Here is a 115343-nt window from a genome sequence, read left to right as displayed (position 1 = left end):
TTCAATAACATTTTCCGTAATTAACACAGAACTATCAAAATATTGCCCACCATGTACAACTCTATGTCCAACAGCCGAAACAGTACTTAAATAACCATTATCTTGCATATAAGCTTTTATTTGTGAAAAAACATCCTCATATTTACCATTTTCTATAGCAATCTCAATTTTTTTATTTGCTTTAAAGCTAACTTTACAATTTTTTTGAGAAATATTTTCAGCCAACCCACTAAAAGCTGTCTGATTTTTCAAAGGATTTATAAGGGCAAATTTAACTGAAGAACTACCACAGTTTAATACTAACACATTACTCATGTGCGATTCCTTGAAGAATATTTTATCTAGAAAGTATTATACTAGAATGGGATGTCATCATCAAAACTAGTAGAATTTATTTCTGCAAAATCTGGTACATTATTCTGTTGAGGACGTTGCTGGTTAAAATTATTATTTTGCGCGGGTTGATTACTTTGGAAACCAGAGTCCCCACCAGATGAATTACCACCGCCTACAAATTGAAAATTACTAGCAACAACTTCTGTTGTATATTGTGGATTTCCATTCTTATCTTGCCATTTATTGGTTCTAAGCCTACCTTCTACGAAGAGTTGAGACCCTTTAGTAGCATATTTTTGAATTGCCTCTGCAGACTTACCAAAAACAACTACTCTATGCCACTCAGTAGTTATATTATCTCCAATTCCATCATTAGTTGCCAAACTTAATGTAGCAACTGAAGTTCCATTTTGAGTAACTCTAACCTCAGGATTTGTACCAAGTCTACCTAACAATATAACCTTATTAACTGTTCCTTTAGCCATTATTATTTCCTCTTTTAATTTTAAAAAACTTATACAAAGCTTACATGAAAAATTTGTAACAGACTAGATTTTACCAATATTTAGTTTAAAATTCTAAAATTGATCCCATTAGATAAGTTCCATAATGAAAAAGCTTCTTTTTAGGTTACTAATATTATCTATTTTTGCTGTTTATACTCCCTTATTTGCAGAAGTAAATTTTACAAAAACACATATTGATTATGAGGATACAAATCTACTTGCTGAATATATTAAAAAGCATCCCGATGGCTTTACTCTCAACCCATACACACAAGAAGCTCCATCAAAGGGTTATGTTGTTGCACCAATCAAAGATGCTGAAATTAAAATAAAATATTCACAAATAGATAGTAAACATCTAAAAGAATATATTAGAAATTTAGAAATAATCGAGAGCTTATCCAAAGAACAAGTTTATGCTGGTGGTTGGCTTAACAACGATGATGGCTACTACTATCTTGATGCAGTATATGTTGTAAACGATGAAAATCAAGCTCTATATATTGCTAGTGCCGCAGATCAATTAGCTATATATAATTTAACAACTAGTGAAGATATTGACACAATTAAAGCTTTAGAGAAAATTAAAGAAAATAAGACTTTTGATGACCAAGAATATAAATTAGTATCTGACAATATAAATAAACTAACTAAAAAATATGATATTTATAAAAATTCAAAAATGAGCACCTTTTAACTTACATCTTCTTAATATATTCAAAAGCATTATCATCTAAAGATAAAGTTCCCGTATTTGAATCATAATTGATAAGCTCCGCATAACGAGCCCAATCAATAAATGTATCAAAAACTCTTTCAGCAACTTCAGTTGGAAAATGATCATCAAGTTCTGCTAAAAATCTTGATTTTGGTGCAGTATGAGATTCTCTTTCTTTTAACACCTTAACAACATGTCTTGCCAAAGGAATATATTTCAAAAATAATCTACCGAAAATAAATTTTCTCTCTTCAATCTCTCCATCAATAAATTTACGTCCTAATGCTGTCATCTTAATATCACCTTCTGATACTTCGGCAAATCTTAAAATTGATAATATTTCTATGATAGGGAATAAATCATTAATATCTAAATGAAGTTCATCTGCAAGTTGTGGCAAATCAATAGCTTCTGCATCCTTAATATCATACATCTCATCCAATAAACCATTCATTTCTGAAATATCAACATCTGGGATTCTATAGCCTATAGTCATTGCTGTTTTCTTATTCATTCTTTCAGCAAGCTCTTTAGTTTGAGCCGTTGTCATCATACGATAAACTTCATCTATCAAATCAGCAATTGCTGGATCTTGGCTTGTTCTTGGGTGAGGAAGTCTAATTTTAAGCTCTCCGCGAATAAATCCTGGATTACTTCCAAAGATAATAATTCTATCGGCAGTAAGGACAGCTTCTTCAATACTATGAGTCACATATAAAATACCTTTCATACTCTCATTCTTTTGCCACAAATCAAGCAAGTCCTCTCTTAAGTTTTCAGCTGTAAGGATATCAAGAGCAGAGAAAGGTTCATCCATTAAAAGAACATCTGGCTCTAAAACAAGTGCTCTTGCAAAACCTACACGCTGCCTCATACCTCCTGAAAGCTCTTTAGGATAAGCATTTTCAAAACCGTCTAAACCAACCATATCAATTGCTTTTAAAACTCTAATTTTTCTTTCCTGAGCACTAACTTTTCTTGCCTCTAATCCTAGCTCCACATTTTGCATGACCGTAAGCCACGGCATAAGAGCAAAGCTTTGGAAGACCATAGAAATATCCGGAACTGGTGCACTAACTTTCTTTCCACGATAAGTAACTTTACCATCTGTTGCATCCATAAGCCCTGCGATAATTCTCAGCAAAGTTGACTTACCCGAACCTGATTTACCTAAAAGAGCAACTATTTCTCCTTCATGCAAGGTAAAATCAACAGTGTCTAAAACTTTTAAAGGTTGCTCACCCTTAATTTGAAATGATTTTGAAACTTTCTCTACTTTTATAATCTCTTTTGACATATTCTCGTTTCTCCCTTTTACCTTACATATTCATACTGAAACGATTTTCTGCATAATTATATAATTTTCTCCAGAAAAGCTTATTTGAAAGCACTACTAGAATGCACATAACTATAACACCTAATAAAACATTGGCCGTATGATCTCCCGCCAAATTATATTGTTGTGCTATATAAGCCCCTATTCCCGAAGCTTGTATAGTTGAATCCGTACCCCAATTAATGTATTCACATACAATACTAGCATTCCATGCTCCACCTGCAGCTGTGATAGCTCCCGTTACATAGAAAGGCATAATTGAAGGAAATAAATATTTAGACCATTTTATAACTCCCTTTAATTGCATATTTTTAGCAGCTAACTTAAGTTCATTAGGTATTGCTGAAGCTCCAGCAATTACATTAAATAAAATGTACCACTGTGTCCCCAGAGCCATTAAAACAATACACCAAATATTAAAATTCAGGTTAAATGCAATTACAACTGTTCCGCATACTCCATATAAAACATTAACTGGAAATGCTGCAGCCATTTGAGCATATGGCTGAACTTTTTGAGCAATTCTAGGTCTCATACCAATCCATATACCAATAGGCACCCAAATAACTGATGTAATCAAGATAAGTGCAGCTACTCTTAAACCAGTTAAAAGCCCATAATAAAAAACTTTTACGGTTTCTTCTAAACCAATACTACTATCACCACCATATATTGTTTGATAAGCAAAAAAACAAAGTGCAACTATCACAACCCATAAAGCAATTTGCCAGATAATTCTTTGGAAAACAGTTTCTTTTATCTCAGTTTTTTGGTGTTTTTGCTGATCAAAAGATTTTTTCAAATCCTTTTTAAAAGCCTTAATATTTACTATTCTACTAGCCAAAGTATTTAAAAAATTATTAAAAAACCTAACTAGAACCGACTTTTGTAATGCTTTTAAAAACCAAGAGTCTGAATAAACCTCTGATTGATTTTCACTAAGACCAAATTTTTCTGACCATGCTACTAAAGGCCTAAACAAAAGCTGATCATAAAGTACAATAACAATTAGCATTGTCAAAATAGCCATGCCAACTGCTAAAAAATCTTTATTACTATTTGCTGCGTCAATAAATGATCCTATTCCAGGAAGATTCACATTAACTGACATCGCCGCACCAAAATTAACGACTATACTTTCTGATGCGACTATCATGAACCAGCTTGCAGACATTGACATCATAGTATTCCATATAAGTCCAGGCATAGAAAAAGGAACTTCCAACTTCCAAAATTTTTGCCACGCTGATAACTGATACATATCTGCAGCTTCTTTTAATTCTTTAGGAATAGTCTTCAGTGACTGATAAAAGCTTAGAATCATGTTCCAAACTTGTGCCGTTATTATTCCAAATATAACAGCTGCCTGAGCACCCCATAGAGAATGAGGAAAAAGTAACAAAAAACCTGTTATTGTTATCGCTAAAAAACCTAGTATAGGAATCGACTGTAATATATCTACTATTGGGATAAGTATGCTTTCAGCTCGCTTACTTTTAGCAGCCCATGCGCCAAAAATGAAAGTTAAAAACAATGAAAATCCTAATGCAATAAACATCCTCATTGTCGTTTCAGCAGCATAATATGGTAAATGATACAAACTTAAAGAAATTTCTGAATACTGTTGTACGCTAGTTTGATCTTTATAATCTATACTTCCGCCTAAACCATTTGTTGTCCAGGCTATTACTGATATTAGAAGTAACACAACCAAAATAGCAAATAAATCCCATTTAGTGCGAGTAACTTTACTAGTTACATTATTATAGAATATCTTTTTCATAAACTTTTCTCACTTTAAAGCTATCGTGGTTAAAGCTTTATTTTTGACTTCTAAAGTCTTATATTACACTCTTTTTATAACAATTGAGAGCTTGATTTTTCTATTTTATTAAATAAATAAGTGTTTTTTGCTATAATCAAATTATATTTAAGCGACTTATCCTGAGCCTTTAAATAATGGAAAAAGAACAAAGAATAATCAAAGTAAAAAAAGGGGAGCGTGTCAGCTGTCCAACAAAACATCGTGAAGCGTGGAATCTTCATCCGCGAGTTTATATTGATCTTAAAGATAAAGATATAAATACTTGTCCCTACTGCGGAACCGTTTTTAAGGTAGAGAAATAAAAAATGTTAAAATCTAAGAAAATCTTAGTCATAGCTCCGAATTGGATAGGAGATATGGTTGGTGCTCAGTCTCTACTTATATCACTCAAAAAAAATGATCCTGATTGCATTATAGATGTCGCTGGTCCTAAGCCATGTTTAGAGCTAACTAAATTTATGCCTGAGGTTAATGAAACATTCGTACTAGACCTAAAGCATGGACAAGTTAGTTTTAAAACTCGACTAAAAGAAGCGAAAGAAATAAAGAAAAAAGGCTACGATCAATGCATCATCTTACCTAATTCTTTAAAATCGGCTATAATTCCATTTCTTGCTAGAATAAAAAAGAGAACTGGCTGGCTTGGTGAACAAAGATACATACTTCTGAATGACCATAGAAAGCTAGATAAAAAAGCTTTTCCCTTAATGGTTGATAGGTACAATGCTTTAGCCTTCGCTAAAAATATAACCCCGTCTAATACTCCTTTACCAAAATTAGTTGCCTCTCAAAAAGATATAGAGAACGTTGTCAAAAAGCTTAATATAGATACTTCTAGATCTACTATCGCATTATGCCCTGGAGCAGCTTATGGTCCATCTAAACAATGGCCCGCAAAATATCATGCTGAAGTCGCAAAAGCCTTAATAAATGATGGCTACCTTGTCTTTATACTGGGAAGTCCTGCCGATATTGAAATAGCGAAAGAGATTGAAATTAATGTAAAAAACAATAATCTAATAAATTTTACTGGAACGACATCTATGGCAGAGGCTATAAGTATATTAGCTACGACTAGTTTTTGTCTAGGAAACGATTCTGGACTATCACATATATCTTGGGCGTTAGGGAAAACAACATTTATCACTTATGGCTCCTCAGAAATCATTGCTCCCCCAGATAGTGAAAATGCTATAAAACTTTTCGTTGATAACTTGGTTTGTAGACCCTGCAAAAAAAGAGTATGTCCACTCGGACATTTTAAATGTATGATGGACTTAACTCCAGATATGGTCTTAAAAACTATTTATCAGAAGATTCAGAACTAACAGACTCATCTTTATTGGTTGTTTCCTTATCTTGAATCCCTTCTATATGATAAGTATGCTCACCTTTATACTCAGTATCATAAATATTAACCTTTGTTCCTTCAGGGAAGTTTTGGCTAGGATATTCCTCGAAGATTATAGGATCTGACTTCCCTTCTTGTAATACATCATATTTATACTTACCTATAAGATCATCTTTATTCGCAACATATACATAACCGCCACCAGCGCCAACAAGAGCTCCTCCTGTAGCACCTACAACAGCTCCGCCAACTGCTCCTGTTCCAGCGCCAATAGCTGCCCCACCACCTATACCTGCTGCCATACAAGGCGCAAATCCTATACCTAATGTAGCAACTGTGCATATACCTCCAAAAAGAGCTCCGATTAAACCTCCAAATACTGCTCCTCCAGCAGCTCCCACACCAGCGCCACCTACAGCTCCTACACCAGCGCCCACGCCAGCACCTTTAAGAGCATCAGATTTTTCTATATCTGATTTCGACTCTAGTTGAACTTCTGACTGAACAGTTCCTTTACCAAGCAGCGTTGTTTCTGGCTTAGTAGTAGCACATGATGTTAATAAAACTGAAAGTAACAAAACTCTTTTTTTCATAAAAAAATCTCCCGACCTGACTTTGGAGGCTAATTATGATCCAGTCAGAAGTATAAGTAAAACTAGTATTTTTTATAAGATATATAAGTTAGATTGATAAAAAAGAAACTATTAATTTGAATTAGACTGATTTAAAACATTAAGAATCATATTTTCTAACTGGTGAATCTTAGACATATCCATTTCAGCAGTAGTTGTATCATTTCCGATCTTTATACCTAATAATGAGTTGCCATTCCCATGATCAAAAGCATAAAACTGAATCTCAACTTGCTTATTATTTTTATCATATGTATACATATAGATTTCTGCCTTTGAAGGGCTATAGTCTTTTGCTATTATCATAAATTTATTTTCTTCAGCAACGGTTAAAAAAGCATTATACAGCTGCTTAACTGTCACACCTTGCTCTTCAACATTATACACTCCATCATTTGACTCAATAGTTCCATCGTTGGCTGCTAAATCACCAACCGCCCAGATACAACCACTTAAATTAAGCACTAATACGCTAGCAAATAAAATCCTAATAACTCTCTTCATAAGACATCCTTTTTTATTTAAAGCTCATTATATAGCTAATCGCGTAAAAACCACATATAACTGCAAATAAAGAAATAAATACACTAGCTAAAATATATCCAAAAGCTAACCATACTTCTCCCCTTTGAAGCAAGTTCAAAGTATCTAAGCTAAAACTAGAGAATGTTGTAAAGCCGCCTAAAAACCCAGTAACACATAAAGCTCTAACATTAGCAGACATTACTTCTGTAAAAATTTGGGTTTTTATTAAAAACGCTGCTATTATCCCAATAATAAGAGAACCAACTATATTACAAATAAATATTCCTACAGGAATTTGATGAGAAATACTTGAGCTTAATTGCGTTACTAAAAACCTACAAATTGCTCCTATACCACCGCCTATACCAACCAATAAAACTAATAATCCCATTTATATTATCTCTCCAATATTTTATATGCCCCAAGACTAATCATCTCTTGAGCTAACTCTTTACCCAATTTCACAGGATCTATACCTAAGGCACTTTTCCTTAATAAATCTTTACCATCACTACTAGCCACAACAGCTTCCAAAAATATTTTCTCTTTCTCTATCGTTGCATGTGCAGCTATTGCCACATGGCATCCACCTTTTAACTCTTTATTAAAAGCTCTTTCAGCAGCTATAGATTTATATGTATTTTCACAAGTAAGTTTATTTAAAGCTGTTTTTAATGACTCATTCTTTTCCAATAATTCTATTGCTACTACTCCTTGCCCAACTGCAGGCAAACAAATCTCTTTTGAAATATATTGAGTTATTCTATCTTTTAAATTTAAGCGTATTAATCCAGCACTTGCTAGAATTATCGCATCATACATTCCTTGATCAAGCTTTCCAAGCCTTGTCTGCACGTTCCCTCTAAGATCTTTCACTCTTAAGTCAGGTCTATAATTAAGCAACTGAGATTTCCTTCTTAAACTCGAGGTTCCTATTACAGCACCATTAGGCAATTCATCTATCGAACCATAAGTATTAGAAACAAAGGCATCTCTAGGATCTTCCCTTTTAAAAAAAGTGGCTAAGCAGAATCCCACTGGTAGATCATAAGGAATGTCCTTCAAAGAATGAACAGCTATATCTGCTTTTCCTTCTTTAATCGCTACCTCTAACTCCTTCATAAATAGTGCTTTACCACCAATTTTATTTAAAGGTTTATCAAGTATAATATCTCCCTGAGTCTTCATGGTTAAAATTTCACACTCAATACTTAAATGCTTTTCTATTTCAGCTTTTGCAAAATTAGTCTGCCAAAGAGCCAACAAACTTTCTCGGCTGGCTAGAATTATTTTTTTCATTATATTTTTAGTGCCTTATTCAAAAAAGCTGATAAATCCTTTATTTCTTCAGGACAAACGCTGTGTTGCATCAACTGATATTCTTTATAGTCATTATCAAAACCATTTTCATCAAGTATATTCGAAAGATTTTTACCAAGCAATGAAGGTAAAACTTGATCGTGCGTACCATGGCAAACAATAACAGGCTCTCCTTTATTTTCTTTTGTTATTTTAGACTTAAAATCATCCCAAGCAGGTAGATAAGTAGATAAAGCTATAAGTCCTGCTAATTTCTTTTTACTAGTTATAAATGTATATGTTGCTATAACACCACCTTGGGAAAATCCCGCTAGAATAATTTTTTCAGAAGCTATTCCGTCTTCTATCTGCTTATCAATTAAGTTATTTAATCTTGATATAGAGCTATTTATTCCTTCAACATCAACAATTCTATTTAAACTATTTGCATCTAAGCTTTTAATATCATACCAAGCTCTCATCTGCATTCCCATATTAATAGTTATAGGCATAACCTCTGCATGTGGGAAGATAAAACGAACATTTTCTTTTTGTATATTTAAGTGAGGAACTATATCTACAAAGTCATTACCATCGGCACCTAAACCATGAAGCCATATTATACAAAACTCAGGTTTTCTAGTAGCTTCTATTAACTCATATTTCATAGGATAAAATTTTGAATATATTTCTACAAATGATACATTAATTTACCTAAAATTTAACCTCTTTGAATCAACAAGAGTGTTACGAAGTCCTTACACCATAATGTTATTAAATACCTCAAACAAAAGTAAATACCAATTTTTCACATCTGTGGATAACTATGTTTATATCTATGTAAATTTTTTGTTATAAATGCTAATTATTTATAATAATCAATAATTTATAAAACCTAGAAATCCCTTATAAACAAAGGACTTAAGATACCTTAAGAAAAAATGGAAATAAAAAATAATCAAAAATCAATAGTCTGTGGATAAAATTGTGTATTTTTTGTGAAAACCTAGTTAATTGTTTCTAAAACCTTAAAAAAGGCCTCTTGCACCACAAGGTTTACAGAGGTATTCTGTAGAAAAATTTTATCATCTTCTTTATAGCTATCTGAAACAACTAATTTCTTCATCATAGCTAATTTATTAATTGAGACAAATACTTTTCCTTTCTGAATTTTTTCTACCACAGTTGCCTCACCTGACCAATTTTCATTCTGCATTAAAAATACCAACTTCCAATGCAAATTAGAGGCTCTTTCTGTTTGTCTATTAGCTTTAATAGGGATATCCACTTCAGCTATAAGTTGACGAACCTCTTCTGAAGAAATTAATTCCAAATGATTTAAATATCTTCTTAATTGATAATGAACTAATAAATCTAAATATCTCCTAAGAGGGCTTGTCACTTGTACATAATTTTCTAACCCCATGCCTGCATGTTTCCCAGCTAAGACAGAGTATTGTCCTCGCTGCAATTTTTTCCTTGTAGCAAACATATTAGATAAGGTATCTAAGTTATTTATCTCATCCTCTGTAAGACTATGTTCAGCCTGAACTGAGAAAGGAACTGGAATGTTATGTTTAAGGCAAAACTGTCCTACAGCAACACCCGCCATCAACATAGTATCTCGTACCAAAATTCTAGAGCCTAGCCTTGGAAGATCAGAAATTTTAACGATGCTTCCTTCCTCAAGCTTTATTTTCACTTCTGGAAAATCTAGCTCTACTGCACCATTCTCTAATCTTTTTTTTGTAAATCGTTGAGCATACAAAAGTATTTCACCCAGATCCAAAGCATTTAAATTAGCTTCAGCATATTCATAACTAAGTCTAGACACCTTTATATTACTAAAACAAATTTCTATACTATTAATATCCCCGTTTTCATCTACTTTAAAACCAATAGATAATGCCGGAGAAATTTCAGTTAATCCTAAACCTAAGTTATCCGTTGCTTTTTTAGGTAGCATAGAGACAATAGCTTCAGGAACATATAAATTTGAACCTCTTGCTCTTGCTTCTAAATCTGCTGAACTATTAAAATCTATTATGGATGTTGGATCTGCTACATGGACCCACATTTTATTATTATGTCCATCCCAGCTAATAGCATCATCAGGGTCATGACTATCCTCATCATCTATTGCATACGCTTGCAAATGAGTCAGGTCAACTCTATCTGTAGAATCATTAGATTGAATTTCCGCTGGATTATCTTTTAATTCAGCACCATACCTTTGCAAATAAGGATTATTATATTCATTCCAATAACCTATCTCTAGAAGTAGCTTATATGCGTTACTTTCATTCTCTTCCATAGATATATTTTTAAAGAATCTACAGGTTGTGCTTTTTAAAGTAGCTAGATTAACAATTTCTTTTATAAACTTTTCATCTTCTGGGAGATAAGTTTTATTATTAAGTCTTTCTAGGAAGCTATTTATTTCTTGCTCTTTTCTTTGTTTCTCAAGCTTCTCAGCTATTATTTTTTTCTTTTTCTCTTCTGAATGGATATTTATTGATAAATCTTCATTAAAACTAAAATACTCTCCTTCGGAAACTAGAAGCCAAACTGTATAAGCTTCATTAATACTAAGCTTATCAAATAATAATTCACCGAGCTCCTCTATAGAAGAATGCTCTTGCTCTTGTAAAAGCTCCCACGTTGTTTCTAATTCGGACACCTCAAGTTGTTTCAAACTCTGAAGATTAAAATCTTTTTCATTTTCTATCAATAAATCAACATTCTTGGGAGGAAGCTTTATATTTTTACCATCTAAGGTTTCTATTTCAACTTTTTTATCTAATATGCTTAATACCTTTGCTGGCTTAGACTTAAAAATAACTAGACTATTTTTTTGCATTGAATATTTTTACTTCTCTTCTTTCTTAACAGCAATTCCCAACTCATTTAATTGCTCTAAAGACACAGTAGAAGGAGCTTCCGTCATTAGACAGCTTGCTGTCTGTGTTTTAGGGAATGCTATTACATCACGGATATTTGTAGTATTTGTAAGAAGCATAATTAATCTATCAACACCAAAAGCTATACCTCCATGAATTGGAGTTCCATAAGATAATGCATCTAACATAAAGCCAAACTTCTCACGAGCTTCTTCATCAGAAATTCCTAATAAATTAAACACTTTAGCTTGCATATCTTGCTTATGAATACGAATAGATCCACCACCAACTTCATAACCATTAATAACCATATCATAGGCTCTAGAAATTAAAGCCTCAGGATTTTTCATTAACTCTTCAGTACTTTCTACTTTAGGTGCAGTAAATGGATGATGCACTGCATATAATCTATTATCATCTTTTTCAAACATTGGGAAATCAATTACCCATAATGGAGCCCACTCTTTAGTAAACAATTCAAGGTCTTCACCAATTTTTGCTCTTAATGCTCCCATAGAGTCATTAACTACTTTAGTCTTACCAGCACCAAAGAACAATAAATCTCCTTCTTTTGCACCTGTTCTTTCTATTACTTTAAATAAAGTTTCTTCAGAAATATTTTTAACTATAGGAGATTGTAAACCTTCTTTACCTTGAGATAATGAATTAATCTTAATATATGCAAGACCTCTAGCACCATAAATACCTACAAACTTAGTATAATCTTCTATCATTTTTCTAGTAAGTTTTTCATTACCTTCAGGTATTCTTAAAGCTATAACTCTTGCCTCCGGATCATTTGCTGGACCCGAGAATACTTTGAACTCCTCATTTTTCATATCCTCTTTGATATTTACAAACTCTAAAGGAATTCTTAGATCTGGCTTATCAATACCGTACTTATCTATAGCTTCCGCAAAAGTCATAACTTGAAATGAGGTCTCAAATTTAACACCAATAGTTGACTCAAAAAGTCCTGCTATCATTTTTTCCATAGTAGACATAATGAAAGCTTCATCAATAAATGAAGCCTCAATATCTATCTGTGTAAACTCTGGCTGTCTATCTGCTCTTAAATCTTCATCACGGAAACATTTAACGATTTGGTAATATCTATCAAAACCAGAAACCATCAGAATCTGTTTAAAAAGCTGTGGTGACTGAGGAAGTGCATAGAACTTACCATTAAAATTACGGCTTGGTACCAAATAATCTCTTGCGCCCTCTGGCGTTGCTTTTGTTAAAAATGGAGTCTCTATATCCAAGAATCCATTATCATCTAAAAAGCGTCTTACATATCTAACAGCCTTCGCTCTTGTAATAAGCTTATTCTGCATTTCAGGCCTTCTTAAGTCTATGTAACGATACTTAAGCTTTACATCTTCGCCTGTAGTTTGAAAATCATCTAATTGGAAAGGGATAGTTTTTGATTTATTTATTATCTCAAGATCTTCACCAATGATTTCCACCTTACCACTAGCTAGATTTTTATTCTCTTGACCTTCTGGTCTTAAATTAACAACTCCAGAGGCTTTTATTACAAATTCCCCTCTTAAGCTATCAGCTAATTTAAAATCCTTATTATCTGGGTTAAATACTAACTGTACCAAACCACTTCTATCTCTAATATCTAAAAATATAACCCCACCATGATCTCTACGGCGATGCACCCAACCACAAACAGTAACTTTTTGGTTTTCTAATTTCTCATTTATATCTGAACTATAATGTGTTCTCATATCAAAATAATTCCTTCAAAAGTTTTTATAAAAGTCATAGACAAAATTTAATCATTGTATTATAGCAAGAAATATCCAAGAAGACTAAGTTACATAAACAAAAATAAAATAATTGTAAAGCGTGATTAGCTTTCAGTTAAACATTTACAAAGCTAAGCCTGTAATGTAATTTTGTATTTAATGAATAAAATTATTTAACAAAATATGGCAAACATAGAAAATATAAAATTAGACTTTTTAAGTTTAGATGATTATCAAGAACTTAAAGAAGCAATGATTGAAGTATACAACATTGAAGATCCTTACTGGAAAACCCATCAAATAAGCTCTCTAATTAAAAAATTCCCTGAAGGTCAAGTTGTTATCCGAGTAAACGATCAATTAGCGGGATGTGCTCTATCTATTATCGTGGATTATAAAAAGTTTGGGCATAAACACACTTATAAGAAAATAACAGGTAATGATACCTTTAACACGCATGATGATGAAGGTGATGTACTGTACGGTATTGACCTATTTGTTAAGCCGGAATTTAGAGGTATGCGCTTAGGTCGTAGATTATATGACTATAGAAAAGATCTTTGTGAAAGGCTTAACCTAAAGAGCATAATTTTTGGCGGAAGAATTCCAGGATATCATGAATATGCTGATAAAATGACTCCTCAACAATATATAGCTAAACTAAAGAGACAAGAGCTACACGATCCTGTTTTACACTTTCAACTAAGCAATGATTTTCAACCTGTTAAGATAATTAAATCATACTTAGATGATGTCGAATCTAATGATTATGCTGTTCTATTAGAATGGACAAACATTTACTATGAAGAAGAGCAAAAAGATGCTGCCCCAATCAAAAAAGATGTTCGCTTAGGGCTAATACAATGGCAGATGCGTCCTTATAGAGGGTTGGATGAATTGATGCAACATGCTGAATACTTTGTGAATGCCGTCTCTAATTACCGATCAGATTTTGCTCTATTCCCAGAGTTTTTTAATGCTCCTTTGATGGCTGAGAATAATCATCTATCAGAGCCTGAAGCAATTAGAGAACTAGCTAAACATACAAAACTAATTACAGATAGATTCTCTGAATTTGCCATTTCTTACAATATAAACATCATAACTGGAAGTATGCCAGAGATGAAAAATGGACGTTTATACAACGTAGGATATTTATGTCGTAGAGATGGTACTGTAGAAAGATATGAAAAACTCCATGTAACTCCAGATGAAGCTAAAGTATGGGGTCTACAAGGCGGAAGTAAACTTGAAGTTTTTGATACTGATTGCGGTAAAATCGGAATTTTAATTTGTTATGATTCTGAATTCCCAGAACTAAGTAGAATACTTGCTGAAGATGGAATGGATATTCTTTTTGTTCCATATCTGACAGATACTCAAAACGGTTTTTCTAGAGTAAGAAACTGTGCTCAAGCAAGAGCTATTGAGAATGAATGCTATGTTGCTATTGCGGGCAGTGTTGGTAACTTACCGAATGTGCATAACATGGATATTCAATATGCTCAATCTATGGTGTTTACTCCGTGTGACTTTGCCTTCCCTCCTACAGGAATAAAAGCTGAGACAACTCCAAATACTGAAATGATTCTGATTGTTGATGTTGATATTAATTTATTACGTGAACTTAACAAATTCGGAAGCGTTAGAAACTTAAGAGATAGACGTAAAGATCTATATGATCTAAAACGTAAAAGCTAAGTATTTTTCTCTTATATCGCTATAGCTCTAAGTTTTTTATTTAGATATGGCGATAAAGCAAATAATACTAGAGCAGCTATTGAGCCTAATAAAGTAAAGTAAATAAAAGCTTGGAAATAAGTGTCTATAGTTTCTATAGGAGCTATTGAACCAGCCTTTTGACTACCACTAATTAAAGCTCCAAAATTAGCTGCCAAGAAATTTGCAAAAGCTGAGCTTAAAACCCATACTCCCATGAAAAATCCCACCATTTTCTTAGGAGCAACTGCACTAACCATAGCTAAACCTATCGGACCAATAAATAATTCTCCTGCCGCTTGTAACATATAACTTAGATTTATCCACCAAGAAGAAATAAAGCCCTCTTTAGCTGTTAATAGAATTGCCAAAACCAAAACTAAAAAAGAAATGCTCATAACTAACAAACCTGTAGCAAATTTAGCTGGATATGCATATGAGCCTTTCTTAAATCTTCGACCCAATAAAGCATATATTGGACCAAAAAATATTATAAAAAATGGCTCCACCGATTGATAAGCGCTTGTTGGAATAACAAATCCGAGTATTTCTCTATTTACATTCCTCTCTGTGAAAACATTTAGCATCCCACCACTTTGTTGTAGCAGGATCATGAAAATCATATAAAAAAAGGTTAGAGTAACTGTAATATATATTCTGTTTCTATCATATTTTTCAGATTTAAAAATAAAATAAGAAATTAGAAATAATGTAGATAAACCTATCAAGTATAAAATACTACTAGCCCATACTGGATAAACTAATAAAACAAAAATAAACAAAATCAGACCACAAATAAATGTGCTTAAAATTATCCAAAAAGAATAATTATAGGCCGTTTTCTTTATATTGCTGGTTTTTATATCTTTATAGTATTTCCCTCCTTTTATAAAGATAACCAACCCTACTAACATGCCAACGCCGGCTATACCAAACGCTAGATTCCAACTAATAGTTATTGCGATATATGAACATACTATTGGTGCGATAATTGTTCCCAAATTCATACCTATATATAGTAAAGTAAATCCCTCATTTCTTTTATAATCATTATTTACAAATAGACTCCCAGTAATTGCTCCAATACTTGGCTTAAATAAACCAGTACCTACAATAACGAAACTCAAGCCAGAGAAAAAATAGTAGTTATGGCTGTCTGGAATAATCATCACAAAATGACCTAACGCTATAAGAGACGCTCCAATTATTATTGATCTATATTGTCCTATATATTTATCAGCTATTAGTCCACCTATTATAGGAGTTCCGTAAACCATAGAAGCATACGCACCATAAATAAGATACGCTTTAGCATCCGACATCCCGAAAAATTTAAATAAATATAGAATCAATAAAGCGGTAATTCCATAATAGCTAAATCTTTCCCATAGCCCGGTTAAGAATAAATAGACCATTCCTTTAGGGAATTTTGCTTGGGTTGAAGCTACCAGTTCCATGCTAGTTCTCCTCTAGCTTTTTCTAGTGATTGATCTAAATCATTTATTAAATCTTCTGCATTTTCTATCCCAATAGAAAGTCTAACTAATGTATCAGTTATTCCATATTTTAGTCGCGCTTCTCTTGGCATAGATGAATGAGACATAAGTGCTGGGATTGAAGATAAGCTCTCAACTCCTCCAACACTTACTGTAATAAAAAACAGCTTTAATGCTTCTAAAAATCTCTTTGCGGTATTAATATCTCCATTTAATTCTAAGCTTATAATACCTCCAAAACCTTTCATCTGTTTTTTGGCAATTTCATATGTTGAGGAGCTTTCTAAACCTGGATAATTAACTTCTTTAACTAAATCATGTTTACTCAACCATTTAGCCAAACGTAAAGCATTGTCATTATGCTTTTGCATTCTTAAAGCTAAAGTTTTTAAACCTCTTGCAGCTAGAAAACTATCGAAAGGACTTGCAACAGCTCCTCCAGATACTTGAATGAATTTTATTTTCTCAATAAGTTCTGGATCATCTTTTACTACAACTATCCCACCTATAACATCTGAATGCCCATTTATATATTTAGATGCGGAATGGACTACTATATCTGCCCCTAAAGAAATTGGTGTTTGGTTATATGGAGAAGCAAAGGTATTATCTACCGCTAATAATAGATCATGCTTTTTACAAAACTTACTAATTTCTCCAATATCGAGAACTTTAAGCAAAGGGTTAGATGGGCTTTCTATCCACACAATACGAGTATTTTCTTGGACACTATTTTCTAACTGATCTAAATCATTAAAATCTAAATAAGTAACACTTAAGCCACTAGTTTTCTTTTTAACCTCTTCAAATAAGCGATATGTGCCCCCATAAATAGCATCAAAAGCTATGATATGGCTATTAACATCTAAGATATCAGCTACAGCATTTATCGCAGCCATACCTGAAGCAAAAGCAAAAGCAGCTTTTCCTTTCTCAAGCTCTGCCACAGCATTTTCATATTTAAAGCGACTTGGGTTACCACATCTACCATATTCAAAAGCCTTGTACTCTCCCGGAGTTTCTTGACGATATATAGAAGTGGTATAAATTGGAGTCATGATAGCCCCAGTTGAATCTTCACCAGGATTACCAGCATGAACAGATAGTGTTTCGAAATGAGCTTTTTGTATAGTCATATTATATTCCTCAAAGTTTTAGTTAAACAAAAAGCCTGCTAAAACGTAAAAGAAAAATATAATACGAATCGCTTTAGCAGAATTTATAAAGCGCTCGCAAGTTGAATTAAATCAGCGCTATGTTAAGACAGCTTAAATGACTAAAATTTATGATCAATACTTTTTATAGCAATTTATTTTGAAAAAATATTCTTTGAAATACTCTTAACTAATTTCATTCCTTTAAAAGGATTAAAGAAAATCGAACTCATTGATAAATGATCAGCTCCTGCTTCAATATATTTCTGAGCATCTTCTAAAGTATAAATACCTCCACCGCCTATGATAGTTACACTATTACCAAACTCTTTTCTAGCTTCCCTTACAGCTTTTAAAGAATACTCTTGTAGTGGATAACCAGATATTCCACCCTTATCAGTAGGAATTGTATTACAAAGATGAAAGGTTTTAATTCCAACAGCTAGATATTCTTTTATTTTTTCATTTGCATCTATAGTTGGAGGGAATTTAACAATTAGATTTTTATCTTTTTTGAAGAGCTTTGCATTCTCACTTGGAAAGTCACATATCTGAGCATTTGGACAGCCAATATTTATTTCTATATTTTTATTATTATTAAATCTTTCCGAGTTTAAAATATCTGCGAATTTCTGCCAATCCCCCATCTCTAGAGCTGCTAGAGATATTATATCCTGAGCTCTCCTAGGAGGATTAATATTGGCTAAACCAGGATTTCTAAGTCCGATTTTATTTCTCCAAGCATTTTTATCTATTTTACGAATAGTCTTAATGGCCTGCTTGATAAGTCCTTTTCTTTGAGAAATTGTAAAAGATCCATAAACATTAGATGTACTTTTGAATTTTAAATATCTTCCAAAAGGAGGGGAAACAATGATATTTTTTAGATTCTTATTTCGCATAAGTGTCAGAAATTAGATTATCTCTGATCTAGTATTCTAACATTTTTATTTCTAATAGAAACAAAAGAAACTAAATATATTTTTTCAGTTTTTCTAAAATGTTATCCGCTTTGAGAAGAGGTCTTCCGACTATGATATAGTCAACTTCCAACTCTTTAGCTTTTTGAGGAGTCAAAGCATTAAAATGATCATCTGAAGAATCTTCTTCAAGCCTTACACCTGGAACATATAGCTTAACCTCTTTGCCAAACTTTTTACGCACATCTGCAACTAGAAATGGATGACAAATAAAATTACGAACACCTAGATTAAAGCATCTCTCAAACTTTATTAGAGAATCCTCTTTATCAAAATCAGCATCACTACTAAGTGTGATAACTGCTAGGGCAATAGCATTAGTTTTAGCAGTTAAAGCTGCCTTAATCATCTTGTCGCTAGCTGTCCCATGAAAGGTAAAATATTTCAGATTTTTAATTGAGTTTGAATAGTTCTCAATAGCTGTAGCAACTGTGTTTGGAATATCATGAAATTTAAAATCTAAAAATATATCTTTATCTCCAACAAGCTTATTTATATCATCAAAAGATAAAGTAGAACATAAGATATGCCCTATTTTTACACAATCAACATGCTTAGCAATAGTTGCTGTTTTTTCTAATTCTGACTCAGATATACCATCAGCAGAGAACATAATTTTCATAATAAAAACTCTTATTTTCAAAGTTACAAATTAATTTACTAAATATAGTAAACCACATTTTGTTATATCCTGATAGGATCAATATATAAACGGCTCAAATAATAAAAAATATAAAGAGTTAAGTCAACCTTAATCTTTAGGAAAACCACCTTCTGATACCTTCCATAGCAGCAGGAGCCATAAATTCAGTATCATTAAAATCAAACCATTTAATTTCAGAAATTTCTGCACATGGTTTTATTTCTTGATCTATATTGCCCGTATAGCACTCTAATATAACCGTATCTGTCCTATCATGATTATCTGTAATAGTTTTACCTAAATACGTTAAACTTTCTGGAGACATATTTAAATTAAGCTCTTCTTTTAACTCTCTTATAAGAGTCTCTTTTGGTTCTTCACCTTGTTCAATTTTACCACCAGGGCAATACCAGATTGTGTTATCTCTAACTCGTACAAGCAGAATCTTATTATCTTCAACAGCTAAAAGAGCAGAACAGTAGATCATATAAAATCTTAATATGCTTTTTAATAAAAGATATGATTACAAAAAAATAAAAATATCTCTACCCAAAAACATTGTCCAATATTTCTTAATCAAATATACTGACTAAAACTTTTCCATAGATTTTATAATATGAATATTGTCGAATATGCTAAAACTCGTTATACAACAAAAGCTTATGACCCTTCAAGAAAACTTACTAATGAGCAAATACAACAAATAAAAGATATTCTTAGATTTACTCCATCTAGTGTAAACTCTCAACCTTGGCATTTTATATTAGCTACTTCAGATGAAGCAAAAGCTAAAATTGCAAAATCTGCTGAAAATATCCACCCTAAAAATGTAGTTAATATTAAAGATGCTGCTCTAGTTATAGTTCTTTGCTTAAGAACTGATATAAGTGATGACTACCTAGAAGAGCTTTTAGTTCAAGAAAGAAAAGATGGTAGATTCCCATCTATCGAATTTGAAAAGCTACAAGAAGCCGCTCGCAGAAAGTTTACCTCATTACACAAATATAATCCTAAAGACCTTAGACACTGGGCTGAGAAGCAAGTCTACATAAGTTTAGGCGCCATTTTACTTGGCCTAGCTGCTTTAGAAATAAATGCCACTCCAATGGAAGGTATTGATCAAAATATTATAGATGAAGAGTTCAATCTAAAAGAAAAAGGGTTCTCAGCTTCTGTGGTTGTAACTGCTGGTTACAGTTCAGAAGATGACTTTAATGCTAAATTACCTAAATCTAGGCTTTCTGAAGAAAAAATTTTTACGGAAATTTAACCCAATACTTAATGCCCTTAAATCACACTGGAGATGATTCGATGAGTAGTAATTTAGAGAAAATTACATCAATAGCAGATATGCGTAAAATATACCACCGTAGAGTTCCTAAAATGTTTGTTGACTATTGTGAATCAGGCTCATGGAAAGAACAAACTTTAGAAAGTAATCAAAAAGATTTTGGCAAATATCTATTTAAACAAAAAGTACTTACAGATATACAAGAACGTTCTCTAAAAACAAAAATACTAGGTCAAGAATTCAATATGCCACTAATGTTCGCTCCAACTGGTTTACTTGGAATGCAGCATGCTGACGGCGAAATTCATGCTGCTCGAGCTGCTGAAAAATTTGGTATTCCTTATATTATGTCAACTATGGCTATTTGCTCTATAGAAGAAGTTGCTAAACATACTACTAAGCCTTTTTGGTTCCAGCTATACATGATGAAAGACAGAAAATTTATGGCTAATCTAATAGCTAGAGCAAAAGATGCTGGCTGTAGCACACTAGTTTTAACAGCTGATTTACAAATGATTGGTGATCGTCACGTTGATGTGAAAAATGGTATGACAGTTCCACCAAAACCAACGATTAAAAACCTAATTAATATAAGCACAAAAACTCGCTGGTGTTTAGGTATGCTAAAAACAAAAAATAGAACCTTTGGAAATATAGCAAATCATATTGAAAATGCTAATAATCTAGCATCCTTAGGTAAGTGGACAAGTGAACAGTTTGATTTAAGCTTAAATTGGCGTGATGTTGAATGGGTCAAAAATCAATGGGATGGTCCTATGATTATTAAAGGAATTATGGATATTGAAGATGCTATACTCGCTCAAAATACTGGAGCAGAAGGGATTGTTGTCTCAAACCATGGAGGCCGCCAATTAGATGGAGCTCCTTCAAGCATCTCTGTATTAGAAGAAATCGTTGATGCTGTTGATAGCAAACTTGAGGTTATTATAGATAGTGGAATTCGCTCAGGACAAGATTTGCTTAAAGCAAAAGCTCTAGGTGCAAAAGCTGGAATGATAGGTAAAGCACTAAATTATGGTATTGGAGCTTATGGAGAAAAAGGAGCCCAAAGAGTATTAGAGATTTTCTATCAAGAAATGGATAAGACTATGGCATTTTGTGGTCATACTGATATTAATCAAGTAAATAGATCTATATTAATACAAAGAAATTAACTCGCTAAATAATCTAATATCCCTGCACAGACAACATATTGAATTAGGTGTAAAAGTATAAGGACAACAACCATTGGTATAACTAATAATTTCTTATTTTTACCAAATGCTACAAATATTATCGCAAAAAGCATTGGAACATAACAAGCAAGCTCAGTTGCACCATATACGGTTGTCCATACAAATCCATTTGCATGTAAAAGATTATAAACACTATCAGGCGATGTCAAAAATACTGTTGCATAACCCAGAAAAATACCTGCAACAAACCAAAATATTACTAAAAATAAAATCTTTAGAAAGTAATCAAGTAATACATATGCTTTTTTCATACTTAAATCCTATATCTTTTTAAAACTCTAAATAACTTAGAAAATAAAGCTGCTTAAAGATTAAACTAGAAGATTAGCTGTTTCAATATAAAATTAGTTAGATAACTATTAGTCCAATTTAAACTTATCATCACATATAGAAGTCTCATCAATATATTTAATAAACTCTTTAAATAATTCTGTAATCATTAAGCCATGATAATGTTTTACGCCACTAGCAGCAAAACCAAAGCCATATGTTTTAAATAATGCCGTTCTTGTGAGTCCTTGTATTAACTCATACTGAAGAGAAGCTTCTTCTAAACTTTGCTTCTCTCTCACCAACGTTAAAGAGTGATCTATAACAAGAATATTAAAACCTTCTTGCTTGTCTTTAACATTATAATAACTATCAAAATTCGCACATAGATCTTTATATACTTCTATTACGTCATAAATGACTATAACTTCCTCTTTATCAAGCGCAGAAACAATCCTAGAAAATTTATTATATTTATCTTTAGAAATATCTATATCAGCTTTTTTAATTTGATTAGCAATAAGCTTAGAAAGTAAATTAAGATTTTCCTCAGATAATCCATTTATTACTTGCATATGCATATTATAAGCCATCATTGCTAAATCATCTTTCTCAGAATCTGATAAAGAGTTAAAGTCTATATTTAATCCTTCTATATTTTTTTGTAATATACCTGTTGAAAGGCTTAGTTGCTTACCCAATATCTTAGCTATACCCATTGTTGCAGCTAATGTGGGTTAAGCATACTAACCCCTATAACAGAAGCATCATACAAATTAGATAAACTTATAACATTTTTACTAGCCATTTACTTATTAAGAACTTCTTTCTTCTCAAGCGTTTTAGCATAAAGCTCCTGATACTTAGCAAGCTTCTCTTTTTCGACTGCAACTACAGCTTCTGGAGCATTTGCCACAAACTTTTGGTTAGAAAGTTTATTTTGTACTCTCTCAACTTCTTTTTGCAGCTTCTCTAGCTCTTTATCTAGCCTTGCAACTTCTTGCTCAACATCAACCAAACCTTCTAGAGGAATATTTAATTCTAAACCTTCTATAACTTGAGATAAAGACGTCGGTGGATTATCACTAAATTCAATATTTTTAACTCTAGCTAGCGCTTTTATAAAACTCTCTGTCTGTCTTAAGTAACTTTCTTCTTTCTCAGCTATATCTTTAATAATTAAGTCTATTTCTAAAGATGGTTTAATGCCTACTTCACTACGCATATTTCTAAGAGTTGTAACTACATTTTGTAACCATGAGATAACAACCTCATCTTCTTTAGCTACAAGCTCTTCTTTAGCTACTGGATAGGACACATCCATAATAGTATCTTTAGCATCATTTAAATGAGCTTTAAGCTGCTGATAGATACTCTCTGTGATAAATGGTACAAGAGGATGAGCTAAAGCCAGGATATTCTCTAATACTTTGGTTAAAGTATATTTAACTCCATTTTTTTGCTTCTCAGATAAAGACTCATCTTTTAAAGTAACTTTTGCAAACTCAACGTACCAGTCACAATAGTTATTCCATACAAGGTCATAAATAGTATTTGCTACTAAATCAAATCTATAATTCACAAGGTGTTTATGTACATCTGCAACAGCATTATTTAAAACACTCCAAATCCACTTATCTGCAACACCTAATTCATAATTATCACAAACCTTATAATCATCTAAATTCATCATTACGAATCTTGAAGCATTCCAAAGTTTATTACAGAAGTTACGATACCCCTCAACTCTAGCTGTATCGAAACTGATATCACGAGATGTAGAGGCCAACGCTGCATAAGTAAATCTCACAGCATCTGCACCATAAGCGCTAATGCCCTCTGGAAATTCTTTTCTTGTAGCTTTCTCAATCTTAGCTTTCATCTGTGGTTGCATTAAACCAGTGGTTCTTTTTTCAAGCAAGTCTTCTAAAGATATACCATCTATCAAATCCACAGGATCCAACACATTACCCTTTGATTTTGACATTTTATTACCTTCGCTATCACGAATAAGTCCAGTAATATAAATATCTCTAAATGGCACATCATTCATAAAATACATACCAAACATCATCATTCTAGCAACCCAGAAGAAAATAATATCAAAACCAGTTACAAGAACGCTCGTCGGATAATATTTTTCTAACTCGGGAGTTTTCTCTGGCCAGCCTAGTGTACTGAATGGCCATAATGCAGATGAGAACCATGTATCAAATACATCTTCATCTTGTTTAATAACAGTTTCAGCTGATAGATTATATTTAGCTCTAATATCAGCCTCATCTTCACCAACATATACATTACCCTCACTATCATACCAAGCAGGGATTCTATGCCCCCACCAAAGCTGTCTAGATACACACCAGTCCTGTAAATCACGCATCCAAGCAAAATATGTATTCTTCCAGTTATCTGGAACAAACTTCACTTTACCAGTTTCTACAGCTTCTATAGCTGGCTTCGCAAGCACATCCGCCTTAACAAACCATTGCCTAGTTAGATACGGTTCTAAAACCTCACCAGTTCTATCTCCAGTCGGTACTTTTAACGCATGAGGCTCTATCTTGTCTAACAAACCTAAAGAATCCATATCAGCAACTATTTGCTTACGTGCTTCAAACCTATCTAATCCTTGATATTTTGATGGCACATTAATATTTAGTGCAGCATCATCAGTTAAGATATTTAGCATCTGCAAATTGTGTCTTTTACCCATTTCATAGTCATTAAAATCATGAGCTGGCGTAATCTTCACACATCCTGTACCAAAATCTTTCTCAACATAGTCATCGGCTATTATAGGAATCTGTCTATCTGTAAGTGGTAGATTTACCATCTTACCAATAAGGTGAGCATATCTCTCATCTTCTGGATGAACTGCAACTGCCATATCGCCAAGCATCGTCTCTGGACGAGTTGTTGCTATGATAATTTTCTCATCACTATTTGCTATCGGATAAATGAAATGCCAAAGCGAACCCTTTTCTTCTCTCTGGGCAACTTCTAAGTCAGATACTGCAGTTTTTAACTTAGGATCCCAGTTTACTAATCTCTCACCACGATATGCCAAACCATCATCATATAATTTAATGAAACATTTTTTCACCGCATCTGAAAGACCATCATCCATTGTAAATCTTTCTCTATTCCAATCAGGAGAAGCTCCTATTCTACGCATTTGAGAAGTTATAGTTCCGCCTGAAAGCTCTTTCCACTCCCAAACTTTACTTACAAAGTTTTCACGCCCTAAATCATGCCTAGAAATACCTTGAGCATTAAGCTGCCTCTCTACAACCATTTGCGTAGCAATACCTGCATGGTCTGTACCTGGTTGCCATAAAGTATCTTTACCAGACATTCTGTTATAACGGATCAAAATATCCATTAAAGACATCTGAAAACCATGCCCCATATGCAGAGTTCCTGTCACATTTGGAGGAGGCAGCATTATTGTATAAGTATCTTTTGAATCAGTATTACCACAAGCAAACTTGTTTGAAGATTCCCATTTTTTATAATTAGACTGCTCAATCTCTTTAGGATTGTAATTTTTATTCATCTCTTGAGTCATTCTTAAAACCTATATAAATTGCAAAAACTTAGAAAAATTTAATGAGAGTAATTTTAGCAAGGTTAAGAGAAAAAATATAGAAACTAAGATCCTTTAAACAACTACTAAGAAAGAATAATTAAGTATATAGGAATTCCCACACTTATATTAAAAACAAAAGTTACTACTAGTGCTAAAGCCACCATTAACCCAACATTACCACCTTCAACTGTTTCTGACATAGCTGCTGGAACAGCTATATATGATGCTCCACCAAAAAGCATTGCTAGTAATAATGTGTTACCTTCTCCTAAATGTATAGATGATCCTATTAAGATAGCTAAACATGATAAAATTATTGGTACTATCACGGCAAATGCTATTAACTTTATTCCCGCTTTTTTTAATAAACCTATCTGCTCACCAGCAGAAACTCCCATACCTAAAAGAAAAAGAGCAAGCATTCCTTTAAACAAAGCAGAAGTTAGTGGGGCCATATCTAGGTTTCCATCATCACCACATAAAAAACCTATAATTAAACTTCCAACTAATAAAATAACTGAATAGTCTAACAAAGCTTCTTTGGCTGACTTCCTAAATATTGTTGACTGAGATACTAAAGGACTTCCTTTCACTACGAAAAGATAATATATCATCATCCCTGCAATTATTGCGGGAAATTCCATCACGGTTAGAGCAACTATCATATATCCATTGTAGCTAATATTATCAGCTATCAATACATTTAAAGCTGTTATAAAAGTCACCGCACTTACCGAACTATATGAAGATGCTATTAAGACTGAGTCAGGTCCTGTTTTTAAAACCCATTTTTTTAAAAGGAAAAATAAGACAAAAGGCATAAAAAATGAAAATAGCATACATATTAGTATTACAAAAATGCCATTGGAATCTATTCCATTATGATAGATCTGAAATCCTCCTTTATATCCAATTGAAATAAGTAAATATATTGAAAGAAACTTTTTTATATCATCTGGAATACTAATATTACTTTTAAATATAGCTGCAATAAGACCAAGAAAAAAGAATAAAATAGGTGGGGATATTAGTGAATTCATTTTGTTAGCTGAAAAGGTTTTTAAATTAAATATATCACAAAGGTTTAAACATTAAACATCAAAGTTAAAATATGTATCTTTATACGGCTCATCTTTCAGTGTAAAGTGCCACCACTCTGTATCTAACGGCACAAATCCAGCATCTTCCATTAATCTTTGAAGTAATAATCTATTAGCTCTAGCCTGTGCTGGGATATCAACATAATCAGGATGAGACTTCTCACTAAAACAATCAAATCCAGTACCAAAATCTAAACTATTATCAGGATCTCTTTGACTATATGGTGCCGTACATGACACTTGCTTTGATCTATGTTCAGGAGTTTTACTATCTATCGGCACTATTGTTAGATCCATAGTACTACCTCTACTATGCCCTGACTTTGCAGCAATATAACCATCTTTAAAGAGATTCTTTTTATCAACCTCTTCATAAAAAGTCGGTTTCATCTGAGTAGCTTTAGTATCTGCTGCCCATTTGACAAAATTATCCACTGCTTTCTGCGGTCTATAACAATCATAAACTTTTAATGACAGTCCCATTGGCACAAGCTTATCTTGAACTTGGCTTAATGCTTCTGCTGCTTGATCTGTCAGATAACATTTACCTTCATTATAGCCATCTATCTTTTTTCCAACGAAATTAAAATCAGAAGCATACCTCATGTCTACTTGTATAGAAGGTATAACCTCCTGCACGTTCACAAAATCATCTGGTATATTTTGAGAAAAAGCAAATTGAATACTTATAAGTGAACTTAATAAAATAAAAACTTTCTTGAACATTTTTATTTGCTACTCAATTAAAGAAATCTTTTTAAAAGTATAGCATAATTATAAAATACTCTACTTCAGAAGCTTTTAAGATGTTACTTAAATATTTTTTAATCTACTTACTTATTGGCTTAACTGTTATTTCTATTTTATATAAAAGAAGCTTTTTAAGGGCTCAATTATTTTGGATTGCTGTTGTTTGCCTTGCCCCAAATATTTCTGGTGTAATAATATATTGGCTGGCTCAGCTAAAAAAGCGTGGTCAACAAGACTGTTTTCCTATTGCCTTATTATCCACAAAAAATAGAGAGGCTCTCTCTACTCCGTTAACTAATTTGATGACATATTATCAATTATCTGCCCTACCTTATTCTAAAACTGAATTTTTCTACGAAACTAAAGATATATATCAATGTTTTGTAGATCAGATACATACTGCAAAAGAAAGTATTTTCTTAGTTACCTACATTTGGGATTTAGATACTATTGGTAATAAACTTATGCATCTGTTAGAAGATAAAGCTAAAAAAGGTGTACAAGTTAAAATAATAGTCGATGCCTTTGGTTCAAATGTAACGTTTTCGTTAAAGAAAAACTTACAAATACGTAAGCTACGTAAGAAAGGTATTGATATAGTAGTGTTTAACTCTCTATTTGGCAGCTTATTATTTAGAAATCACTACAATCCTAGAAATCATAGAAAAATATATATTTTTGATAATATCACTACTTTAATAGGGGGAGTGAATATTAGCGGCAACTACTTAGCTAAAGGTAAAAATTCTTGGAAAGATGTGATTCTAAAAATAGAAGGCGATATTACAAAAGGATATACAAACCTATTTGTGTCTGACTGGAATTACGCATCTAAAAACTCTTTAGAATTTTGTTATGAAGGGTTTTATCTTGAAAAAAATCCTCAAAAATCAGCTTATATTATTCCTTCAGGTCCAGATATACAAAGTGAAATATTTTATAATACATTAATTTCTTTACTAGCTACTGCTAAGAACAAAATAACTATTATTACACCTTATTTTATCCTGTCTGATCAAATATTTTCTTTGATTAAAAATGCCGCTTTAAGAGGGGTAAATATAACAATCATAATACCTTTTAAAAGTGATGGTCTGATTGCTACCCTTCTCAACTATAACTATGTTAGAGATTTAGAGAAATATAATATCAACTACTTTTTATATACTAAATCCATGTTACATAGCAAACTAATATTAGTTGATAATGAGGTGGTCCTAATAGGTTCAGCAAATTTAGATTATAGAAGTTTATTTATTAACTATGAGATATCTACTCTTTTTCATGAAGAAAAGTTAATCAAAAATATTAATAACTTTGCAGAAGATCTAAAAAAAGATTCGATCCGAGAACTTCCTAAGAAAAATTTGATTAGCCTAATACCTGAAAAATTATTAAAGCTTATCGCACCTTTATCTTAAATAATTTTAGATTTATATAACTTATTTAAATTCCTATTATATAAGAATAATCCAAACAGCCCTAATAAAGCACAAACTATAGCCACAATACTAAATCCTAGATAAATTTTGCCTGATATCACAGCTATAGAATGACTAGCTAATGGAGCAAACCCTCCCACTAGTGCAAACGCTAAATTATAACTTAAACCTACACCAGATAACCTAACATCAGTAGGAAACAAATCGCATATGAAATATAACGCCACAGATACATACATACCAAATAATATAGTTAAAACACTAGTTCCAAAAATTACTGCTAACGGAGTTTTAATACTCGTTATTATATAAATACTTGGGAAAACTAATATTAATAATAAGAAACAAGCTATTGCATAGGTTTTTCTTAGCCCGATTTTATCTGCCCTATAGCCAAATACATATGTAGCTATTGATAAAGCTAATAAGCTTGGTGCTAATATGAAAGATATTTCTGAAGATGGTAAATCAATTAACTTACCAACAAGCTCATGCATATATAATGTAAGCATAACACCACCAAATGCAATCACAACTGTCAAACAAGTTCCTGCAACAACTCTCAGGCTATATTTTTTGAATAGCACTAAAAATGGGATTTTGTCTTTCTTCTGCAAGTTTAAGAACTGCGGAGTCTCATGTAGATTTAAACGCACATAATAACCAAAAAATGCTAAAATACCGCCGAAAATAAAGCTCATTCTCCAAGCATAATCACCAAAAAGTACTCCAAAGAAATATGCGACTAGATCTGAAAATAAGAACCCAAATGTAATAAAGGTGAACAATAATCCAAATGCTGCACCAAAGTTTTTCTGAACAGACTCATAAACTATCACATATGCTGCAGGAAGCTCTCCACCTAGTGCAACTCCCTGTAAAACTCTCAAAGCAACAAAGAGTACTGTTGCTGTAATACCAAGAGTTGCATATCCTGGTAAAACACCCATTAAGAATGAACAAATACCCATTAACATAATTGTAAATGTAAAGAGCTTCTTCCTTCCTATTACATCCCCTATAGATCCTAATAGTGTTCCTGCAAAAGGCCTAATAATATATGCTATGGAAAAAATAATAACTGTAAAAATTCCTTTTAAGATTTCAGACTCTATACCACTAAAAAATGTAGCGGAAATTTCTTTAGAGAAAACGATATATAAACAAAAATCGTAAAATTCTAGTACGGCTCCTATACCAGATAGAACAACTACTTTTTTATTACTTAAACTACTCAACTTAGTACCCCTAAATAAACAATAAAATTTACAGACTCATCATTAAGAAGCCACAAAATGCAGCATTATTGATAGCCAAAGTTTCATCTACTTGACTCTTCATTTCTAATATTTGACTACGATATTTTTTATAAAAATCCCATGTTGGTTTTGGATTATAAACTACTCCATCTAATTGAAAGGTAGATATAATACCTTTTGTAGTAGTTGGTTTAACAAACACCTCTTCATCAGGCTTATAATAATTTGGTATTACAGTTACTAAGGACCATTTTGCCAATTTATATTGCCCCAATATTTCTACTATTTCTTCAAAGCCTTTTTGCTGATCGCCGTGTAGCATAAGCTTCAAAGATTGAGCTAGTGCTTTTTCTTCTGAAGGTCCCACACTTCTCACAACATCTCTAAATTTTGGCTTTTCAAATATTGAGATTAATGATGACTGACTTATGATTTTAACCATATTTTCACAGATGGTACTTACATCACTAAAAGCACTCTTTTTAAAAAATTCTTGTGCCTGCTTTGTTCTTTGATCCATTTTATGTTTTTTAGCTATCTCTTGCATAGTAGGATCAAAAAAACTATCTGGATATAATGAAAGAAATTTTTGTTCAGCTTTTTTTAATTTATCTGTATTCATATAAATCAACCTTTCTCGTGCTTTGGTTGTATTCCTAACTGCTTATAATAAACATATTTCTTACGTGAAACTGCTAATCTATTTTCCTTTTGATCGACAATTTCTATAATCTCTTTGGGAGCTTTCTTTGCTATGTTCACAGGAAGATTAGTTATATTTATCAATAAATCATGATCTAAAACTAAAAACATATTATCTGTAATAAATACCGGAACATTCGGATACTTATCATACTCTGTACTATTAATTGCACAGAAGTGTGGAATAAAAATATCTTCGCCATCTTTCCAAAGCTTTTCATCAATATGCTTAGCTAACGTCTTATCTGCTAAAATAGCTACTCTCTTTTCTGGAGAATATCCTTTTACAACAAAATCTGTAATATAGTTCATTAGCTCTTCATCGATGTTGGAATTTAAAATACGAAAAGAAACTTTCATGAAACTAATAAACCTCTAAAATTTAAAATAAATTCTAACGATATCTTTGCCATAGCGTTATTCATTTGGCCATTCAAAAATACTTTTTATTTTCTGGAAAAAATTGCTACCTAATATGAAGAAGCTTGCTACGAACAATACATCGCCACTAAATAAAATCAATATAAGATTGACTTTACCTACCATTGGGAGCAAATCGAAAAGTAATATGATTTCTGTAACAAGAGTTGGGTAAATAAGGCTTGTTATTAACATTATTATTCCCAGAGTATATCTTTTCCTACCAGCTGGTTTACCAAAAGAGAATAAATTCCCAAAAATACTTCTAACTGCTTTTTTAATAGCATCAATAATTGTCTTACCTAACAGTACTACTGACAAAGTAAACATCACTTCTGCACTTACAAGAGCTACTGAAGCAACAGACAATGCCATTGCAGTTGATAACCCTAAAAAAGGCAATAGCCCAAATACAAAAATATATGGTAGCCAAGAAATTGAAAAGATAACTACCCCTAAATAATATTTCCAATCTTTTTTTACTTCATCCATAATATTTCCCTAATTCTCTTTACCTGCTGTAACTATTATATCAGTTCCAGTAATTATAGAAATCTTAATTGCTACCGCTAAAGCTTTAGTCATATTCTCTATAGACATACTAGGAGTATCCACCTTATCGACAGCCTGCTCTGTTGAATAAGGGACATGAATAAAGCCTCCATGCTTATTAGGATAATTTTTATTTAACTCATATAACAAAGCATACATTATATGATTACAAACATATGTTCCTGCTGTATTTGAGACTTCTGCTGGGACTCCTGAGTCATTAATATTCTGAGTTATTGCTTTGATTGGTAATTGTGAGAAATAAGCATTATCTCCATCAGCAAAAATTTTGATATCTATTGGCTTATTGCCATCATTATCTGCAATCCTAGCATCATCTATATTAATAGCTACTCTTTCTACTGAGATATCATAACGCCCACCAGCCTGACCGACACAAATTATTAAGTCAGGATCATATTCTTTGATATATTCTTTAAGCTTAGCAACAGATCCATCAAAGCTTACAGGCAACTCTTTCTTAATAATTTGAGCTCCATCGATATTATCAGGCAAAGCTTTTACTGCTTCAAAAGAAGGGTTTGTTGCTTCCCCTCCAAATGGTGCAAAACCAGTTATTAGAACTTTTTTAATACTATTTTCATTTGCAACAGCTGTAGAGAATGTAAGAAATGAAAAAACAAAGATAACTAGTGTTAATATTTTTTTCATATAATTTCCTACATCCCTTATTCGTAAAGACCTTTTATTTTGTCTTTAGATTTTTTTATTTTTTTATCTTTTTTATTTGCTTTTGTTAGCTGCTCTAAAAGTCCTTTATAATCACTAAATACTCGATTTGAATAAATAGCTTCATTTAGTTCTTTTAGCTTATCTTTCAAATCATCATTAAATCTAGCAACATCAAGTAATGAAAATATTTGGGACTTATATCTAGTTTCTGCCCAAGCTATTATCGCTTCTTTTAATGCAAAAATATCTTTTCTAGAACAAGCCTTTTTTACTTCAGATAATGTGCCTACTTTAGCTGAATCTTGCTCTTTTAAAGACTCATCATCTACTACTACTTTCCTTTTTTTAAGAACAAATACTAGTATTGCTAAAGTACCTAACCATAATATTATAAAAATATAAGCTGTATATCTCCACATATTATCTTGTGAAACTTGTTCTGATGCATTTTGTGCTATAGCACCAGCTTGCTGCAAAGGCATTATTGCTGGCACAAAACCTGGACCAACGTCAAATTTTTTAGCAGCTATTATAGTTGTCTCTGGCTTACTTGTTTTAATATTGTACCATTTAACATTAACTGGAGGGACTGTTGCACTTCCTTCTTTTGTTGGCATATATCCTATTTTATAAGTAGCTGTACCAACCATCTTTCCATTTTCCTCAACATCCTTAAATTGAGGCTTCTCGGCATATATATTAAACTCATATGTTGATTCAAAAGATAATTTTGGAATATCTGTACTTAATATATCTTCAGCGGTTATAGAAACAGTCCTTGTCACAAGCTGTCCAACTTTTAAATCTTTAGTAGCTGACCAATTATCTGATAATTTAACTGAAGTCGATGGTAACCAATCATCAATACTAACATTATGAGGGATAGGCTTAACATTTAGTACCATATTGTTTGTTGAAACAATTACTGGTTTATAGCCTATTTGCCCAAATCCATTTGCCACATTTAATTGTAGAACTATTGCTGGAATATGTATCTCACCTGTTTTATTAGGAATAATCACAAAGCTCTGTTCTATAACATCATACAATTTACCATTCATCTGTTTCTGGTATTTCGCATTATGCCCAGTCTCTCTGATATCGACTCCTTTTATCTCAAATGGTTTTAGTTGTAAGCTAGCTAGAGGAGTTGCAAAAAAGATTTTCAAAGTATAAACAATCGGTGAATTAACATATCCAATATTGGATGAAAGCTCTCCAGTTGCAAAAACTTGACTATATTTAGTTTCTTCAACGTTTGTTAAATTTTTAGAGACTTGTATAGTGATTGGGTTTGTACGCTCATTACCTATAGCTAAAGCTGGAATAATTACCCTTCCATCTCTATTTGGCATCAATGTTATATTCATAACATAGCTAGCAGTTTGTTTTCCATTTACAACAGTCACCTTACTACTTGTACTAGTATCATAAACTGTGAAGTTTTTATAAAGAGGTGACAAATCTGGCTGTTGGTTAAAGTCATCCAAATTAATACTTAAAACTACACTTTCGCCCTTGCCTATACTTTTTCTATCTACACTTGCTGATACTTGAGCAAAACTTATCTGTACTAATGAAAATACAAACACCAAACTAATGATAATAAATTTAGAAATTTTAGTTATCATTGCCCACTCCCAATTCTATTTTTATAATCTCTTAAGAATTTTTGTTTTAATAAGCCACCCGGATCATCATCTATTCTAGCCAATAAATTCTCAGCTTGCCTTTTATCTAACTGCTCCTGCCTTGCTTGAGCGGATTGTTGCTGTTGCTGCTGTTGTTGACTAGCAGGTGGTGGCGTCTGATTATCTTTATTATCTTTATTATCTTTATTATCTTTATTATCTTTATTATCTTTATTATCTTTATTATCTTTATTATCTTTATTATCTTTATTATCTTTATTGTCTTTATTGTCTTTATTGTCTTTATTGTCTTTATTGTCTTTATTGTCTTTATTGTCTTTGTTGTCTTTGTTGTCTTTGTTGTCTTTGTTGTCTTTGTTGTCTCCACCATTATTTTGGTTTTGATCTTTTTCTTTTTCCAACTCTTTCGCTATTTCCAAGTTATTTTTAGCATCTTCAAAATCAGGTCTTTTCTTTATTGCTTCTTTATAAGCCTCTATAGCTTCTGAATAATTTCCCATTTGTGTTAAAGCATTTCCTTGGTTATATAGTCCAACTGCAGAATCATCCTTTTTAAACTCATCATATGCCTGTTGATAATTTCCTGCTTTATAATTAGCAGCGCCCTTCCATTGATCATTCTTAAAGCTATTAGCTGCTTTTTTATATTCATCACTGTTAAAATAGCTCATTCCTTGCTGATCTCTTGTTTGCCACAAATCATTCCATGTATTCGCAAAAACCAAACCTGGAACAAAAACAAAAATACTAATAAATACTTTTCTTAACGACATACTTTCTCCAATATCCCTTTTCTAAAAAGGATTGCTAAAAGTACTATTAACACCCAAATAAACCAAACTCCTCTATCCAACCAAACTGAACTACTTCCAGCTTCACTATCAGATTTTTTTTCATTTGTAAGTTGTCCATTATCAACCAAAATTCTATCTATATCATCATTGCCTGGAGTTAATGTAACAAAAATACCCCCACCAACTTTAGCAAGTTTTTGTAATGCTGCTAAATCAACTCCAAAGTATTTAATATTGCCATTTTCATCCTTTATATATGCTCCCTCTGTGCTTTGAGCAACGCCACCTTTTGCCGTACCAATAGCAAAAGTTGTAACTTTGATTCCTTCATTTTCTAGGTTTTTAGCTTCTTTATACGCTTCATCTGTGGGTTTTGAATCCGTGATTAATATTATCTCACCTTCATTAAATCCAGCCTGTTTTATCAGCTCAGCCGACTTAGTCAAAGCCTTAGCTATATCATGACCCTGAACGGGTACTATATCTGTTTTTAATACTGGGACTAAATTAGATATTGTCTTCGCATCAGTAGTTAATGGAGATACAACGAAGGGCTCACTAGAAAAAACTATCATCCCAGTTTGACCTTCACGAATTTCCTTAAGCAAATCTAAAATTTTATATTTAGCCCTTTGTAAACGACTCGGAGAGACATCTGTTGTATCCATAGAGTCGGAAACATCTAATGCTATAACTCTAGGCATACTCTTTTCATAAACTGGAACATCTTGATATGTCCAAGCTGGACCTGCTAAGGCAAGTATTGCTAAAGCCCACATTAAAAGAAAAAATGAAGGAACTATAAATCTCTTTTTGCCTAATTTATTTCCAACTACAACATGCTCTAATAAATGCTTGTCGCAATGTTTTAACCATGTATTACTACTATGGTTATATCTTATAAGTAGAATAAAAATAAACACTCCTGGAATTACAGCTAAAAACCACCATGGGCGAATAAAGTGAATAAGAGTCATCAATATCCCCCCCTCCGATATAGCCATATTAAAGCAAAACCAAAACTTAGAATCAGTGCTGCTCCCATAGTCCATGGATAAAAATATGTGATAGGTCTGAAAACTGCTTTGTCTGAGCTTATTGGTTCTAGCTTATCTATATCATCATACACTTGCTGTAGGTCTTCACTATCTCTAGCTCTGAAATACTTACCACCTGTCATTTTAGCTATTCTTTCTAATGTCTTTGTATCTAGATCTTCTGATGTATTAACCATTTGTGAGCCATAAGGTGTATTAACCACCATATTCCCGCCGCCTAAAGCAATCGTATATATTTTTATCTTTTGTTGCTCAGCTATCTCTGCTGCTTGTATTGGATGAAGAACACCAGCATTATTCTCACCATCTGTTAGAAGAATTAAAGCTTTAGACTGGCTTGGATATTCCATAAGCTTTTTCACACCCAATCCAATAGCATCTCCAATAGCTGTCTGTGGTCCAGCTATTGCTATAGTTGCATCATTTAACATGTTCTGGACAGTTTTTGTATCAAAGGTTAATGGAGTCTGTAAGTAAGCTTTTGTTCCAAACAATATAAGCCCTACTCTATCCCCTTTTCTTTCCTCTATGAATTGATTAGCGACTCTCATTACTAAATCAAATCTAGATTCCATATCATTGCCTTTTTTCATATCTTTTATAGCCATACTTCCAGATAAATCTATAGCCATCATCAGATCTCTACCGCTCTGCTTCATTGTTATTGGTTTACCAAGCCATTGAAGACCTGATCCTGAAATAATCACCAAGATCCAAATTAAAGCTAATAAATATTTTAAGAAACTTGCCCTATGGAAAACCTGTGATCTACTATATGATAATTTACTTTTTAGCTGCTCAAAGAATGGAGTTTTTAAGGCAGCTTGTTTATCTGATTTTGCTTTTGGTACTATAAAATAAATTAACAGAGGCAAAGGCAATAATACAAAAATCCATGGGTATGCTACTTGTATCATATAACCGTCCTAAGCCATTTTTCTGCTACGGCCAGCAACTCTTCTTGCTCTTGTGTATTTAGCTCTCTTGGAGCATAGCTATTTAACAAAGCTTTTCCAGAACCTGTAGTAAAGTCTTTAGTTTTTAATCTTTTATCTAAATACTCAAGCCACTTATCTCCATGTAGCGCATGGGGTTTATCTTTAGGAAATTTATCCATAGCCATTCTCTTTAAGTAAACAGAAATAGCTAAAACAAACTCTTCCGGCTTCTGTGCAAAAACCTTGTCTCTGAAATCTTTAATTATTAAATCTTTTCGTCTCTTTGTGCTTTTTCTAATTTCTCTAAAAATGAAAATGCAAATAATTATAAAAACTATTAATCCTAATAGGACCCACCAGCCATAGGCTATTGGCCAAAAAGGAACTTCTTTTGGTAGATAAATATCTTTTAAATTATCTAAAAGATTAGCTTCTTGCATCATTCATCATCCCATAATTTATAGCTTTAACTAAATCATCATTTGTCGCTAAAGTTAAAAAGATCATCTTATGCTTTCTGGAAAAATCCTTTATATTACTTTGCCTATCGGTGAAAAGCGTTTTATAGCCTTCTCTAAGCTTTTTATTTGCTCCATCTATCTCTAACCTATGCTTCCCATCACTAAAAAAATAGGATCCTAGGTCTGGGAGCTGCTTTTCTATTGGATCATAGTTAAATATATTTACAACCTCATGGTTTCTAGTCAGAAGCTTTAGATAAAGCTGTGCCTCATTTGTAAAATTACTAAAATCACTAAGCACAATTATGATGCTATTCGACTTAACCTTACTATATAAGATCTTTAAAGCCTCTTCTAAGCCATTTGTGCTTTCAACCTGATAATGTTTTTTATCTTCTATCGTTTGGTTAAATATTCTAACCAAAGTGCTCTTATCTTGTTTAGCTGGAAAAAAATTATAACCTTTCTCATCAAAAACTATTCCGCCAACTTTTTCATTTTCTGAAATAGCTCCAAAACCAAGAAGTGCAAGAGCTTCAACTGCTTTAACACTTTTAAAACACTCTCTAGTGCCAAATCTCATTGAGAAACCTTGATCCAAAACAAAATATAAAGAACGCTCTCTTTCTTCTCTATAAACTTTTGTATAAGGTTTTCCCAATCTAGCTGTTAAAGACCAATGCATCAGCCGAATATCATCACCCGCTTGATAGTGACGAACCTCATCAAAATCCATGCCTCGACCCTTTGCTTTAGAAAGATTACCTCCAGCGTTTACAGCATTTGCTGTCTGATTTTTAAAAAAGGTAATACCCTTTGCTTGATAACGCAAATCTAAAAGCTTCTGAAGATCTGGCTTTACGCCCTTATAGCTTTTCATATCTAAAAATCAGTCTAAGGAATTGGCACCGCTTTTAATAAAGCATTTATTACATCGTCACTAGATACACCATCTACTTCAGCTTCAAAAGTAAGCAAAATTCTATGCCTTAACACTTCATGAATAACAGCATGAATATCATATGGTGATACATAATCTGCTCCACTTAACCATGCATGAGCTCTTGCTGCTCTGTCCAAGGCTATAGTTCCCCTTGGGCTTGATCCAAATGAAACCCACTTAGCTAAATTGCTATCATATTTCCCCGGATCTCTTGTTGCTAAAACTAATTGAATTATATAGTCCTCAACAGCTTGAGACATTTTCACTTTAAGTATCTGGTTTTGAGCATCAAATATTGTTTTTTGACGAATACTTAATTTATCAAACTTATGACCTAATGCTTCACCTCTGTTTATCGCCAAGATTTTTGCTTCTGTTTTAGGATCTGGGTAACCTATTTTGATAAACATCATAAATCTATCAAGTTGAGCTTCTGGCAATGGATAAGTCCCTTCTTGCTCAATAGGGTTTTGTGTAGCCATCACTAAAAATAGGTCTGACAATGGATAAGTCTTTTTACCAACAGTTATTTGCTTCTCGCCCATAGCTTCTAATAAGGCTGACTGAACTTTTGCTGGTGCCCTATTTATCTCATCTGCTAATAGTAGATTATGAAATAACGGCCCACTTTGAAATTCAAAAGACTGCTGCTGTGGCACATATATTTCTGTACCTGTTAAATCAGCAGGTAAAAGATCTGGTGTAAATTGAACCCTATGATAAGAGCAGTCTATACACCCAGAAAGTGTTTTTATAGCTGTCGTCTTTGCTAATCCTGGAGCTCCTTCTACAAGAAGATGTCCTCCAGCTAACAGTGCTATTAAAAGACGTTTATTTAAATTCTCTTGCCCTACAACCCTATTGTTTAAATATTCAAGCAATTGGCTAAATTCTTTATGCGCCGACATAAGTTCTCCTTTAAGTCGTCAAAATTATTTTTATACAGCTAAGCTATATCCTTTGATCAATAAGTATAGCAATTTACACTATAATATAACTACTATATACTTTTGAAAAGTATCTTTTAATTAATAAAATGAGTTCTTGGAATGCTATTTAAAAATAAGATTTTTTTTACTTTTATAATTTCTCTTATTATAACAATGCTTAGCGCATGCTCTAGCTTTAATCCAGGATATAGCTCTTTAAGTGGGTCATTTGAAGCTCAAATCGACAAAAATTTAACTGATGTTTATACTGCAACTAAAGAAGTTATAGAGTATAAAGGTTACACAATAACCTCTGATAAGAAAGAGGATACTAACGCAGAAATTTCTGGAGAAACGGAAAAAAATAAAACTTCTTTTAATATAAAACTAACATCTGCGACTATAGACTCATCTTATATAAAAATAAAATATGGTTCTCTAGGAGATAGGAATAGATCCGTTGCATTCCTTGATCAATTAAGAGACACATTGGGAGCAGATGAATAGAATAATGTTATACACGGAAACACTTAGAGTCCTATCAATACAATCTCATGTGGTTTTTGGATATGCTGGTAATAAAGCGGCTGTTTTCCCTATGCAAAAACTTGGTATAGAAGTTTCACCAGTTTATACTGTCCAACTTTCAAATCATACAGAATACCCTTGTTATAAAGGTTCTTTTTTTAGCTCTGAAGATATTCAAGAAGTTATAAGTGGCTTAGAAGAGAATAATTTTTTAACGAAGCATGATGCTATTCTTTCTGGCTACATAGGAAACCCTAATTTAGCTGAAGTCATTGCAAATACCGTAAAGAAAATGAAATCAGCAAATGATAATACTATTTACTGTTGCGACCCTGTTTTTGGCGATTTTTATGACTATCAAGAAAAGGGAGAGATTTTTGCAACTGAAGCTCATCCTAAAATGTTTTTAGAACATCTTCTACCTTTAGCAGATATTGTTACGCCCAATCTATTTGAACTATCAATTCTTACAGAACAAAATATTAATAATTATGAACAATTAAAAAATGCTTGTGCGATTCTTGTAGAAAAAAATAATAAACCAAATCAAATAGTCGTAACAACCAGCACTTCTTTCGACAAATCTAAAACAGGTATCGCCGTATTTCATAAAGATGATTTTTTTTATATGGAAACACCTAAGTATAAGGTCCAGAGTAAAGTTAGTGGCTCAGGAGATATCACCGCTGCAATGTTTTTAAGTTATATATTAAAAGGTTTTGACACAAAAACATCTATTGAAAAAATAATTACCGCCTTAGATGGTATTTTTAAAACAACCTCAAAACTAAATACAGAAGAATTAGCTCTAATACAGGCTCAAGACTACATTAAATGATATGCAAAGATACAGTAAAATAACGAATGTTCATAAATACAAAAGGGAAATAGTCTTACTGAAAAGTCGCCCTTGTGCTTATGGTAAGTGTACTTTTTGTGACTATATTTTAGATAACTCAAAAAACATAGATGAAATAAACTCTATAAATTTAGAAGTTCTAAAAAATGTGAGTGGTGAATTTGGCATTTTAGAAGTCATCAACTCTGGAAATATATTTGAACTTCCACATACAACAAAAGCAGAAATAAAAAGAATAATAAAAGAAAAGAATATAAAACTTCTTTTTGTCGAAGCTCACTGGATGTATAAGGATCACCTACATAAAATCAAAGATCTTTTTGAAACTGAAATATTTATAAAAACCGGTTTAGAAAGTTTTGACTATAATTTTAGAGAGAACCTTCTAAGGAAAGGTTTTTATTATGATTCTATAGAACAGTTAAGCAAACTTTATAATTCAGTATGTTTATTAGTTGGTGTTAAAGGACAAACTAAAGAAATCATAAAGAAAGATATTGAAATAGCTAAAAAGTACTTCTCACATACAACTCTTAATTTATATGTTGATAACACCACTCCTATAAAAGCCGATCCTGAGCTTAGAAGCTGGTTTATGAATGAATATAAATATCTAGAAAATGATCCTCAGTTTGAAATACTTTACAATATTGAAGATTTTGGGGTTGGTTCTATTTCTGATTAGTTTTTATTAAAAAATCTAAAGCCCCTGTAACTGCAGCAACTTGAGCTAAAATACATTCTTCATCAGTAGCTCTTGGACTATCAGGATAAACCTCTGTTGTTGTGCTAAATTTAGCATCACTAAAACCAATGCAAAGTCCTAGTTTTTTCGTATCGTAGTTTATAACACCTTCTTGCTCTATTAACTTGCCTATAATCTTTCCGTCAGCATCTGGAGGGGCAATATGAGTTACCTTTCTTACCGAATCGATTATTGCTTTTTGAAATTCAGGCTCTGGCCTTTCTGTATCTCCAACCAAATAAAATCCATCTGGGACTCCATCAGCTGCATAATCAACACCATCTCTAGCGGCTAGTGCTGGTCTAAATTCACTCTCATCCGTATCTGTAGTCTCATGTAGATCTATGTGAGCTAAAAACTTAATCCCTAGCGAACTAATATAATCAATAACAAAACTTGACTCTTTTGCAGGACTATCTTTATAAAAAGATCGATTAGGATCTATAGCCAAAGGATTCCAACGATTTATAGTTTCATATCCCCATGGACTAATGCTTGGCAAAACTAATATATTAAATTTATCACTATATTTTTGCGCTTTATCTTTAAGAAACCTTAGAGCGCCATGAACTCCACTTGTTTCATAACCATGAACACCTCCTGTAACCAAAATGTTTGGCTTAGAACTATCCCAATCAATAGATTTCACTGCATAAAGCTTATATTTAGATAAATATTCTAACTCGCCATACTCTTCTATATTAAAATAAGCTCTAAGCTCTTCTATCTTTGAAACAACCTCTTCTTTATAAGAACGTTTTACTTTTTGTTGGACAAACCACTCTTTCTTTTCTTTCTTTCCCCATTTTACTCCAGGAGTTCCAATTGCATAATAATTTTGAGTATCTAACATAATTGCTAATCTCTTAATCTAATACTTATAAAACTATTATAATATTTTTATTTATCTAACACTTATATTTGACCAGCTAAATTTTCTAATATATATTCAATCGCTAAGTTATTATTATTTAGCAAAGCATGGAAAAATATCGCTTACTAATTGAGACTAATGATGAGAAAGGTCTTGTTTACAAAGTTTCAAAAACTATTTTTAAACACAATCTAAATGTTGAAAGAAACTCAGAATATGTTGATAAAGAAGAAAATAAATTTTTTATGAGAACTGTAGTGACTGGTAATTTTATTCCAGAAAAACTATTAGCCGATGTAAAAAGAGAATTACCAGAAGATGCTGAGATTAAATTAACTAATGATGACAATAAAGATATTGTAATCCTTGCAACAAAAGAAATGCATTGCCTGGGCGATCTCTTAATAAGACATACTGAAGGAAAGCTTAAAGCAAATATTAAAGCTGTTATTTCAAATCATAATAGTCTAAAAGAATTTGTAGAGAAATTTGATATCCCTTTTGAGTATATTTCTCATGAGAATATATCCAGAGAAGAGCATGAAACAAAAATTAGCCAAGCTATAAATAAATATAACCATGAATTAATAGTTTTAGCCAAATATATGAGAATTCTATCTCCGAACTTTGTGAAACTTTTTGAAGGCAAACTATTAAATATTCACCACTCATTCCTACCTGCCTTCATTGGCGCCAACCCATATAAACAAGCTTATGATAGAGGTGTTAAGATAATTGGTGCAACTAGTCACTTCGTCACAAATGACTTAGATGAAGGACCAATCATTGCTCAAGATGTGATAAGAGTAGATCATACATATTCTTGGCAAGCCATGCGAGATGCTGGTCAAAACGTTGAAAAAATAGTACTTTCAACCGCTTTAGATTTAGTATTAAAAGATCGTGTTTTTATCTATAATAACAAGACTGTAATTCTTTAAAATCTAAAGCTTATACTACACCATTTTAGTATAGTATAAGCTAGTATTTTCAAGGCTTTCAGCGCTTTAGGAATATTTATTTTTTCCTGTTTTATATATACAAAACTATCCCTTTGGTATAAAATGTAAATGTGTATTCCTATACACAAAACTTTCAATAAAATTTATACAATTTTAAAGTTTGATCGTTATAAACGTTTTTAATTAAAACAGGGGGAAATCATATGTTACCCACACTCTTGTCTGTTGATCTTGCTAGATGGCAATTTGGTTTAACGGCATCTTTTCACTTCTTATTTGTTCCTCTAACTCTTGGTTTGACATGGATTGTGTTTGCTATGGAGATTATGTATGTTAGAACAGGCAAGCAAGTATATAAAGATATGGTAAAATTCTGGGGTAAGTTACTCGGAATAAATTTTGCATTAGGTATTATTACCGGCTTAACTATGGAATTCGAGTTTGGTACTAACTGGTCTTATTATTCACAATCAGTTGGTGACATTTTCGGTACTCCACTTGCTATTGAAGGTTTAGCAGCATTTATGCTTGAATCTACTTTTGCTGGCTTGTTCTTCTTTGGTTGGGACAAACTTAGTAAGAAACAACATTTAGCTTCAACTTTTTGTTTAGCTATAGGTTCTAGCTTCTCGGCACTATTAATCCTTGTAGCAAATGGATATATGCAACATCCTGTAGGTTCAGAATTTGTTGCTTCTACAATGAGAATGGAGACTGTTAGCTTAGTTGATCTATTTTTAAATCATACAGCTCAAACAAACTTTGCTCACGTGGTTACTGCTGGTTATTCTACAGCTTCTATTTTTGTAGTTGGAATTAGTGCTTTTTACTTAATCAGAAATCGTGATGTAGATTTCGCTAAAAGATCTATTTCTATAGGTCTTGGATTTGGAGTAATCGCCACTTCTGTTGTAATGTACTTTGGTGATGCTAATGGTATAGACGCTTTTGAAGTTCAGCCTCTTAAAATGGCTGCCATTGAAGCTGAATGGGAAACACAAAAAGCTCCAGCAGCTTTTAATGCTGTTGCGTTCCCTAGCCAAGACAGTCAAAAAAACTATGTTGAGATTGAAATTCCAGCTGTCCTAGGTCTTATTGCAACGCACTCTACTGATATAGAAATACCAGGTGTAAAATCTATACTATATGGAAGAATGCAAGCTAATGGTGACAGAAATCCTAACGTTGCATACTATACAACTAAAACAGGACAGACTGCTCATGCATCTCCTGAATATATAGCAGCACACCCTGATCAGTTCGTAGCGGTACCTTCTGCTGTTGTGATGATTCAAAAGGGAGCTCTTGCATATTCTGATCTATTAAAATGGAGAGAGTCTGGTCATAAAGGTGATGAACCAACAGGTTCTAATTATAGCTACTACACAAATCCTGACTATAGACAGTACATGGGCTTTGGTAAGATGCTTGTACAGCCAGCTAATAAGAAATATGCTGACTCTACTATGCCTATGTCAGAAAGAATATCAAAAGCGGCTTTGGATCAAAATCTAGTTAAGGAAGTTGCTACAAATATGGTTCCTGATGTATTTAGTATCTTTTGGTCATTTAGATTCATGGTTGGTATAGGTATCTACATGTTTGCACTAATGGTTTTAGGACTAATTCTTTTAGCTAGAAATGCTTTAACTGAGAGTAGATTTGGCATATATGTTCTAAGAGCTATGGAATGGTCTATTCCTTTACCATTTATCGCTTGTTTACTTGGATGGTTTATTACTGAGCATGGTCGTCAACCGTGGACTGTATATAATCAGCTTCCTACAGACTTAAGTTCATCAGCGTTAACGTCAGTCGATGTTGCTACATCTATGGCTATATTCTTACTTATAGATACTGCTCTATTTGCTGTGTTAATATTCCTTATGTTCAAATATGCAAAACTAGGACCTAGTAGCTTAGGTACAGGCAAGTATCATTTTGAACAAAAAAAAGAAAATAAAGAGGAGAGATAGGTTATGTTATTCAGTACATTACAAGTTGTCTCTTGGTTAGTAGTTGGCGTATTAATATTCTTAGTTGCCGCTACAGTTGGCTCTGATTTCGGAGTTGGTATATTATCAAAATTTGTTGGAAAAACAGATTCAGAAAAAAGAGCTGTCATAAACGTAGCAGCGCCTACTTGGGATGGTAGCCAAGTTTGGTTCATCACAGCTGGTGGTGCCATATTTGCTATTTGGCCACAAGTCTATGCTACTAGTTTCTCTGGGTTATATATAGCTATCTTAGTTGTATTATGGGGCCTATTTTTAAGACCTCCTGCTTTTGAATATCGTAAAAAAGTGGATAATCAAAAATGGAGAAACTTCTGGGATTGGATGCTTTTATTAGGTAGCGTTATTCCTATGGTTGTAATGGGAGTTGCTGTAGGAAACCTTTACCTTGGCTTTCCAATCGCATATGACGATACTGCTCGCTTAATTTATGGTGATATAGTTAATGGGCATTATCAATCTATGTGGGTTACTTTATTTAGCCTATTAACGCCTTTTGCATTATTATTCGGTGTATTTGCTTTAAATATGGCTTTAATGCATGGATCTACTTATTGCAAACTTAGAACTGCTGGAGTTTTAAGAGATAGATTTAGAGCTATTACCAACGTTACAACTATCATTTATATAGTATTATTTATGGTTGCTGCTATTTGGTTAATATTTATACCTGGATATCAATATACTCCAAATGCTGATTTAGTTCACCAATCTGATGCTCTATATCAACCTTTTAGCTCAGCTGTTATTACTAGAGATCATTCTTGGTATTATAACTTCTGCCAAGCGCATATTTGGATGTGGTTTGCACCTATAATGGCTGTTGTTGGAGCTTTATTTATTATTATATTTAATAAGAAAGATAAAGATTGGGCAGCATTTTTGGCTAGCTTAGTTTCTATACTTGGTTCTATTTTAACAGTTGGATTCGCATTATTCCCATTTGTCATGGCATCAAACTCTGGTGACTATCAATATAGCTTAACTATTTGGAATGCAAGCAGTAGCCAAGCTTCTCTGATAAATATTCTTGTTGTAGCTGCTATTTTACTTCCTATCATTTTCTCTTACACCTTTTTTGTATATAAGAAAATATGGGCAAATGGATGTAGAATATCAGCTGAAGAAGTTGAACAACATTCTCATGATATGTATTAATATAAGGAGATTAAATATATGTTTTATTTAGCTTGGATAAGTGCTGCGTTTTTAGCAGTTGGTGTTGGTTGCTTTGTAGCAAGTCGAATTGATAAAAAAGAAGACTCAAATAAATAAAATTAAAAATCTAAGAAAAATTTATAGATAAAATTAGATAACTTTATTGGCATCTACAAGAACAACTAAATATGTAAGGGCTAATTATAATCTAGAGATAAGTTTATTGAAAATACTGACCAATCTAGTTTATACTGATCGAGTGGCTAATTTTATCAGGTAATAAAATTTTTAAAAATCATCTTAACCTACACAAGATGTTAGACAGGCTTTTAAATTCAAAAATAATACTGACTTATGCAAACTCACTTAAAAAGATTAGAAAATGAATCAATACAAATATTTAGAGAAGTAGTTGCACAATTTGAAAACCCTGTGATGTTATATTCTATTGGCAAGGATTCTTCAGTATTGCTTCATTTGGCACGTAAGGCTTTTTACCCAAGTAAAATTCCATTTCCGCTTTTACATGTTGATACTACATGGAAATTTCATGAAATGATTGAATTTAGGGATAGGATGGCAAAAGAGTATGGTTTTGAATTATTGACTCATATAAATTTTGAAGGGGTTAATCAAAGTGTTGGACCATTTACACATGGCAGTACTAAACATACGGACATTATGAAAACTCAGGCATTAAAGCAGGCTTTAAATAAATATAAATTTGATGCTGCTTTTGGTGGTGCTCGTAGAGATGAAGAAAAGTCCAGGGCTAAAGAGAGGGTCTTTTCATTTAGAGATAAAAATCATCGTTGGGATCCAAAAAATCAAAGACCTGAGTTATGGAATAATTATAATGGGCAGATTGATAAAGGAGAAAGTATAAGAGTATTTCCTCTTTCAAACTGGACAGAGCTTGATATTTGGCAATATATTTATATTGAAAATATTCAGATTCCAAGACTTTATTTTGCAAAAGAAAGACCTGTTGTTGATTATGATGGCACCTTAATAATGGTTGATGATGAAAGAGCACCTAAAGAACTTAGAGATAACGCTGAAAATAAGATGGTTAGATTTAGAACTTTAGGCTGCTATCCACTAACAGGAGCAGTAGAATCTGAAGCGGATACATTACCTGCTATAATTCAAGAAATACTATTAACTAAAACCTCTGAGAGACAAGGTAGAGCTATAGATAAAGATAGTTCTGGATCTATGGAAAAGAAAAAAATAGAGGGATATTTTTAATGAGTCATATATCACCTCTAATAGAAAAAAATATTTTAGCATATTTAAAACAGCATGAACAAAAAGAGCTTTTAAGGTTTATTACTTGTGGAAGTGTGGATGATGGCAAAAGCACACTTATTGGAAGGCTTTTGCATGATAGTAAAATGATTTTTGAGGATCAGTTATCAACCATACAAGAAGACAGTAAAAAAGTTGGCTCTCAAGGTGGAGAAATTGATTTAGCTTTGCTTGTTGATGGTTTACAGTCAGAAAGAGAGCAAGGAATTACTATAGATGTTGCATATAGGTACTTTTCTACAGATAAAAGAAAATTTATCATTGCTGATACTCCAGGTCATGAGCAATATACTAGGAATATGGCTACAGGTGCATCTAATTGTGATTTAGCTATAATTCTTATTGATGCAAGAAAAGGTGTGCAAACGCAAACACGCAGACATAGTTTTATATGCTCATTATTAGGTATTAAGCATGTAATAGTTGCCGTTAATAAAATGGACACTGTTAATTACTCTCAACAAATTTATAAATCCATACAAAGTGATTATCTAAAACTTGCAGGAAGCCTTGAGATACCTGATATTAGATTTGTACCAATATCAGCGTTAAAAGGAGATAATGTTGTTACTAAAAGTGATAATATGCCCTGGTTTAGAGGCTCATCTTTGATGCACTATTTAGAAATTACTAAAATAGATACAGCCGTTAATAACGAGTTTCGTTTTCCTGTTCAGCTAGTATCAAGACCTAACTCTGATTTTAGAGGATATCAAGGAACTATTGCCTCAGGCAATATAGAAGTTGGGGATACAATCAGGGTTCTACCGAGCGGTAAAATTACAAAAATAAAGTCTATAATCACTTTTAATGGTGAATTAAAAATTGCTGAATCCGGTCAAGCAATAACCTTAACAACCATCGATGAAATTGATATTAGTCGAGGAGATATGATAGTTCATAAAGATGCTATATCTCATACTTCATCACGTTTAAAAGCACATTTAGTATGGATGTCTGAACAGCCAATGGAGGCACATAAGCAATATTATATAAAATTTTTGACTAAGCAAGTTTCTGGATCTGTCAACAAATTTAATTTTAAAACAGATATGAATACTCTAAATGAAGTAGAATGTGGAAAATTAGAATTAAATGAGATTGGGATGGTAGAGTTAGAACTTTCAGAGCCTGTTTGCTTTGATGACTATTATAAAAACAGATTAACTGGCGGATTTATAGTTATAGATAAGCTAACTAACGTAACCATAGGTGCAGGAATGGTTCGTAATGCATTAACTGAAAAGGTCCTACCAGAAGCCCCTATAGAATATTCAGAATTTGAACTAGAATTAAATTCTCTTATAAGAAAATACTTTCCACATTGGGGAGTTAAAGACTTAAAAAGTTGATCCTAAAACTGAATGAACTAGCTTTGACTAATTAAGCTATTAGTTTTAAACTCTATATTTATTTGATCTAATTGTAATCTCTTTAAATAGTTACATAGGAGTCAAAAGCGTCAAAATGAATAATGATATTGTTTGGCATAATGCTAGCGTTTTAAGTCAAGAGAGAAACTCGCAAAAAAAACATAAGTCAATAGTACTTTGGTATACTGGGCTTAGTGGTTCTGGAAAATCTACTATTGCTAATGCAGTTGATAGAATTTTATATGAAAAAGGTTATCATACATATATTTTAGATGGGGATAATATTCGTCATGGTCTTAGTAAAGATTTAGACTTTAGCCATGAAGGTAGAAAAGAAAATATCCGACGAGTTTCAGAAGTGGCAAAACTTTTTGTAGATGCTGGAATTATTGTAAGTGCTGTTTTGATCTCTCCTTTTATTTCTGATAGAACTCAAGCAAGACAGTTGCTTGGAGATAACTTTATTGAAGTTTTTATTGATACAAATTTGCTAGAATGTGAAAAAAGAGACTCTAAAGGCTTATATAAAAAAGTAAGAAATGGTGATATAGCTAATTTCACATGTATTTCATCTCCCTATGAAAAACCTAAAAACCCAGAAATTCATATATCTACAAAAAATAGAACTATTGAAGAATGTGCAAAGAAAATTACTTATTATCTTTTGGCTAACGGAAAAATTTAACAATTCTTATTTAATAGATTTAGCCTAATCTATTATCTATATGACTTAACTAAAGAGAATAAACTAAAAGATAATAAATGACTCGAGGATAATAGTGACATAATGAGCTAAGCCAGATATTTCTACTTTCTTAGTTTACCTATCTTATAAAAAAGATAAACCATATAACTTTTAAAATAATCCTTTTTATTTGGATATACTAAAAGATGATATAGAAACTTTTTTGAAATAATTTTTAGATTATAGTCCTTAAGATGGCTCTTAGATTTATAAATTATACTTTTGATATGATTTACTCTATACTTACAAGCTATTTTCTGAAAAAAACTTATATTCCCATCAATCTGCAAAATATCACTCTCAAAGTTAAATAACTCTTTTAACAAAAAGTTTAAATCGGTCAAAGACCTATATTCTCGCTGCTCACCAAGTAAAATATTTTGGAAAACTTTTTTATCAATATTTACTACTTTAACAAAATCTATTATATCTATCATCCACTTAAGTCTATGCCATCCAGATCTATACCCATGTATAACAAGATAAGCTAAACAGTATTCTTTTTGTAAAAAATTATAGTTTCTAAACCCATATTCATACTCTTCTATTTGTTCTTTTAAATTTCCTACTATTAAAATCTTCCAATGTAGTTCTAACAATATATTACTATCTTTATGGATATATAAAATATCCTTTATACTATTTTTACTAAAAGGATATTTTTTAATAAAATTTAATGTGTACTCTCCCTCTTTACTTAAAGAAAAACCAAGGTCTATTAAATGCTTATGAGCCTCATACAAATCTTCAATTTGAATAAGTATGTCAATATCTCCACAAACTCTTTTTCTAGCAGAACCATATATCAGCTTATCTAGAAGGGCTCCTTTTAATACTACATTATTTATTTTAGTTTCATTAAATCTCTGTACTATCTCTGAAAGAAATTTTTCCATAATTAGCTGTTTTTTAGTAATCTGAAAGCACCTTTGATATAGTTTCTTAAGATTAAACTCTGGAAGATCTATTCTCTTTAAAATTGGAAATATTATTAACTCAAGCTTATGTTCAACTATGAACTGAAAAAGTCTCTTGACATCAATGTATTTAATATTTTCCATATTAAATGGATCTATATAATTAGGCTGATCTCTGTGTATATGAATTCTTATTAAATATAAAAAATACTGAAAAGTAATATCTGAAGTACAACTATTAGATGAAGCCATATTTAACCATTACATCTTTATGATTTTTTATTATTTGATCTATTTGCTGTTGTGACAACTTTCTTAAATAGTCTGATGCCTTGCCATTCCTAAAAAAACTTTTTGCATTAGGTGCTTTTTCCCTAAAGCCTTTTTCTTTTTCTTGTTTCTTTAAATTGTTAAAACTACTAAACTCAACTGCTTTTTTTATCCTTTGCTCATCATTAGGAAGGCCAAAAAAGTTTATAGCTTTAGTAAACTCTTTAACTGGATCTAAAACCATATCCTCATATCTCAAAAAAATTTTATCTAAAGGAGCATTTTCCCAACTTTTTACATGCTCACTCCAAGTTAAAAGCTTTTGGCGTAACTGATTAGGCATAGTCTTTTCTGTGCCACAAAGTGTATGATTTCCATCAGCCAAATACTTAATACTCTTATCTATATCTTCATGTCCATTATGATGTGCATACGAGATAGCAACGTCTAAAGGGTTTCTAATTAAGTAAACAGCTGCTTGATTAGATGGATTTCCAAGTAAAGGACCATCGCTAATATAAGTATAAGCATCATGAACTTTATGAAACTGCATATACTCAAGCTCTTTCCAATGCTCATACATAGCTGGTCTCATATTATCTACCTCATCAAGATAAAGATCTGCTGAATCGATACCGTAAAATTTATCAAAACAAACTCTAGCACTGGCAATAGGAGTTTTTTCTAAATTATCAATCGATGCAGGTTCATCAGAATTATTAATATAATTAGTCAAAAAGATCCTAAACCAAGTGTTTCCTGATTTAGGATAAGACGCGAGCCAAACTGTATTATATTTTAGATCTTTCATGCACTATTTACAATAAACTAATCTTCTTTCATCTTAAAATATCATTTCATTTTTGTATACTGTTTTTCTATTTAGAGTTTAATTAAAATCAGCTAAAATTTATCATCAGTTTATAATAAAAACTTAACATGTATAATTACAAAATATATGGATTGAATATAAAATCTAATATAAAAATAGATTTTTTAACTCAAACTAGAAACATAAAACATATAGATATAGTAATAGAAAACTCTATTGACTCATCTTCATTTATTATCGAAAAAGAGATTAATAAATGTGTATCTCATAACAAAGAAAATAATATTCTACTAGATATACCTAATATTGCTAGATATGAAATCACTGATGAAAAAATTATTATCTTCCCTTATTATGGGATTGACAACCAAACTATCATAAATTTCTTAATCAGTTCTGCATTACCCTATTTTTTAACTAAAAAAGGTAAAATTCTACTAAAAGGATGTGGCTTTACTAAGGATGAAAAAACAGCCGATTTAATATTGGGGTACTCAGGAGTTGGAAAGTCGACTATTTTAGCCGCTCTTTGTAAAAAAGAATATGAAATATTAGCAGACCAATTTTGTGTTTTATCACTTGAAAATAATAAAGTTTATATAGAACCTGCATTCCCTAAAATAAAGCTATGGCTACAAGCAACTAGACTGTTAAAAATAAATATCCATGAGCTTAAGAAAGTACGGCCAAACTTAAAAAGATACTATTGGAAAGCCCCTTTTTATAAAAATAAATTAGAAATAAAAAACATTTTCAAAATTAATGAACAAAATCTTGAAGATAAAAACTCAATAGAAAAAATTATTGGAGTAAAAAAAATTAACTTACTACAAAATTTTATTTTTGGTAGTGAGCTTAATGAATTATATAAGAAAAACAAAGTAAATACTGCCAAAATAATTTTTCCTTTAGCTTCTCAAACTAACTTTTTCAAAATTCTAAATATCCGTGGAAAAACCACTATAAAAGACTTAGTAAAACTAATAGAAAGCAAAGAAAATGAAGAAAAATAAATTAACAAATATTAGCTATTTTGGCATTTATCTTAAAGATTTAATTAGACATTCTCCTAGCAAATTCTTTCTAGGATGTTTTTTAACAATCATAAATACATTCTGTGCTGGTATAGGACTATTATTGCTTATACCACTATTACACTTCTTTGGCTGGGACGAAAATAATAATAACTTGCAAAATAACTTCTGGATATTTTCTAACCTTTCGAAAGAAACCTCTATTCTTATTATTTTAATATTATTTTTACTTTTAGTTATATTAGCAGCTACCATAGATTATATAAACACAACTGTTACAAACTCTTTTAGAAAATCTTACCTATATAATATAAAAAAAGATTTCAACTATAAAATAGCTCATGCAAGTTGGTCATACTTAATTAAGCATAGAATAAAAAATATTGAACACATGTTTTCAGCCGGCTTGTCTCAGATATCAACTTTAACAATGTTTAGCTTTCAAATAATATCTGCTTTTTTAATAGCTTCTCTGTATATTATTTTTGCTTTAGTAATATCTCCTCTACTAACATCAATAACTATATTTTTGTCTTTAGTTATTTTTGCTATAACTTATAAATTTAACCCCATAATGAATGGTCAAAAAAACTTTGCTATTCATACTAAAATGCATTCTGCTTTTAGTTCTTTTCTAGATGGAATAAAACTAGCAAAAAGCTATAATACTGTAGATGATTATTTATCTCACTTTGACACTTTAAATAAACAAAGTGAAGCAGTACAAATGGAGTTTATTCAATCACAAAAGATAATCTCTTTATTTGTTAAAGTATCATCTGCGTTTATTATCGCCATATTTTTTTATATAGCTCTCGTAATATTAAAAACTCAACTAATATTGATGATTGCTCTACTATTAGTTTTCTCTAGGCTACTACCTAGTTTGACAAACATACAGCAAAACTACTTCCGAATTCTAAACATAGTCCCTATATTTATTCAAACACGAGATATAATTAAAGATCTTGAGAAAAACAAAGAACTTCAAAACAAAAACATTCAAATAGCTTTAGAAAAAGAAATTAAATTTAAAAATATATCTTTTTCCTATTCAGAAAAGAAAGTCTTAAATGATTTAAGCTGTAACCTTTTAGTAAATCAAACAACTGCTATAGTTGGGCACTCTGGTGCTGGTAAAAGCACTTTCGCAGATATACTACTTGGGATTCTTACTCCCGATAATGGGCAAATTGAAATAGACAATATTAAACTAGAAAAAGATGCTATGTATAGCTGGAGAAAATTTATCAGCTATGTACCCCAGGAAACATATCTTTTTAATGAAAGCATAAAAGAGAATTTATTATGGGCAGCACCTAATGCTAGTGACTTAGATATTTATGATGCTCTTAAATTAGCTGCTCTATACGATTTTGTTTTAGAGCTCCCTGAAGGAATAAATACCCTGATAGGAGATAGAGGAGTATACTTATCTGGAGGACAAAAACAGAGACTAGCTATAGCAAGAGCTCTTCTTAGAAAACCAAAAATACTACTATTAGATGAAGCAACTAGTGCTCTTGATATGCAAAATGAAGAACTAATTTATGAAACCTTAAGAGAGCTTAAAGGACAAATGACTATCATAATTATTACACACAGAGTTTCAACACTACGCGCCACAGACCAAATACTCGTTATGAATAAAGGAAATATTGTAGAACAAGGCAATTATCAAGAACTATGCAATAATTTAGACTCTAGATTTAATAAAATCTTTGCTTTAAATTTAAACTAAAACTATAAGGAAAATTATGACAAGCTTACAAGCTGTAGACAAAATACATAAGAACAATGATATCTTTAGCTCAGAGATTGATGGTGAAGCTATAATGATGAATATTGAGAACAATGCTTACTATAGCATGGGGGAGATTGGTAATAGAGTATGGCAATTATTAGGCAACTCTACCACTATCAATGATATCTGTGAGCAGCTTATTAAAGAATATGATGTATCTATAGAGCAATGTCAAAAAGATATAACACCTTTCTTAAACCAGCTTTTAGAAAAAAATTTAATTATAAAAGAATGATTATAAGCAAGCTTCAATCGGCATTCAAAATGCCTCTTAGAAAAAAAGTTTGGTTTATCCTCTTATATCCAGTTAGTGGTTTAGGAAGATTTGCTTCTTTAAATCTAAACTTAAAAAAAGTTTTTTGGTACCTAGGTCATACTTATGAAAATAAGCAATTATCTCTAATCGCAACAGACGAACAAGTTTCTCTTGCCTATAGAATTAGTAAAACAGCTACTTTAGTTTCTAGGCATGTCCCTTGGGAATCTAAATGCCTTATTGAAGCAATTATGGTAAAGACTCTATTAAAGTATTATAAAATCCCATATGTGATACATATTGGTGTTAAAAAAACTGACGATGAAAATAAACCATTACTTGCTCATGCATGGTTAAAAGTAAAAGATAATGTCGTTATAGGTGGAGATGGGCAAGGATGTAAGAGCTATGGTATAACTTGCACAATTACATCTATAAACTTAAATAAGGTTTAATTATTATTATGTTTCATGGCATTTTCTTCAGAACAAATAATCTTTTAGGTGATATACAAGAAGATATAATTGATGGATCAAATAAAATTTTAAACACGAATCCAGAGAATAAAACTATTACAACTCTATATGATTATGAATCTGGCTATTGGCTATCTCAAGCTATAGAAAAAAATAGTAGGGAATTAATCTACTCATATAAAAATTTTACGATTGTTGGATGGATTAAACTTTATAATCGTGAAGAGCTGATTACAAAGCTAGAAATAAGTCCCCCACTTAATACCTCTGATGCCGAATTAATTTTATATACATATGAAAAATATGTTGATGATACTCCTGAACACTTACATGGTGATTATTCTTTCGCTATTTTTGATAATAATAATAAAAAACTTCTTTGTGTCAGAGATCACATGGGAACTAGACCATTTTATTATTATCTAGATGATAATGTTTTTATTTTCTCATCTTCTCAAGTCATATTTAATTATTTAGATATACTAAACATTTCTGCAAGCGAAGAATGGATATGTCGAGTTCTTGATGGTGGCACAAACATGAATTTTGAGAAAACTGCATATAATGAAGTTTTTAAAATCCCTCCAGCACATTACTTAAATATTTCTAAAGAAAATTTTTTAAAGAAAAAATATTTTGAGTTTTCTACTAAGAAAATAAATTTAAATGCTAATGATGATTATTTCAAAATATATGAAGAAAAAGTAAAAAAAGCTATTTTAGAAAGATTTATAAATAGTAATCACAATATAGGAAGTGAAATAAGTGGTGGCATAGATTCTTCTACTGTTACATCATATATAGCTAAATATTTTGATCAACCTATAAATAACCTTTTTACCTATGGATTCACTCGCCTAGATCAAGAGCCAGAATACGCACTTCTTGTGAACCAATTCTATAAACTACCGAATGCCTTTATTTGCAGTGGAAATAGTAATATAAAGAACAAAAATCCTTTAGATATTTTAGGTGCTCCCGTAGAACATGGAAATGCTACTGGGCATGAAATTTTTTATTTAAATGCATCTGGTGATGGTGTTCGTAGTCTTTTTTCTGGATTTGGAGGAGATGAGTTTGTCACATCAATACATGGAGACTTAGTTAAATTCGAGCTTTTAAAAGATAGAAGATATAAAGATTTATTTAAAACATTTGGCGGAAATATAATAACTAAACCTCTTAGAATATTGAAGTTCCTAGTTCAAAATAATGCTAAAAGAGGCAAAAAAAGTTTTGGTATGTTAAATGCTTTTAAATCAAGATGGCCATACTTTTTGGTTAAAGATGATTTTATAGAAAAGCATGACCTCAAACAAAGATACTTTGAGGTCGGTAGCTTTGATAATGGTTTCTCAAGCTTTGACAAATTTACTTTAGAGAAAAGATGGGTAAGCTTTGTTCCAACAAGAATGGACAATTGCTCTTTAATGGCTGCTGCATATGGCATCGATTATTACTGGCCGTTATTAGATGTACACTTAATTCAATTCTTCTTATCCACCCCAAATACTTTGAAAATTCATAAAGGCTTTGGTAGGTATTTACATCGCAAATCAGTTGAAGATACTGTTCCTAAGAAAATCATTTGGAAAAAAAGCAAATATATGGGTGAGCCTTTCCTCGATAAAAGAAATAATGAAGCAGATATAGAATTTGACAACAATCTTCATCCAGATTTAATTAATATTATAAATATTGAAAAACTACATTCTCAATTAGAAAAACTTAAAACTCTAGATAACGCTAAGAAAGAAATAAAAATGACTATAAGCAGAAATATCTCAAATATTAAAAATATTGATGAATGGTTAAAATACTTTAATTTAAGAATAAAATGATTAAAAAATTAAGAAGAATATTTTTGAATATTATCTATCAGAAACAACCTAGCTTTATTATAAGTTACAAATACTTTATACCATCTCCTAATACTTACATTAGAACTCATAGAGCTATATTTTTTCGCAATTTCAGACGACCAGATATAATTTTAAGCAATATCCTTGCTACTTTTAAGTGGGTATCTTACCAAGCATGGATAAGTAGCTATAAAATTAGTAAAAACATATCTGAAGAAAAGTTGTTAGAAACTGGACATAGAAATAAATTCACACTCTACATCAAGCTTATAAAATTGAGTTTAGCAAATTTCATAACACCAAATTACTATTTAAAATATAAACTTTATAAGAATGACCCTTTATCTTTTTTCTACTATAAAGAAATTGTAGAGCTTCATTTATATAGCGATAGAAAAAATAAAGATTTCAGAAAATATAATAAACTTATAGCAAACAAGTATCAATTTTTAAATTTCTTAAACCAGCACAATATACAGGCTAATTATAGTTGCAAAAAAAGTTTCAAAGAAATTGTTGCGAATACAGATATTTTATTTCAAAAACAAAAAATATTTTGCAAACCAAATATTGCTAATCAATCATCAGGTGCTTTATGCATCTATTTTGATCTAGTTCTAAATGACTATAAACTTCTTACACTTGTAGATAAAAAAGGAATAATAGGAAAAGATAATATAACAAGTTTCATAAAATTTTATTATTTAAACTCTGATGAGATTTTAATAGAAAAATTTATAGAAGATGATGAAGAAATAAAAGCTATATCGAACCATCCTACTGATGCTACAACTATGAGAATAATAACAGCTAGCTTATATCCAAATAATCATAAACCCAAACCCATATATATTCAGTTAGAAATACCTTTATTAGAAAATAATGGCGAGCATCAGTTTTATAACATACTACCTTTAGACTTAATAAACTTAGATATAAATTTAAAACATATGCCAGACTTTAAAGATAAAAAATCTTTTGAAAATATGAAATTATCACAAAATCTAAAAGATAAAATTAGAAGAGCTTGTAATATGAGTATAGAAGCTCATAGTAAGCTTAATATTAGAGCTATTGCTTTTGATATCATAATCTCTACTGATGTCCCTATAATTATAGAGGCTAACTATAATTGGGATGTAGAATTACTTTATAGAATATTTCAGCCAAATGAAAGTAACTCTCTTCCAATAAAAACATGGCTGCAAAATTTATAAAAGGTAATTGGTAATGTTTATATATAATATTTTTGGATTAATAATATCTAGTGAAATAAAACTCCCTGCCTGTAAGGAACGTCCAGATCTTACAGAAAAAGCTAATATTTTTTTCAAATATGGAAATGTAAAAGATAATTTACCTGACGATATAAAAAACTTGAACGGACATACTTTCGTTAAACCTAATAACATCTGGCTACATATAAAAGACAATGCTTGGATTCATATTTCTGATGGTAAAACCATAATAGTTGATCTATATGAAAATGCTGATTTACAAACAGTTTGTTTATATCTCTTTGGCTCAGGTATTGGAGCGTTGGTTCACCAACAAGGCAAAACTGTGATACATGGAAATACCGCACAAATAGGTAATGAATGTATTATCTTTACAGGCGACTCTGGTGCAGGTAAATCTACTATATCATCAGCATTTTATAAAAAAGGCTACTCTTTTATAGCTGATGATCTAGCAGTTATAAACTCTAAATATGAGGTAGAGCCTGGAATTTCTAGATTAAAAGTGTGGAAAGACACTGCAGACGCTCTAAATATAGATACAGAAAAGCTTGATAAAATAAGGTTATTAGTAGATAAGTATTCCTATCCTATTACAGAAAATATCTGTCATACCCCAAAGCGCCTAAAAGCTATTTTCTTACTAGAAAATCATAATGAGAACTCATTCAAAGTAGAGGAAATAAAAGGTTTAAGTAAATTAAAAGAAATACAGTATCACACTTATCGTAAATTTTATGTAAAAAGGATGGGGTATAAACAACAGTTTTTCAAACTTAGTAGCGAAATAGCTTCACAAGTTCCCTTATATAAAATAACTAGACCTGCCAATGAATTCGGATTTCAAATAGAAAAATTAATTGAAATAGTAGAAAATATAATTAATGATATATAATCATTTATTTATTAGATGCTAGATATATCAGAACATCTTAGATGGCTGCTAATACACGTAAAAATACTCACTTCAACAATAACTACTGGGATTTTAAGTACAAGATCAAATCAGAGATTACATTGATAATATAAACAAACAGATAAATGCCAGTAACTATAATTTTAAGCCAGCATCTATAATTAAAAAACAGAGTTGTAATGAAAGTATTACTATCTGGTCAGCCAAAGATTCTTTGATATTAAAGACTTTAGCTGAAAGTATTAAAAGTAAAAGCTATTTCTCTAATGACTGTATTTCTAATAAAAATCAAGGAGGTACTTTAAAAGCTTTTAAAGTTATTAATAAATATATAAAAATTCATAAGTATATTTATAGGATAGATATTAAAGAATTTTATAATTCAATAAACCATAAAATATTGTTACAAAAGCTCAAAAGTTTTTGCTCAGAAAATGAATACAAACTTATAGAAAAACATATTGATAGAATAGAATGGCAAGATGGTGAGTATAAAGAAATAAAGCAAGGTATATCAAAATCATCTGCCCTATCACCTGTATTGGGATGTATATATTTACATTAATTAGATTTAGCTATGAAAGAGCTAGATGTAATCTATAAAAGATATACTGATGATTTTATTATAATGGCTAAAACCAGACATAAACTTAGAAAAGCTGTAAAGATAGTTAAGCAAATACTTAGCAGATTAGAACTAAAAGAGCATCCTGATAAAACTGATTATAGGAATTTTAACAATCCAAATTCCAAATCATTTGATTTCTTAGGTGTTCAAATAAATAAACAAGGAGTAAAAGATCTTAGAAAAAATACTAAAGAAAATTTTATAAGTAAAATCCGCCGACTTTATGAGTACTTACTAAACGTTATGAAAATAACCAATAAGGAAAATTTTTTGAATGATTTATAGGCTTAACCATTATTGATTTATAAACAAATAAATTTTAAGATCCTGAAAGAAGTTCATAAGTACCATCTTCACGAGCCCCAGGAGTAACTCCTCCTTCTACTTCAACCATATCATCATCTAATCTAGTTAATGAAACAGATTCTTTTATCCATTCTTTTTTATTTATTAGTTCCATATAAACGACTCTAAAACAATTGTTGTAAACTTTAGTATATAATAAAACTAAAGTTAGTTAATCACTAAATTAAGAATAATTATCTTTAACTAGTTAAATTAACTCTATAGGATCAACATCAAAATAAACTTTTATTGCTTTATTTTCACTAATTTCTAAAAATCTTCTTACATAATTAATGAAACTATTTATATCTTTTCTTTCTGATGCTGTTATCAATAAACTATATTTATAAATATTATTCTTTTTAAGATGTGTTGCTGGAAGTGGCTTTGTAATAGAAATATTTTCACAACTACTTACAGTATCATATAAGTTATTTAAAAAATTTAACACATCAGCTTCTTTTTTTGCTTCCGCTATTATTTGTGCTTGATATGTATATGGCGGATAATTAAGAGCCTTCCTCTGTTCTAATAAATAATCTAAAAACTCCAAATAATCAGTTTGTATAAGCTTTTGTAAAATTGGGTTTTCTGGTTGATAAGTTTGCAGCAACACACGACCTTCTTTGTCACCTCGACCAGCCCTACCTGCCACTTGAATAATCAATTGTGCGTTTTTTTCAATTGCATGAAAATCTGTACTGTAAAATCCTGCATCGGCGTTAATTAGCCCGACTAAAGTAATATTTTCAAAATGATGGCCCTTAGCTACCATTTGTGTACCAACTATAACATCAATTTTGTTATTAGTTATTTCATCAATTATTTTATCTAGATCTCTATTATTTTTAATATTCTCTCTGTCAAATCTTACTATTTCATTATAAGGAAATTTCTCTTTCAAAGCAGATTGAATTTTCTCAGTACCAACGCCATAAGGAAAAAGCTCTGTAGAATCGCAGCTATTGCACTGTATAACTATTTGCCTTTTATCTCCACAAAAGTGACAGGCTAAGTATTGGTTTGGACATGTATGTAAAGTATATGGTTTATCACATTTTTTACATTCCACTGCATCTCCACAGCTATTACATACTAAGGCTTTTGCATATCCCAACTTATTCACAAAGAGTAAAGATTGCTCATGCTTTTGAATATTTTTTTCTAAAAGAGAAACTAAAATATTGCTTAATCCATTGCTGACTATAGCTGATCTTAAATCTATGATCTTTACCTGAGCAGACGCATATTTTGAAACCCTTTCTGTAAGCTTTAATAGATTATATTTTTTATTAATAACATTATAATAACTCTCTATTGATGGTGTAGCACTTCCCAAAATTATAGGAATATCTGCAAACTTAGCTCTCAATATTGCTAAGTCCCTTGCACTGTAACGAATAGTCGATGTTTGTTGCTTAAACGAACTATCATGCTCTTCATCAACCACAATTATTCCTAGATCTTTAAAATCAGCTAATACTCCACTTCTAGTTGCTATAACAATATTCGCTATACCTTTTTTTATATAGTGCCAGTTTGTTAATCGATCGCTTTCTGTAAGCTTTGAGTGAAGAGAAACAATATTTTGATTAGAGAATCTATCTTTAAACCTTTTTAAAGTCTGTGGCGTTAAATTTATTTCTGGTATTAAAACTAGGGCTTGCTTTCCTTTATCCACATAATTTTGGATAGTCTGCAAATAAACTTCTGTCTTACCACTACCTGTAACCCCATATAGCAGGAAAGTTTTAAACCCCCCATTTTCTAGAAGAATGTTTAAAGCTTCTTGCTGTTCATTTGTTAATTTTTTATTACTACCCTTTGTGTTGGCATCTGGGACTAGAGCTTTTATTTTTGTGCTTTTAACTAAAATATTCTTATTTAATAAAGCTCTTATAATGCCATCTGAATATCCTAAATTCTTAATTTCATTTAATAAATAAGTATTCTCTCCAATCTCTTCTACTAATAGTTGTTGCTTAGCTGTTAATTTTATATTTGATAAGATATTTATATCTACAGATAAGAAAGTTTCCTCTTTTGGATTAACAATTTCCTTTTTAAAATAATCATTCGGTAAGGCTAATTTTGTTACACTATATAAATCTGAATGATAATACTTTGCTGTCCATTGTATTAACTTCTGAATATTCTCACTTATTAAAACACAGTTATCATCTAAAATTTTTACAATGCTTTTAATCTTTGAATGGTCATAATTCACTTCTACATTAGTATCAGTAATAAAGCCTATAAGCTTCCTATTACCAACAGGAACTAAAACTCTTTGAAATAATTTTATTTCGATATCTATCGAATAATCTAACAAGTAAAAGGGAGGAACAGCTAGAGCAACTTTGACTATCATTATTTTTCAGTATTAACTTTACCGTATTTATGCCAGAAATAAAAACCATATACAGCTGTTAAAAAGAAAATAAAGTTTTGTATAACTTGGCCATATAACTCTTGATCATACATAACAACTACAAAGTATAGATCTGAAATTATCCAGATCACCCAATTTTCCATAAACTTTTCTATTGTCATTATAATTGCAGCAAAAGTAATCCCTGTTAAAAGACCTGTAGAGACTATATCTTGAGAGCTTGTAATATAATTAAAGCCTATAGAAAATATACATAGCAATATTATGTAAAATATATATCTTACATAATCAAAAGGTTTCATCCATTTAACATTAGCAAATTCATTTGTAACACCCTGCTTATACCAGCTATACCAACCATAGCTAAAAAACACAACATAAACAGTTTGTAATAAAACTAATGAATATATACCTTTATATGCAAATAAAACTAATAAAAGTACAGCTCCAACGATACCTAAAGACCACGACCATATTTTTAATCGAGCAAGATAAAAAGTATAAAGAACATTGATAATAAGAGCAGACCAATCCAAAAACCCTAACATATTAACCTCTTTATTATTAGAAACAGTCGTAAACTTTTATATTTAGATTTTTCTGTAATTCTACTTTGATCTGATTTATTTTCCTAATATTACTTGTTTTAAAATTTAATGTATCAACAAATAAATTATAAACTTCTAATAATTTCAAATTTTTAATATCACAGTTTAAATAACATATTTCATTAGAATCAATTCTAATGATATTAGCATCATCTAGTCTATGCAAAACTAATTTAACTTTATCATAATCAGCTATAGCAAGTTTTGAATACAATTTTGAAAGAGCAACTCCGCCTTTAAGCATTCTTTGGTGCTCATAAAGCTCTCTTAAAAGGTTTATAACTATAGTTAAGTTATCTCTTTTTACCTCTTTAGTAAAATGAACGTTTACTGAAAGTAATTCTAAACCTTTCATCATTACAGCTCCCACCAATGTAATGTGCCATGTGATAAAAACCCAAAGAATAAAAATAGGTATCAATGATAATGAGCCATATATCACTGAATATGTCGGAACATAAAATATATAAAGAGAAAAAAGTCTTTTTGCTATTGTAAAAACCACGGCTACAAATAAAGAAGCTATAAAGGCTGATCTTGAGCTTACTTTTGTATTAGGTAATATCCTATAAACAACAAAAAATGCTGCCACGAGAAATAAGAAAGATGTAAAATTTATTATATACTGTTCGACTCCCATATCTGTAACTATCCATGACATCGAGAGTAGATAGGTACTAGAGATAAATACAAAACCAAAGAATATTGGCCCTATAGTCATTAAAGCCCAATATACTAAAAAGCTTTGTAAAATACTTCTAGCTCTTTTAACATAAAAGATTTTATTTAAAATAATTTCTAAGTTCTTTATCATAAAGAAAATAATAGCTAATAAGAAAATTACCGAAAGTATTGGTAATGAAGATACTTTTCTCGATAAAGAAACTATATAATCTTGAACGGTAGATGCTGTCGAAGGTAACATATTATCAAATATAAACTGTTGAATTTTCTGAGACAGCGGAGTAAATACTTCAAAAGTATTTAAAATATTTATTATAATTAAAAAAGTAGGAACAAAAGCAAATAGACTTGTAAGAGTAAGAGCTGAAACAGCAGTAGGACATTCCTTTCTGAAGTACTCTTTAAATACCCAAGTCCAATAATTTTTAAAAATTAAAATATACTTTTTTAAAAGTGCTGTATTAGGCATAATGGAAGTGCAATGAAAAACATATTAATACTATACTATACACAAGGTGGAAGTACAAAGAAAATGGCTGAAACTATCGCTTTAGGTGTTGAAGCGACTGATGCTAATGCCATTCTTAGAACTGTGCCAAATATTTCTCATAATACAGAGCAAACTGAACCAAAGATACCTAAAGATGGTGATCTATATGCAACTAAAGAAGATATTGCTAACTGTGATGGTATCATAATTGGTAGTCCAGCATATTTTGGTAATATGGCAGCAGCTTTAAAATTTTTCCTCGAAAAACATAGTGATTTATGGTTCAAGGGAAGCTTAATTGGTAAACCAGCTGGCTTTTTTACTTCTGCCTCAAGTATGCATGCTGGTCATGAAAGCACTTTATTATCAATGATGATTCCTTTTCTACATCATGGTTGTCTTATCACAGGTATACCATATAGTGAGCAAGCTTTAGAAAAAACTAAAACAGGTGGTACTCCTTACGGAGCTTCTCACCTAAATACTTTCTCTCCACAAAAAACGCTATCTGATGATGAAATAAAAATCTGTAAAACCCTTGGCAAAAGGATAGCTGAAATAGCAAAAAAACAATCAAACTAAATAAAGGAGTATAAAAATGAAAACATACTTTATCATTTTACTTTCTTTAATAAGCCTATCATTAACAGCATGTTCATCAACTTCTGAGCCAACTTATTCCGGAAACTCTATTGGTCAAGTATCCAATGTGGAATCAGGAACCATAATGGCTATAGAAAAGGTAAATATTAAAGGCACTCATGAAACAGGTGAAAGAGCTGGAGCTATCGCAGGTGGTTTAGGTGGCGCTTTTGCTGGTGGCGGCAGCATGTTAACACATATTGCAGGATCTATTGGTGGAGCTGTAGTTGGTGGACTAGCTGGAGCAGCTACACAAGATGTTTTAACATCTGGTGAAGCATATCAGTTTATAATTAAAAAACCTTCTGGCCAGACTATATCAGTACTACAAACAGATGATAGCAATTTAAAAGTTGGGGATAATGTTACTATTTTACTATCTGGAAATAATACAAGAATTATTCCTAGTAACCCTACAACAAAAACAGATTCTACGCCTAATTAAAGAAAGTCACAAAACTATCTATATCTTCTCGGGCTGTGCGATAATTATTTACTACGGCACCTTTATCTTCATATCCAAGAGAAACTCCAAAAAGTAAAACAAAATCATCATATCCTAACTCTTCTTTTACTATCTCTGGATACTGTCCCAAAGATGCCTGCGGACACGTAGCTAATCCAAGTTCATTAGCAGCCAACATAACTGATTGTAACAGCATACCACAGTCAATATATGCACTTGCTCCAGTATTTGAGTATTTGAAAAAGAATAAAGTTACAGGTGCAGCAAATGATAAGTAATTCTTCTTCCATTGCTCCATTCTTTTTTCTTTATCATCTCTTTTTATATCTAGTGCATCATATAAAGCAGCTCCACATGCAATCGCTCTAGCTTTTAATTCTCTCTCTAAAGCTCCACCCTCATATTCATACTCCATTTTAGGTTTTTGTCCACTTTCGAAGGCTTTTAATATTCTCTCGGTTATTTTTTTCTGCTTTTCTCCACTCACTACAGCTATTTTCCAAGGCTGTGTGTCTTTAGCTGAAGGAGTCCATCTAACAGCATCAAACATTTTTTCTAAAGTTTCTTTAGGTATATCTTTATCTAAAAAAGCCCTGACTGACTTGCGTGTTTTTAAAGATTCAATGACTGTCATAAAATAAAATTATAAATTTTACTAATAATAAAATTTTAACGAAGATTTATAATAAATAATATGTCTATGCATGCGCTTTTCTTATTTCTCGCAATATCTTAAGTTTTTATCATAGAAAATAAATGTTACTCTAAATCTGAGAATGCTTTTCATTTCATATCCCAAAGGAGAATTTTATGAGAGTTGAATCAGATAGCATGGGAAAAATTGAGGTTGCTGATAATTATTACTGGGGAGCTCAAACCCAAAGATCTTTACAATACTTCTCTATAGGGTCAGACTTAATTCCAAAAGAAGTTATAAAAGCTATGGCTATTGTAAAAAAAGCCTCTGCCATAACCAATAATGAGCTAAGAATACTACCTAAAAATAAAAAAGATATTATAGTCAAAGTAGCTGATGAAATAATAGAAGGAAAACTTAATAATCATTTTCCTCTCCATGTTTGGATGACAGGAAGTGGAACTCAATCTAACATGAATGTTAATGAAGTCATTTCAAATAGAGCTATTGAGCTATTAGGTGGAAAAATGGGGAGCAAAGACCCTATCCATCCAAATGATGATGTAAATATGTCTCAATCATCTAATGATGCTTTTCCTACAGCAATGTACATAGCCACAGCTTATGAAATAAAAAATCAATTACTTCCAGCTGTTGAATATATGTTTAAAGATCTAAATAAAAAAGCTAGAAAATGGAGAAATATAACAAAAATAGGTAGAACACATATGCAAGATGCTGTTCCCTTAACATTAGGACAAGAGTTCTCTGGCTATGCTGCTCTATTAAAAAAGAATATTCAAAGAATTAAAGACTCATTAAAGGATGTATATGAACTAGCTTTAGGAGGTACAGCAGTCGGAACTGGCTTAAATGCTCCAGAAGGTTTTTCTGAAAAAGTTGCTAAACATATATCTAATATTACTAACCTACCTTTTGTTTCTGCTAAAAATAAATTTGAGGTTCAGGGATCTCATGATGCTTTAGTTGCTATTATGGGTCAACTAAAAACATTAGCTAACTCCTTATTTAAAATTGCTAATGACATTAGAATACTTAGCTGTGGCCCTAGAGCTGGTCTACACGAGCTTTTACTTCCTGAAAACGAACCAGGATCATCAATTATGCCAGGAAAAGTAAATCCTACTCAATGTGAAGCAATGACGATGGTTGCTGCTCAAGTTATTGGATATGATGTGGCTGTTGGTATTGGTGGAAGTGCCGGTTATCTAGAAATGAATGTTTACAAGCCTTTAATGATTTTTAACATAATTCAGTCAATTAAAATACTATCTGATAGCTGTATTAATTTTACAAAGTACCTTTTAGAAGGTATGGAGCCAAATAAGACAAAGATAGATTATTATCTCAAAAACTCTTTAATGCTTGTTACAGCTTTAAGCCCTGTTATAGGATATGATAAAGCCTCTAAAATGGCTCATTATGCTGATCAAAAAAATATCTCTTTAGACGAGGCTAATAAAGATTTAAAATTTTTATCGGAGGAAGAGTTTAAGAAGGTAGTTGATCCATACAAAATGACAAAAGGAGGAATATTATAAATATTTTATGCTTGTTCAGAAATATCAAATACTTTTACATTAATGCCTAAAGTCTCTGTTCCACCACCTCTATAAATAGTACCTGAAGTTGGTGTAGCATCCATATAATTACGTCCACAAGCAATCCTAATATGGTCAGTATTAACTTCACATCCATTTGTTGGATCATAGCCAACCCAACCAACCCATGGCAAATAAACCTCTACCCATGCATGTGTTGCATCACTCATCTGAGTATTTTCATATTGACCACCATTAAATATATATCCTGCACGGTATCTTGCCGGTATACCTAAAAGTCTTGATAAGCATATAAACAAATTTGAGAAGTCCTGACAAACTCCTTCTCTTGTTATATAAACATCATAAGCTGTTGTACCAAAGTTTGTTGCATTAGGAACATATTTATATTCATAATAAATAGTTTTATTTATATCTTCTAAAACAGATATAACATCACTATTATTCCTTTTCACAAAACTAATAGCATATTCCATTAACTCTTCTAACTGAGTTTCTGGAAGCTCTGTTGGCAATAAATAAGGTGTCATCATCTGTCTCTGCCAAGGCATCCATGGTAAAGGCATTGTTGTGCGACGATGGACAGAGTTTTTCTTTAATGAACATGAGGTTATCGCAATTTTCGATTCCATTTTTATAGTAAGCTCTTTATAAGGTTCATTTGTCTTAAAGAAAGTTACTTCATTATCAAAAACATCCTTATAATGCTCACTATCACAATCAACCGATACTTTTAATGAGTAATCCAGTATCTTCTGATTAGAGTCTTCAACTGGTCTCATCCTAATAGAATGTTTACTTAAATTAACCGCTTGATCATAAGTATAACTAGTCTCATGTATCACATGTAGAATTCTTGGAGGTGCTGATAAATCTCTATTGATTCTAACTATTTCATTTTTTTCCAAAATAGGTAATTCGTTATTTTCCTGAGGAGCATTAAAATTATTTAAATTATTATTAGTTGTGCTTGGGAAATTATAATTATAATTTAGTGCGTCACTACTCCAGATCACTAGGCCTCTAGAAACAACAACCATTTTCCCTGGCTCCAGCTTCCTCCAATCCCCAGTATTTTCAGAATAACTAGTAGAGAAAATCATATAGGTTCTCAAGGAGTCATCATTTGCACCTGTAGAAATATATACTTTATTCAAATTCAAATAGCAGTAATTACTTGGTGGAAAAAATCTAGAATAATATATCGGATTATACTCATTTATATCTTGATATATTATTGTATTTTCACCATTGGATATGAATAAATTAGCCTGACCTGTTTCATTTATTTTTTTCAATAAATCATACGCAAAATAAAGACCATCGACATCTAGTTCTCTAATTCCATTCTTCTTTAATTGCGATAAGAACCAGCATAAGATATATTCTGAATCCGTTGTTCCTACTGGCTCAAAATCGTTAGCATCTAATGTTAGTATGTTTTTGTATCCATGATCTAAATCGCCATTATGTACAAGTGTCCACTCTTTTCCAGCATATGGCTTAACGAATGGCTGAATATTTAAATCAGTACGAGATTGATTAGTATCATAAATATGACCAAGAAATGTGTTAGATAAAAAATTAGAATTTTTCTCAAACATTGTTTTTAACGCATATACATTATCTACCTGTGTATCTTTTATTACAGTAGCTGCATTATAGTTTGTATGATACCAACCCACTCCCCACATAAAATCTTTATCAAACTTTAAACTTGGATTGGGATTATAAAAACCAATCCTAGGAGTAATAGGGCAGTCTGAAGATATAGCAATAATTTTACTAAGCATACTTTAGGCCTCTAATAATTTTATATAAATAATACGTAGAATATTTTAAGATGTATTTTCATCTTACATTAAGAGGGAATTTTACACTTTTATAGGAAATTATTCATCATTTTCTAACATAGCTATATAATAACTAACATCTGCGACAAAGAACTCTTTTGATATACAAGAAGATAATTCACTTAACTTATCTATCACATGTGTAACGAAGTTATGAATATTTTGTAATAGCTCTTCTATTGGAGTTTCTTCAATATAATCAACAATTTCTGTTAATCTTTCTTTCGATTCTGATCCAACATCTGAAGCTCCCCTGGACATTTTCTTTAGAATAAATAGCGCATCCTTCAGACAGAAAGGTATTGTTCTAGGGTAATCAGTCTCTCTTAATAAAAACTTAGCAACATCAACTCTTGTCAACTCAAGCTCAGACTTCCTCATGAAAGCATCGTTTGACATGCTATAAAGTAACATCTCTTGCCAATATTGAGATTCACTCATAGACTTATGCATAGACCCTAAATTTATATCTCTATGATAATAAACATCACCTAATCTTAATGTAAAATCAGCTCTTTCTATAAGCATCCCCAGCTTCATAAAATTATATGGATCATCCCTTAATATAAAATTGTGATAATATCCGATCCATGTAAAACAGAATTTAACTATTCTTTTACCAAAGTTTAAAAGGTCTATCATGGAAATTTTTTGAGTTTCTGGACTATTTATCCATAACCAAATCTCATTCATCTCTTCCCACATATCTGCAGAAATTAGATCTCTAACAATTCTTGCATTCTCTCTAGCAAAAGAAAATGAAGCATAAACTGAAGAAGGATTTTCTTTGTCCCAAATTAAAAATTCTTGGATTTTTCTACTATTAGTTTTAGCTTCTTTTCCATATTTTTCAATAAAAAGTTTCTCTCCTCCTGTAACAATTACTAAAGGAAACCAAACCTCTTTTGCATCTTTAAAAGTTTCTAACTCAACATTATATGCTACATCTATAGCATTTGTTAGCATCAGAACTCTTTCAATATTTCTACTTAACCAAAAACAGTTTTCAGCCGTACGAGAAATCATTTGTCACCCCCTAAAACCCAAGTATCTTTAGAACCGCCACCTTGACTAGAATTTACAACATAAGAACCTTCTTTAAGAGCTACTCTTGCTAAGCCTCCTGGTAAAATCCACGTATCCTTTCCAGTCACTAAAAATGCTCTTAAATCAACTCTTCTAGGTACAACTTTACCATCAATAAATGTAGGGCTTGTCGATAATTCAACCAATGGTTGCGCAATATAAGCTCTTGGCTTAGCTTTTATTTTATTTACAAACTCCTGGCATTCTTCCTGAGTTGCTTGAGGTCCAATCAACATACCATAACCACCTGAGCCATTAGCCTCTTTAACAACAAGTTTATGGATGTTATTTATAACATAAGCCCTATCTTTTTCTTCACTACAGAAATAAGTTTTTACTTGAGCAAGTAAAGGCTCTTCTTTCAAATAGTAACGAATCATATCATGAACGTATGGATATATTGCTTTATCATCCGCAATACCATTACCTACAGCATTCGCTAAGACAACGTTTCCAGCTATATATGCTTTCATTATTCCTGGGACACCAAGCATACTTTCAGGATTAAAGAATTCAGGATCCAAGAATTTATCATCTATTCTTCTATATACAACCGATACTAACTTAGGGCCTTTTGTAGTTTTTAGGTACACATGATCATCATGTACAAATAAGTCTGAGCCTTGGACTAATTCACATCCCATCTTTCTAGCTAAATAACTATGCTCAAAATATGCAGAATTATACTGACCCGGAGTTAATACTACAGTCAAACCTCTTTGTTTCTTACCATTTACTTCTTTTGTTGGAGAAATACTTGCCAAAGCTTTTCTTAACTCCGTTGGATAATCTAAAACTCTTTTTACACTTAGATCAGAAAAAACTTCAGGGATAGCTTTAATTAAAGATTGACGATTCTCTAATACATAAGAAACACCTGATGGAGTTCTAACATTATCTTCTAGAACCATAAATCCATTTTCATCTTTAATAAGGTCTAATCCTGCTATATGACAATAAACACCATGAGGAGGTTTTATTCCTCTCATTTCAGGTAAATATTCATCTGATGACTCAATTAACTCTCTAGGAATCACACCATCCTTAAGTATATTTTGATCCCCATAGATATCATTTAAAAAAGCATTAAGTGCTTTTAATCTCTGTTTTAACCCTTTTTCTAACTGAGCCCATTCTTCTTCTGAAATTATTCTAGGAATTAAGTCAAAAGGAAATATCTTTTCAGTACCTTGATTATCGCTATAAACAGTAAATGTAATGCCACTTTTCAAGAATGATGCATCAACAAACTTCTGCTTTTCATATAGCTTATTAGCTGAAAAACTACCTAATACCTCTACAACAGGAGCTACTTCACTCCTAATGATTCCCTTACTTAAGAATATTTCATCATATACATTTTCATAAGGATTATAATCGCTAAATACACCTTTATTTTTACCCATATGCAAGCCGGTCCTCCTAAGCTAAAAACTAAAAAAATTATAGCACATATCCTGTTTTAAGTGGTTAGAAAAAATGTTGACTTATATAAAAAAAGACTTATAATCTGATCTTTCCCCGTTAAATAAATTACTTTAATTAACAAAAATAATATATTTTAACTTTAAAAAGGAGGCAATAAAATGACACAGTTATCAAAAATATTAGCTAAAAGACCTTCTTTATCTAAATCTTTTAGTAAGAAGGTATCTCTAAATAGCTTTGTAAAAACACCTGATTCAACTAATCCGGATCCTAAAAATAATCAGAAAAAATAATTTTAATCTGCTTTAATCTCTCCACATCCACCCATTTATATATTAAAATAATGCTTTTAAAGAGGTCTAAGTAGATAAGAAATGTTAAATAAAAAATTAATACTTACATACTTTGTCTGTATAATACTCATTTTCAATTCTGGGTGGATAGATAGTATAGTTCTATATAAATCTTTTGGTGCTTCTGTTGCAGCAATGACTGGAAACTATAGAATTCTAGGGCATAGTATATCAGATTCAGACTGGGTATTTGCTTACCATGTAATGGTTCTTATCATAGGTTTTATAATAGGATCAGCTATAAATGGAGCTATTATAAAACAAGACAGTTATATCATTTCCAAAAATCATACAAAAGCCTTAGTTTTGCAAAGCTACATAGTCCTTATGGGTGCTATTTTTATTGATATTCACCACAATCACATAGTTATTGATGATATATTCCTAGCTGTATCTATGGGTATGCAAAATAGTTTTACAACATTGTTTTTTGGTGGATTCGCCAGAACAACTCATATGACAGGAACAACAACAGACCTTGGCATAGAAATAGGAAGAGCACTAAATGGCCGCTTTGAGAATTTATGGAAAATCCCTTTCTTTACTACATGCATTATTGTTTTTACCTTAGGTAACGCTGCTGGAGTAATATGGGTTAGGATTTCTGGAGACCTTTTTACTTTAATGTTATTTCCTTCGATACTTTTACCGATATTTGTTGGGATCGTAATACTGTTTATGTATAAAGTAGCAAAAAAGAACGATAACTTAAGATAATAATAAATAATTTATCGGAGAATCTGGACACTGTCCAACTCCACACTCTAAGAAAGTTAAAACTATATTTAAAGCAATTGTCAAAACGTAAAGCCAAATAATAGTATTACCTACTATTGTCATAAGACTTTTTTCAGGAACATCATATTTATCATCTAAGTATAGAGTAACTAAACAATTCCACGCAATAGCTAACCCGGCTATAACAACTACCCATGTATATAGATGTAATCCAAATACTGCATCGCCATAAAAGCCACTACCTGGCTCTATATGAATAAGAACTTGTCTGACAGCAAAAATCATTGTGAACAAACATGCAAATGTTGACACGGCATAATATCTCGATTTATTGCCAAACTTCATATTCATCATATAGCCAATGCCTATAGCCATAATCCCTGCTCTTTGAAGCAAACATAATGGACAAGGTAGTTCATGAAGTATAATTTGGAGAATTACAGCTCCTAAAGAAATACCAGTAATCCCAAGTAAACCAATAGCATTTAAAATATAAGACTCATTTCTTTTAAAAGCTTCTGTCATATATGCTCCCTTAATCTTAATATTGCAGACCTAAAGGATCTGTAGCATGATGTATAAACTCTAGTTCAAGAACTAATATTGTCAGCAAGAAAAAAAGAACGGCCCACCTATTTTTTTTTATTAAAATACATATAGCTGTTATAAATAACATGATAAAGTTTAAAACCATGATGATTTCTTCTCCTTAGCCTCTTTACTGCAATCAACTATGTTTATCTTACTGAGCTCTTTCCATGAGTCTTTTGGACATTTTTCTGGTCTAGACTCAGGCATACAGTATCCACTCCATCCTCTCATATTTTCAACTTGAAGACATTTTTTAAAACCTTTAACACTTAAATAGCCAGGTGTTTGAGTTGCCGGATTATTCCCTACTAATGTTTTTTCTTGATCAACATTCACCTGTTGAGCTACTGAAGTTACATTTGTATCGTCTGCAGCAAATACAAAACCTATACCGCCTACGAACATAGCCATTATTAAACCAATTTTAGAAACTTTCTTCATTATCTTATCTCTCTATTATTGATATTCTTAATTATCAGTATAAATACTATTAAATTTTTTTTCTAGATAGTCTATATAATGATTAGGATTCAAATACTCTCCTGATAGATTGTATATAATTTCATCGGCTGTTTTAAATGAGCCATATTGATGAATATTTTGATTCAGATACTTTAAAATACTACTTAAATCACCTTTTTCTAAACATTGATTAATATCAATTTTTTCATTCATCGCACTAAATATTTGAGAGGCATAAACTGTACCTAATGCATAAGTTGGAAAATACCCAAATAAACCTGCTGACCAGTGAACATCTTGCAATATTCCTTCTTTGAAGTTTTTTGGACTTATTCCCAAATACTCTTCATATTTACGATTCCATAATTTTGGAAGATCATTTACTGAAATATCTTTCTCAAAAATTTCTTTTTCTATTTCATAGCGAATTAAAATATGTAAGGGATAAGTTAACTCATCAGCTTCGACTCTAATAAAGCCTGGCTCAACAGAGTTTATTCCTTTATAAAACTCTTCTAAAGATACTTCTGATAAATTATCTGAAAAAAGATTCTGGAGATTTGAATACTGATTAACCCAAAAAGATTTATTTTTACCAACTAAATTTTCATAAAATCTTGACTGCGACTCATGAATCCCTAATGTTACCCCCGTACCAAGAGTAGTATTGTAAATATCATCGCCTATATTTTGCTCATACATAGCATGACCAGTTTCATGGATCGTACTAAAAATAGATGACGCAAATAATTTTTCCATGTAACGTGTTGTCATTCTTACGTCATATTTATTAAAATTTAACGTAAATGGATGCGCACTTTCTTTCAATAATCCACTATCAAAATTAAATCCTAAGTATTTTGCTACATCTCTAGAAAACTGCTTCTGTTTTTCAACAGAATAGCTTTGTTTTAAAAAGTCGACTCTGACTTGAGGCTGTTTCTTTATTTTATCCAACAAGGGAACTATTTTCTCCCTTAACCCATTAAAAAAAGGATCTAATTTTGCTACTGTCATTCCTTCTTCATAATCATCTAACAGCACATCATAAGGATGATTAACATAACCTATATAATTTACATATTTTTTTTGATATTTTATTATTTTTTCAAGATATGGTGCAAATATGACAAAATCATTATTCCTTCTTGCTTCTGCCCAAATATTCTGCGCTTGAGATATTAATTTTGTATACTCAACGTACTCTTCTTTTGGAATCTTACTTAGTTTAACTTTATCTTTTGTTGTTAAATAAACAATACGTCTGCTAATTTCATCCAAATCATTAATATCTTTATTTAAAATTTGTAGGCTTTTATCAAGCTCTTCTGAATTCATTATTTCATAATTTTTTTGAGAGAAGAACCCTATAACCTCTGACGTTGTATTAACTGAATTTTTTGGAGCCTCTGTCTCTAAATCCCAATGCATTAACGAAATTGCATGATTATATTTCTTCTTCTCACTTAAAATATTATTTAAACTTTCTAATGCTTGTTTTATATTCATATTATTTTTTAATTTCCTTTCATTTTCGCTTTTCTTTCAGCAGTCAATACTCTTCTCAAAAGAGTATCATAAATAGGAGTTTGATGATGTATATAAGTAACCATTGAAGCGCTAAAGCACGTTATCATAAGAGGTAACAATAACTGATAATTCCAAGTCATTTCTATAACTAAAACTATCCCCGTTAAAGGAGCTCCAACAGTAGCTGTAAATAAAGCACTCATTCCTGCCACTGCAAAAACTTCTGGAGCAATATTGTATTGAGGAAAAAGATTAGTAACTATTATTCCAAACGCTAAGCCAAAAACAGTTCCTAAAGCAACCATTGGTGCAAATATCCCTCCAGAGACTCCTGTTCCGTAAGATACTATGACTCCAATAAACCTTAAAATTATTAGAATTATTAAGCCTTTTAAGGTTAAGTTATCACTAAAAGAGTTTGCTATAACTACATAGCCTCCACCTACAGCATTCGGCATAAGTACAACACCAACACCAAAAACTATACAAATCGAAATAACAGATATCCAAAATCTTCTTTTTGAACCATTTGCAAAAAAATCGGATACTTTAATAAGGCCTTTACTAAATAACAGTCCAAAATAGCCAAATATTGCTCCTAGTACTAAAAATAACCATAGCGTATTCTGAGGTACAGATGAAAAGGTCTCTACTTTGATAGCCGGAGGATTACCAACCATCATTCGAGAAACAATAATACTTACGATAGTTGTAATAATTACACACTTTATGGCAGTAACACTAAATCTGAACTTCCTATTCATTTCCTCAATTACAAAAACGATTCCTGATAGAGGCGTGTTAAATGCCGTTGCTAAACCAGCACTAGCACCTGCAGATATTAGAGCATTTGCATATTTCTTTGTTAGCTTAAATCTATCAATAAATATTTGAGAAATAACTGCTGACATATGGACAGTAGGTCCTTCTTTTCCTAAACTCAATCCAGATCCAAGAGAAAAAATACCACTAATAAACTTAACTGGAGCAACTCTTGGCCTAAGTTTACGGCAGCCTTTTAAAGCTCCTTCAACCTCATGAATACCACTACCGCCAGCTTCTTTAGCGAATTTTTTCACAATCCAAATTGAAATACAAACCATAATAGTTGTTATAAAAATAGACAGTGTAATTTCTAGCCAGACATTACCATTAGCTAATTTAAATATTTCTTTTTTCAGCTCAAATATTTTATCTAATGCTAACTGAAATGAGGTGCCCACAAAGCCTATGATAAGTCCACATAAAGCCCCTAAAAAAACAAGAACCCATATATGTCTATGTTGCGTGTAATACCTATCTAAGATTTTATAAATGATAAATTTCATAAAAACAGCACTAATGTCTGCAAATAATATTTAAAATTATACAGCTAAAATATTACAAAAGAAGTTTTTATACCTAAACTTTATTTTCTGTCAAGTTACCTGTTATTTGGTCAGCAATTTTTGCAGAAAGTTTTTCATCTCCCAAAGTACCATATCTAATTTTTATACTAGTTAATTTAGGCCCTAACAATTCTATAGTAACCGTGATCTTATCTGCATCGTTTTTTGTTTCTGCCGTGACTGTTGCACTTTCAGACCCAATTGATTTATCTTTAAGAGTATAAAAACTTGAGTTAGTCTGAAATGTTTTTATTGTCGCACTATACGCATCTCTCATTGTATTTGGAACTTCAATTACATAGTTACCATTTTGATAGTAATAAACCCCTCCAGCAGCTAATGCAGCTCCACCAATTAATATAGCTGCCGTTACACAACTATTTAGAGAAAATGCTATAAAAGAAGCAAAAATAACTAGGTATATTTTTTTCATAATATTCTTAATGACTCATTAAATTAAGGCTTTAAAACAGAAACTACATTTTTTTGAATCTCGTCCATCAAGGTCGATGATTGAGCTTGATCTCCAAAATGACCAAATTTTATAGAAACTTTCGAAGCACTACTATCAAGCTTCTCTATATCAACATAGAAATCTGTAGAGTCTAACTTTGTAGCGCCTATAATTTCCGCATTAGAATCCATAAGTGATTTAGATACTAACACATATGAATCATTGGATTTAACAGCCTTTAAAGCAGCTCCATAAACTTGCTTAACACTTCCATTCATATTCATAGTATATGTACCATCAAGATATGCTTTTGTTCCATCTCCCGTGACAGCAGCTGCAATACAACCACTTAAAAATAATACAGATATTGCTATAAACCCTACATAAATAAACTTACTAAGTTTCACTACTTTCTCCACGAGCCTCTAAAGCGCTGGCTCTATATTTATCTTATCAACATTAAAGTTATTTAAATTCTTTTTAATAATCGGGATTAGTGCTGAAGATCTTATCTCGTCACCATCTTGCCCATATCTTATTCTAATAATTGATGAGTCATTAGTCTTTTTACCAAATGCAACGTACAAATAGTCTGAAGGATCTGCTCCACTCTGAGCTTTAATTAACGCTGATTTATCATTTATTTTATTTATACTTATAATGTAAGGGTTTCCAGTATCATCATAAGTTTGTCCAGTTTCTACTGCTCTTAGTGTAGCATCATAAACTTGCTTCATACTACTATCCATATTAACAGTATAGTTTCCTTGCTCATATGTAGCATTTGCTTGATCAGTAGTTGCACAGCCACTTAAAAAAAGAAAAAAACTCAAAATAGCTATATAAATCATTTTACTAATGTTCATCACACTTCTCCCAGAAAAACAAATAAACTGAATCAACCAAGACTTTTATATTATATAGCCTTGATAGATGTCAATGCAATAATTTAATTGCTATAAAAACTGTTTTAGAATAAGCTAAACATGAGATTTTTCTCATATTTTCTTTTTCAAAACTAATAGGAGAAAAGTAATTATGCATAAGCAGAAAATAACGTCTTTAGCTCTAATAATTTGGTTTACATGCGCCTTCTTTTATTCCTTAGAATATTTTATTAGATCTTCAACAGGTGCTCTTTTAGATAATTTCATGCTCGCTCCATACGAATTAAATACAACATCTATAGCTTTATTTAGTTCTGCTTTTTATTGGAGCTATGTAGCATCACAAATTCCAGCAGGAATATTAGTTGATAAGTTTGGGGTCAAGAAAGTAATGATAGTTAGTACATTTATTTTTTCTATTGCGATACTTATAGCTTCAAAAGCAACAAACGTACACTCTCTTACTATATACAGAGCATTAGCGGGGTTTGGAGGAGGGTTTGCCTTTTTATGTACTCTAAAAACTATTTCCATATGGCTTCCAAATAGGGCTTTCCCTTTATTTACAGGCTTTACCCAATTGCTTTTATATATAGGTGCTACTCTTTCTGCAGCTCCATTAGTTATCCTTGTTGGACATTATAGTATCTCTACAATTATGCAAGGAGTTTTTATAATTTCATTAATACTGCTGATGTTTAGTATTTTTGTAATTAAAATTCATCCTGACTTTAATAAACAAAATAAAAAAGATAGACCAGAAGTTAATGTCTTAAAAAATCTAACTGAAATATTAAAGAATAAACAAATTTGGTTGAACGGCTTATATTGCTTCACTATTTATGGCACAACAGTCTTATTTGCTGATCTATGGGGAATAAGATACTTACAGCTATCGGGATTTTCAGAAGTTAGCGCTGGATTATGTACATCAATGATATTTATTGGTGTTGCAATATTCAGTCCCATGTGGGGAGTTGTAGCAACCATATTCAATGGAGAAAGAAGATTTTTAATTATAGCTCCAATATTTGGTTTATTTATAGTTATTACCCTTTTATACCTAAACTCTAATCCTTATATTGCTTATGCACTGTGTATTTTATTTGGTGGTGTACAAGCTGTACACGTATTAAACTACTCTGCTCTTAGAAATACTGTTTCTCCTACACAAATAGCTACAGGGTTAGCTTTAGTTAATTTATTCCTGCCATTAAGCGGAGGAGTTTTACAGCCAATAACTGGGGCTATTATTGGTCACTTAAAGCAAACGAATGACCCTCTTTATGCTTTCCAAGTAACTATGCTTTTTGTACCAGCTCTTATGATATTATCTTTCATAATAGGTTTATTAATAAAAGATAAAGTAAAAGATTAGTTATTACTCCCAAACATAGCCTTTAGGTATATCACAAGATGCTCCTTTTTGGTGTAAATTCAAAGATGCTCCTTTTGTAATCGGACAACTACAAATAGCATATTTATTATCTGATCCCTCTTCATATTTACATGGTTGAGCCATACAACCTGCAACATCTATATTATTACATTGAGTTCCACCTTTAGGGCCAGCCACAGCATAAGCTTCATTCATCCCAAAACCATAAGTTGAAATTAAATCTGCTCCAGGTATAAATGAAACATCATCATTTTGACTATTTTGTGCTGCTATATACTTACAAACAGGGGCTTCTACTCCTTCACACTTGCCACTATCGTCTGGTAAGCAAGTCGATAGATTTTTACATTTTGAACCATCTTCACCACAGACTTTCACAGTCTCATAATAGACACCTAGATTCATAATACCATCTATATTTACATAGTTATGACCTTTAAAAACCTTACATCTACAATCAGCTGTTTTACCATCATCACTTACTTTACAAGGTAAAATAGGATTATCAGAATTTGATCCTGTAGGATAGGAAGGTCCTGAAAAATGACAATTTGCGTAAGTTGCCTCTTCACAATACAACTGTTTTGTTTGGCTATCCACACCTCCTCCAGACCAAGCAGAGCCATGTTCTGTAGGCCAACAGTTTGTACGACAAAAGGGCGTATTGCTACAAGTATCACCACAAAAAGGTTTTTCACTTAGGCAAAGCGCTCCTGACTTAAATGTTGGACAACTAAGCTCTTTTGTTTCTGAAAATGCATTAGACAAAAAAAAGATCGTAAAAATAAGGAAAATTATTTTTCTCATAACTAAATAACACGATTATCATTTAATTTTGATTTTATCACGAGATTTATTTTTTAGTTAGTGCACGCTGCACATAGACCATTCACTTCTGTAAATGCTTGCCTTGGATGAAAATTCTTAATTGAATCATTAATATTAAAAAAATCTATATCTTCTTTTATATGAACTTCATTTACTTTTTTACAGCTATCACAAATAAATAAGATGATATGATTTGTTGTATGTCTATCCTTACAAGCAATATATGAGTTTAAAGACATTATTTTATGAATAAACCCCTGCTCAACCCAAAAATCTATTGCCCTATAAATTGTTGGCGGACTTAGCTTATGATTTTCTGTAGATAGCTCTTCTAAAATGTCATATGCGCCCATTGGGTTAGATCTAGATAATAGTAACTCTAGCACTTGCTTTCTTGGCTTTGTGAAGCGAAATTTATTTTCATCACAAAAGTTTTTAGCAACTTTAATAAATGACATTCATATAACTTATTTTAAGTTCTCAACAATAACATTATATCCCATAAAAGAAGAGCAATATAAATAAAACCCTAAAATTTATCTATTCTTAACCATACTAAACTGTTACAATATAACACTATAAAATATTATTCTTTTTAATACATTATGAAAAAAATATTAATTGGCTTTTTATCTCTAATAAGCATGATTGGCATTGCTAATGCAAAAATAAGTGTTATAGCTGCAGAAAACCAATATGGCAGTGTTGCCGAAATGATTGGTGGAGATAGAGTAGATGTCACAAGCATTATAACCAATGCTGATGGTGACCCTCACTCTTTTGTAGCGTCTGTAAAAAATGCAACTCTATTAGAAAATGCCGACGTTATCATATATAACGGTGCAGACTATGATACATGGATAAATTCTATTGTAAAAAATAATAAAAAAGCTAAGATTGTGGCTGCTCAAGATTTACTTAATTACAAATCTACAGATAAATATGGAATAAACCCTCATTTATGGTATCAGCCAGAAACATTCCCTAAGATGGCTGAAAAACTTACAAATGTTTTTTCTTCTCTAGATCTAGAAAATAGTGAGTACTTCAGAAATAATCTTGAAAAATTTCAACAACAGTATAATGGTGTATATAGCCTTGTAGATGAAATAAAAGAAAAGTATAAAGATACTCCTGTAACCGCTACAGAACCTTTATTTGGATACATGGCGAATGCTCTTGGCTTAAACATGTATGGCTTAAACTTCCAATGGGTCATTATGAACGATTCTGAACCAAGCCCAAGATTAATGATTGAGTATCAAGAATTATTCAATAATAATATTGTCAAAGTATTATTTTACAACGAACAAGTAACCGATAATATTACTAAAAATATATTAGGTCTAGCGAAAAAAAATAATATCCAAATAGTTGGCTTAACTGAAACAATGCCTACAAATAAAAATGCTATTAGTTGGATGATTGATACATTAAATAAAACAAAAGAAGCTCTAGAAAAAACTCAAAATAACCAGTAATAAATTTTATGATAAAGTGTTCTAATCTTATTATAGGATATAAAAATGATCCTATAAGCAACCCTCTAAACCTAAATATCCCAGCTAATAAATGGGTTGGTATAGTTGGCAAAAATGGAGTTGGTAAATCAACATTATTTAAAACTCTTTTAGGAAAAATTCCTCCAATATCTGGTGAAATTCTAATTAATGGAAAAAAACAAATAGATACAAACTTAATTAGTTATATACCTCAAGAAAGAGAAATAAACTACGAAGAGAAAACATCAGGCTTAACACTTATAAAATATAGCTACAAAGCAAACTATTTTGGCTTACCATTATTTAATAAGAAATTTAAAGAAAAGCTTGAATACCTGATAAAACTAACTCAAATAAGTGAGTATGTGAAAAGACCTTTTAAAGAACTATCTGGTGGTCAAAAAAAACGCATATACTTAGTTCAAGCCCTTATAAATGACCCTAGGATACTATTATTAGACGAACCATTATCTGATCTTGACCCTGAAGCTAAGCAACAGTTCATTGCTTGCTTAAAAGAAGTTCATGAAAAAGAAAATATCACTCTATTAATGATTTCGCATGATATGAAAGAGATTAGCGATCAACTTGATGCTTTCATACACTTCAAAAATAAAACATGCCACTATTGTGATGAGTTTCCTTGCTTACAGGAGGATATCTGTGTTTAGTTATACTTTTATGCAATATGCTTTTATTGCCGGAACCATTATTGCTTTTATTTGTGGAGTTATTAGCTTTTTTGTAATAATTCGTAGATTATCTTTTGCCTCTCATGCACTAGGACACATAAGCCTTACAGGAGCAGCCGGAGCTGTTCTTATCAACATTTCTGCTATGACAGGCCAGTTATTTATAAATCTAGTAGCTGGATTATTAATGGGAGCTTTTGGCGATAAAATAAAAAAGAATGATATCGCAATAGGTATAGTACTCACATTCTTTCTTGGGCTAGGTACATACTTCTTATTTTTATATCAAACTGGCTATTCTGGTTCTGTCATGAGTATTCTAATAGGGAATATTTTAACAGTTACTCTTGAGCAAATATATATACTCTTAGGACTAGCTATTTTTACTATTATCTTACTTATTTCTATTGCTAGACCACTATTTATATCATCACTTGATCCAGTGTTTGCGGAATCTAAAAATATTCCAAACAAGCTACTATCAATACTTCTTTTTGTTGCTATAGCTATAACCGTATCTATGGCATGTCAGGTAGTGGGTATATTATTAGTTTTCTCTCTATTAATAGGTCCTGCAGCAATAGCTACTCAATGGGTAGATGGTTTTTACAAACCTATTATACTAAGCACAATTATATCTATTGCCTCTGTTTGGTCAGCGATAATAGCTGCTTACTATATTGATGTTCCTATAAGCTTTTTTATTACATCTATTATTTGTGGACTATACGTTATAAGCATTGTTAAAAATAGTTTTTTCTAAACTGAGGCGTTGACTTATTAACTAACCTTATGCTTAAATTTGTATATTAGCAGGTTAATCTTAATTAACATGTATTATTTTGATAATTCTATAAAGCCTATTAAAAAAAAGAGTCTTTTCATTCCTTAACAAGTCTTTCTTAATGCATTGATTAATACTAATTAAGCTAAATTAATTTCATCATATAACTTTAATTAGCTACATTCCATTTGTCTTTGCTTACAAATAAATGTTTAAAACATTTCATCGAAATAACTTAAACCCATAAATAGTTTAATTTAAAAATTAAGAGAGATCATATATGAGTAGTTTTAGAGAACACATCGAAAAATTAAAAGAAAATAATAAACTAATGACTGTTTCTAAAAGATTGAATACAGATAATGAAATATCTGCAGGTATTTATAAAGCTTCAACAAAAGATAGTGGTTATGCCACTTTATTTAATTCAATAGAAAACTTCCCTGATTGGAGTGTTGCTGGAGGAGTTTTTGCAACAGATTCTCTACTTGCATTAGCTCTTAATACTAGAGAAGATAATTTACTTAATACTTATTTGGATATAAGTAATAAACCTATAAAGACGAATAGAGTAGATTCAAGTCCTGTTAAAGATGTAATAATGAAAAACGATGAGGTCAATTTATTAACTATTCCATTTTTAACATACTGTGAAGATGATGAAAATTCATACCATCACTCAGGCATTATTTTTACAAAAGATAATGATAATAACGTCAATAAAGGAACTATAAAGAGAGTTGAGGTATTAAATTCTAATACTATGGGTATATATACATCTCAATATAGTAATTTTTCTCGCTTAATATATGAAAATGAACGTAACAACAAAGATACTGAAGTTGCAATTGCTATAAGCGTTGATCCAGAAATATATATTACAAGTCAATTTCCCAATAGAAAAGGAGCGGGTTGCTTAGAGCTTGCCGGAGGAATAAAAGGTGAGCCCGTAAACGTTATAAAGTGTGAAACTCTAGATTTATATGTGCCTGCAGACTCAGAGGTAATAATAGAAGGTGTGGTTACTAAAGATAGAGTACTTCAAGGTAAGTGGGGAACAGAAAGAGCAAATTATGTTCTCTTAGAAAGCCAATATTCTAATGACAATAGTTCTACGAAATTGGTAGGATATACTTTTAAAGTAAAAGCTATTACTCATAGGAAAAAACCTATTTATTTAGCAATGACAACTGCTTTTGGAGAAGCTGAAGATAGGTCTCTTTGCAAATATTTCACCACTATGGCCATACGTAATATAGTTATCACACAACTAAAGTGTAAAGATGATTTTGTTGCAGCTAATGTAATGCATGGAGAATATGCTGTTGTTTCAATAAAAAATGCTGATATGGATACCGCTAAGAGAATTATTCATGCTGTAACAACTATACCTATTATAACCAAAGTTGTAGTTGTCGATGACGATATTGATATCTATAATTGTGATGAAGTGAATTGGGCTATAGTTACAAGAACAACAGCAAGCAAGGATGTGTTAATATATCCTTCTCCTTTAAACTTAATAACTATGGATAAGTGGGGAATTGATGCAACTGCACCATGCAATGGACCAATTAAAGGTCAAAAAGAAGTGTTTAAACGCTCCTTGCCTAAAGATTTAGATAAAGTTGATTATATATAATAGTGTTGGACTTATTAATTATGGAACCTAAAAAAATTATTATTGCAATAACAGGAGCTAGTGGATACCAATACGGTGTAATCGCTCTAAAGTTATTGAAACAACATAATATTGAAACACATTTAATTCTTTCTAAAACATCTGAGCTTACTCGTTCAATGGAGACTGATTACACTCTAGATGAAGTAAAAGCATTAGCTACACATGTAAACCATGTAAATAACTTAGCATCATGTCTTTCTAGTGGATCATATAGACCTTCTGGCATGCTAATAGCTCCATGCTCTATGAAAACATTAGCAGAAATAGCAAATGGCATTGCTGATAACCTTATATCACGTACAGCAGATGTAATGTTAAAAGAAAGAAAACCTCTTATCCTTCTAGCAAGAGAAACTCCTCTAAGTTTGATTCATATAGAAAATATGAAAAAAGTAACTCTTGCTGGTGGCATTATTATGCCTCCGGTACCTTCTTTATATATAAAGCCTCAATCTATTGATGAACTTTTAGAATATACCGTTATTAGAGCTCTTGATCTGATGGGAATTAATTTAGACTCTAACAAAAGATGGAAAGGGAATGACTCAAGTAAGTAGCGACGCAATTAGCCTACAAAATAGTCTAAGTGGCTTTTGGATAGGTCCATGGGGAAATAGACAGAATGTCAAAATGTTTATAGTAGTAACAGATGATTGCTTAAATGGCTATTATTTACTCGATGGTGAAAAACATGCTTTCACTGGTCACATTATAATAAATAAAGATCATACTAAAATAGTCTTTGCTCCTCCTATGAGCCATGATTCTGGCGGGGTTTATAATCATAAATCTAAAGAATTAGAGCTTTTCTGTGGAGACAGGAGATATATATACAAAAAAACAGTTATTTAAAAAGTTAAAAGTCCTTTTGCTATTTTAGACTGTAGCTTTGGAATTTTTGCTACTACATGAAGAATCATATTTAATAAATTTTTCCTGAAAAAATCTTTGGCTGTAAACATTTTTCTTGCTTCTTCAGTCGCTTTTATAATCTGCTTGCCTCTAGCATGTTGTTTTTTATTATAAGCATCTAAGTTATTACCTATAAGAGCCTCTGCCAACTCAAAAGCATCCTCTATACCTAAGTTCATTCCTCTACCGCCCACAGGAGAATGTGTATGTGCAGCATCTCCACAGATAACAACATTACCTTTATAATAAGTTTCTGCTTGCCTAATAGATATTTTAAAACTACCTTCTCTATAAACTCTATCTACTGTTAAACCATATGGTAAGCGAGATAAATCTATTTCAGCATTTGAAACAGCTCTATATCTTTTTTCAGCCATTCTAATCATAAAAAACAGATTCTTACTTCTACAAATAGTTGCCGCATTTATTTCATCGCTTTCTTTTGTATAAAAATCCGCTATATGCCAAGTCTCAGGAAGGTCATACCCTACTTTTTTAATATCCATGCTTTGCATTACTTTACTTCTTGAGCCATCTGCTCCCACTATATAGTCAAAAGTTTCTTCTTCTCCATTAGCATATATAGCTGTAGCTGTATTATTAGAATTCTGTCTTGTACTAAGCAACTCCACACCATATTCAACTTTTCCACCAAGCTCTTCAAATCTTTTCTCTATGATAGCTTCTGTTCTATCTTGAGGCAGTGAAATAATAAAGTCATATTCAGTGCTTATCTTAGCTTCTTTAAATGAAATATCTAAAAGCAACTTATCATTATGAAAAATCTTACCATGAGTAATATGCACACCTTCTTTTATTACTTCATCATGTATACCAATTAGTTTAAATTTTTCTAAAGTTTTTGGAACTATTCCCACAGCTCTAGAGAGATTTGAAATATTTTCTCTCTTATCTATAAGCTTTGGAATAAAACCTTGTCTAGCTAATTCTGTTGCTAACGAAAGGCCTGTAGGGCCTGCTCCAACTATCAATATTTTCATATTCAATCCTTTATATAAAACATTTTGTCTCTCTATAATGTTATAATCTTTTATACAAAAAATTAATGAGGATTATTAATATATGAAAAAATTAGTCGTAATTACTGGAGCAAGTTCTGGATTTGGTAAAGCTACAGCTAAAAAACTAAGCGCATTAGGTCACCCTTTGCTTTTATTAGCTAGAAGAGTCGAGCGTTTAGAGGAAATGAATCTACCAAATACTTTATGCGAAAAGGTTGATGTAACAGATTATGAAACTTTTAAGAAAGCCATACTAAAAGCTGAAGAGAAATTTGGACCTGTCGACTGCTTAATAAATAATGCCGGTGTAATGCTTCTTGGAAATATAGCTACACAAGACCCTAAAGAGTTTAAACAAATGTTAGATGTGAATGTTCAAGGAGTTTTAAATGGTATGCATATCGTTTTAGATAGCATGACAAAGCGTAACACAGGAACCATAATCAACATAAGTTCTGTTGCTGGTCGAAAAACATTTCCTAATCATCCTGCTTATTGTGGAACTAAGTTCGCTGTGCATGCTATCAGTGAAAATACTCGTGAAGAAGTAGCCGATAAAAATATTCGTGTAATAACTATAGCCCCTGGTGCTGCTGAAACAGAACTATTAAGTCATACAACATCTAAAGAAATAAAAGAGGGTTATGAGGACTGGAAAAAAGAAATGGGCGGTGTGTTAAAAGCAGATGATGTAGCAGATGCTATATTATATGCTTATCAGCAACCTCAAAATGTATGTATCAGAGAAATAGTTATTGCTGCTACAAAGCAACAATCTTAAATAATCTTTTTAGTTTTTCTTTTTTAAATCAGAATAATAAAAATGGGTAAAAGTCTTAAGGATTTCTTACCCATCTTTGTCTTAAGTCTAAAGTAAATGGATACTCTTTATTTTTAGGCATCGCATGATATTTAAACTGCTTAGACCCACCATTTTTATTAACTAAAACTCTTTTTGTTTCATTAGAGAAGGTAGTGTTATCTGTAGCTGATACAATAGGATCATGATTAACAATATCTCCCTGAGAATGATTGAAATCCCAGTATCTATTAATTCTACGAGATTCAGCCTCATAAGAGTTAACAGGGAATGTATCATAACTTCTTCCACCCGGATGAGAGACAAAGTAGTTAAAGCCACCAATAGACCTATTATTCCACTTATCGATTATATCGAAAGTTAAAGGAGTATCTACACCTATAGTTGGATGTAATGCTGACCATGGCTGCCAAGCTTTATATCTTACTCCACTAATATACTCACCCTCAACATTCGTTCTTGTTAAAGGAATCTGAACACCGTTACAAGCTACCACATATCTTTCTTCATCAAAGTTTTCTAACTTCAACTGTAACCTTTCAACAGAAGAGTCTACATATCTAGCAGTTCCTTGAGAGCTAGATTCTTCACCTAATACATGCCATGGCTCTATAGCAGCTCTTATTTCACAATGAACATTATTTATAGTGGTCATACCATAAAGAGGGAATCTAAATTCAAAGAATGGATTAAACCACTCTAGTTTAAACTCATAACCTTCATCATTTAAAAATTGTACAACCTCTTTTATATCTTCTTTTACATAATATTCTAATAAGAATCTATCATGTAATCTTGTTCCCCAACGCACTAGATTATGCTTATATGGTTTTTTCCAAAAACAAGATACTAACGCTCTAACCAATAGCATTTGTAAAAGAGCCATCTGTGAATGAGGAGGCATATCAAAAGCTCTAAGCTCTAAAATACCCAATCTTCCTGAACTACTATCTGGAGAGTAAAGTTTATCTATACAAAACTCACTTCTATGAGTATTTCCTGTAATATCAGTCAGCATATGCCTAAATAATCTATCTACTAACCAAAATGGAACTTCTTCATCTTCAGGTATTTGTGAAAATGCTATTTCTAACTCATATAGGTTTTCTAATCTTCCTTCATCAACCCTTGGAGCTTGAGAAGTAGGACCAATAAATGCTCCACTAAACAAATAAGATAAACCAGGATGATGTTGCCAGAAAGTTATTAAACTTCTAAGAAGATTAGGTCTTCTTAATAATGGTGAATCACTTGGTTCTGCTGCACCAATTGTTACATGATTTCCTCCACCAGTACCAGTGTGTCGACCATCTATAGTAAACTTCTCTGTACCAAGCCTACATTGTCTAGCATCTTCATATAAACCTAAGATGTTATCACTTAGCTCTTTCCAAGAGTGTGCTGGCTGAATATTTACTTCTATAACACCTGGATCTGGAGTTACTTTTATTCTATCTGTTCTATTATCTTGAGGTGGTTCATAGCCTTCTATAATAACTGCCATATTTAATTTTTTAGCTGTTGTCTCAATAGATGCTATAAGGTCTAAAAACACCTCTGTATCTTTGATAGGAGGTAAGAAAATACAAAGTTTCTTATCTCTAATTTCTGTAGAGATTGCCGTTCTAACGAAAGCACTATAACTATTATGTGGTGTAGTCTTAGAGCTAATATCTTTTGCTCTCTGTTCAACTGGTGTTATATAGTCTCCAAGATTAGGATGTGACGCAAACAAATCTGTTTCAAAAGATTTCTCTATTTCCACATGTGGTTTAAGAGTCAACGAATCTAAAGGTAGTCTAAATCCTAGAGGAGAATTACCTGCTAATAAGAATAGGTTTCCTCTTCTAAATTCCCATTTAGAACTAATCCATTTTGTTTTTCCAAAATCTAATGGTAGAGCATAACCAACTTCCTCACCTAAACCAAGGCTAAGTTTTTCAGCAATAGTACGTCTTTCTAAAGGATCTTTTAAATTATACTTCATTGGATCTACATCTATAGGAAGCTCTGCTTCTTTCATTATGTAGTAAATAGGATCTTCAAAAGCTGGAATTATATTTTTATCACTCACTCCTAAAACTAGAGAAAGAGTTGATAGGAACTTCTTAGCATCTGAAGCTTTATATGGATATGTTTTATTCATATCTGCTAATAAGTCAGGATCTTTCCATACTGGACTACCATCTTTTCTCCAGTAAACTGTAGTTTGCCATCTAGGGATAGGCTCTCCTGGATACCATTTACCTTGAGCATGATGTAATAGTCCACCATTTGTTGTAGATGCTAATAGCTTTCTAGCTAGCTTATTAGCCAATTCTCTTTTATGTGGACCATCCGCAGCTGTATTCCATTGAGCTGATTCCATATCATCTATGGATACAAAAGTAGGCTCTCCACCCATAGTTAGGCGAACATCATTTTCAACCAAATCTCTATCTACTTTAAAGCCTAGATTATAAATACCTTCCCACTGTTCTTCTGTGTAAGGTTTTGTTACTCTTGGTGACTCAAAAATTCTTGTTACTTTATTTTCATAGAAAAATTCTGTTTCACATCTGTCTGTAGCCCCCTCGATAGCATGTGCACTATTGTAGTGAGGAGTACAAGCAAGAGGAATATGCCCCTCACCAGCAAAAAGTCCACTAGTAGCATCTAAACCGATCCAGCCCGCACCTGGAACATAAACCTCTGTCCATGCATGTAAGTCTGTAAAATCTGCTTCTGGGCCATTAGGGCCATCTAACGACTCTACATCTGCCTTTAGTTGCACTAAGTACCCTGAAACAAATCTTGAAGCTAAACCAAGGTGTCTTAATACTTGTACAAATAACCAAGCAAAGTCTCTACAACTACCAAGTTTTTTATCTAAAGTTTCTTTAGGAGTTTGTACCCCAGGCTCAAGCCTAACAGTATAGTTAAGAGAACTATAAACTTTTTGATTAATTTCTACTAAAAAGTCTATTATTGATTTTTTCGATGTATCTATTGATGCTACAAAGTCTTGTAACTCCTTAGAATCTTCTTCTTTTTCTAAATATGGTGCTAGCTCTTTTTTTAGATCTTTCTTATATTGGAAAGGATACTCTTTAGCTCCATCCTCTACGAAGAAATCAAAAGGGTTGATGGTAATCATGTCTGCAATAATTTCAACATCAATACTAAACTCATCCGTCCTCTCAGGAAAAACCAACCTAGCTAAATAATTCCCAAAAGGATCTTGTTGCCAGTTAAGAAAATGGTTTTCTGGTTTGATTTTAAGAGAATACGCCTCAATAGGAGTCCTACTATGAGGAGCAGGTCTTAACCTTATTATATGAGGAGATAATGCAACTTTTCTATCATACTTATATTGAGTCTTGTGAGAAATTACTACTTTTAAAGCCATAATAAACCTACCCGTTAATTACTATTTATGATTAAAGTAAAATAGATAAAATTATCTACATGATTCAATAATACATAATTTATATGACTTATAAAAAGAGTATTTTAATAGTTATAAACATTTTTCAAGCTAAATAGCTAATATCAGTTAGAAATCCTATTCTTTAAAACATATTTGTTCTCATTTTGATTTTGTAATAGTTGCACAATCATTAATTACAAATTATCATCAAAATAATATTTTAATTTAAAACATTATCAATATATAAGGAAATATAGAATGAATGAAACAACACAAGCAAACGAAAATTCAGTAGTTAATTTTTTAAAGAAATTTATTAGCTTTGAGAGCTTTCTTACTCCAACTATTATCGTTGCAATATTTTGGTTAAGTATTGTAGGCGTATGCTTTGTAGGCTTAGCAACTATTTTCTCTACTAGTTTTATTTTAGGTATTTTAGAAATTATTTTTGGTGTTATTTTTGCTAAAGTTTTTTGTGAAATACTTATGGTTCTTTTCAAAATGAATGATTATCTTAGAGAAATAGCTAAAAACACACGTAAGTAATATTTACACTTTTCTCAACGTTAAGCTTTCAAAGTCTAGTAGCTGATTTCATTTCTTTAACAAAAGCGCTTAATTCAGAAAGCATTTTTTGAGTATTATTTACTACAACATTATTTTGTATTATTTTTACTGTTGCTGACCCAGAAATAGCTCCTGATGCTCCTGCCTTAATAGCTTCTTTCACTTGCTCAGGTTTAGAAATACCAAAACCCAATATCGGTTTAGGAGCATTAAACTCTTTTAACTTAGACAATACCTCTTCTACTGGCATGTTTGCTGCTGTTTCTGCACCAGTAACTCCAACTCTTGATAAAAGATAAGTATAACCACTGCCAAGCTCTGATATTTGTTTTAATAATTCTATAGATGCATCTGGTGGCGCTATAAATATTTGTTTAATTCCTGTTTTATTAGCAACCTCTAAAAATGGTTTAGATTCATGTAAAGGCACATCTGCTATAAGTATTGAATCAACACCCGCATCTACACATTTTTTATAAAAATTTTCTATGCCATTAGAGTAAACCAAGTTCGCATACAGCAATAAGCCGATTGGAATGTTTGGATATTTTTTTCTAATATCTGAAATAATCTCAAAACAGTCACATGGAGTTATGTGACTATTTAATGCTCTAATATTAGCCTCTTGTATAGTTGGACCATCCGCTAATGGATCAGAAAATGGAATACCTAGTTCTAAAGCATCTGCTCCTGCTTGTACTAATGTATCTATTATTGCTAAAGATTCTTGTTTATTAGGATCTCCAATAGTTACAAATGGTACAAAAGCGCCTTCATTTTTAGCCTCTAGACTATCAAAAAGTTTTTTATATCTATCCATTTATATAACTCCTTTTTGTTCTAGAATCTTATGTACTGTAAAAATATCTTTATCCCCACGACCAGATAAATTGACTATAATTATTTGTTCTTTTTCAGGATTCTCAAAAGCCATTTTTAATCCATACGATAAAGCATGAGCAGATTCCAATGCAGGTAGAATTCCTTCTTTTTTGCATAAAAGCTGGAAAGCATCTAAAGCCTCATCATCTGTTATAGAAACATATTCAGCTCTACCAATAGAGTTTAAATAAGCATGCTGAGGTCCCACAGAAGGAAAATCTAAGCCTGCAGAAATTGAATAAGATTCTTCTATTTGACCATCTTTATTCTGCATCAAAGGGGATTTCATTCCAAAAAATATTCCAACTCTACCATGTTTAAGAGGTGCTCCATGCTCTCCTGTTTCTATACCTTTCCCAGCTGGCTCAACGCCTATTAACCTTACAGATTTCTCATCTATAAAATCAGCAAACATTCCTATAGCATTTGAACCACCGCCAACACACGCAATAACTGCATCAGGCAATCTGTTTTCTTTTTTAAGTACTTGTTTCCTAGCTTCTTCACCTATCATTTTTTGAAATTCTCTAACAATTGTAGGAAAAGGGTGAGGCCCAGCAGCTGTACCTAATAAGTAATGAGCATTATTATAGTTAGCAGACCAATCTCTTAAAGCCTCATTGCAAGCATCTTTTAGAGTTGCTGAACCAGAATGCACAGGGATAACTTCAGCACCCATTAATTTCATTCTAAAAACATTTGGGCTTTGTCTTTCTACATCTTTAGCACCCATGTAAACTCTACATTTTAGATCTAATAGGGCACAAGCTATAGCAGTAGCAACACCATGCTGACCAGCACCAGTTTCAGCAATTATTTCTTTTTTACCCATTCTTTTAGCAAGTAGTGCCTGACCTAAAACTTGATTGGTTTTATGAGCCCCTCCATGCAGAAGATCTTCTCTTTTCAGATAAAGTTTTGTTTTTGTCCCTTTAACTATATTTTTCGTTAATGTCAAAGGAGTTGGACGTCCTGCATACTCTTGTAGTAGCTCTGTAAATTCTTTTTTAAAGTTCTCATCACTTTGAGACTTTATAAACTCTTGCTCTAACTGTTCTAAAGCCGGCACTAATATTTGTGGTACAAATTGACCTCCAAACTCGCCAAAATAAGGATTTAACTTTCCCATTACAAAACCTTTTTTAAATTATCTAATTCTCATATAACTTGAGTATTAATTTTATATCTAAATAATCCAATTAAAAACTGTATTAACAAATAAACACAACATCTTTTAAAGTAAAGAGGGTTATTTTTAAGCTTTAATCATGTCCAAACTTGCACAAAGTTCCCAAAACATTCTTTTAACAGGAGAAGTTAAAGCACCTCTTCTCATAACTATCCCTATTGATAACTCTGGTAACCCATCGGCTTTGATTACATTGACAAATTTAGATAAATGACTATGTTTGAGCACTACTTCAGGTAATATAGAAATACCTATCCCTGCTGATACTAGTGACAATATAGCTTCATTGCCATCAACATCACTATATATTTCTGGCGTTATGTTTTGCTTTAAAAACCACTTATCTAAATTACTATTACCAATATAATGTGCCGGTCTAATAAAAGGCAAATCATTAATTGCTTGTTTTAAGTTTTTAATTTTATTCGAGGCCGGTGCTATCATCACCATTTTTGTAGCTACTACTTCCTTAACACAAAAATTATTTGGAATATCTTTTGAAAGAATTGCAATAATCGCATCTGCCGTATCCTCCTCAAGCTGACTTGTACAATTTTTTATTGATCCAGTAGTCAGCTGAATTTTTATTCCTGGATAACTGATGTGTAATTTTCGAATAATATCAGGTAAAACCACATATGATGCAGTTACTGTACAATACAAACGAATATCTCCAGTTATTTGGCCTTTTTCAGGATGTAATATACAGCTCAGATCCTCATATTTTTGTAATACCTCTTTAGCAAATTCATAGTAGATTTTACCAGCATCCGTTAATCTAATATTTCGATTATCTCTTTCAAATAATATTGTTCCAAGCTCCTGCTCAATCCTTTGAATGAGACGGGTTAAAGCAGATGGAGTTAAAAAACATTTTTCACTCGCTTTTCCAAAATGCAAAGTCTCTGCCAAAATTTTAAATGATAGTAGTTCTCTTTTATCAATCATGTTTAATTACATTATTGCAAAATATGCAATATATAATTGCAAATATTTCACTTTATTTCAAATAGTAATCTATGTAAAAATACACTTGGTTCAATTTAATTAAAAAATAAAAACGAATTATCGGAGAATATTATGAAAATCCAAAGCAAAATTTTTGAAGTTAAAGAATATAATTTAGGCGGACATAACGAAACTATCGTTGCAGGCGGTCGTCATTTATTTGAAAAATTACCTCAAGCATTTGAAGGTATTAAACAAATCGGTGTAATTGGTTGGGGATCTCAAGGACCTGCTCAAGCACAGAACTTACGTGACTCTTTAGAAGGAATGGGTATTAAAGTTAAAGTTGGCCTACGTTCTGGTTCAAGCTCAGAAAAAGAAGCTGAAGCTGCTGGCTTTACTAAAGCAAATGGTACTCTTGGAGAAATGTTTGAAGTATTAAGAGAGTCTGATATGGCAATCATATTAATCTCAGATGCTGCTCAAGCTAAACTTTACGATAAAATTTTCGAAGCTGTTAAGCCTGGTGCAACATTAGGTTTCTCTCATGGCTTCTTAATTGGTTTTGTTGAAAGCATTAACTATAAAATTAGAAAAGATATAAATATCATCGCAATGTGTCCTAAAGGTATGGGGCCTTCAGTTCGTCGTTTATATGAGCAAGGTAAAACAGTAAATGGTGCTGGTATTAATAGTAGCATTGGTGTTTACCAAGATGTAAATGGTAAAGCAACTGAGCAAGCTTTAGCATGGGCTATAGCTTGTGGTGCTCCATTTGTATTCCCAACAACTATGGAAATGGAATATCGTTCAGATATCTTCGGTGAAAGAGGAGTTTTACTAGGTGGTGTACATGGAATTATTGAAGTTCTTTATCGCTACTTTACAGAGAATGGTATGGATAAAGAAGAAGCTTTCCGTCGTACAGCTGAAGCTATCACTGGACCTATATCTAAAATCATATCAACTCAAGGTATGAAAAAAGTTTATGACAGCTTAGAAACAGCTGAAGATAAACAAAAGTTTGAAAATGCTTATAACGCTGCATACACTCCTTTATTTGACATCCTAATAGAGTGTTATGAAGATGTTGAAAGCGGTAACGAGATTCGTTCAGTTGTAATGGCTGGTGCTCGTCATGATCGTTTACCTATGGGCAAAATTGATAAAACTGAATTATGGAAAGTTGGTGAAAAAGTAAGAGCAGAGCGCGCTAACCATAAAACTCCTATTGATCCAATCACAGCTGGTGTCTATATTGCTTGTATAATGGCTCAATCTGACGTTTTAGCTCAAAAAGGGCATGCTTACTCTGAGATCGTAAATGAGTCTATTATAGAAGCTGTTGATTCACTAAACCCATACATGCACTACAAAGGCGTTGCTTTCATGGTTGATAACTGCTCAACAACAGCTAGACTTGGTTCACGTAAGTGGGCACCTAGATTTGACTATAACCTAATGCAACAAGCTATCCCATGCATTAACCAAAAAGCTGGTGCAGGCGCTCCTTTTGAAAAATTTGCTAATCACCCAGTACATGCAGCTTTAGCTGTATGTTCAACACTACGTCCATCAGTTGACATAAGTATTGTTGGATAATTCTTCTTAAGAATTTATATCTTTATTAGTTTTTTAAAATATTACTCATCAACTATTGTGCCATCTCTTTCGACAATAATAGTTTGTGGTTGATCATTAGAAAATTCTTCACTTGTATACTCAGTATTACTTCCACCAAAGTATTGCATAACATAATTTACAGCAGGCAAGGATACTGTAGAAATACATATATAAATTACGAGTTTTAGAAACTTACTAATAGGAAATAAATTCTTAACATATCCAATAACTATTAGGTATATAATTGTCGCCACAAAAAAGGCTATAACATAATTAACCATGTAAACACTTATCCTATTTAATAATTTTTAATAATATCAAAAACTTCTTTTAGTTTTTTCTCATCTTTTTCTCCAGGCTTGGACTCTACACTAGAGTTTATATCCAATGCAGAACATTCTAGTTTTATAGCTTCTGCTATATTTTTAGAACTCAAACCACCAGCTAAAACAATATTTTTTTTATCCTTTATTAAGCCCCAATCAAAGCTTTTTCCAGACCCTCCAATTTGATCACCAACTTTAGTATCTAAAACATGATAATCAACATTTTCTAAAAACTCTGGTAGATGTTTGTCTATTCCATAAGCTTTCCATATTTGACAGTTTTTATGAATTTTAGATCTTAACTTATCTATATATTCCTGCGATTCATTTCCATGCAACTGAATAGCGCTGAGTTTTAAGCCATAGGAATAATCAACAACTTTATCTAAATCCTCGTCTTTAAAAACTCCAACGTAACTTAGCTTTACACCTCTAACTATTGTTTTTGCCATGTCAAAATTTACATATCTTGGAGAGCTCTCTACAAAAATCAATCCTCCGTATACAGCTCCAGCATCATACGCTTTTTGAGCATTTTCTACAGAAGTAAGGCCGCAAACTTTATTAAAACCATAAACTATCTTTCTAATAGCTAATTCGAGATTTTTCTCTGCCATTAAAGAGCTTCCTATCAAGAAGCCGTTTGCATGCTCTCTTAAGTCTCTAACTTGCTGATTTTTATATATTCCTGACTCGGATATAACTATTGTATCTTTAGGAATTTTTGGTGCTAATAATTTAGTTGTATTGAGATCTACAGATAAGTCTCTCAAATTACGGTTATTTATACCTATAACCCTAGCCTTTAATCTAATAGCTCTTTGTAACTCATCTTCGGTGCTCACTTCAGTAAGTATTCCCATATCTAATCTACGAGCAACTTTTGCAAGAGCCTTATACTCTTCATCACCAAGAACGGAAAGCATAAGTAAAATAGCATCTGCTTGATAGTATCTAGCTAAATAAACCTGATACTCATCTATAAAAAAATCTTTACAAAGAATGGGTTGATCTACCAAGTTTTTTACTATTCCTATATTTGCAAAGCTTCCCATAAAAAACTCTTCATCTGTTAACACAGATATCGCATTAGCATAGTTTTTATATACTGATGCTATCTCTTTTAAATCAAATTTCTTACGTATAAGACCTTTAGATGGAGAACCTTTTTTACATTCAAGAATAAATATAGCTTTATCAGATTTTAAAGCTTCATAAAAATCTTTATTGGCTTTTTTTACTTCATTTTTAAAAATATCTAGTGGAAATTTTCTTTTTTTCTCAAAAACCCACTTTCTTTTTGCTTCAACTATTTTAGCTAAAATCGTTTCCATGTTTTAAATAAATAAAAATAACTTATAGGAATATTTTAAAGCAAAATACTTTGAATGTTTAACTTATATGTTCTTATTTTATATTCTAAATCAGCCAGCCTCTAGATACTGCTATATTAACTTGCTCAACAACATACTCCCAAAGTTTAGGAGCTATTTCTTTTAACCCTTCATTTCTTTTTAAAACTTTCTCTTTTGGAATCTCTCCATAAGCTGTCCAGCTGCCACCATTATTTTGCATATTTTGAAATAGGGGCGCAACTCGCTCTATAGCTTTAGAAAACTTTGCTTCAGCTGTTTTATTTTCTTCAAACTCTAACCAAAGGTTTTTATACATTTTTGCATCTTCATCAGGTAAAAATGAAAATATTTTTTCCAATGCTTCTAGTTCTTTAGCATTTTGTTCTGCCAATATAGCATGGCTATCAAATGCAAAGGTATCTCCAGCATATATTTCAACAATGTCATGAATTAAGAGCATTTTCATAACTTTTGTTATATCTATGCTCTTATTAGCATAATCTTGTAAAACTACTGCCATTAATGTTACTTGCCAACTATGTTCGGCCGTGTTTTCTCTACGATTATTATCACATTTTATTAAAGCTCTACGATATACACCTTTCAGCTTATCAGTTTCTTCTATAAAGCTTATTTTCTTTTGTAAATCTGTCATTTTAATTATTTATCGTTGGTATCATTTTATCCAAAAGTTTAGGAACTACATCTTTAACTTTTGCGTGATACTTACTTAAATCGTAACCAGAAGTAATAACAAAATCAGCTGTACCTAATAACTGCTTATTATCAGTTTCATATAAAGTATAATTAACGTCTGATAAATAAGTTATTCCCCACCATTTTCTATGTGCATCATACTTTAGTGATGCTTGGCAATTATAAGTTTTATTTTCTGAATTTTGTAAATAAACCTTAATATTTTTACTTTCTAAAACACTCTGCGTCTCTTGTACAAAATTAGCTACTGTTACTGATGGATTAACCATAATACAAACACTTTTAATCTTTTGATTAACAGCATTCACACTTATTTTTTCAGCGTTAGCAAAACCAATACTCATAACTAATACTGTTAAAATAAAGATAATCTTTTTCATGACAAATCTCCTTTTAGAGGTAAAAATACAATCTTATTATTTAAGCTAATGATAATTTATAGCAACAGCTATAATTATCATTATTATACTTATAGCTCCTCCCGTATGTGATCCAGCAGTTAAACCATTACAAACAAAGTTTGTAAAACCATGAGAATCATTATCTCCAGTTGTAAATATTTTTATAGGATCTGTTTCTGGTTTATTACTTTCATCCAGTTTAAATTGAAAACTATTAGCTACAAGTACTTTCTTTATCAAAGTATTTCCATCAGATATGTAGGATATTTCTTTAACATCAAATTTTCCAACCGGTACGAGATAACTAGCAACAACAACCATTAAAGCCAGAAAAAAAGTATTACCAAAGCCTCAGGCATTTTTATAGTTTTATTAAGCATATATAAATAAGTAAACAAAAAGATTAGTAATTAAAGATTAGCAATTTTTTATAGCTTAAAAAACATTTTTAGACTTTTTGTTGAACTTTGTGGCTTATATTTTGCCAATGACAAAATATTTTTTTGTTTATAGGTTTTAAAATAATCTTTTTATTTAATATTATTTTTTAACCAAGAAGATATTATATTAGCTATTTCTTCGTTATTACTATCTTGCATCATAATATGAGAGTTACCATACATCTCTAAATCTTCCGGAAGATATATCAATTCGGCAGGAACTTTACCTTCTTTTTTTATAGCTTTAACCATTTCTTTACAAGATTTTAATCGAGCTGGATGATTACCTTCTTCTCCTCGTTCATATATATGATCTCCCCATATACCCAAAAAAGGTATATTCCCTAAAGGACTATTTCCACCTTTATTATTGGAAGGACATTCTGTAGTCTCTATTGCCACAATCGCTTTAACTAGTGATGGATTTTCTTTAGCTACCTTATATCCGATTCTGTCGCAAATATTTCATGAGTCACTTCAATATAAAAAGCCTATTGATGTGTATTATGATAATTTGAATAGAAAATTAGCCGCATAGAGTAGGAATTAGATTGCTGAAAATATTGTTTGACTATTTGGGGTAGAACATAAAAACAAATTTATAAAATAATATTTCCAGTAGTTTTTTAGGTCTTCTATTTGAGCTAAATATCTTGTTACAGAAGTTACATTTATACCTCTGAACTCCATTTCTTTTGCTTTTTTCTTAGTAAAATTAGAACCCTTTTAAAACCTTTATTTTATAATACTTATAGCTATATTCTAGGCACCATTTTTTTTCAATTAACTCATATTTGCAACTGAATCTAGACATGTGTTAGAATTAAAAATTCCCAAATTTACTGAGCAGCATCAGTCTATATGAAAGATGCTATATTTTTCAAAATAATTAAATACAACGGTGTTTTAAGAGCGTCTTTCCAAGATAGTATTACTATTTCTAAAACTGCAGGAGATTCTAAATTTACGATATCAACCTATAAAAATAGAGAAAGTGATCAAAAATTCAAGAATTTCGAAAATCCGCCACATCATTCTATCAATTTATATAAACATGGTAATGAGGTTTACATTAAAAAAGTTAAATATTATTCTCATAAAACAAAAGAAGTTGACTATAATAGCCTTATAAAAAAGACCTTAAATAGAGAAGAAACTAAAGCTTTTTTATCAAATCCAGAGAATGCTTATCTTTTAAGAGAAGTTACTATTGATAGCTTTATCTCAGAAAACGATATATATTTACATATAGCGGTGTATAAGTACCTTAATCAAACAGTACAAACAAGAATACACTCCTTGTCTAAATATGAATATACAGCTACATTATATTCTGCGAGAAAAAATCTACAAGTTGATTGTTGTCTTGACCTTAACAGTTCTAAATTTCTTTTGGAAAGTTATGTATCTTTGGTGATTCGAACTTATAGCTTTTTTAAAGTTACTGGTTTTCTACATAGAGATATAAAACCAGATAATATTCTCATAAAACCCTTGGAAAATACGTATATAAATAGAAGTCCATTAAATGAAGTTGTAGAGAAAATAAACAATGGAGAATTGTTTTTCGAAATTGCAAATAGCTATAAATACAAGCTAGTTCTTTTTGACCATGATTTATCTAAATTAAAAGATATCTATGATTATAAATATATATGCTGGGGGACCCCTCTTTTCAACGCCCCTGCAATTATAGCTCTTTCGTCTATATTGAAAAAAAATAATATAGATGATAGTAATATTATAATTGTTGGAGATATGCTGTCATTTGTTTTTACGTATCGTGAATTAGTAAGTTATAAACTAATAAAATCCTGTGAATTAAAGTTTAATATTGAAAGTTGTTTTAATAAGTATTTAACCGATATCTGTAATCGTTTTTCAGAAGAAAGTAAAGAAATTGGAATATTAATCAGTAAGAATAACAAAAAACAACAAGGAGATCTTCTCGTAAGTAATAAAGATTTATTTGAGAAAGTCAGTGATTACTTTAAATCTTATCAAAAAAATAAGCTTCTAGATTTAGTGGAGAATCTTTTATCCATTACTCATAAATTTATACAAAAAATGTCCAGTTTTACAGAAATAAGAACCGACCAACAAGTAAATCATGATTATGAATACAAACATACAAATTCTGAGAAAAGACCAAATTATAAATATGACCTATTAACTCAATATAATAAATTTCTAGAGTTAGAACAACAATATATGTTCTATAAAAACCCTGCTATAAAGCAATTGATATATGAAGTACTAATTGAAGTAAATACTTTAAGAATACCAGTTGATGAAAATACTTTTGATAATATTGCTGTTAGAATCAAATATATATTTGATAAGCAAGAAGCTATGAATATCCCAAGATTAGAAACTGTAATCAAAAAGATTATAAATATATTAGAAGATGGATATAAGTCAATAATGTTACAGAAGAGCATAGATAGTTCAATCAGAATCAATAAAATTGGTATTCCAGAGCCAGAATTAAAACATTTTTTTAAATATCCCTATGATTTAAAAAATAATGAAACAGAATATTACCCTCGTAAGTTTGAAACAGCCTTATCATTTTTAATGATAAAATACTATTTTAATAATTCAGATGAAGTACATTTGTTATCAAATAAAATATCTACTATTAATGATTACTTGAAAAAAATAATTGCAACTTGTCTTTTATCTCCAAAACTTATTTTGTCGCATGATCCTGCTTTATGGATAAATATTGCGGGTATATTTACAATCTCTCAAGCTATAGATAAAGATAAAGATATTATCGTTAATATGCCTGATGAGATTTTTGCTAATTTTAGAGACCTGTATCCACGTTTGAATAATGATATCTTCGAGGAAAAACTCTACGATCTTGAAGATAATGTTATAGACCTGCGAATATTTAGTTATGCTGAAGTTTTAAGAAGCTTAAAAATACACTTCCCTATTTCAAGAAGTAGCAGTTATGCAGGCATAAGATCGTTTTGTAAATTAATAATGTTGACACAAGCATACAATTGGTTACCATCTAAACTTACAAGTAGCATACATAGTAATTTTATTGATTCCAAATTATCAAGAACTTATGATGAGCATCCATATTTCAAAGATAAGGGGCCAAAGATAGATAATAGTAAAACTACTACTGCTATGGGGCTCATGCAAAAAAGTAGATTACCAGAACTTAGTAGAAGTAAAGTTAATATGCCCTCATCAAGATCAATAGCTCCAAAAAAGAAAGATTCAGACTGGAATAAATTTCGAATTGATGAAAAGCAAATTTATGTTTCAGGAATTTCAGGAATTGGATTACTTTTAGTTAAAGTACTTGAAATTTATAGTCGGGAGAATAAAACTACTTTTTTAAAAAAAGAGTATATGCAAATTATGCCAAGAATGTTTCCAATATTTACATTTTTTTTCACAGGTCATAGTCATTTTGAGCTTTTTAATGGTGTTAAAGAAGCATATAAGTCTTTATATCTAGAAGATTTTTATACTTGGGAGGAATATGTCGATTCTATACCCTGCCATTTATTTAAGTTTAGTACAAATCTTGCTTTATTTGCCTGAGAATGGCCTTGATGAATAGCGATTTCGATAGCTCTTTTCCAATTGTTGTTGCTAGATAGCAAACCTATCTGTTAGTGCTTGATAGAAGAATTTGCCACGATACCAACTTAATTTCTGCTTTAATTTTGGAGAGTATTGAATTACACATCTATAGATAGTTGTATGGTCTACATTTACTCCTCGCTCTCTTAGCATTTCTTCTAAATCTCTATAACTTATGCCATATTTTAAATACCATCTTACTGCCCATAGAATAACCACGCCATTAAAACGCTTATATTTAAATTCATTCATAAAAAGATAAAATTAGATACAATATCCTGAAAGTTTAAGAAAATTCATAAAATTAGTCAAAGTTTGCAACAGAACCGTTTATTTATATAGTATTAGAAAGTTTATTTTTGATCTACAATTTGTTGTAGTGTTTTATAACACTTACCTGATTTTAAAACTTTTAATATTTCGTTTGTATTTTCCACAAGATTATCTTTACCAAATAATTTCATTAACATCGCCACATTAACAGCTACAGCACTATTTTGAGCATCCGTTCCTTTACCTTGAAGCATTAGTTTTGTTATTTCTCTATTTTCTTCTGGTAACCCCCCTTGTATTTCACTTATACTATAAGTCTTTATACCAAAATCAGAAGGATATAATACATACTCTTTTATATTTGATTCGCTAACTTCCGCAATATATGTAACATCATGTATAGCAACCTCATCTAAACCACTTCCATATACAACAGCAGCTTTTTCTATATTCATTTTTGCTAGTGTTTTTGCCATTGGCAAAATTAAATCTTTCGAATAAACTCCTATTAGTGCTATTTTTGGTTTAGCTGGATTAATAAGAGGTCCCAGAATATTAAAGATCGTTCTTGTTTTCATCAGCTTCCTAGCTTCTCTAACATGCTTAAGACCATCATTATAGTTAGGTGCAAATAAAAAACCTAAATTATATTTATCTATAGATTTTTTTGTATCTTCTGGAGATAAGTTTAAGTTTATACCAAAAGATTCTAAAAGATCTGATGATCCTGATTTACTAGAAACACTTCTATTACCATGTTTAGCTATTTTTAAACCGCATGTAGCAGCTACAAAAGCCGCTGTAGTTGATATATTAATAGTATTTAATCCATCTCCTCCAGTACCGGCTATATCTGCAAACTCATAATCTATCTTTGGAAAAGATTTAGCATTATCTATTAATGCTTCTGCTGCAGCTGCTATTTCTGTTGGAGTTTCTTTTTTTAATTTTAAAGCAGTAAGTATACTAGTTTGTAAAGCTAAAGGAATTTCTCCTTTTACAAAGTATGTAAAAAGTTGGTAACTTTCAGTTGAAGTTAAACCTTCTAAATTATAAAGTTTTTTAACTATATCATCTAAAATGATCATTTTTCTAAAACCCAATTTATTGTATTCTCTAAAAGCTTAGTGCCATTTGTTGTCATTATTGATTCTGGATGAAACTGAAAACCACAAACTTTATCTTCTTCACTTATAACAGCCATAACTAGATCATTTACGTCAGCTATTACATTTAAATCTTTAGGCACTTTAATTGCTACTAATGAATGATATCTTGCTACAGACATAGGTGAATCTAGTCCTTTAAAAATTTTATGAGAATTATGTTTTACTCTAGCAACTTTACCATGAACTATTTCATTAGCATGAGAAACTATACCACCATACGCTTCAACTATAGCCTGATGACCTAAACATATTCCTATAACAGGTATTTTTCCTCTTATTTCTTTTATAAGATCAATAATAATACCCGCTTCGCTCGGACTACCTGGACCTGGAGAAATAACAACTACTGGATCTTTGATATTATTTATTTCTTTTAATAAATAATCTAAATCTATGTTATTTCTATAAACAGAAACTTTATTTCCTAAAGCTTTAATTTCATCTGCTAAGTTATAAGAAAAAGAATCAAAATTATCTATAAATATAATATTAGCCATAATTATTCTCCATGAACATTTTTAATAGCTGATATTACAGCTTGAGCTTTTGTTCTTGTCTCATCAGCTTCTGCTATAGGTATAGAATCTAAAACTACTCCTGCGCCTGCTTGGATTTCAGCTATTTCATTTTCTACATAAGCTGATCTAATAACGATACAACTATCTAAATCACCATAGCCATTAATATAACCAACAGCTCCACCATAACCACCGCGAGTTTTCTTTTCAACATCACTTATAAGTTGCATAGCTTTTATTTTTGGAGCACCAGTTAAAGTTCCCATATTCATACTAGCTTGATATGCATGTAAAGCATCTAAATCATCTGATAATTGTCCAACAACTCTAGAAACCAAATGCATAACATGACTATATCTATCAACCTTTAATAAATCTGCTACGTATCTTGTTCCTGTTTTAGATATTCTAGCTACATCATTTCTAGCTAAGTCAACTAACATCATATGTTCAGCATTTTCTTTAGTATCTAGTCTAAGTTCTAATTCTATACGACTATCTAAATCTAGGTTTATACTACCATCCAAATTTTTACCTCTACGACGAGTCCCTGCTATAGGATATATTTCCACTTGATTAGTATTCTTTTCATATTTAAGAGCACTTTCAGGAGATGCTCCAAATAAAATAAAATCCTCATCTTGCATATAAAACATATAAGGGCTTGGATTAGTTCTTTTTAATTCTCTGTATACTGCTAAAGAATTTTGACATGGCAAATAAAAACTTCTTGATGGAACTATTTGGAAGATATCTCCATTTATTATATTTGTTTTTAGTTTATCTACTATTTGACAATATTCTTTATCAGATAATGATATAGAAACATCTAAATTTTTTATTTTATTTACTTTTTCTTCTTCTATTTTTTTATTTAAAGCTATTTTTAATAAATCTACTTTATCTTCAAAAGTTTTTTCTATATTTCTATTAAAAATATTAGTTTGAATAAATGATTCTTTTTTTTGATGATCTGTTACTAATAAAGTTTCAGCTACATAAAAAACATAGTCTGGGCATTTATTTTTTCTTTCAACTTTATTTATATTTTCAAAAGTGCCAACCAAATCATAAGCAAATAATCCTGCTATAAATACAGAATATTTATTAGTCAATTCAAAACTATCTCTAACTAGCCTTAAAGCATCAAAAACTGACTGTTCTTTTAATTTAGAATATTCATCTAATTTAGAGTTGTTTTTAGCAAACTCTAAAACTAATTGTTTATTATCTAACTTATATTTAACATTTTTATTTATATTAGATTCTAAAGCTTTTAGTAAATTTTCACCATTTTCAGATAATGCTTTAAAAACAACTTTTTGTCCTATACAAGAAATCCTTACAGCGCTATCTACAACTAAAATACTTTTTAATTTATCTTTTGTAGATATTTCTGCAGATTCTAAAAGAATAGTATTTTTTTTGTTATTACAAACTTTATAAAAAACATCATTCAAATCAGCAGAATAATCTATATTGTAAACTTTTGAATTTAAATATTTTTTTTCAAACTTAAACACTTATAAACCTAAATAAATAATAATAAAAATATTTATAGATAATAACAAAAATAAAGAATAAAAAATATTTATAAAATAAGCAAAAATTATTAAAAGTATTAAGGTTTGACCAATAAAATCAGATATAAAAAAGGGGAAAACTGAATAAAATATTAAAAGTCAAACCTTAATAAGGTTAACCGTAATAAATTACGGTTTAAATACTGGCGGAATGGACGGGACTCGAACCCGCGACCCCCTGCGTGACAGGCAGGTATTCTAACCAACTGAACTACCACTCCTTCATGGTGCCGACACCAGGACTTGAACCCGGAACCTGCCGATTACAAGTCGGCTGCTCTACCAGTTGAGCCATGTCGGCAAACTCATGAAATGATATTATAAACTCTTTTGTAAAGCTGTCAACATCATTTTATAAAAAATAAATTAATTTATTGGAATAACATCGTAGTGATTAAATAATTGAGTTGGCTCAGCTTTTAAATGAATATTTTTACCTATACATAATTCAAGTTCTGCTAACCAAATAGATTCTTCTTTTTCTAAATACTCTATTATTTCTTCTGATGAAATTAATAAAAAACCATTATAATTTGGATAATTTTCAAATTCTGATTTAATTTCCCTAAAAATCTCATAGCATATTGTTTGTAACGTTTTAACTGCTCCTTTACCCTGGCAGTGTTTACATGGTTCACATAAAATTCTAGATAAGCTTTCATGTACCCTTTTTCTAGTCATTTCTACTAAACCTAATGATGAAATCTGACTAACATTGGTTTTTGCTTTATCCGTTTCTAATTCTTTTTTTAAAGCATCTAAAACTTGTTCTTTATGATTATTATCAAACATATCTATGAAATCTATTATTATAATTCCACCTAAGTTTCTAAGCCTTAATTGCCTAGCTATTTCTTTCGTTGCTTCTAGGTTTGTTTTAAAAATAGTTTCTTCTAAATTTTTAGAACCTATAAAAGCACCAGTATTTATATCAATGGTTATCATAGCTTCTGTTTGTTCTATAATAATATACCCACCTGATTTTAAATAAACGTTTTTATCTAAAGCTTTTTCTATTTCTTTATCTATATCATATTCTTCAAAAAGATTATGTTTCTGATATAGTTCTACTTTCTCTCTTAGACCTGGTATATATTTATCTGCAAAATGACATATTTCACTATATGTATCTATATCATCTACTAATATCCTATTTAATTTATCATTAGCATAAATATTTATTGTTTTTATAACTAGACTAAAATCTTCATAAACTACACCTGGTTTTATAATAGTGCTTGCTATATCTATGATGTCTTGCCATAAATTATTCAAAAATTTTATATCATTAGCTAATTCTTCTAAACTTGCATCTTCTGCAGCTGTTCTTAATATATAACCTCGAGGATTTTCGCTCTTAGTTATTATTTTTATATTATTTAAAAGTCTATCTTTTTCTTCTTGATTAGATATTTTTAAAGAAATACCTATATGATCTAAATCTGGTAGATATACTAAAAATCTAGAGGATACAGATAAATGTAGAGTTAATTTAACTCCTTTATTACCTATACTTTCTTTTACAACTTGTACTAATACCTCTTGACCTTCCCTTAGCCATTTATTTATATCTTCATTACTTAATTTATTTAATTTTATATTTTCACTATCAGTTTCTTCTTTTTCTAAAGGTAAAACTTCTGATAAATGTAAAAATCCTGCCTTTTCTAAACCTATATCAACGAAAGCTGCTTGCATACCTGGTAAAACTCTTATAATTTTACCTTTATAAATATTACCAACTATTCTTTTTTGATTATCTCTTTCTATATATATTTCTTTTAATATATTATTTTCTTTTATGGCTATACGATTTTCATAATTATTTACATTTAAAAATATATCTGTTGTTAATTTATCCATAAAAATATTTTTAACATCTTATTTTATTAACATTTTATTATATAGATTTTTTTATTTTATATTTTTCTTTTGTTTTTTATATAACATATTAATATATAACTTTTCTTTTTCTTTCTTATATTATTATTTATTAGTACTGAAAAATATGTTTATAACTTTATGAAAAGCTTTGTTTATATATGTTTAAGCTGTGCAAAAATAGGGAAAAAGATATGTTATTTATATATGTAAAGAGTGTTAATAAAAATGTGAATAAAAAAAAGCATAAAATATCAACAGCTTTATTAACATATTTGTGAATAACTTAATAAACAAGAGGATAAACAAAAAATAAACAATTTAATTAACAAAGTTATCCACAAACATGGGTTAAACAGATTGCTTATTCTTTTTATTTACAATAAAATCTTAAACATGTCAGATTAATTAGTTTTAGATAAGCTTTAAAACCTTTAATAAAAAGGCTTTCAAGGATATATTGTTCATGAGTACCTGGGATAAATGTTTAAAAAAACTTAAAAAAGAGCTTTCGAGTTTTGAATATAAAACTTGGATAAAGCCTATTTATGTTGATCAAAAAAGCAATTTATTCACAGTATACTGCAATAATGAATATTTCAAAAAACATATTAGAGGTAAATATGGAAGCCTTATAGTATCTATATTAGAAGAATGTCACAATGGTGATTTAGTTGTTGAATATTCTAATAAAAAATTTGAAGCTAATGATATTAATAATGATAACACTAAAATAACTGTTGGCCCTCAAGCAAATTTTTTCAATACTAAAAGTGTAGAAGTAAAAGATGATTCAGTTGAAATAGAGGAATTACCTAAAAGTGTAAAAAAACCGAGTTCAAAAAAATCTTCGCAGGAATTATTTGGTTTTGATGAAGCAATGCTTATAACAGCAAAAGAAGGTGAAGAATATTCTTTTGGTTTACCTCTAAAAGACAAATATATATTTGATAACTTTGTTGTTGGAGATGCTAATAAAATAGCAAGGGCAGCTGCAATGCAAGTATCTATTAATCCAGGAAAATTACATAATCCTTTATTTATTTATGGAGGTAGTGGATTAGGTAAAACACATCTTATGCAGGCGATAGGAAATCATGCAAAAGATGTAAATCCAAATGCTAGAATTATATATACAAACTCCGAACAGTTTATTAAAGACTATGTAAATTCAATACGTTTACAAGATCAAGATGAGTTCCAGCGTGTTTATAGATCAGCAGATATATTGCTTATAGATGATATTCAATTTATAGCAGGTAAAGAAGGAACAGCTCAAGAGTTTTTCCATACATTTAATGCTTTATATGAAAATGGAAAGCAAATTATTTTAACCAGCGATAAATACCCTAATGAGATAGAAGGTTTAGAAGAAAGGCTTGTATCAAGATTTGGATATGGATTAACTGTATCAGTAGATATGCCTGATTTAGAAACAAGAATAGCCATACTACTTAAAAAAGCTCATGATTTAGGACAAAAATTACCAAATGAAACAGCAACTTTTATAGCAGAAAATGTTCGTACAAATGTTCGAGAATTAGAGGGTGCTCTCAATAGAGTTTTAACGACTTCAAGGTTTAATCACAAAGATCCAACTGTTGAGGTTGCTCAAACTTGCTTAAAAGATGTAATAAAAATACAAGAGAAAAAAGTAAAAATAGAAAATATTCAAAAGGTTGTAGCAGAGTTTTACAGGATTAGAGTAAAAGACTTATTATCTAATCAAAGAAGTAGAAATATTGCTAGACCTAGACAAATGGCTATGAGTTTATCAAGAGAGTTGACTTCTCATAGTTTACCAGAAATTGGTTCGGCTTTTGGTGGTAGAGATCATACAACGGTTATGCATGCTGTAAAAGCCATAACAAAATTAAGACAAAGCAATACATCAATATCAGATGATTATGATTTGCTTTTAGATAAAATTTCACGTTAAAAATTAAAGGAAGACAAGGGGTTTATATGAATTTTGTGTTAAATAGAGATGACTTACTAAAACCTTTACAATCTATGTTATCTGTTGCTAATAGTAAAAGCACAATGCCATTATTATCTTGCATTTTGTTTGATATAAAAAATAATGTGTTAACAGTAACAGCATCTGATTTAGATACAGAAATATCTTGTGAAATACCTGTTAGTTGTAATAGCAGAGTAAGAATAGCTTTAAATGCTGACAAAATTTATAACATAGTGAGAAGTCTTACAGAAAACGCAATGTTAGATTTTAAAGTAGATGGGAATAAAATTAATTTAGTATCTAATAATAGTACTTTTAATCTTATATCTTTAAACCCGGATAATTTTCCATTGATTGATAGTAATATAAATGAAGAAGCTAGTTTTGATATGTCTCAACAAGACTTTCATAATATTATATCAAAAGTAGATTTCTCTATGGCGAATGATGATACTAGATATTTCCTTAACGGTATGTTTTGGGATATAAATGCTAATCTATTAAGAGCGGTATCTACAGATGGCCATAGAATGTCTATCACAGAATCTATCATAGATAGTAAAGTTATAGATAGTACATCTCAAGCAATAATTCCTAAGAAATCAGTTTTAGAACTTAAAAAAATAGTGGGAAGATCTGAAGATATAATCAAAATACAATTAGGTAAAAACTACTTAAAAGCAGAGTTTGGAAATTATGCTTTTATTTCTAAATTAATAGATGGTAGATACCCTGATTATCAAAAAGTTGTACCAAAAAATAATCATAAACTTTTAACTGTAGATAAAAGAGTCCTTAAAAATTCTTTATTAAGAACTTCTATTTTAGCTAATGATAAGTATAAGGGTGTTCGTTTACATGTTTCTCCTGGTCAAATGCTTTTATCAGCAAATAACCCAGATAATGAAAAAGCTGAAGATAGGGTAGAGGTTTCATATAATGATGACTCTATGGAAATATGTTTTAACTATAAATATTTATTAGACATTATTAACGTTATAGATGAAGATACTATAGATATATATCTTGATAATCCTAATATGAGTGCATTAGTAAAAGATGAAAAAGATAATAGCTTATTCATCATTATGCCAATGAAAATTTAGTTCTATAAATAATATTTATCCTTTAATTTATTACCTTTATATTAAATTCTTTTCTGATTTCTGATAAAGGAATATTTAAATAATCTTCATAGTTATACCAACCCCATTTCTTTGTCATATTTTTGGCTCTGATAAAAGCTAAAAGACATATAGGTGTATAGGAAAGACCTATGAGGTAGACAATAAATTTATATTTTTTTAGATAACTATTTATAACAGTTTTATAATCAACAAATTTAAAGAATTCTTTATATCCTTTAATAGTTACATTGGATCCAAATATTGTCCAAGTATCAATTAATAGCTTCTCCTTTTATTTGAAATGGAATAGTACCAAATAAAATATGTGTTACATCATGATTCCTAAACCATTTACTTGATTCGTCACTACCATCATTTTTATTTAAAAAAGGGTAATGGTTATTATATTCTTCTAATCCTTCTTGGAGAGTTAAAGAGCTATTTTGTTTTAAGTATTACATAAATACTATTTATGAAAGTGCTTTATTATTTAGATTATAAACCATTAAAAAAACAGGTTTTTAAAATGCTTATTTAATAGGTATTTGGATTTCATTTTTACGAAAATAAGGAATAGTCCAAGGAGGGTTATATCCAGCAGCTCTTGGCTCTCCTATTTGTACTAAATTATTGTGATTAATCCAGTTTTTCAATTTTGAGGTATTTTCTTTAATAGCCTCTTCATTAAAAGATCCATTAAAATTAATGACAGCGACTTTTTCCTGAGGAACTTCTACTAGTTTTATACTATTATTAGTTGGTTTAGGTGCATCATCAATATTAAAACTCTCTGGTAATATAAAAGATATTATCCAAGACTCTTTACCTTCTTTTACTAGTACTGGGGCTGTCATAGCTATTTTTTGAGAGTTTTGTTTTATAACTACAGGCTTAGTCATTTTAATTTTTTCATTAGAAATATTTTCACCAGTAATATATTTAAATAGTTCTTTAAAGCCTTTATTAACAGCAGACTTATAGTCATTATTGTTAATTTGTACTTGAGCTTCAATAATGGGTTTGTACTCTCTAATAGAAAAGTTATTATCTGTTTTTAGACTTTTATAGTTTGGTTCAGGAACATTGCTAATCCCAAATATACTACAACCTGAAAGAAAAATTGTGATTATACTAGCTAAGAATCTTTTTAACATAAAACCTCTTTTTCGATTAATTTAATAACAAGGTCAGTCTACTCCTTATCTTCTAATAAAATTATACCAAAATAGATAAGTTCTAAGAAGACCGTATACTAGAAGGGTTTCTAACCAAGATTATTATTAGATTTAATGTATAATTGAAATGAGAACTTAAATTAGTAAGATAGTTTAATGACAATAAAAAAGTTTGAAATTTTTAGTTACTCTTTTATAGCAATGCCAATAGCTTTTGCCAGTGTTCCCATATATATTTTTTTACCAGATTATTATTACACTAGTTATGGTGTTGATCTTACATTATTAAGTATTATTCTTTTTAGTTTACGTATTTTAGATGCTGTTTTTGATCCTATAATAGGCTGGTATTGTGATCGCTTTTATAAGCTTAATAAAGTTAGTTTTATAATAATTATTATTTGTTTCATACTGGGCATGTATATAACGTGCTCACCAGTATTCTCTAATAAGCTAGTTAATTTATTTATAGGAGTTTTTTTAGCAACTTTAGCATTTAGTTATACAACGATATTTATTTATACTAGAGGAGCGTTGTGGTTAGATAATGATGAAAATCGCTCTATAGTAATTAGTGTTAGGGAAGTTTTTAATATCGTTGGAGTTTTAATAGCCTCAATATTACCATTTGTATTTTTATTATACTTTCCACAGAAACAAAGTTATTTTATATATTCAGTTATAGCAATTTTTTTAATTATTGTTGCGAGTATATTTTTCTTAAACTGGCTAGATGAAGTAGATATTGATAAAAAAGTAACAGATCATATTAAGATTTATGATTATTTTAAAGCATTTGATAAAAATAGTTTATTTCTATTTTTAGCATACTCGTTAAGTGCTTTGGGGTCAGCTATACCAGCCGTGACTTTAGTTTTTTTTAGTAGATATGTATTAGAAACAACTGACTTTACAGGGTTGTATATATTTCTATACTTTTTAGGAGCAATTCTTTTTATACCATTAGTAAGAAAAGTAGCCATAAAAATTGGTATTATTAAGACTTGGAGTTATGCACTAATATTTTGTGTAATAGTATTTATATTTGCTTTTTTTCTGAAGTCTGGAGATATTTTTTACTTCTCAATAATTAGTTTTTTATCAGGTGGAGGATTTGCATCTGAGTTAATATTACCAAATATATTATTAGCAAAATGGATAGATAATCCTAATCGCAGGGAACTTGGTAATGGCTATTATGCAATTCTTGCATTTATTGGTAAGTTTTGTTTTGCTTTAGCAACAATAATTGCATTACCAATATTAAATATTCAGATAAATTCATCTTCTACATCGAGTTTAGAAGTTACAATCAAAATTGTGTATTGTATATTTCCTTGTATTGCAAAATTTAGTGCCGCTATAGTTTTGTTATTGTGGTATAAAAAAGCATTTAAAAATCTTTAAAATGTCAGTTAGATTTTTTAGATTAATTTATTAAGTATCTTAATTTATATAAATTATAAGAGTATAAATATTTTTATAAGTCTTATAAAAGAGTAAAATTTAAATATAAGGTTTTTAAAAACTATTTGGAGACTATATGAGAATAGCTATAAACGGTGTCGGGATAGCTGGACCAACTCTTGCTTGGTGGTTAAAAAGATTTGGGTATGAACCAGTATTATTTGAAAAAGCTAGTGAGCTAAGAAAAGGTGGTTACATAGTAGATTTTTGGGGATCAGGTTACGATATAGTAGAAAAGATGGGAATCTTACCAGACTTAGAATCTAAATCTTATAATATTAAAACTTTGAAATGTTTTAATGGAAAGGGTAAAAACTCATCAAATGTAGATATGGAAGCGATGAGTAAAGAAACATTTGGTCGATTCTTAAGT

The 115343-nt window shown here is 31.1% G+C and carries 114 protein-coding genes, 2 tRNA genes and 2 pseudogenes (2 of these 118 cut by a window edge); 45 read left to right on the top strand and 73 right to left on the bottom strand.

Annotated elements, in window-relative coordinates:
• Window positions 1–315: the 5' portion of an acetate/propionate family kinase gene (locus KX01_RS02665; protein WP_071663520.1), read on the bottom strand. Its footprint begins 843 nt before the window's first position; the window shows 315 of its 1158 coding nt (coding positions 1–315); it begins with the start codon at window positions 313–315; its stop codon lies off the left edge, out of view.
• A gap of 41 nt (window positions 316–356) precedes the next feature.
• Window positions 357–821 carry a single-stranded DNA-binding protein gene (locus tag KX01_RS02660; RefSeq protein WP_071663519.1) on the bottom strand — a complete coding sequence of 155 codons (465 nt, stop codon included), beginning with the start codon at window positions 819–821 and terminating at the stop codon, window positions 357–359.
• Between the two features lie 124 nt (window positions 822–945).
• On the opposite strand from KX01_RS02660, the gene KX01_RS02655 reads away from it, so the two are divergent.
• A complete protein-coding gene (locus tag KX01_RS02655; protein ID WP_071663518.1) occupies window positions 946–1539 on the top strand; it encodes a hypothetical protein in 594 nt (197 codons plus the stop codon).
• A 1-nt stretch (window position 1540) separates the two neighbouring features.
• Here the strand turns inward: KX01_RS02655 and KX01_RS02650 are convergent, their stop codons facing one another.
• Window positions 1541–2857, bottom strand: coding sequence for an ABC transporter ATP-binding protein (locus KX01_RS02650; protein ID WP_071663517.1), 1317 nt, complete (start codon window positions 2855–2857; stop codon window positions 1541–1543).
• Window positions 2858–2879: 22 nt separating this feature from the next.
• Window positions 2880–4679 carry an ABC transporter permease gene (locus KX01_RS02645; protein WP_071663516.1) on the bottom strand — a complete coding sequence of 600 codons (1800 nt, stop codon included), beginning with the start codon at window positions 4677–4679 and terminating at the stop codon, window positions 2880–2882.
• Between the two features lie 176 nt (window positions 4680–4855).
• Between KX01_RS02645 and KX01_RS02640 the strand changes: the two genes are divergently transcribed.
• Window positions 4856–5023, top strand: a complete 168-nt coding sequence (locus tag KX01_RS02640; RefSeq protein ID WP_071663515.1) for a zinc-finger domain-containing protein — start codon at window positions 4856–4858, stop codon at window positions 5021–5023.
• Window positions 5024–5026: 3 nt separating this feature from the next.
• The gene (gene waaF, locus KX01_RS02635) at window positions 5027–6049 is read left to right on the top strand and encodes a lipopolysaccharide heptosyltransferase II (protein ID WP_071663514.1); all 1023 of its coding nucleotides are present in this window, start codon (window positions 5027–5029) and stop codon (window positions 6047–6049) included.
• On the opposite strand, the gene KX01_RS02630 is transcribed toward waaF, so the two are convergent.
• From KX01_RS02630 to aspS, 7 genes are all read right to left on the bottom strand, one after another.
• Complete coding sequence (locus tag KX01_RS02630) at window positions 6024–6665, bottom strand: hypothetical protein (RefSeq protein ID WP_232223349.1); 642 nt, start codon at window positions 6663–6665, stop codon at window positions 6024–6026. The genes waaF and KX01_RS02630 overlap by 26 nt on opposite strands.
• 111 nt (window positions 6666–6776) lie before the next feature.
• Window positions 6777–7208: a DUF3568 family protein gene (locus KX01_RS02625; protein ID WP_071663513.1), complete on the bottom strand. Its 432-nt coding sequence runs from the start codon at window positions 7206–7208 to the stop codon at window positions 6777–6779.
• A 13-nt stretch (window positions 7209–7221) separates the two neighbouring features.
• Window positions 7222–7620 (bottom strand): fluoride efflux transporter CrcB, encoded by a 399-nt coding sequence (gene crcB, locus KX01_RS02620; RefSeq protein WP_071663512.1) that lies wholly within the window; start codon window positions 7618–7620, stop codon window positions 7222–7224.
• Between the two features lie 5 nt (window positions 7621–7625).
• A complete protein-coding gene (hemC, locus tag KX01_RS02615) occupies window positions 7626–8528 on the bottom strand; it encodes a hydroxymethylbilane synthase (RefSeq protein ID WP_071663511.1) in 903 nt (300 codons plus the stop codon).
• Window positions 8528–9196, bottom strand: a complete 669-nt coding sequence (locus KX01_RS02610; RefSeq protein ID WP_071663510.1) for an alpha/beta hydrolase — start codon at window positions 9194–9196, stop codon at window positions 8528–8530. Before KX01_RS02610 ends, hemC begins: the two co-directional genes overlap by 1 nt.
• Window positions 9197–9534: 338 nt before the next feature.
• On the bottom strand, window positions 9535–11388 hold the full coding sequence (locus KX01_RS02605; protein ID WP_071663509.1) for a ribonuclease catalytic domain-containing protein: 1854 nt from the start codon (window positions 11386–11388) through the stop codon (window positions 9535–9537).
• A gap of 9 nt (window positions 11389–11397) precedes the next feature.
• A complete protein-coding gene (gene aspS, locus KX01_RS02600; protein ID WP_071663508.1) occupies window positions 11398–13167 on the bottom strand; it encodes an aspartate--tRNA ligase in 1770 nt (589 codons plus the stop codon).
• 204 nt (window positions 13168–13371) lie between these two features.
• On the opposite strand from aspS, the gene KX01_RS02595 reads away from it, so the two are divergent.
• Window positions 13372–14889: a bifunctional GNAT family N-acetyltransferase/carbon-nitrogen hydrolase family protein gene (locus KX01_RS02595; protein ID WP_071663507.1), complete on the top strand. Its 1518-nt coding sequence runs from the start codon at window positions 13372–13374 to the stop codon at window positions 14887–14889.
• Between the two features lie 11 nt (window positions 14890–14900).
• On the opposite strand, the gene KX01_RS02590 is transcribed toward KX01_RS02595, so the two are convergent.
• The 5 genes from KX01_RS02590 to KX01_RS02570 form a co-directional block, all read right to left on the bottom strand.
• Complete coding sequence (locus KX01_RS02590) at window positions 14901–16364, bottom strand: peptide MFS transporter (protein WP_071663506.1); 1464 nt, start codon at window positions 16362–16364, stop codon at window positions 14901–14903.
• Window positions 16352–17539, bottom strand: coding sequence for a trans-sulfuration enzyme family protein (locus KX01_RS02585; protein ID WP_071663505.1), 1188 nt, complete (start codon window positions 17537–17539; stop codon window positions 16352–16354). Before KX01_RS02585 ends, KX01_RS02590 begins: the two co-directional genes overlap by 13 nt.
• 173 nt (window positions 17540–17712) lie before the next feature.
• Window positions 17713–18459, bottom strand: a complete 747-nt coding sequence (locus KX01_RS02580) for a beta/alpha barrel domain-containing protein (protein ID WP_071663504.1) — start codon at window positions 18457–18459, stop codon at window positions 17713–17715.
• 70 nt (window positions 18460–18529) lie between these two features.
• A complete protein-coding gene (gene pyrF, locus KX01_RS02575; protein WP_156860363.1) occupies window positions 18530–19159 on the bottom strand; it encodes an orotidine-5'-phosphate decarboxylase in 630 nt (209 codons plus the stop codon).
• 136 nt (window positions 19160–19295) lie between these two features.
• Window positions 19296–19667, bottom strand: coding sequence for an NUDIX hydrolase (locus KX01_RS02570; protein ID WP_071663503.1), 372 nt, complete (start codon window positions 19665–19667; stop codon window positions 19296–19298).
• Between the two features lie 129 nt (window positions 19668–19796).
• Between KX01_RS02570 and nfsB the strand changes: the two genes are divergently transcribed.
• Entirely contained in the window at window positions 19797–20450 is a 654-nt protein-coding gene (gene nfsB / locus KX01_RS02565; protein ID WP_071663502.1) for an oxygen-insensitive NAD(P)H nitroreductase, read from the top strand.
• Window positions 20451–20491: 41 nt separating this feature from the next.
• On the top strand, window positions 20492–21646 hold the full coding sequence (locus tag KX01_RS02560; protein ID WP_071663501.1) for an alpha-hydroxy acid oxidase: 1155 nt from the start codon (window positions 20492–20494) through the stop codon (window positions 21644–21646).
• Here the strand turns inward: KX01_RS02560 and KX01_RS02555 are convergent.
• From KX01_RS02555 to KX01_RS02535, 5 genes are all read right to left on the bottom strand, one after another.
• Window positions 21643–21978 (bottom strand): hypothetical protein, encoded by a 336-nt coding sequence (locus KX01_RS02555; protein WP_071663500.1) that lies wholly within the window; start codon window positions 21976–21978, stop codon window positions 21643–21645. The two genes, KX01_RS02560 and KX01_RS02555, sit on opposite strands and share 4 nt — an antisense overlap.
• Window positions 21979–22086: 108 nt before the next feature.
• The gene (locus tag KX01_RS02550; protein ID WP_071663499.1) at window positions 22087–22716 is read right to left on the bottom strand and encodes a hypothetical protein; all 630 of its coding nucleotides are present in this window, start codon (window positions 22714–22716) and stop codon (window positions 22087–22089) included.
• 89 nt (window positions 22717–22805) lie between these two features.
• On the bottom strand, window positions 22806–25568 hold the full coding sequence (locus KX01_RS02545; RefSeq protein WP_071663498.1) for a valine--tRNA ligase: 2763 nt from the start codon (window positions 25566–25568) through the stop codon (window positions 22806–22808).
• Window positions 25569–25672: 104 nt separating this feature from the next.
• Window positions 25673–26629: a sodium-dependent bicarbonate transport family permease gene (locus KX01_RS02540; protein WP_071663497.1), complete on the bottom strand. Its 957-nt coding sequence runs from the start codon at window positions 26627–26629 to the stop codon at window positions 25673–25675.
• 51 nt (window positions 26630–26680) lie between these two features.
• A complete protein-coding gene (locus KX01_RS02535) occupies window positions 26681–27415 on the bottom strand; it encodes a M15 family metallopeptidase (protein ID WP_071663496.1) in 735 nt (244 codons plus the stop codon).
• 80 nt (window positions 27416–27495) lie between these two features.
• On the opposite strand from KX01_RS02535, the gene KX01_RS02530 reads away from it, so the two are divergent.
• Complete coding sequence (locus KX01_RS02530; RefSeq protein ID WP_071663495.1) at window positions 27496–28860, top strand: phospholipase D-like domain-containing protein; 1365 nt, start codon at window positions 27496–27498, stop codon at window positions 28858–28860.
• Here KX01_RS02530 and KX01_RS02525 read toward each other — a convergent pair.
• From KX01_RS02525 to KX01_RS02470, 12 genes are read right to left on the bottom strand one after another with little or no spacing between them, the layout of a single operon-like run.
• Complete coding sequence (locus KX01_RS02525) at window positions 28857–30119, bottom strand: MFS transporter (RefSeq protein WP_071663494.1); 1263 nt, start codon at window positions 30117–30119, stop codon at window positions 28857–28859. The two genes, KX01_RS02530 and KX01_RS02525, sit on opposite strands and share 4 nt — an antisense overlap.
• Before the next feature lie 28 nt (window positions 30120–30147).
• On the bottom strand, window positions 30148–30762 hold the full coding sequence (locus tag KX01_RS02520) for a hypothetical protein (protein WP_071663493.1): 615 nt from the start codon (window positions 30760–30762) through the stop codon (window positions 30148–30150).
• Window positions 30763–30767: 5 nt separating this feature from the next.
• Entirely contained in the window at window positions 30768–31202 is a 435-nt protein-coding gene (locus KX01_RS02515; RefSeq protein ID WP_071663492.1) for a DNA polymerase III subunit chi, read from the bottom strand.
• Window positions 31203–31259: 57 nt separating this feature from the next.
• A complete protein-coding gene (locus KX01_RS02510; protein ID WP_071663491.1) occupies window positions 31260–31754 on the bottom strand; it encodes a transporter suffix domain-containing protein in 495 nt (164 codons plus the stop codon).
• 9 nt (window positions 31755–31763) lie between these two features.
• A complete protein-coding gene (pcp, locus tag KX01_RS02505; RefSeq protein WP_083578888.1) occupies window positions 31764–32486 on the bottom strand; it encodes a pyroglutamyl-peptidase I in 723 nt (240 codons plus the stop codon).
• A 17-nt stretch (window positions 32487–32503) separates the two neighbouring features.
• Entirely contained in the window at window positions 32504–34138 is a 1635-nt protein-coding gene (locus KX01_RS02500; protein WP_071663490.1) for a BatD family protein, read from the bottom strand.
• A complete protein-coding gene (locus KX01_RS02495; RefSeq protein WP_071663489.1) occupies window positions 34135–34932 on the bottom strand; it encodes a tetratricopeptide repeat protein in 798 nt (265 codons plus the stop codon). The genes KX01_RS02500 and KX01_RS02495 overlap by 4 nt, the downstream gene beginning before the upstream one ends.
• A complete protein-coding gene (locus KX01_RS02490) occupies window positions 34923–35930 on the bottom strand; it encodes a vWA domain-containing protein (protein ID WP_071663488.1) in 1008 nt (335 codons plus the stop codon). The genes KX01_RS02495 and KX01_RS02490 overlap by 10 nt, the downstream gene beginning before the upstream one ends.
• Complete coding sequence (locus KX01_RS02485) at window positions 35930–36928, bottom strand: vWA domain-containing protein (protein WP_071663487.1); 999 nt, start codon at window positions 36926–36928, stop codon at window positions 35930–35932. Before KX01_RS02485 ends, KX01_RS02490 begins: the two co-directional genes overlap by 1 nt.
• A complete protein-coding gene (locus KX01_RS02480) occupies window positions 36925–37389 on the bottom strand; it encodes a DUF4381 domain-containing protein (RefSeq protein WP_071664730.1) in 465 nt (154 codons plus the stop codon). The genes KX01_RS02485 and KX01_RS02480 overlap by 4 nt, the downstream gene beginning before the upstream one ends.
• Window positions 37376–38290 carry a DUF58 domain-containing protein gene (locus KX01_RS02475; protein ID WP_071663486.1) on the bottom strand — a complete coding sequence of 305 codons (915 nt, stop codon included), beginning with the start codon at window positions 38288–38290 and terminating at the stop codon, window positions 37376–37378. The genes KX01_RS02480 and KX01_RS02475 overlap by 14 nt, the downstream gene beginning before the upstream one ends.
• Before the next feature lie 14 nt (window positions 38291–38304).
• Window positions 38305–39261, bottom strand: a complete 957-nt coding sequence (locus KX01_RS02470; RefSeq protein ID WP_071663485.1) for an AAA family ATPase — start codon at window positions 39259–39261, stop codon at window positions 38305–38307.
• 141 nt (window positions 39262–39402) lie between these two features.
• Between KX01_RS02470 and KX01_RS02465 the strand changes: the two genes are divergently transcribed.
• From KX01_RS02465 to KX01_RS02455, 3 genes are read left to right on the top strand one after another with little or no spacing between them, the layout of a single operon-like run.
• Complete coding sequence (locus KX01_RS02465; protein WP_071663484.1) at window positions 39403–39789, top strand: DUF3568 family protein; 387 nt, start codon at window positions 39403–39405, stop codon at window positions 39787–39789.
• A 4-nt stretch (window positions 39790–39793) separates the two neighbouring features.
• Window positions 39794–40648, top strand: a complete 855-nt coding sequence (gene pdxY, locus KX01_RS02460) for a pyridoxal kinase (RefSeq protein ID WP_071664729.1) — start codon at window positions 39794–39796, stop codon at window positions 40646–40648.
• Window position 40649: 1 nt separating this feature from the next.
• Entirely contained in the window at window positions 40650–41354 is a 705-nt protein-coding gene (locus tag KX01_RS02455; protein ID WP_071663483.1) for a radical SAM protein, read from the top strand.
• Here KX01_RS02455 and KX01_RS02450 read toward each other — a convergent pair.
• Window positions 41341–42267 (bottom strand): M14 family metallopeptidase, encoded by a 927-nt coding sequence (locus tag KX01_RS02450; RefSeq protein ID WP_071663482.1) that lies wholly within the window; start codon window positions 42265–42267, stop codon window positions 41341–41343. The genes KX01_RS02455 and KX01_RS02450 overlap by 14 nt on opposite strands.
• A 128-nt stretch (window positions 42268–42395) precedes the next feature.
• Here KX01_RS02450 and purU point away from each other — a divergent pair, with 128 nt between their 5' ends.
• The 7 genes from purU (at window position 42396) to cysC (ending at window position 49792) form a co-directional block, all read left to right on the top strand.
• The gene (gene purU, locus KX01_RS02445; protein WP_071663481.1) at window positions 42396–43229 is read left to right on the top strand and encodes a formyltetrahydrofolate deformylase; all 834 of its coding nucleotides are present in this window, start codon (window positions 42396–42398) and stop codon (window positions 43227–43229) included.
• A gap of 224 nt (window positions 43230–43453) precedes the next feature.
• Window positions 43454–45226 carry a cytochrome ubiquinol oxidase subunit I gene (locus KX01_RS02440; RefSeq protein ID WP_071663480.1) on the top strand — a complete coding sequence of 591 codons (1773 nt, stop codon included), beginning with the start codon at window positions 43454–43456 and terminating at the stop codon, window positions 45224–45226.
• 3 nt (window positions 45227–45229) lie between these two features.
• Window positions 45230–46423 (top strand): cytochrome d ubiquinol oxidase subunit II, encoded by a 1194-nt coding sequence (gene cydB, locus KX01_RS02435; RefSeq protein WP_071663479.1) that lies wholly within the window; start codon window positions 45230–45232, stop codon window positions 46421–46423.
• An 18-nt stretch (window positions 46424–46441) separates the two neighbouring features.
• Window positions 46442–46540 (top strand): cytochrome bd oxidase small subunit, CydX/CbdX family, encoded by a 99-nt coding sequence (locus KX01_RS02430; protein ID WP_071663478.1) that lies wholly within the window; start codon window positions 46442–46444, stop codon window positions 46538–46540.
• Between the two features lie 237 nt (window positions 46541–46777).
• Window positions 46778–47674 carry a sulfate adenylyltransferase subunit CysD gene (gene cysD, locus KX01_RS02425; RefSeq protein ID WP_071663477.1) on the top strand — a complete coding sequence of 299 codons (897 nt, stop codon included), beginning with the start codon at window positions 46778–46780 and terminating at the stop codon, window positions 47672–47674.
• Entirely contained in the window at window positions 47674–49086 is a 1413-nt protein-coding gene (gene cysN, locus KX01_RS02420) for a sulfate adenylyltransferase subunit CysN (protein WP_071663476.1), read from the top strand. Before cysD ends, cysN begins: the two co-directional genes overlap by 1 nt.
• 115 nt (window positions 49087–49201) lie before the next feature.
• Complete coding sequence (cysC, locus tag KX01_RS02415) at window positions 49202–49792, top strand: adenylyl-sulfate kinase (protein WP_071663475.1); 591 nt, start codon at window positions 49202–49204, stop codon at window positions 49790–49792.
• 122 nt (window positions 49793–49914) lie between these two features.
• Here cysC and KX01_RS02410 read toward each other — a convergent pair whose 3' ends face one another.
• Both KX01_RS02410 and KX01_RS02405 read right to left on the bottom strand, forming a co-directional pair.
• On the bottom strand, window positions 49915–51021 hold the full coding sequence (locus KX01_RS02410; RefSeq protein WP_071663474.1) for a nucleotidyltransferase family protein: 1107 nt from the start codon (window positions 51019–51021) through the stop codon (window positions 49915–49917).
• Window positions 51008–51850 (bottom strand): sulfotransferase domain-containing protein, encoded by an 843-nt coding sequence (locus tag KX01_RS02405; RefSeq protein WP_071663473.1) that lies wholly within the window; start codon window positions 51848–51850, stop codon window positions 51008–51010. The genes KX01_RS02410 and KX01_RS02405 overlap by 14 nt, the downstream gene beginning before the upstream one ends.
• 128 nt (window positions 51851–51978) lie before the next feature.
• On the opposite strand from KX01_RS02405, the gene KX01_RS02400 reads away from it, so the two are divergent.
• The 8 genes and pseudogenes from KX01_RS02400 to KX01_RS09295 all read left to right on the top strand — a co-directional run bounded on the left by KX01_RS02400 (window position 51979) and on the right by KX01_RS09295 (window position 60370).
• Window positions 51979–52884, top strand: coding sequence for a serine/threonine protein kinase (locus tag KX01_RS02400; protein WP_071663472.1), 906 nt, complete (start codon window positions 51979–51981; stop codon window positions 52882–52884).
• Window positions 52871–54646, top strand: a complete 1776-nt coding sequence (locus KX01_RS02395; protein WP_083578886.1) for an ABC transporter ATP-binding protein — start codon at window positions 52871–52873, stop codon at window positions 54644–54646. Before KX01_RS02400 ends, KX01_RS02395 begins: the two co-directional genes overlap by 14 nt.
• Before the next feature lie 16 nt (window positions 54647–54662).
• On the top strand, window positions 54663–54944 hold the full coding sequence (locus KX01_RS02390; protein WP_071663471.1) for a lasso peptide biosynthesis PqqD family chaperone: 282 nt from the start codon (window positions 54663–54665) through the stop codon (window positions 54942–54944).
• Complete coding sequence (locus tag KX01_RS02385) at window positions 54941–55420, top strand: lasso peptide biosynthesis B2 protein (protein WP_071663470.1); 480 nt, start codon at window positions 54941–54943, stop codon at window positions 55418–55420. The genes KX01_RS02390 and KX01_RS02385 overlap by 4 nt, the downstream gene beginning before the upstream one ends.
• Before the next feature lie 8 nt (window positions 55421–55428).
• A complete protein-coding gene (locus tag KX01_RS02380; protein ID WP_071663469.1) occupies window positions 55429–57282 on the top strand; it encodes an asparagine synthase-related protein in 1854 nt (617 codons plus the stop codon).
• The gene (locus KX01_RS02375; RefSeq protein ID WP_071663468.1) at window positions 57279–58520 is read left to right on the top strand and encodes a hypothetical protein; all 1242 of its coding nucleotides are present in this window, start codon (window positions 57279–57281) and stop codon (window positions 58518–58520) included. Before KX01_RS02380 ends, KX01_RS02375 begins: the two co-directional genes overlap by 4 nt.
• 13 nt (window positions 58521–58533) lie before the next feature.
• Window positions 58534–59436: a phosphoenolpyruvate carboxykinase (ATP) gene (locus KX01_RS02370; protein ID WP_071663467.1), complete on the top strand. Its 903-nt coding sequence runs from the start codon at window positions 58534–58536 to the stop codon at window positions 59434–59436.
• Window positions 59437–59671: 235 nt separating this feature from the next.
• Window positions 59672–60370 (top strand): annotated as a pseudogene (locus tag KX01_RS09295) (reverse transcriptase domain-containing protein).
• A gap of 34 nt (window positions 60371–60404) precedes the next feature.
• On the opposite strand, the gene KX01_RS09340 reads toward KX01_RS09295, so the two are convergent.
• The 4 genes from KX01_RS09340 to KX01_RS02345 all read right to left on the bottom strand — a co-directional run bounded on the left by KX01_RS09340 (window position 60405) and on the right by KX01_RS02345 (window position 64583).
• On the bottom strand, window positions 60405–60545 hold the full coding sequence (locus KX01_RS09340) for a hypothetical protein (protein WP_156860362.1): 141 nt from the start codon (window positions 60543–60545) through the stop codon (window positions 60405–60407).
• Window positions 60546–60638: 93 nt separating this feature from the next.
• The gene (gene priA, locus KX01_RS02355; protein ID WP_071663464.1) at window positions 60639–62801 is read right to left on the bottom strand and encodes a replication restart helicase PriA; all 2163 of its coding nucleotides are present in this window, start codon (window positions 62799–62801) and stop codon (window positions 60639–60641) included.
• On the bottom strand, window positions 62801–63370 hold the full coding sequence (gene pnuC, locus KX01_RS02350; RefSeq protein WP_071663463.1) for a nicotinamide riboside transporter PnuC: 570 nt from the start codon (window positions 63368–63370) through the stop codon (window positions 62801–62803). Before pnuC ends, priA begins: the two co-directional genes overlap by 1 nt.
• A gap of 16 nt (window positions 63371–63386) precedes the next feature.
• Window positions 63387–64583, bottom strand: coding sequence for a YihY family inner membrane protein (locus tag KX01_RS02345; RefSeq protein ID WP_071663462.1), 1197 nt, complete (start codon window positions 64581–64583; stop codon window positions 63387–63389).
• A gap of 12 nt (window positions 64584–64595) precedes the next feature.
• Between KX01_RS02345 and wrbA the strand changes: the two genes are divergently transcribed.
• Both wrbA and KX01_RS02335 read left to right on the top strand, forming a co-directional pair.
• On the top strand, window positions 64596–65186 hold the full coding sequence (wrbA, locus tag KX01_RS02340) for an NAD(P)H:quinone oxidoreductase (protein WP_071663461.1): 591 nt from the start codon (window positions 64596–64598) through the stop codon (window positions 65184–65186).
• 16 nt (window positions 65187–65202) lie between these two features.
• Complete coding sequence (locus KX01_RS02335; protein WP_071663460.1) at window positions 65203–65691, top strand: hypothetical protein; 489 nt, start codon at window positions 65203–65205, stop codon at window positions 65689–65691.
• Here the strand turns inward: KX01_RS02335 and KX01_RS02330 are convergent.
• Complete coding sequence (locus KX01_RS02330; protein ID WP_071663459.1) at window positions 65684–66346, bottom strand: nitroreductase; 663 nt, start codon at window positions 66344–66346, stop codon at window positions 65684–65686. The genes KX01_RS02335 and KX01_RS02330 overlap by 8 nt on opposite strands.
• Window positions 66347–66522: 176 nt before the next feature.
• Between KX01_RS02330 and fumC the strand changes: the two genes are divergently transcribed.
• Window positions 66523–67911 carry a class II fumarate hydratase gene (gene fumC, locus KX01_RS02325; RefSeq protein ID WP_071663458.1) on the top strand — a complete coding sequence of 463 codons (1389 nt, stop codon included), beginning with the start codon at window positions 66523–66525 and terminating at the stop codon, window positions 67909–67911.
• Window positions 67912–67916: 5 nt separating this feature from the next.
• Here fumC and KX01_RS02320 read toward each other — a convergent pair whose 3' ends face one another.
• The 3 genes from KX01_RS02320 to KX01_RS02310 all read right to left on the bottom strand — a co-directional run bounded on the left by KX01_RS02320 (window position 67917) and on the right by KX01_RS02310 (window position 72277).
• Window positions 67917–69725, bottom strand: coding sequence for a class II glutamine amidotransferase (locus KX01_RS02320; protein WP_071663457.1), 1809 nt, complete (start codon window positions 69723–69725; stop codon window positions 67917–67919).
• Window positions 69726–69824: 99 nt separating this feature from the next.
• Window positions 69825–70751, bottom strand: a complete 927-nt coding sequence (locus tag KX01_RS02315) for an alpha-E domain-containing protein (RefSeq protein WP_332245029.1) — start codon at window positions 70749–70751, stop codon at window positions 69825–69827.
• Between the two features lie 56 nt (window positions 70752–70807).
• Window positions 70808–72277: a circularly permuted type 2 ATP-grasp protein gene (locus tag KX01_RS02310; RefSeq protein ID WP_071663455.1), complete on the bottom strand. Its 1470-nt coding sequence runs from the start codon at window positions 72275–72277 to the stop codon at window positions 70808–70810.
• 180 nt (window positions 72278–72457) lie between these two features.
• Between KX01_RS02310 and KX01_RS09565 the strand changes: the two genes are divergently transcribed.
• Both KX01_RS09565 and KX01_RS02305 read left to right on the top strand, forming a co-directional pair.
• Window positions 72458–72592, top strand: coding sequence for a hypothetical protein (locus KX01_RS09565; RefSeq protein ID WP_269556822.1), 135 nt, complete (start codon window positions 72458–72460; stop codon window positions 72590–72592).
• 81 nt (window positions 72593–72673) lie between these two features.
• Complete coding sequence (locus KX01_RS02305; protein ID WP_071663454.1) at window positions 72674–73369, top strand: YoaK family protein; 696 nt, start codon at window positions 72674–72676, stop codon at window positions 73367–73369.
• Here the strand turns inward: KX01_RS02305 and KX01_RS02300 are convergent.
• The 8 genes from KX01_RS02300 to KX01_RS02270 all read right to left on the bottom strand — a co-directional run bounded on the left by KX01_RS02300 (window position 73361) and on the right by KX01_RS02270 (window position 78681).
• Window positions 73361–73915, bottom strand: a complete 555-nt coding sequence (locus KX01_RS02300; RefSeq protein ID WP_071663453.1) for a disulfide bond formation protein B — start codon at window positions 73913–73915, stop codon at window positions 73361–73363. The two genes, KX01_RS02305 and KX01_RS02300, sit on opposite strands and share 9 nt — an antisense overlap.
• Window positions 73916–73931: 16 nt before the next feature.
• Entirely contained in the window at window positions 73932–74066 is a 135-nt protein-coding gene (locus tag KX01_RS09610; RefSeq protein ID WP_377655164.1) for a DUF5993 family protein, read from the bottom strand.
• 8 nt (window positions 74067–74074) lie between these two features.
• A complete protein-coding gene (locus KX01_RS02295) occupies window positions 74075–74422 on the bottom strand; it encodes a hypothetical protein (protein WP_071663452.1) in 348 nt (115 codons plus the stop codon).
• A gap of 27 nt (window positions 74423–74449) precedes the next feature.
• Window positions 74450–75952, bottom strand: a complete 1503-nt coding sequence (locus KX01_RS02290) for a carboxypeptidase M32 (protein ID WP_071663451.1) — start codon at window positions 75950–75952, stop codon at window positions 74450–74452.
• Window positions 75953–75960: 8 nt separating this feature from the next.
• Window positions 75961–77292, bottom strand: a complete 1332-nt coding sequence (gene clcA / locus KX01_RS02285; protein WP_156860405.1) for a H(+)/Cl(-) exchange transporter ClcA — start codon at window positions 77290–77292, stop codon at window positions 75961–75963.
• A gap of 82 nt (window positions 77293–77374) precedes the next feature.
• Window positions 77375–77794, bottom strand: coding sequence for a DUF3568 family protein (locus KX01_RS02280; protein ID WP_232223348.1), 420 nt, complete (start codon window positions 77792–77794; stop codon window positions 77375–77377).
• Window positions 77795–77817: 23 nt separating this feature from the next.
• Entirely contained in the window at window positions 77818–78222 is a 405-nt protein-coding gene (locus tag KX01_RS02275) for a DUF3568 family protein (protein ID WP_071663448.1), read from the bottom strand.
• An 18-nt stretch (window positions 78223–78240) separates the two neighbouring features.
• The gene (locus KX01_RS02270; RefSeq protein WP_071663447.1) at window positions 78241–78681 is read right to left on the bottom strand and encodes a DUF3568 family protein; all 441 of its coding nucleotides are present in this window, start codon (window positions 78679–78681) and stop codon (window positions 78241–78243) included.
• 172 nt (window positions 78682–78853) lie between these two features.
• On the opposite strand from KX01_RS02270, the gene KX01_RS02265 reads away from it, so the two are divergent.
• Window positions 78854–80080, top strand: coding sequence for an MFS transporter (locus KX01_RS02265; RefSeq protein ID WP_071663446.1), 1227 nt, complete (start codon window positions 78854–78856; stop codon window positions 80078–80080).
• Window positions 80081–80083: 3 nt separating this feature from the next.
• Here KX01_RS02265 and KX01_RS02260 read toward each other — a convergent pair whose 3' ends face one another.
• Together KX01_RS02260 and KX01_RS02255 are read right to left on the bottom strand one after the other, a co-directional pair.
• Window positions 80084–80908, bottom strand: coding sequence for a hypothetical protein (locus tag KX01_RS02260; RefSeq protein ID WP_071663445.1), 825 nt, complete (start codon window positions 80906–80908; stop codon window positions 80084–80086).
• A 53-nt stretch (window positions 80909–80961) separates the two neighbouring features.
• A complete protein-coding gene (locus KX01_RS02255; RefSeq protein WP_071663444.1) occupies window positions 80962–81387 on the bottom strand; it encodes a Fur family transcriptional regulator in 426 nt (141 codons plus the stop codon).
• 186 nt (window positions 81388–81573) lie between these two features.
• Here KX01_RS02255 and KX01_RS02250 point away from each other — a divergent pair, with 186 nt between their 5' ends.
• From KX01_RS02250 to KX01_RS02225, 6 genes are all read left to right on the top strand, one after another.
• On the top strand, window positions 81574–82410 hold the full coding sequence (locus KX01_RS02250) for a metal ABC transporter solute-binding protein, Zn/Mn family (protein ID WP_332245027.1): 837 nt from the start codon (window positions 81574–81576) through the stop codon (window positions 82408–82410).
• Between the two features lie 8 nt (window positions 82411–82418).
• The gene (locus KX01_RS02245; protein WP_071663442.1) at window positions 82419–83102 is read left to right on the top strand and encodes a metal ABC transporter ATP-binding protein; all 684 of its coding nucleotides are present in this window, start codon (window positions 82419–82421) and stop codon (window positions 83100–83102) included.
• On the top strand, window positions 83065–83886 hold the full coding sequence (locus KX01_RS02240) for a metal ABC transporter permease (protein ID WP_408606610.1): 822 nt from the start codon (window positions 83065–83067) through the stop codon (window positions 83884–83886). The genes KX01_RS02245 and KX01_RS02240 overlap by 38 nt, the downstream gene beginning before the upstream one ends.
• A gap of 301 nt (window positions 83887–84187) precedes the next feature.
• A complete protein-coding gene (locus tag KX01_RS02235) occupies window positions 84188–85549 on the top strand; it encodes a UbiD family decarboxylase (protein WP_071663440.1) in 1362 nt (453 codons plus the stop codon).
• A 20-nt stretch (window positions 85550–85569) separates the two neighbouring features.
• On the top strand, window positions 85570–86148 hold the full coding sequence (locus tag KX01_RS02230; protein ID WP_071664727.1) for a UbiX family flavin prenyltransferase: 579 nt from the start codon (window positions 85570–85572) through the stop codon (window positions 86146–86148).
• Window positions 86132–86443 carry a hypothetical protein gene (locus KX01_RS02225; protein WP_071663439.1) on the top strand — a complete coding sequence of 104 codons (312 nt, stop codon included), beginning with the start codon at window positions 86132–86134 and terminating at the stop codon, window positions 86441–86443. The genes KX01_RS02230 and KX01_RS02225 overlap by 17 nt, the downstream gene beginning before the upstream one ends.
• Here KX01_RS02225 and KX01_RS02220 read toward each other — a convergent pair.
• Window positions 86440–87504 carry an FAD-dependent oxidoreductase gene (locus KX01_RS02220; RefSeq protein ID WP_071663438.1) on the bottom strand — a complete coding sequence of 355 codons (1065 nt, stop codon included), beginning with the start codon at window positions 87502–87504 and terminating at the stop codon, window positions 86440–86442. The two genes, KX01_RS02225 and KX01_RS02220, sit on opposite strands and share 4 nt — an antisense overlap.
• Window positions 87505–87586: 82 nt before the next feature.
• Between KX01_RS02220 and KX01_RS02215 the strand changes: the two genes are divergently transcribed.
• Window positions 87587–88306 (top strand): SDR family oxidoreductase, encoded by a 720-nt coding sequence (locus tag KX01_RS02215; RefSeq protein ID WP_071663437.1) that lies wholly within the window; start codon window positions 87587–87589, stop codon window positions 88304–88306.
• A gap of 55 nt (window positions 88307–88361) precedes the next feature.
• Here the strand turns inward: KX01_RS02215 and KX01_RS02210 are convergent, their stop codons facing one another.
• On the bottom strand, window positions 88362–91733 hold the full coding sequence (locus KX01_RS02210; protein ID WP_071663436.1) for a transglutaminase family protein: 3372 nt from the start codon (window positions 91731–91733) through the stop codon (window positions 88362–88364).
• A gap of 279 nt (window positions 91734–92012) precedes the next feature.
• Between KX01_RS02210 and KX01_RS02205 the strand changes: the two genes are divergently transcribed.
• Window positions 92013–92300 (top strand): DUF4282 domain-containing protein, encoded by a 288-nt coding sequence (locus KX01_RS02205; protein ID WP_071663435.1) that lies wholly within the window; start codon window positions 92013–92015, stop codon window positions 92298–92300.
• Window positions 92301–92328: 28 nt separating this feature from the next.
• On the opposite strand, the gene trpA is transcribed toward KX01_RS02205, so the two are convergent.
• The 3 genes from trpA to ilvY all read right to left on the bottom strand — a co-directional run bounded on the left by trpA (window position 92329) and on the right by ilvY (window position 95340).
• On the bottom strand, window positions 92329–93141 hold the full coding sequence (trpA, locus tag KX01_RS02200; RefSeq protein WP_071663434.1) for a tryptophan synthase subunit alpha: 813 nt from the start codon (window positions 93139–93141) through the stop codon (window positions 92329–92331).
• Complete coding sequence (gene trpB, locus KX01_RS02195) at window positions 93142–94332, bottom strand: tryptophan synthase subunit beta (protein WP_071663433.1); 1191 nt, start codon at window positions 94330–94332, stop codon at window positions 93142–93144. It lies immediately after the preceding gene.
• 126 nt (window positions 94333–94458) lie between these two features.
• Window positions 94459–95340, bottom strand: coding sequence for an HTH-type transcriptional activator IlvY (gene ilvY, locus KX01_RS02190; protein WP_071663432.1), 882 nt, complete (start codon window positions 95338–95340; stop codon window positions 94459–94461).
• Between the two features lie 132 nt (window positions 95341–95472).
• On the opposite strand from ilvY, the gene KX01_RS02185 reads away from it, so the two are divergent.
• On the top strand, window positions 95473–96942 hold the full coding sequence (locus KX01_RS02185; RefSeq protein WP_198021102.1) for a ketol-acid reductoisomerase: 1470 nt from the start codon (window positions 95473–95475) through the stop codon (window positions 96940–96942).
• Window positions 96943–96983: 41 nt separating this feature from the next.
• Here KX01_RS02185 and KX01_RS02180 read toward each other — a convergent pair whose 3' ends face one another.
• The 6 genes from KX01_RS02180 to KX01_RS02155 all read right to left on the bottom strand — a co-directional run bounded on the left by KX01_RS02180 (window position 96984) and on the right by KX01_RS02155 (window position 100604).
• Window positions 96984–97244 (bottom strand): hypothetical protein, encoded by a 261-nt coding sequence (locus KX01_RS02180; protein WP_071663430.1) that lies wholly within the window; start codon window positions 97242–97244, stop codon window positions 96984–96986.
• A gap of 17 nt (window positions 97245–97261) precedes the next feature.
• Entirely contained in the window at window positions 97262–98623 is a 1362-nt protein-coding gene (gene trpCF / locus KX01_RS02175; protein ID WP_071663429.1) for a bifunctional indole-3-glycerol-phosphate synthase TrpC/phosphoribosylanthranilate isomerase TrpF, read from the bottom strand.
• An 85-nt stretch (window positions 98624–98708) separates the two neighbouring features.
• Window positions 98709–99299, bottom strand: coding sequence for an HD domain-containing protein (locus KX01_RS02170; RefSeq protein ID WP_071663428.1), 591 nt, complete (start codon window positions 99297–99299; stop codon window positions 98709–98711).
• A gap of 1 nt (window position 99300) precedes the next feature.
• Window positions 99301–99741 (bottom strand): hypothetical protein, encoded by a 441-nt coding sequence (locus KX01_RS02165; RefSeq protein ID WP_071663427.1) that lies wholly within the window; start codon window positions 99739–99741, stop codon window positions 99301–99303.
• Window positions 99742–99786: 45 nt separating this feature from the next.
• Window positions 99787–100083: a hypothetical protein gene (locus KX01_RS02160; RefSeq protein ID WP_071663426.1), complete on the bottom strand. Its 297-nt coding sequence runs from the start codon at window positions 100081–100083 to the stop codon at window positions 99787–99789.
• A 209-nt stretch (window positions 100084–100292) separates the two neighbouring features.
• The gene (locus KX01_RS02155; RefSeq protein WP_071663425.1) at window positions 100293–100604 is read right to left on the bottom strand and encodes an alpha/beta hydrolase family protein; all 312 of its coding nucleotides are present in this window, start codon (window positions 100602–100604) and stop codon (window positions 100293–100295) included.
• Window positions 100605–101063: 459 nt separating this feature from the next.
• On the opposite strand from KX01_RS02155, the gene KX01_RS02150 reads away from it, so the two are divergent.
• Entirely contained in the window at window positions 101064–103772 is a 2709-nt protein-coding gene (locus tag KX01_RS02150) for a hypothetical protein (protein WP_071663424.1), read from the top strand.
• A 99-nt stretch (window positions 103773–103871) separates the two neighbouring features.
• On the opposite strand, the pseudogene KX01_RS02145 reads toward KX01_RS02150, so the two are convergent.
• The 7 genes and pseudogenes from KX01_RS02145 to KX01_RS02115 form a co-directional block, all read right to left on the bottom strand.
• Window positions 103872–104066 (bottom strand): annotated as a pseudogene (locus KX01_RS02145) (IS6 family transposase); the annotation flags it as partial.
• Between the two features lie 101 nt (window positions 104067–104167).
• A complete protein-coding gene (gene trpD, locus KX01_RS02140; RefSeq protein ID WP_071663422.1) occupies window positions 104168–105175 on the bottom strand; it encodes an anthranilate phosphoribosyltransferase in 1008 nt (335 codons plus the stop codon).
• The gene (locus tag KX01_RS02135) at window positions 105172–105753 is read right to left on the bottom strand and encodes an aminodeoxychorismate/anthranilate synthase component II (protein WP_071663421.1); all 582 of its coding nucleotides are present in this window, start codon (window positions 105751–105753) and stop codon (window positions 105172–105174) included. Before KX01_RS02135 ends, trpD begins: the two co-directional genes overlap by 4 nt.
• Window positions 105754–105755: 2 nt before the next feature.
• The gene (locus tag KX01_RS02130) at window positions 105756–107297 is read right to left on the bottom strand and encodes an anthranilate synthase component 1 (protein WP_071663420.1); all 1542 of its coding nucleotides are present in this window, start codon (window positions 107295–107297) and stop codon (window positions 105756–105758) included.
• Between the two features lie 204 nt (window positions 107298–107501).
• A tRNA-Asp gene (locus KX01_RS02125) sits at window positions 107502–107578 on the bottom strand.
• Between the two features lie 4 nt (window positions 107579–107582).
• Window positions 107583–107658: transfer RNA gene (locus tag KX01_RS02120), tRNA-Thr, on the bottom strand.
• Between the two features lie 65 nt (window positions 107659–107723).
• The gene (locus tag KX01_RS02115) at window positions 107724–109220 is read right to left on the bottom strand and encodes an Rne/Rng family ribonuclease (protein ID WP_071663419.1); all 1497 of its coding nucleotides are present in this window, start codon (window positions 109218–109220) and stop codon (window positions 107724–107726) included.
• 484 nt (window positions 109221–109704) lie between these two features.
• Between KX01_RS02115 and dnaA the strand changes: the two genes are divergently transcribed.
• The gene (dnaA, locus tag KX01_RS02110; protein ID WP_071663418.1) at window positions 109705–111177 is read left to right on the top strand and encodes a chromosomal replication initiator protein DnaA; all 1473 of its coding nucleotides are present in this window, start codon (window positions 109705–109707) and stop codon (window positions 111175–111177) included.
• Window positions 111178–111203: 26 nt separating this feature from the next.
• Complete coding sequence (gene dnaN, locus KX01_RS02105; RefSeq protein ID WP_071663417.1) at window positions 111204–112307, top strand: DNA polymerase III subunit beta; 1104 nt, start codon at window positions 111204–111206, stop codon at window positions 112305–112307.
• A 551-nt stretch (window positions 112308–112858) separates the two neighbouring features.
• Here dnaN and KX01_RS02095 read toward each other — a convergent pair.
• Window positions 112859–113482 (bottom strand): SOUL family heme-binding protein, encoded by a 624-nt coding sequence (locus KX01_RS02095; RefSeq protein WP_071663416.1) that lies wholly within the window; start codon window positions 113480–113482, stop codon window positions 112859–112861.
• Window positions 113483–113659: 177 nt separating this feature from the next.
• Between KX01_RS02095 and KX01_RS02090 the strand changes: the two genes are divergently transcribed.
• Complete coding sequence (locus KX01_RS02090) at window positions 113660–114910, top strand: MFS transporter (protein ID WP_071663415.1); 1251 nt, start codon at window positions 113660–113662, stop codon at window positions 114908–114910.
• A gap of 136 nt (window positions 114911–115046) precedes the next feature.
• Window positions 115047–115343, top strand: the beginning of a protein-coding gene (locus KX01_RS02085) for an FAD-binding domain (protein ID WP_071663414.1). 882 nt of this gene lie beyond the right edge of the window; only the first 297 of its 1179 coding nucleotides appear in the window; the start codon lies at window positions 115047–115049; its stop codon lies off the right edge, out of view.

The organism is Francisella frigiditurris (genome assembly GCF_001880225.1).
GTDB lineage: Bacteria > Pseudomonadota > Gammaproteobacteria > Francisellales > Francisellaceae > Francisella > Francisella frigiditurris.
The sequence above is the reverse complement of the archived record's forward strand: the minus strand, read 5'-3'. Positions and strand labels throughout refer to the sequence as shown.

Excerpts from the sequence above, each read along its gene's own strand:
- KX01_RS02660 (WP_071663519.1), bottom strand. The coding sequence starts at position 821 with ATGGCTAAAGGAACAGTTAATAAGGTTATATTGTTAGGTAGACTTGGT.
- KX01_RS02655 (WP_071663518.1), top strand. The coding sequence starts at position 946 with ATGAAAAAGCTTCTTTTTAGGTTACTAATATTATCTATTTTTGCTGTT.
- KX01_RS02650 (WP_071663517.1), bottom strand. The coding sequence starts at position 2,857 with ATGTCAAAAGAGATTATAAAAGTAGAGAAAGTTTCAAAATCATTTCAA.
- KX01_RS02645 (WP_071663516.1), bottom strand. The coding sequence starts at position 4,679 with ATGAAAAAGATATTCTATAATAATGTAACTAGTAAAGTTACTCGCACT.
- KX01_RS02640 (WP_071663515.1), top strand. The coding sequence starts at position 4,856 with ATGGAAAAAGAACAAAGAATAATCAAAGTAAAAAAAGGGGAGCGTGTC.
- waaF (WP_071663514.1), top strand. The coding sequence starts at position 5,027 with ATGTTAAAATCTAAGAAAATCTTAGTCATAGCTCCGAATTGGATAGGA.
- KX01_RS02630 (WP_232223349.1), bottom strand. The coding sequence starts at position 6,665 with ATGAAAAAAAGAGTTTTGTTACTTTCAGTTTTATTAACATCATGTGCT.
- KX01_RS02625 (WP_071663513.1), bottom strand. The coding sequence starts at position 7,208 with ATGAAGAGAGTTATTAGGATTTTATTTGCTAGCGTATTAGTGCTTAAT.
- crcB (WP_071663512.1), bottom strand. The coding sequence starts at position 7,620 with ATGGGATTATTAGTTTTATTGGTTGGTATAGGCGGTGGTATAGGAGCA.
- hemC (WP_071663511.1), bottom strand. The coding sequence starts at position 8,528 with ATGAAAAAAATAATTCTAGCCAGCCGAGAAAGTTTGTTGGCTCTTTGG.
- KX01_RS02610 (WP_071663510.1), bottom strand. The coding sequence starts at position 9,196 with ATGAAATATGAGTTAATAGAAGCTACTAGAAAACCTGAGTTTTGTATA.
- KX01_RS02605 (WP_071663509.1), bottom strand. The coding sequence starts at position 11,388 with ATGCAAAAAAATAGTCTAGTTATTTTTAAGTCTAAGCCAGCAAAGGTA.
- aspS (WP_071663508.1), bottom strand. The coding sequence starts at position 13,167 with ATGAGAACACATTATAGTTCAGATATAAATGAGAAATTAGAAAACCAA.
- KX01_RS02595 (WP_071663507.1), top strand. The coding sequence starts at position 13,372 with ATGGCAAACATAGAAAATATAAAATTAGACTTTTTAAGTTTAGATGAT.
- KX01_RS02590 (WP_071663506.1), bottom strand. The coding sequence starts at position 16,364 with ATGGAACTGGTAGCTTCAACCCAAGCAAAATTCCCTAAAGGAATGGTC.
- KX01_RS02585 (WP_071663505.1), bottom strand. The coding sequence starts at position 17,539 with ATGACTATACAAAAAGCTCATTTCGAAACACTATCTGTTCATGCTGGT.
- KX01_RS02580 (WP_071663504.1), bottom strand. The coding sequence starts at position 18,459 with ATGCGAAATAAGAATCTAAAAAATATCATTGTTTCCCCTCCTTTTGGA.
- pyrF (WP_156860363.1), bottom strand. The coding sequence starts at position 19,159 with ATGAAAATTATGTTCTCTGCTGATGGTATATCTGAGTCAGAATTAGAA.
- KX01_RS02570 (WP_071663503.1), bottom strand. The coding sequence starts at position 19,667 with ATGATCTACTGTTCTGCTCTTTTAGCTGTTGAAGATAATAAGATTCTG.
- nfsB (WP_071663502.1), top strand. The coding sequence starts at position 19,797 with ATGAATATTGTCGAATATGCTAAAACTCGTTATACAACAAAAGCTTAT.
- KX01_RS02560 (WP_071663501.1), top strand. The coding sequence starts at position 20,492 with ATGAGTAGTAATTTAGAGAAAATTACATCAATAGCAGATATGCGTAAA.
- KX01_RS02555 (WP_071663500.1), bottom strand. The coding sequence starts at position 21,978 with ATGAAAAAAGCATATGTATTACTTGATTACTTTCTAAAGATTTTATTT.
- KX01_RS02550 (WP_071663499.1), bottom strand. The coding sequence starts at position 22,716 with ATGGGTATAGCTAAGATATTGGGTAAGCAACTAAGCCTTTCAACAGGT.
- KX01_RS02545 (WP_071663498.1), bottom strand. The coding sequence starts at position 25,568 with ATGACTCAAGAGATGAATAAAAATTACAATCCTAAAGAGATTGAGCAG.
- KX01_RS02540 (WP_071663497.1), bottom strand. The coding sequence starts at position 26,629 with ATGAATTCACTAATATCCCCACCTATTTTATTCTTTTTTCTTGGTCTT.
- KX01_RS02535 (WP_071663496.1), bottom strand. The coding sequence starts at position 27,415 with ATGTTCAAGAAAGTTTTTATTTTATTAAGTTCACTTATAAGTATTCAA.
- KX01_RS02530 (WP_071663495.1), top strand. The coding sequence starts at position 27,496 with ATGTTACTTAAATATTTTTTAATCTACTTACTTATTGGCTTAACTGTT.
- KX01_RS02520 (WP_071663493.1), bottom strand. The coding sequence starts at position 30,762 with ATGAATACAGATAAATTAAAAAAAGCTGAACAAAAATTTCTTTCATTA.
- KX01_RS02515 (WP_071663492.1), bottom strand. The coding sequence starts at position 31,202 with ATGAAAGTTTCTTTTCGTATTTTAAATTCCAACATCGATGAAGAGCTA.
- KX01_RS02510 (WP_071663491.1), bottom strand. The coding sequence starts at position 31,754 with ATGGATGAAGTAAAAAAAGATTGGAAATATTATTTAGGGGTAGTTATC.
- pcp (WP_083578888.1), bottom strand. The coding sequence starts at position 32,486 with ATGAAAAAAATATTAACACTAGTTATCTTTGTTTTTTCATTTCTTACA.
- KX01_RS02500 (WP_071663490.1), bottom strand. The coding sequence starts at position 34,138 with ATGATAACTAAAATTTCTAAATTTATTATCATTAGTTTGGTGTTTGTA.
- KX01_RS02495 (WP_071663489.1), bottom strand. The coding sequence starts at position 34,932 with ATGTCGTTAAGAAAAGTATTTATTAGTATTTTTGTTTTTGTTCCAGGT.
- KX01_RS02490 (WP_071663488.1), bottom strand. The coding sequence starts at position 35,930 with ATGACTCTTATTCACTTTATTCGCCCATGGTGGTTTTTAGCTGTAATT.
- KX01_RS02485 (WP_071663487.1), bottom strand. The coding sequence starts at position 36,928 with ATGATACAAGTAGCATACCCATGGATTTTTGTATTATTGCCTTTGCCT.
- KX01_RS02480 (WP_071664730.1), bottom strand. The coding sequence starts at position 37,389 with ATGCAAGAAGCTAATCTTTTAGATAATTTAAAAGATATTTATCTACCA.
- KX01_RS02475 (WP_071663486.1), bottom strand. The coding sequence starts at position 38,290 with ATGAAAAGCTATAAGGGCGTAAAGCCAGATCTTCAGAAGCTTTTAGAT.
- KX01_RS02470 (WP_071663485.1), bottom strand. The coding sequence starts at position 39,261 with ATGTCGGCGCATAAAGAATTTAGCCAATTGCTTGAATATTTAAACAAT.
- KX01_RS02465 (WP_071663484.1), top strand. The coding sequence starts at position 39,403 with ATGCTATTTAAAAATAAGATTTTTTTTACTTTTATAATTTCTCTTATT.
- pdxY (WP_071664729.1), top strand. The coding sequence starts at position 39,794 with ATGTTATACACGGAAACACTTAGAGTCCTATCAATACAATCTCATGTG.
- KX01_RS02455 (WP_071663483.1), top strand. The coding sequence starts at position 40,650 with ATGCAAAGATACAGTAAAATAACGAATGTTCATAAATACAAAAGGGAA.
- KX01_RS02450 (WP_071663482.1), bottom strand. The coding sequence starts at position 42,267 with ATGTTAGATACTCAAAATTATTATGCAATTGGAACTCCTGGAGTAAAA.
- purU (WP_071663481.1), top strand. The coding sequence starts at position 42,396 with ATGGAAAAATATCGCTTACTAATTGAGACTAATGATGAGAAAGGTCTT.
- KX01_RS02440 (WP_071663480.1), top strand. The coding sequence starts at position 43,454 with ATGTTACCCACACTCTTGTCTGTTGATCTTGCTAGATGGCAATTTGGT.
- cydB (WP_071663479.1), top strand. The coding sequence starts at position 45,230 with ATGTTATTCAGTACATTACAAGTTGTCTCTTGGTTAGTAGTTGGCGTA.
- KX01_RS02430 (WP_071663478.1), top strand. The coding sequence starts at position 46,442 with ATGTTTTATTTAGCTTGGATAAGTGCTGCGTTTTTAGCAGTTGGTGTT.
- cysD (WP_071663477.1), top strand. The coding sequence starts at position 46,778 with ATGCAAACTCACTTAAAAAGATTAGAAAATGAATCAATACAAATATTT.
- cysN (WP_071663476.1), top strand. The coding sequence starts at position 47,674 with ATGAGTCATATATCACCTCTAATAGAAAAAAATATTTTAGCATATTTA.
- cysC (WP_071663475.1), top strand. The coding sequence starts at position 49,202 with ATGAATAATGATATTGTTTGGCATAATGCTAGCGTTTTAAGTCAAGAG.
- KX01_RS02410 (WP_071663474.1), bottom strand. The coding sequence starts at position 51,021 with ATGGCTTCATCTAATAGTTGTACTTCAGATATTACTTTTCAGTATTTT.
- KX01_RS02405 (WP_071663473.1), bottom strand. The coding sequence starts at position 51,850 with ATGAAAGATCTAAAATATAATACAGTTTGGCTCGCGTCTTATCCTAAA.
- KX01_RS02400 (WP_071663472.1), top strand. The coding sequence starts at position 51,979 with ATGTATAATTACAAAATATATGGATTGAATATAAAATCTAATATAAAA.
- KX01_RS02395 (WP_083578886.1), top strand. The coding sequence starts at position 52,871 with ATGAAGAAAAATAAATTAACAAATATTAGCTATTTTGGCATTTATCTT.
- KX01_RS02390 (WP_071663471.1), top strand. The coding sequence starts at position 54,663 with ATGACAAGCTTACAAGCTGTAGACAAAATACATAAGAACAATGATATC.
- KX01_RS02385 (WP_071663470.1), top strand. The coding sequence starts at position 54,941 with ATGATTATAAGCAAGCTTCAATCGGCATTCAAAATGCCTCTTAGAAAA.
- KX01_RS02380 (WP_071663469.1), top strand. The coding sequence starts at position 55,429 with ATGTTTCATGGCATTTTCTTCAGAACAAATAATCTTTTAGGTGATATA.
- KX01_RS02375 (WP_071663468.1), top strand. The coding sequence starts at position 57,279 with ATGATTAAAAAATTAAGAAGAATATTTTTGAATATTATCTATCAGAAA.
- KX01_RS02370 (WP_071663467.1), top strand. The coding sequence starts at position 58,534 with ATGTTTATATATAATATTTTTGGATTAATAATATCTAGTGAAATAAAA.
- KX01_RS09340 (WP_156860362.1), bottom strand. The coding sequence starts at position 60,545 with ATGGAACTAATAAATAAAAAAGAATGGATAAAAGAATCTGTTTCATTA.
- priA (WP_071663464.1), bottom strand. The coding sequence starts at position 62,801 with ATGATAGTCAAAGTTGCTCTAGCTGTTCCTCCCTTTTACTTGTTAGAT.
- pnuC (WP_071663463.1), bottom strand. The coding sequence starts at position 63,370 with ATGTTAGGGTTTTTGGATTGGTCTGCTCTTATTATCAATGTTCTTTAT.
- KX01_RS02345 (WP_071663462.1), bottom strand. The coding sequence starts at position 64,583 with ATGCCTAATACAGCACTTTTAAAAAAGTATATTTTAATTTTTAAAAAT.
- wrbA (WP_071663461.1), top strand. The coding sequence starts at position 64,596 with ATGAAAAACATATTAATACTATACTATACACAAGGTGGAAGTACAAAG.
- KX01_RS02335 (WP_071663460.1), top strand. The coding sequence starts at position 65,203 with ATGAAAACATACTTTATCATTTTACTTTCTTTAATAAGCCTATCATTA.
- KX01_RS02330 (WP_071663459.1), bottom strand. The coding sequence starts at position 66,346 with ATGACAGTCATTGAATCTTTAAAAACACGCAAGTCAGTCAGGGCTTTT.
- fumC (WP_071663458.1), top strand. The coding sequence starts at position 66,523 with ATGAGAGTTGAATCAGATAGCATGGGAAAAATTGAGGTTGCTGATAAT.
- KX01_RS02320 (WP_071663457.1), bottom strand. The coding sequence starts at position 69,725 with ATGCTTAGTAAAATTATTGCTATATCTTCAGACTGCCCTATTACTCCT.
- KX01_RS02315 (WP_332245029.1), bottom strand. The coding sequence starts at position 70,751 with ATGCTAACAAATGCTATAGATGTAGCATATAATGTTGAGTTAGAAACT.
- KX01_RS02310 (WP_071663455.1), bottom strand. The coding sequence starts at position 72,277 with ATGGGTAAAAATAAAGGTGTATTTAGCGATTATAATCCTTATGAAAAT.
- KX01_RS09565 (WP_269556822.1), top strand. The coding sequence starts at position 72,458 with ATGACACAGTTATCAAAAATATTAGCTAAAAGACCTTCTTTATCTAAA.
- KX01_RS02305 (WP_071663454.1), top strand. The coding sequence starts at position 72,674 with ATGTTAAATAAAAAATTAATACTTACATACTTTGTCTGTATAATACTC.
- KX01_RS02300 (WP_071663453.1), bottom strand. The coding sequence starts at position 73,915 with ATGACAGAAGCTTTTAAAAGAAATGAGTCTTATATTTTAAATGCTATT.
- KX01_RS09610 (WP_377655164.1), bottom strand. The coding sequence starts at position 74,066 with ATGTTATTTATAACAGCTATATGTATTTTAATAAAAAAAAATAGGTGG.
- KX01_RS02295 (WP_071663452.1), bottom strand. The coding sequence starts at position 74,422 with ATGAAGAAAGTTTCTAAAATTGGTTTAATAATGGCTATGTTCGTAGGC.
- KX01_RS02290 (WP_071663451.1), bottom strand. The coding sequence starts at position 75,952 with ATGAATATAAAACAAGCATTAGAAAGTTTAAATAATATTTTAAGTGAG.
- KX01_RS02280 (WP_232223348.1), bottom strand. The coding sequence starts at position 77,794 with ATGAAAAAAATATACCTAGTTATTTTTGCTTCTTTTATAGCATTTTCT.
- KX01_RS02270 (WP_071663447.1), bottom strand. The coding sequence starts at position 78,681 with ATGAACATTAGTAAAATGATTTATATAGCTATTTTGAGTTTTTTTCTT.
- KX01_RS02265 (WP_071663446.1), top strand. The coding sequence starts at position 78,854 with ATGCATAAGCAGAAAATAACGTCTTTAGCTCTAATAATTTGGTTTACA.
- KX01_RS02260 (WP_071663445.1), bottom strand. The coding sequence starts at position 80,908 with ATGAGAAAAATAATTTTCCTTATTTTTACGATCTTTTTTTTGTCTAAT.
- KX01_RS02255 (WP_071663444.1), bottom strand. The coding sequence starts at position 81,387 with ATGTCATTTATTAAAGTTGCTAAAAACTTTTGTGATGAAAATAAATTT.
- KX01_RS02250 (WP_332245027.1), top strand. The coding sequence starts at position 81,574 with ATGATTGGCATTGCTAATGCAAAAATAAGTGTTATAGCTGCAGAAAAC.
- KX01_RS02245 (WP_071663442.1), top strand. The coding sequence starts at position 82,419 with ATGATAAAGTGTTCTAATCTTATTATAGGATATAAAAATGATCCTATA.
- KX01_RS02240 (WP_408606610.1), top strand. The coding sequence starts at position 83,065 with ATGAGTTTCCTTGCTTACAGGAGGATATCTGTGTTTAGTTATACTTTT.
- KX01_RS02235 (WP_071663440.1), top strand. The coding sequence starts at position 84,188 with ATGAGTAGTTTTAGAGAACACATCGAAAAATTAAAAGAAAATAATAAA.
- KX01_RS02230 (WP_071664727.1), top strand. The coding sequence starts at position 85,570 with ATGGAACCTAAAAAAATTATTATTGCAATAACAGGAGCTAGTGGATAC.
- KX01_RS02225 (WP_071663439.1), top strand. The coding sequence starts at position 86,132 with ATGACTCAAGTAAGTAGCGACGCAATTAGCCTACAAAATAGTCTAAGT.
- KX01_RS02220 (WP_071663438.1), bottom strand. The coding sequence starts at position 87,504 with ATGAAAATATTGATAGTTGGAGCAGGCCCTACAGGCCTTTCGTTAGCA.
- KX01_RS02215 (WP_071663437.1), top strand. The coding sequence starts at position 87,587 with ATGAAAAAATTAGTCGTAATTACTGGAGCAAGTTCTGGATTTGGTAAA.
- KX01_RS02210 (WP_071663436.1), bottom strand. The coding sequence starts at position 91,733 with ATGGCTTTAAAAGTAGTAATTTCTCACAAGACTCAATATAAGTATGAT.
- KX01_RS02205 (WP_071663435.1), top strand. The coding sequence starts at position 92,013 with ATGAATGAAACAACACAAGCAAACGAAAATTCAGTAGTTAATTTTTTA.
- trpA (WP_071663434.1), bottom strand. The coding sequence starts at position 93,141 with ATGGATAGATATAAAAAACTTTTTGATAGTCTAGAGGCTAAAAATGAA.
- trpB (WP_071663433.1), bottom strand. The coding sequence starts at position 94,332 with ATGGGAAAGTTAAATCCTTATTTTGGCGAGTTTGGAGGTCAATTTGTA.
- ilvY (WP_071663432.1), bottom strand. The coding sequence starts at position 95,340 with ATGATTGATAAAAGAGAACTACTATCATTTAAAATTTTGGCAGAGACT.
- KX01_RS02185 (WP_198021102.1), top strand. The coding sequence starts at position 95,473 with ATGAAAATCCAAAGCAAAATTTTTGAAGTTAAAGAATATAATTTAGGC.
- KX01_RS02180 (WP_071663430.1), bottom strand. The coding sequence starts at position 97,244 with ATGGTTAATTATGTTATAGCCTTTTTTGTGGCGACAATTATATACCTA.
- trpCF (WP_071663429.1), bottom strand. The coding sequence starts at position 98,623 with ATGGAAACGATTTTAGCTAAAATAGTTGAAGCAAAAAGAAAGTGGGTT.
- KX01_RS02170 (WP_071663428.1), bottom strand. The coding sequence starts at position 99,299 with ATGACAGATTTACAAAAGAAAATAAGCTTTATAGAAGAAACTGATAAG.
- KX01_RS02165 (WP_071663427.1), bottom strand. The coding sequence starts at position 99,741 with ATGAAAAAGATTATCTTTATTTTAACAGTATTAGTTATGAGTATTGGT.
- KX01_RS02160 (WP_071663426.1), bottom strand. The coding sequence starts at position 100,083 with ATGGTTGTTGTTGCTAGTTATCTCGTACCGGTTGGAAAATTTGATGTT.
- KX01_RS02150 (WP_071663424.1), top strand. The coding sequence starts at position 101,064 with ATGAAAGATGCTATATTTTTCAAAATAATTAAATACAACGGTGTTTTA.
- trpD (WP_071663422.1), bottom strand. The coding sequence starts at position 105,175 with ATGATCATTTTAGATGATATAGTTAAAAAACTTTATAATTTAGAAGGT.
- KX01_RS02135 (WP_071663421.1), bottom strand. The coding sequence starts at position 105,753 with ATGGCTAATATTATATTTATAGATAATTTTGATTCTTTTTCTTATAAC.
- KX01_RS02115 (WP_071663419.1), bottom strand. The coding sequence starts at position 109,220 with ATGGATAAATTAACAACAGATATATTTTTAAATGTAAATAATTATGAA.
- dnaA (WP_071663418.1), top strand. The coding sequence starts at position 109,705 with ATGAGTACCTGGGATAAATGTTTAAAAAAACTTAAAAAAGAGCTTTCG.
- dnaN (WP_071663417.1), top strand. The coding sequence starts at position 111,204 with ATGAATTTTGTGTTAAATAGAGATGACTTACTAAAACCTTTACAATCT.
- KX01_RS02095 (WP_071663416.1), bottom strand. The coding sequence starts at position 113,482 with ATGTTAAAAAGATTCTTAGCTAGTATAATCACAATTTTTCTTTCAGGT.
- KX01_RS02090 (WP_071663415.1), top strand. The coding sequence starts at position 113,660 with ATGACAATAAAAAAGTTTGAAATTTTTAGTTACTCTTTTATAGCAATG.